This window comes from Ruegeria sp. BC7 (assembly GCF_056539165.1).
This window is the reverse complement of sequence record NZ_JBQFUL010000002.1, coordinates 733,445-814,958: the sequence shown is the minus strand read 5'-3', so window position 1 is coordinate 814,958 and position 81,514 is coordinate 733,445. Positions and strand designations below refer to the sequence as shown.

Below are 81,514 nucleotides of genomic sequence, written 5' to 3'. Positions count from 1 at the left end.
TTTAACGACGCCGACGATGGATGAACAGCACGCTCCCTTAATACGTTTCTCATCCACTAAAGACCTTAAGCCGTAATTGGTACGTCTGGTTCATTATCAACTGGACAATGCCCGTACTTTGGTTCGCAGCCCTGAACCGCAGTACGGGCAATCTGATCCGATCTCCTAAATAGGCCGTATACTTTAAGATTCCGAGGTCCAATCCGGAATCATGATTCCGCAGCCCCATCCGGAATCGTCTCGTGAGTGACTGCACCTCGCCTCAGTGCGGGGTGCAGTTTCTTTTCGTAATCCAGCTTTAGACATGACGCGTATCGATAATGGGTTCAGCTGCCCACTGAAACCCTACGTGGACTGGTTAGCACCACCTCATTGCGGGGTACTTTTTTGCCAGAAATCCATAGAACGCTGGTTGGAGTGGCAATAAAACGAAAGCCGGTAAACACGGGGCGTTTTCCGACATTCGTAGTCTTCAACGGTGACCGACCGGACCTGAGATGTCAGGTTCCATTGGCAAAGAACGTTTAGTGGGGGTTTGGAGTCGACACAGCACCGTGTCTCGGGCGAAATCGCCAAGGCTGCGCCGCTATTACCAGCAGCGCAACACATTATCAATTTATCGATCGTTCTTTCTCTTACCCGATTTGGATACTTGTCCGCCGGACGTAAATCCTTCGCCGACAAGACCCGCCCCAGTAGCAAAGCTGCCGGCGTTGCCCCAACCGGTGTTTCCCGGAAGCTGCTCAAAGTCTGTACCACTTCCGGGGCGCAGTACCGCAGCAGTGTTTCCGTTGAACTTCTTGATGTTTTCGGTCATTGCTTTTGCATTGGCGCTATTGCCACCAGCAAACGCGGCTGTACCCGACATTGCAACCACTACAGCTACTGCAGCGTAAACTACCTTCGTCATGTTGAATTCTCCTCCCAGTGACGTGTGTAGAAGATACGCCGCTAATCACTGAGTGGATCAATGAGCCGTCATTTGAGAACAAACTTAAAGAACTTGAAAAACCATTCGCGATGAATCCAAAATTGTAATTCTTGCTTCTAAAAAAAGTCGCACACCACATTGGGGATGTTTTCGGGATTTACTCCATCCCGCCTACATGCGGTGTTTTTTCATTAGAGCACTCCGACGCAAACGTCCGGGAAGTTGTTTTTGGTCCGGTGGGCATTTCGACCCGTACCCCTTAAAGAAGGGAGATAAGTCATGACCAAAAGTTTCGACGTAATATCATCCTGAGCTTCGGTGATGGATGAAACCAAAAACCCGTTGAAAAAGTATTCTTTGCCAACTGCCCACATGCTGATGCAACTGCTGGCATGGATGTGGAGCGCAATCTTCTCACTGATGGTCGGCAGCTATTTTGTATTTGGTGTTTCTGCAGTCGGTCACATGCTGTTGATCGGAGGACTGTTTGTAACGCTTTTGGTTTTTCACAAAGCTGAAGAAACCGGGACCAACTGATCTAAAGGTGTCCGACCGGTCCGCGTAGTTCCGTTCCGGTCGGCAACACATTATCAGGTGGTTCGACGCCGTGCTCGTTCGGCCACTCGAAGATTGCCCCCAATCATCCTGAAAACTCAGTGCGCTGCGGTATTCGCGCAGGCGTTCCAGTATGTACCGTAAATCGAAAGGTATTGTGCGGGGCCATCTGCTCATACATTTGTTCCACTTTTGCTCCACATCGGGGCAACAATTGGCTAGGTGTAAATAGCGTTGACGAATGTAGACTTTGGTATGAAATCAAAAGATGCTGCGGCGATTAACATATTTCTTGTAATGCCTTATGAAGTTGGTTAATGTTGGGTTAATCCTGGCCCCCTCTATTCTTATTACACTGGCGGCTTTTGAGCCGCCTTTAATTGTTTTTGTTGTCCACTTACCTTGCCTCAAACGGGGCATAGTGACGGCAATTGGAAAGATGTAGGGTGGCCTCTCAAGATTTTCATGCCGGCAAGTCTATCAATCTGGAATGCCTCTGGATCGCCCTGCAAACATGCCTTTGTTTCATGGTAGCTTGAGGTCGTACGTACTCTATGCGGACAAATCAGCCTCTGGCGTTGGGATAGTACAAACCTTCTTTTCGCCTCGAGACAAGTTCTCCCAGCAATACAGATGCAATTCTTTTGGGCCTCGCTTATCAGATTGTTAGGTCGTCGACCTTTGCCTGAGGCGCGTTCTTTTTGACAGACTCAATACCTTTGTCCCTAGCTGAAGCGCTGCTGTATTGCTCGCTTGTTCCGATTACCTGACCGTTCGAAGCTTTAAGGTTGAACATAGGTTTTCCGGCAGAAGTGTCTTTGCGCTCGTAGCGGCTATCGTCGTTGGCGTTTTTCTTGACAGAGTTGATACCATTTTTTGCGCTGGCTTTTTGTTCATAACCTTCGCTGGCAAGAATGATTTCGCCGTTCCCTGCTTTCAGTCGAAAACGATACTCTCCCGCCTTGTCCGTGAATAGTTCAAATTTCCCAGCCATCGCAGCTTTCTCCCTAAAACTTTTAGAAGGTCAATTTCGGAAACGGCCGTTCACATGGCAAGAAAAATCTTATTCCAACCGGTCTGGGCAAGGAGAAAACGAACGTGAGATTTCGGGCAAAATTGTTCTTGTGTACTATTTAACTTGCTCGTTCCGGGTTTTGGTCTGCCATTCACTGCTGGGAGAGAAACGAGACCGATCGAACGTCTCCTTTGGGCTCAGAGCAGCCATTCGCTATGTTCCGTCTAACTGACCTCTTTGCGGACAAAGCAGTGGTTCAACTCAGACGCGAGAAAACCTCCCCACACATATGGCAAACTGGCTCGATGCCGTGATCAGAACCTGACCCTAAACGCCAGCCCAACCAATGGTGCAGTGTCATACCTTTGCCGACTGATTTCTACTCCGTTCGCATCATCTAAAGTCAGGCGGCCATCAAATTCTGCGCCCGCAAACACGCTCATTGAAACCCCAGGATTCGGATTGTACCCAAGAGAAAGAACTACAGGGATACTCTTATCTTCACCCACCCCATCCGGGGCGAGGCCATCCCCATCTAACCTGAAACGAATTCTCTCTGAACGTGCGGTCAACGAAAGGTCGATAGCCTCATTTAGAGCGTAGCTCAGCGACAACCCGGGGCCTTGCGTTGCTCCGACACCGGAGCCAGTGTTCAAATTCCAGCGGTCATTTATGTCCCAGTCGATAAGCAGAGCCGGAAAAAAATCAGTACCGCTTTCGTCAAATTCAGAAAACGCGCCAAAGGCCGGACCTATCGTTAGGCGCTCGTTCAGTTGCCATGCGATACCTGCAAAAACACCGTAGGTTCTACCGTCAGATGAGGAGGCCCCGCTTTGGTAGTCCCACCTGATCTGTGGCGAAACAAAAACCGTTGTTGTATCCCCCACACGAAACCGGACAGGAACAGCTACGCGAAGGTCCCGGATGTTTTCCCAAGGCTGGTTGTTAGATTGGCTGAAATTAAAATCCAGCTTGCCAATGCTAGTGGAAAGCCCAACGCTGCTTCCGCCTTCTAGATTGTAAAGTGCGGTAGTACGTAGAAACGCTCGACTTGCAGAGAACTTCCCACCGCCACTCAAATCCGCATCCCCTTGAAACGCGGCAAGCCCATCAACCTGATACGCCCAGCCTAACCGAGGCTGTGCAGCCGACGGAAACGCGGTGAACCCAAGAAAAACAAATCCAAAGCAGCACGTTAGAAGAAGATTTTTCATCTGACATTTTCCACGTGAGACTGGTTTCCTTTTGGGATGCCATTGCTGGACGAGCGGTTCAAGTCCTATACCCGCACAATCATCTGGGTGCTTGCGTTTTGTGATGAATGGGTAGAGTGATCCGGCTGGAGCGGTTTTTCATGGCAGGAGTTCCTCGATCTTGTTCGTAATGGACGCCGAAAGCGGATCAACGGTCGACCTGTAGGTTTCTACGACTGTGCCATCGGGACCGATCAAGACCTTGTTGAAATTCCACCTTGGCACGAATCCTTCCTCCTCTTTCAAGGACCGGAAGAAAGGGTGAGCGTCAGGGCCGGTCACGTGTGTTATCACGCTCATCGGCAAATCGATTCCGTATAGCAGTTCGCAGAAATCGCGCACTTCGTCGTTGGTGGCCAGTTCTTGCTTGAAGTCATCCGAAGGGACCGCGACAACAACCAATCCGCGGTTGCGATACCGATCATAAAGGTCTTGAAGCCCCCGGTATTGACGGGTGAACGCGCATTGGGATGCCGTATTGACAACTAGAACCGGTTGACCGTTCCAATCTGACAAAGACAAGGTTCCCCCGTCAATCGAGTCAAACTTCGCGTCAAGTTCAAGAGCGCGCACTTGTTCGCCTAGCAATAGCAAGCCGCAAAGCACAATTATCCGTAACATTCCACACCTCCATTTTCATAGTTGGATACGGAAGAACAATGCGGACGGATTTCATTTTGTGGACATAGCGCGCGGGCCGCGTGCAACTGCCGGCGGTCGCAACTCAGAGATAGAAAATTGGGGAAGTTCGAAAGCTCAATTCAGGCCCATTTTCAAAAATTTTCTTGTTCCTCAGTGGCAACGTCAAAATGGCTTTACCCGAATATATTTGAAATCGGTCGTCACTGGGACTCAGAAAATCATACCAGAACTAGTAATGCACTCGGCACTTTGAGAAGCGCAATACTGTAATTTGAACCTCTGTACTTTGAACTTCCGCGCTACGACGGGCTTTAGACGCAATAAAGAAGAAGACGTTTTCTGCAGGCTAAACAACGCCTGCATTGCTGACGTGGTCGCTTTCAATACCGGGCAGATATCTACCCGTGGATCAACGCTGAAGCGTCAATCAATTTGCTGGCAGCAGCTGTGAATTCGGCAATCACAATTTGACTTTTCCTTTGCTAGGCAGACTTCTACTTGCAGATCATTTTATTGAAACTGAACCTTGGTCCAAAACAGTTGAAAGGAACTACAATGTCGCACACACCTCGATCCTTTTCTCACATAGGACTTTCTGTGCCAGACGTTGATGAAGCCGTAAAGTTTTATTCTGAGGTATTTGGCTTCTACGTCATCATGCCGCCGACAGACGTTCTCGAGGATGATAGCGATATTGGTGTAATGTGCACGGATGTCTTTGGACCAGAATGGAAAAAACTGCGCATAGCTCACATGGCGACTGCGGATCGCGTTGGGATTGAGATTTTCGAGTTCGACGGGAATTATGCGCCTGAAAACAACATGGACTACCGGCGCAATGGGACATTTCACTTTTGCATCCAAGATCCCGACGTGGAAGGTCTGGTGGAAAAAATCGTAGCGGCAGGGGGAAAGCAGCGGATGCCCATTCGTTACTATTATCCGGGCGATAAACCTTACCGGATGGTCTATGTTGAAGATCCATTCGGTATTGTGTTCGAACTATACAGCCATTCCTATGAATTGACGTATTCGTCCGGTGCTTACAATTGAGAAACAATTCAATTTGAAGGCTGCTTTGGCTCCAAATAGCCGTTCTCTGCGTTGCAGCGCCTCTCAAGTTTTTGAGCGACTGTTTTGAGGTCTGAGCGATCGCTAGTTTCAATTCGCTTCAACGACCGCTTTGCGGATAAAGCTGACGTTTGGACTTGCATCTATGACGTCGGTTTGCCTGAAAATTTTGACTTCGAATGGATGGCAAATGCGTTAAGTCGGATCCGGCAACGAGGGAAGTTGGCGCAAGTAATAAATTATTGCATCGACGTCCTCGGGCGTCATACGGCTGTAGTACCCGTAGCCCATGGGCGGCAGCATCGGGTTTCCGTTGGGTCGGACGCCAGTTGTGATCATTTGTTTCAGCTCCGCATCCGTCCACTCGGCAATTCCATCTTCTGCATGCGTTGTCAGGTTGGATGAAACTGAAACTCCCCATGGACCATGGAACTCAAAACCACCTGCACCAAGCTGATTGACCCAATCCGGCCCCATGGGGCCCATTGGACTGTGACACTCAATGCAATGCGCCACCGGACCGGCAAGGTACTCTCCATACTCTACGGTCACACCTTCTTCTGGGTGCACGACGCTTGTGACGGGCGGTCCATATGCGGGAGGTAGCGGTATTTTGTAGACGCTCTCGCCGGGATCATTCTCGACCGCTGGCAAACTGCGCATGTACATCACAATCGACAGAACGTCGTCGTCCGACAGCCGACTGTAAAGTGCTATTGGCATTGGGGGCCCTATTACCCTCGACCCACCTGGGGTAATCCCCTCCCGAATTGCCCGAGCAAATTCCTCGTCTGTCCATTCTGCCACGCGTCCACCCGGGGTGATATTGGGCGCAATTGCCGTAAAGCCTGGATTTTTTTCCACCAGGCGACCGGCCTGGTTCAATTCGATCATTGGTCCTTCGGGTCCAAGTGGAGTATGACAGTTGCCGCAGGCGGCAGGTCCTTCAACAAGGTATTCGCCTCGCTCCAAAGATGGTTCGGCAAACGCCATTGCGCCGGAGACAATGACAATACCTGCCAATAAATTGGTTTTCATGTTTCCCCCTCGTTTCCCTAAGGATGGCATAGAAAGCGAAATTTCCAAAGGTTTTGGGCGGGAGCAGTACTCAGCGTTTCATCTAAAATGGCAGAATGCAGGTAGGAGAGCGACCCGCTGCATCGCGGCAAGTCCGCTCCGAGCCCATTCGCCGCAGCGCCGCGCGACGTGATCGCCTGAACGACCGCTGTGCGGACAAACCTGCCGTTTGGTTTTATTCAAAGCAAGTTTAGCGCGGATTGCTCGCAGAATGTTGCCTGTGCGTCGTCGAAAGAAACGTACGCACCGTCGCTCAGCGACCTTTGCAAGGGTATTCATCCATTTGCCATAAAAGAACATTCTCACAGGGACGGCAGGAATAAAGCCAGGTTTGGGAAAATGATCAATAAAACGACCAGCAAAATTGAGCAGAAAATAAACGGGAATGCGGACGTATAGATTTCGCGCATCGTTGTGCCCGGTGGCGCGACACCTTTCATCACAAAAAGCAGCAACCCAAATGGTGGTGTAGTGAAGCTGATCTCGAGCGAGAGCAACATTATCAGACCGAACCAGATGGGATCAAACCCGAGCGTTTGCGCCAGTGGAAAGAAGATAGGCACGGTCAGCAACATGATCGAAATCTGTTCCATGAACATGCCAAGTAACAACAAGACAGCGAACATCACCGTCAGCATGGCCAATGGAGCAAGTTCAAACGCGATGGCCCAATTCACCAGTCCTCGCGATGCTCCGGAAAATGCCAAAAGCTGGCTGAACGTGGCCGAGCCGAAGACGATCAAATAGGCCATCAGCGTGACCTTGAGCGCGCCGATGACCGATTTTTTGATCGCCTCCCACGAAAGGCAGCGAAAAATCGCGGCCAGGATCAATACGCCCAATGCGCCAAACGCTGCTGCCTCGGATGGGGTGACAAAGCCGCGGATCATCAAGACGATAATCACGACCATGACGCCAACCATCGGCACGACCTCAGTCATGAGCAGTTTCAGGCGGTACACCAACGACATGGGTTCGACGTCGTAGGCAGGAGCCGCCTCGGGATCCAGCCGAGTCTGGAGCCAGATTGTGCCAATGTAGAACAAGGCGAGTATCAAACCGGGAATGACTCCGGCTATCAGCAATGCCGCGACGTCTATCTGTGCCAGAGTGGCCAATAGCACGGCAAGCGCCGAGGGCGGGATGATGATCGCCAAGCCACCGGTTCCCAAAATTGGTCCAATGCTCATGTATGATTTGTATCCGCGGCGGTTCATTTCGGGGACCATGAGCGACCCCAAAAGCGCGGTTGAGCCCATCGACGACCCCGACAACGTTGAAAACGCGGTGCCTCCAAGAACCGTCACATAGCTCAGCCGTCCCGGTAGCCGGCCAAGCAGCTTATCTATCGCGCTGAACATGCGCCCACCCAACCCGGTGTGGAAGAATATCTCACCCATCAACAAGAACAACGGGATTGGCATCAACGCGTATTTGGTCAATGCGCCCAGCCCGTTGTTGAGGAGTTGCGTGACGCCGCGCTCCCCCCCCATAAAGACCCAGGCGCCGAGAATGTTGGCTGCAAGAAAGGCCAGTGCCACGGGCATTCCGATGGCCATCAGGAACACTATCGACCCAAGCAGCAGGGCAAGCGCTTCGTACCACTCCATTATTCGTGTATCCCTGCTTCTCCGTTGTGCATCAGCTCAGGCCCGAAGACAAAGCGCGAAAATTCGATCGCCATCATTCCAAACGATAGTGGAAAGGCGATGGTCAGCATCCATCGGGGGAAATAGTAAGCGCGGGTGTCGTAGTCCCCGCGCTCGATATTCGTCAGGACCAGATCAGCCCCTTGCCAGGCGAGGATCAGGCAGACCAGCACGCAGGCGGCTGCCACCGCACGGCTGACAATCCGGCGCAAACCAACAGGCAACGCGGCCGTCACCAGTTCGATGTGGACATGGCCCTTTTCCCGTACCAGCCAAGGCGCGCCCAGCATGGTCATGTACAACAGCCCGTATTCTGCAGACGTAAACAGCCAAGCAAAGGGTTGCAGCCCGGCATTTCGCATCAGAACTGACGTGATGACGGATAGCATCAGCCAAACCAGCAACAGGCCAGCGATAATGGCCATGCCAAACAGCACTGCGTCATAGATCCTTTTCATCATCCCGCCTGCTCTGCCCCTGGTAGTGAAAGGCCCGCCCATCTGGGACGGGCCTGTCGGTGATCTTAGTTCGCAGCGTCGAGATCGTAGAATAGCTCGATCAGGCGATCATAGTTATCGGTGCCGCCAGGCTGCTCGGCCATCAGGCCCTTCATACGCTCCCATGTCTTTTCGCGGGCCGCGGCAAGGTACCCTGCCTTCGCCTCCCCTTCCAGCGTGACAACCGTCATGCCTGCAGCGTCCAGGGCCGCAAAGTCTTCGTCGCGTTTGCTGCGCAGGGCTTCAACACTGTCCTTTTCGTGTTGGATCGCAACATCTTGCAGGATCGTGCGTGCCTCTTCAGACAGCGAGTTCCAGCGGTCGAGGTTCACGATGACGCCAAGATCAGTCGAGAAGAAGCATGGTTCAATGCGATAGTTCAGGAACTCGTTCCATTTCAGGTCGATCAGGCCGATCTGGGTCCAGCCTGTCGCATCAACGACACCACGCTGCAGGGCCGAGTAGACCTCGCCCGTGGGCAGGTCGATTACTTGCGCACCAAGGTAATTGGTGAAGAATGCGTTGTAGACGTTGTTGCCGCGCAGCTTAAGTCCCTCGACTTCCAGATTGCCGTCGGCGTCAAAACTGGGCTCGTTACGGGTCCAAAGGTTGTAGCAGACGCCGCTGTCGAACCAGCCGAGGTACTTAAGGCCCATTTTGTCCTGATGAATCTGGTCGATCAGTTCCGTGCCGCCATTTTCGCGGGTTTCGATCGCGGTCAGGTTCGACGCGACCATCGCATCTTTCTCGGGCAGCGCCCCACCGTAGAACGAGCCCGGTGTGTAAACCATGTCTACGATACCGTCGCGCACTGCATCGGGCTGTTGGAACATGCCAATGGCTTCCGGCCCGCCGCGCACGTCTATCTGAATGACCCCTTTGCCCGCTTCGTTTACCTTGTCGACAAAGTCTAGAAAGCTTTGGGTATAGATCAGCGTTTCAGGAAAGGCGTGAACCGCCGAGATCGTTTCTTCGGCTTTGGCCGTTCCGGCGGCGATCACGGCTCCTGCCAAAAGGCCAGCCAATGCGTTCATCTTCATATTTATTCCTCCACTTGTTTCAGGGGCATTTTCCTGGTTTCCCCTTATTTCAGGTCTCTTGACCCGTGTTGCGTCGTCTTTGCGCGACGTGTCCTATTCCGGTTTGTTCGGCCAGACCCAAGGGGCGGCCTTGTTGCGGTTATCCCTATGAGCACTGATCGTCTGCGTATGCTGCTGGGTCAGATCGATGTCGTCCCAGCCGTTGATCAGCTTCACACGCCATCCTTCGTCCAGCTCAAAGGTCGCTGTTATGTCCCCCAGGATCAGTCGGTTCTTGGTCAAATCAATCGACGCAAGGCATGGGGTATCTTTTAGCGCCTGCTGTATTTGCGCCACCTTCTTAGCGTCGACACGAGCAGGCAGCAGGCCGTTATTGACGGCGTTGTTGGCGAAAATGTCGCCGAAACTGGGTGCGATGACCGCGCGAATGCCTGCGTCGACCAGCGCATAAACCGCCGCCTCGCGCGACGAGCCGCTGCCAAAGTTATGTCCGGCGACCAGAATGCTGATCCCCTCGTGGCGGTTCAGCGGAAAATCCGCTGACAGCCGTTCCTTGTCGTCCCGCCGCATGTCGTGAAGCAAATAGCGGCCATACCCCTCACTGCGCGGGACTGACATGAAACGCGCCGGGATCAGCTGATCCGTGTCGATGTTATCGAACGCCAGTGCCAGGGCCTGCCCCTGCTGAATGCTCCACCCCGCCATCACGCCGCCCTGCCCTGCAAAAGCGGCCTAACATCCGTAATTGTACCCGTTACAGCCGCTGCAGCTACCATCGCCGGGGACATCAGATGCGTTCGCGCGCCGCGCCCTTGACGTCCGCGGAAATTGCGGTTTGTAGAGGATGCGCAGCGCTTGCCCTCGGCCACAACGTCGCCATTCATGCCGACGCACATAGAGCAACCTGACGCGGCCCACTCCAACCCGGCATCTTGGAATATCCTGTCCAACCCTTCGGCTTCGGCCTGCGCCTTTACGCGCGCCGAACCGGGCGCGACAAGCCCCGGCACACGCGCCTGGCGCCCAGACAACACCAAAGCAGCCTCGCGAAGATCCTCAATCCGCCCATTCGTGCAGGAGCCGATAAACACCTGATCCACCGGGATACCGTCCAAAGGCTGCCCCGGTCTCAATGCCATGTACTCCAAAGCTTCGTGTGCTGAATTTGACCTTGCTGATTCAATGGCGTCTGGACTGGGGATGTTGGCCGTTATGGGCAGGGCCTGTTCCGGGCTGGTGCCCCACGTCACGGTTGGTGCGATGTCTGCTGCGCTCAGCGTAACCTCGCGATCGAAAACTGCCCTCTCGTCAGTGATCAGGCCGCGCCACACCTGTTGCGCTCTTTGCAGATCTGCGCCCGAAGGCGCGTATTCGCGCCCTTCAAGATAGGCAAACGTGACCTCATCCGGCGCAACCAAGCCAAACCGCGCCCCGCCTTCGATTGAGAGGTTGCACAGCGTCATGCGCCCCTCCATCGACAGATCCCGAATTGTCTGACCTGCATACTCAATCGCGTGGCCCTGCGCACCGCCGCTGCCCAATTGCGCGATCCAGTTCAGGGCGATGTCCTTGGCAGTGACGCCGAACCCCAAACGACCTTCGACGCTTATTCGCATGGCCTTGGGTTTTCGCTGCCAGACCGTCTGCGTCGCCAAAACATGCGCAACCTCTGTCGCCCCGATCCCGAAAGCCAATGCGCCAAATGCCCCGTGAGTGGATGTGTGGCTGTCCCCGCAATTGATAAGCAGCCCGGGCAATGTCAGAGCCAACTCGGGCCCGATTACATGAACGATGCCTTGCGACGGGTCGCTCAGATCGAAAAGTCTGATGTTGTGGTCCGACGCGTTGTTTCGCAAGGTTTCGATCATCCGGGCAATCTTTGGATCGGCAATCCGGTCTCGGTTTCTTGTGGGCGCGTAATGATCTGCCACCGCAAACGTGAGGGCAGGTTCAGCCACGGATAAGCCGCGCTCTGCCAGCTTGGCAAAGGCATGATGCGACCCTTCATGCACCAAGTGGCGGTCAACCCAAAGCAGCGACACACCATCCTCGCGCCTCAGAACCTCGTGCGAGGCCCAGAGTTTGTCGAGCATGGTGCGCGGTGCGCTCATTTCCCGGTCTCCTCGCTGCGTCCGATCGCGGGCTCCCAATGCCTGGATGAACCGGTTCCCACACGCGCCAAAGGCATCTCAAGCCGAAACATGTCGGAACGATAGAGGCCAGAAAGATACTCGACCCCATTTCCTTCGACATCCCGAACGATGCGCTTAAGCGACAGCAAAGCTGAGCCGACAGCAACGCCCAATGCCTCAGCCACTTCAGGCCCCGCCAATGTTGCGGAGACGGTCTGATGCGCCCGTTCAATCTGCACGCCGCTACGCTCCAGAAGTTTGAACAGCGGTGTCGTGGCGAGGTCACTTTCCGAGTAGTTCTGTGCAATCACAGCGGGCACATAGGTAGTCAGATGCGAAAACGGGACATCATCAGTCAGTCGCACCCGCGTTGCGATCTGCACCTGATGGTCGCTTGGAAGCCCCATGGCCTTTGCTACCACCTCTGGAGCTTTGCCGTAGGAAAAGGACAATAGCCGCGCGGTTGTGCTCTGCCCCATTTCGACCAGCTGCGGCATGAGCGTGTTGAAATCCATCGCTGCGTGTGCACCGAGGGTAGACTGGCCGGAAACCCGGGTACCACTTCCAGCCTGACGCTCGATCAGGCCATTGCGTGAAAGCGCGTCCAGCGCCCGTCGTATTGTCACTCGCGATACACTGAATTTCTCGGCCAGCCGCTGCTCCCCGGGCAGGGTTTCCCCCGCCGAAAGCTGCCCTTCGGTGATTTGATCGTGCAGATGCAGGTAGACTCGTTGCGCCTTGGTCCCGTCCGGTAGATTGGCCGCGTTGATCTTGTTCACCCGTTGATTCCCCTTTTACAGCACCCTCAATCGTAAAACCGGAACTTGGAAAATCAAGCTTTAGTATTATTGCCTATCCAAAAATAGTCTTACAATTATATAGCAACCTGTATTACAGATAATACAATAACCGGAGGAGCTTTTGCATGCCGATCGTCGAATTGCATTTGATCGAGGGCTATAGCGCGCAAGAAAAACAAAGGCTTGGCGTGGCGCTGACCAATGCTGTGCGATTCGTAGTGCCTGCTGCGCCAGAGCTTGTGACCGTCGTGATCCACGACATTTCAGACCAGAACTACTATCGCGGCGGCAAGAGCAGACAGCCTGCTCGGGCCAAAGAAGACCCCGAGCACATCGTGCGCGCCTTCCTGTCCGAAATGAGTGACCGCGCGTTTGAAAGCGCCCGCAAAAGGCTCAGCTCGGACTTCGTGATGCAGTTTCCCGGAACTGCGCCCATGCGAGATCTTGAGGACCTAAGGAGTTGGGCGGCAAACCGGTATCGCCGTGTCGCGAAAATCTACGAGGGGTTCGACGCAATGCAAAGCGATGGCGACGCTGCGATCGTTTATTGCCGGGGAACGTTGTCCGGTGAATGGACCGATGGTTCAGCATTTCAAGGCATTCGCTTCATTGACCGGTTCGAGATTCGGAACGATCTGATCACACGTCAGGATGTCTGGAATGACATTGCAGAAACAAGGGCGCAGGCATGAGCGAGATTGACCCAATTACCCTTACTGTACTTGCAGGCCGCATGGAGCAGATCGCCGACGAAATGGACGCAACCCTATTTCGGGCGGCCTTTAATCCGATCATTGCCGAGGCGCATGACGCCAGCCATGGTCTGTATTCTGCAACAACGGGCGACACTCTGGTTCAGGGTAAGTCCGGGCTTCCGATCTTCGTGGGTGTGATGTCTTTTGCCGTGAAAGCGGTGATTGAAAAGGCCGCGGCGGACGGGGATCTGGAAGACGGCGACATCTATATCTTCAACGATGCGCATATCGGGGGAACACATTTGTCTGATATGCGCCTGGTGCGTCCCTATTTCCGCGATGGCAAGTTGTTCTGCTATCTCGCGTCAGTTGGGCACTGGCACGACGTGGGCGGTGCGGTGCCGGGAAACTATAACCCGGCGGCGACCGAAGTCTTCCAGGAAGCCTTTGTTCTGCCGCCGGTAAAATTGGTGCGTAAAGGCGAGGTTAACCAGGACATTATCGACATTCTGCTGCGTAACACCCGCCTACCTCAATCAGCGATGGGGGATTTGAACGGGCAACTGGGTGCTCTGGATCTTGGGGTCCGTAGAATGGACGAGTTGCTGGACGAATATGATGCCGAAACAGTCTCAGCCGCTCTTGAAGCGCTCAGCGATCGGGCCGAGGTGCTTATGCGATCTGAGTTGCAGGACTTGCCGGATGGCCGGTGGGAGGCCGAAGATTTTCTGGACAATGACGGTATCACAGATGATCCGCTTCGCATCAAACTGGCTCTTGAGATCAAAGGCGATCTAATGATGCTTGATTTCACGGGTTCGTCTCCGCAATGCGCCGGGCCTGTGAACATCGCGCTACCCACGACCGTTGCAACCGCCTATGTGGCTGTTAAACACGTTTTTCCGGCGCTACCTGCCAACGCCGGCGTGATGCGTCCCATCGAAGTCATCGTGCCCGAAGACAGCCTGTTGGCGGCCGAGTTCCCTGCCCCGACAGGTGGATACACAGAAACCATTCTGCGAATGATCGATGTTGTATTCTCGGCCTTTGCCAACGCCGCACCGGATCGGGTTGTCGCCAATGCCTACGGGACAATCAATGCGCTTTCTATCGCCGGTAAACGCTCGAACGGCCAGCCATGGGTGATGTTCAGCTTTTATGGTGGGGGGCACGGCGGTTCGGTCGAGAGCGACGGGCTGAACCACGGTAACGCTCCGATCTCGACGGCGACGATCCCGCCGATGGAAATTCTTGAAGCCGCCTATCCGGTCATGTTTCGCCAGTGGTCTCTGCGCCCCGACAGCGCTGGTACAGGTGCGCATCGCGGGGGGCTTGGAGCTGTCTATGAAATTGAAGTTCTTGAGGAAAACGGTGCTCAAGCGTTTCTGTTCGGCGAACGCGGCAAGTTCGCGCCGAAGGGTATCGCCGACGGTGGAGACGGAGCCATGAATGTCTTCACGTACGAACAAGACGATGGGTGGAAGGCACCGCCGCTGGTTTCAAAAATGAGAGGGATCGAATTGAAACAAGGACAAGCGGTTCGCCTTGAGACACCCGGCGGTGGCGGCTATGGCTCTGCGGGCCGCCGCGCTCCTGCAGCGATCGCCAAAGATGTGGCTCGGGGTCTTGTGAGTGCCGAACTGGCGGATCAGGTCTACGGCACCACTTGGCGGGAGTTTGCGCCATGACCGGACGTATGATCGGCGTGGATGTTGGGGGCACGTTCACGGATGTTTTTGTTCTGAACGAAGCAGACGGCAGCGCAACCGTCGCCAAGGTTCCAACCACACGCCCGGATCAATCAGGTGGGTTCCTAGACGGGATCGGGCGCGAGGTCGACGATCCGTCCGAGATCTCAGTAGTGGTGCACGGCACCACGGCAGGCACAAATGCTCTGCTGGAACGCAAAGGGGCCAAGACAGGTGTGATCTGTACTGCAGGTCTGCGGGACGTCTTGGAGATGCGTCGAAGGGACCGGCCGCGCACCTGGGGATTGCGCGGGGATTTCGAACCCGTTGTGGATCGCCGCGACCGTCTGGAGGTGCCGGAACGTACTCTGGCGGATGGCACCATTCGCACACCTGTCGATCTGGTTGCCGTGCGCAAAGCAGCAGAGCAATTGCGAGAGCAAGGATGCGAAGCCATCGCAATCTTGTTCGCCAATGCCTATGCCAACCCTGAAAACGAAGCCGCCGCTGTCGCCGCCGTACGCGAGATTTGGCCAAACCCACATGTATCCGCGTCGTCAGAAATCCTACCGGAAATCCGTGAATTCGAACGGTTCTCGACCACGGCGCTGAATGCCTATCTGCAACCCGAAGTTTCAGGCTATCTGACCCGCCTGGAAAACGCCCTGCAATCCGGCGGGTTCGATGGCGAGTTCATGATCGTGCAGTCCAATGGTGGGGTCATGGGGGTCAACACCGCGTCCCGCCTTCCGGTGCGTACAGCATTGTCTGGTCCGGCGGCGGGTGTGATTGCAGCAGGTTACATTGCGCAGTCTGCTGGCTTCGACAAAGTGATCACGGGGGATATGGGCGGCACCAGTTTTGATGTTTCGCTGATATCACAGGGGCAGACGATGTTGTCGGCCCAGACCTCCATCGATTTTGGGATGGTTGTGCGCAGCCCAATGATCGAAATAACAACCATCGGAGCAGGCGGAGGGTCAATCGCCTGGGTCGATAAGGGTGGATTGTTAAATATCGGCCCTGAAAGCGCTGGATCAAATCCCGGTCCTGTTGCCTACGGTCTGGGAAATGATCGTCCAACGGTGACAGATGCCAATGTCGTGTTGGGTCGTATCGATCCGGACAACCCAATCGGTGGCAAACTGGAAAGGCTGGACGTGGAGGCCGCTGGCAAAGCGATCGATATCCACGTCGGCGAACCGCTCGGTTTATCCAGGCTTGAGGCCGCCGAGGCTATCCTGCGCGTCGCCAATTCCCGTATGGCCGGAGCGATCCGTCTTGTAAGCATCGAGCGCGGCTTTGACCCCAAACGATTTGCCTTTATGCCGTTCGGTGGTGGCGGAGCTTTGCATGCGGGGGCAATGCTGGCCGAAGTGGAGATCGCCCGCGCGATCATTCCACGTTATCCTGGTGTCACCTCGGCACTAGGTTGTGTGATCGCCGACATGCGGCAAGATTTCGTACAGACGATCAACACACTGGTCACGCAGTTGGACAAAGCTGCTTTGGGCGCATTCATGCAAGAGCACGTGGACCAGGGTATGGCGCTGCTTGACGCATCGCGGACCACCTTCGACAGGCGTGAGATCTCATTCGAGCTGGATATGGCTTATTTGGGTCAAACGCATACCGTGCCGGTGCCACTGACCGTTACGATGACAAACGGCAAGGTTGCACCTCCAAGCAAAGCCGACATCGAAGAGGCATTCGATACGGCTTATAACGCCACCTATGGAAGACTGCTGAAAAACGGCGTGCGGCGCATATTGAATCTGCGTAGCGCTGTAACGGGCAAGCGGCCGAAATTCGATCTTTCTTCCCTTGCTCCCACAACAGAAGGCAGTGTCACGCCCTCGTCGACGCGAAAAGTTCACTTCGGAGATGCCTGGCATGACACAGCCATCTATGATCGCTTGTCGCTTCCGGTTGGCACGCTGGTCAAAGGTCCCGCCATTCTGACCCAACCAGACACGACCGTCCTGATCGAACCGGATTTTCAAGGGCGCGTGGACTCCTTTGGCAACACGATTGTCGAACCACGGGAGGAGGACTGAATGAGCGAACCAGAAACCTGGGACCCGCGCCAAACGGCGTTGCTGACTATCGATCTTCAGAACGACTTTATTCATCCTGAGGGAGCCTATGGCCGCGCTGGCCAGTCGGCGCAAGAAATCGCGGCTCTTCCCGAACGCATCGCGCCCTTGGCGCGAAAGTTGCAAGCCGCGGGCGGACGCTATTTTTCGGCGCAGTTCACACTTGTACCCGACCGCAACGGCGAGCCATTGATTGCGCCACACCTGAAGAAATTGCGTCCGTTCCTGACCAAGGGCGACTTCGCACCGGGCGGGTTTGGTCACAGTTTGGTCGATACGATGCAACCCTGCGATTTCGTTATCGAAAAAGTTGCCTACTCGGCCTTCTACCAGACTCGGCTGGAATATCTGATGCGCGTTTTGGGTATCGAGAACCTGATCGTCGGGGGCATCGTGACCAATGGCGGTGTTGCCTCAACTCTGCGCGATGCGCATTTGCGGGATTTCGACACCGTTATGCTGACAGACGGATGTGCCGCCTTTCGGCAAGAGGTTCATGACGCAACACTCCTGTCACTGGGCACCGTCACGCATCAGCGAAATTGCGATCAAATGTTGAACTGGTTGGAGGGAGCCAAATGAGTCTTAAATCCCGACTGGCAAAGAAAGAAATTCTGGTTGCACCAGGCGTGTATGACGGTCTGACGGCTTCGCTGGCAGAAAAAGCTGGCTTCGAGGCGCTGTATCTGAGCGGCGCGGCTGTTGCGTACACGCGACTTGGCCGTCCCGATATCGGGCTATCTACGGCGTCCGAGATGGCGGACACGATGTCGCTGATTGCCGATCGGGTCTCGTTACCCGTGATCATCGACGCCGATACCGGCTTTGGAAACGCATTGAACGCTCAGCGTACCATGCGACTATATGAGCGTGCCGGTGCATCCGCACTGCAAGTCGAAGATCAGACCTTTCCGAAGCGCTGCGGTCATCTGTCGGACAAATCCCTTATCCCGAAGCAGGAAATGGCTGGAAAGATAGCAGCGATGGCCGACGCGCGCGCCAGAAGTGAAACGCTAATCATTGCCCGCACGGACGCCATCGCCGTTGAGGGGTTCAGCGCAGCTATCGAGCGCGCGGAAACTTATCTTGAGGCTGGTGCGGATGTACTTTTCCTCGAAGCGCCCCAAAGCCTCGAACAGCTGACGTCCATCGCTGACCGGTTTGCCCCGCGCGTTCCCCTGTTGGCGAACATGGTCGAAGGCGGCGCGACCCCGATCCTTGGTGCCGACGATCTAGAGGCTCAGGGTTATTCCATCGTCATTTTCCCCGGCGGGATCGTCCGGGCTTTGGCCAAAACCGCTCAGGCCTACTATCAGAGCCTGGCAGAGAATGGCTCCAACAAACCCTTCGCACAGAACATGTTCGACTTCGGCGGTCTGAACGAAGTCATCGGAACCGCCGAGATGCTCGATGCCGGGGCCCGCTATGATGACGCCCACGGTTGAGAGTTTAGCACCCGATCAGTTTGATCTGAAGACCGGTACCCTGATCATCGGCGCAGGGGCTTGCGGTCTGGTCGCGGCCCTGTCGGCTTCGGAGGCGGGACAGGACGTGCTGGTGATCGAAGCCGATCCGGTTCCAAGCGGTTCAACCGCGTTGTCCGCCGGGTTGATCCCTGCTTCTGGCACAAAAGTTCAACTGGCCGCGGGGATCATGGACGACGCGGTTCTCTTTGCCAGCGACATTCAGTCGAAGGCCCACAGCGAGAACGATCAAGCTCTGGTCGATTTGTTGACCAGCAATGCCGCGGAAGTCATCGACTGGCTGTCTGAACGCCACGCCCTGCCCTTCTCGGTTGTCACGGATTTCGACTACCCCGGTCACTCGCGCCGTCGGATGCACGGGCTGCCGACGCGCTCGGGACAAGAGTTGATCGACGCGCTTCGCAGCGCCTGCGAGCGTGAAGGTTTGGACATCATCTGCAATCGCCGCGCCACAACGCTGTTTCGGAATCAGGACCAGATTTCAGGTGTTGCCGTAATAGGCCCGAACGCAACAGTCGAAACCATTGCCTGCGACCGGCTTATCCTTGCCTGCAACGGTTTTGGTGGCAACCCCGCCCTCGTTTCAGAGCATATGCCGCAAATCGAAAATGCACTGTGGTTCGGGCATAGCGGTAACCGAGGTGAGGCTGTTATGTGGGCAGAGGGGCTGGGTGCAGGGCTGCAAAACCTGGGGGCTTATCAAGGCCATGGCAATGTCGCGCACCCACATGGAATCCTGATAACCTGGGCGGTGATTACCGAAGGCGGCATACAGGTGAACCGCGACGGTCATCGTTTCTGGGACGAGTCTCAAGGCTATTCTGAAGCCGCCCGCGCGGTACTGGCGCAGCCCGACGGAGAAGCCTTCGCGATCTTTGACGGCCGCATCGCCGCCATTGCGCGCCAGTTCGAGGATTTCAAGCGCGCGGAAGAGACAGGCGCGATCCGGTCCGCTGATACAATCAAAGACCTATCGAAGGCACTAGCGCTACCATCTTTGGCTTTGGAACAAGCAATTCGAGAAATCCCCATTGGCGGCAAGGATCAATTCGGCCGATCTTTCAACCCGCCACCTTTGGCGCCACCTTACATGGGCGTCCGCGTCTCAGGGGCCCTATTCCATACCCAAGGCGGTTTGCGCGTTGACTCCTCTGCGCGCGTCCTCAAAGAGGACGGCTCCGCATTCACCAACCTTTATGCAGGCGGCGGCGCGGCTGTTGGTGTGTCGGGCAAAGGGGACAGCGGGTATCTTTCCGGAAATGGCTTGCTGAGTGCCGTTGTGTTGGGTCGCATAGCTGGGTTGAGTGCGTGATGCCAAATTTGTGCATTCTAACTATCGGAACCGGTGGTGTCGTTCTGTCTGGGAGCTAAACGTTCGAAGGCGGTTTGATGGTGTTCGGAAGAATAGGTTGGCCTGAAGGCAATGACATGGTTGCAGAACGCGAAGCAAATGCCAGCCTTGTTCGGCGGTCGAGGTTTCACGATGACTTGCACTTAGTGGCCGCGAATTGTGCGGAACCCGCCGCCGATGGATCAGAAGGCCGGACGACATACGAGGCGTTCTACCCACTGTGTGTATCCGATTACCCAGTTCTGGCCGCTGACGTTTAGCGTCTTTGGAACACCAGCTCCAAAGCAGACAATGCGCTCGTGTTTGGGGTCAGATTGCGGTTCCTTTTGTATCAACCGAAAAGCCAGAAAGAAACCCAACCGAATGACCCATCAAGGCTGCTTCCCGCTAACCCAAAGATAATGTGGGAAGGTCGCCTCTGAGCTCTTTGCCATCATAAGACGGTTTCTATCGGATGACGGGTTCTAATGCTGAGCGGTCAGTACTCGGTAGATTCCGTCAACTGCGCTATCGTGTTTCAAGGGCGACAGGAGGATTATCCATATCGCATCAATTCTGGCTCGACCACGAGCGTCTCAACCGCATCGAGAATATTTTCCCGAAAACACGTGGCGTTGCTGGGCTATATGACCGAAGGGCTCTCAGCGGTACCATCCATTTCACCAGCGACGGCCTGCGATAGAGGGCGCACCAACCAAGTAGTCACTTTCGTTGCCGGGTTTGACGGGTACTGCGTTCCCTGTGCCCATCATGCGCTGAACAAGGCGGTCGAGCGGGCTTGTCTCTTCCGGCGCGACCTTGCCTGCGAACATGCCGAAGTGCTTGGCGATATTCTCCAGCGCCTTGGCGCGGTCCTGCATCTTGTTTTCAATACCCTGCTTGGTTTCCTTCACGCCATCGAACAGGAGGCGCGCAGCGGGGCTGAGATTGCGGGTGTCGGCCATGCGGGTGACTTCGATCCCCGTGCCGGAACACTCAGGACAGGCGGCGTTTGGTGGATCTGTGAGGCGATAGCCGTAGCCGCCCGTGTCGTCAGGGATGCGCGGATCTTCGATTGCGCCCGACATCGCAACGTCACGCGCTTTCTCGTAGTGGAACATCGAGAACACGACCTCTGCCTTGCGCTCGGTGAACTCCCGTTCTGTTTTCCACTGGAACTGATGGTTGATGCCGTAGCAGTAACGGCAGGGCGCGATGATGTGCTATGTCAGTTCGTTGGGGTCTGCCAGTGCGATCTGTGTCCAGAGGCCAACAATCCCCTCTGCGTTGAGCATGGCCTTGCTCTCGACCTGTTTCCGGCCCTCTGCGATGGCTGAGGCGACCTTAACATTGCTTAACAATAGCGACCCTTGGGCCTCTGCTGATCCTTCCACATATCCGGCGCTGATTGCAGCTTGCTTCCCGTTCGGTTCAGCAAGGTAGGCAAGCACAAAATCCCGCTGGCGCAGGTTCAGGCCGTATGGGTCGAGCCATTCGGTATCTGCCAGTGCTGGGGTGTCGGTTGCGTTGCTCATTCCGGGGCTTGGCCTCTTGCGCCTCAAAATCCCGATCAGGTTTGGCGACAACGACGCTACTAGCAACATATGCAAGCAACCGACCGCCCCTATCATCATCATCAATGTATTTGTTTATTTGTTTCTTTAGTGACCTCTGACTGACCTCAAAAATTCTATTTATATTTTTAATTCAATAACTTTCATGACCTCAATCCAGACCCCAATGCCGACCCCGGCAGACGCATAGACTATTTGGTGACACATTCACTTTAGCCTTCCATTGAGGCAACATGTCGCATAGAAATAAGGCTGAAAAGGCAATGAGCTAACGCCCTAGCCTGTGCAATTGTCTTTCATGCACGTTGAGCGGTAAGAACTCAGTTCGCCAAACACAAAATGATACTCTACGGAGCAAGATTTAAACTCTTGATAACATTGTAAGCTTCCGGTTGCTTAGAGACATGAAACTTAGAATCAAAGAGATCCGTGTAGCACGGGGCCTTTCGCAAGAAGAGCTTGCAAATAAGATACAATTTTCACGATCTTATTTGGCGCAGCTAGAAAGCGGTGCGAGAGAATTGACAACTAAGAAGCAAGCCGCAATCGCAGCAGCCCTGGAAGTAAATCCTAAAGAGCTCGTAGACTTCAATGCGCCTGATCAAAGACACGAGGCTCTGATTATAGAAGCTTTTCGCTCGCTATCTCCGGACCAACGAAAGTCTTGGCTGGATTTGGCAAAGGTCACATTGGGGTCGAAGAGTGAAGACCGCTAGCGCGTTCTCAGCTTTTCGTAAACTTGCCCGACCGACACCCACTCTAGATTGATCGACATAAACTCGCGCGTCAGAACGCGGCGCATACTGCACCTGAAAGGCTGTCTCGGCCTCTGTGTTCTCGCGTTTGGGCTTCTTTCGGTTCTCTACTGGTAGAGATCGCTCAGGAACTCGCTGAATGTCTCCGTCTGCAAGATGGACCTCGCCATCGGGTCGTCCTGCATCTGGCTCGGCTGGATCGGAAAAGAAATCCCGCCCGCTGTCTTGTTGTACAGCGTTTCGCTTTCCAATGCGAGAAGGTACGCCAGATTTGCCGGATTGTCCGTCGGGACCAACCGATCCCAATCCCACATCAGCGGTTCCGCTTGTGCTATCGGGTCGCGCCCCTCGGCCAGTTCTTGGCGCACCAGCTTGTTGATCCGGTCCCCCAACAGAAAACGGTAGCGTTCCCGCGTCAGCGGTTGGCTCGACTTCGACAGCCGGATCGTTCCCAAGTAGTTCTCGCTCCCCTCGGGGGTCCAGGTTATCCGTGCGTCCATCTAAGCGCTCCCTCAGTTCGGCTCACGATGAATACAGCGCGGGCGATTCCTTCATAAGTAAATTTTTTTGCATTAATTACAATCGCCTATGGCAAAATCACCAACCAGCCAACACGCGCCCTGACGTTCATACAACTTGCCGTTAACGGTGAAATGCTCTGGCACATTGTCAGCATACCGTTGCCTGCGCTTGGATCGTAGATCGAGATGGTACCGCCGAAACTGCCCAGACTTGACGCCAGATAAGCCAGCGGCGCGGGCGTGGACTATGCCTGCTGTTCGATGCCGGTAGACGCGCGTCGCACCGGCATGGGGTGCGCCGCATATAGCTACACCATGGCGTCATAGACGTAAACGGCGTCAGTGCTGTTGCGGGCCAGTTCACTCGCCCGACGAACGATAGCGGCCTCAAACGCCTCTTTGGGTACGGTGCCTTCTCTGGGACGATACCAAAGCAGACTTCAAGCCCGCCTGCCGGTCGGCAGAAATGGTGGAGCTCAAGATGATCCGCGCCGAGGCAAACCCCATCAGCAACCATTGTGAAGCGGATTTTGAAAGATGAGCGCACCGCCACCCGCATCAGCAAACAAACAACAGAGGGCAATGGAACTATGAATGTTGCAGTTTAAGAAGACGATTGAAAAGGCGAACACTTCCTCAAGATCGCCCGCCCTTATGACGGCGTGGGCAGGCTCAAGCCGGTTCCAGAAGCAGCCAATCAGGACCAACCCCAGAAGAAAGCCGCGCTGGTGCGTCGCAAGAAGTTTCGTCCGAAGATCAAGGCGGGAATGACGGCGCGCGAAATCGGCAGTGCGGTCGGGTTCCAGACAGCACCATCTACAAAGACGCCAAAGCGTTGGGGCTGAAACTGGCAACCGCAAAATTGAAAAGGTGACGCATGAACAACCCTAAACCAATTTACGTGAAGCTGTTACAGATCCCGGAACTCTACGGTCTGTCGCGGTATTCGATCTATCGGGCCGAGAAAGACGCGAAACTGACCATTCACCGTGGCACAGGCGTCAATCTGGTGAAGGTCGCGGATCTGGAAAGCCTGATCGAAGGAAAGGCGGCTTAATCGCCGGGTATAAAAACTCAGATGTGGGGCAAAATGTGGGGCAGCTACGGCATTACCATTCTTTTATTTTTTTATTTCAGGTTATTAAGAAGATTTCATGGAGCGGGTAGCGGGAATCGAACCCGCGCGTTCAGCTTGGGAAGCTGACAGGCTACCATTACATCATACCCGCCGCGTAGGATTGAATAGCATTGGCTCGGGACCAGCTTCAAGCGCGTTTCAACACGGAACCGCATGATTACTCTGTCCGCGCACGCAGGCTGTCGATCAGCGATTGTTCAACGTCCAAGGCTTCGCGCGCGGCATCAAGGGTTCGCTGATCCAGATGTTGCGGGCTCAGGTCGATGTCCTTGGAGAACGCTTCGACAATGGCACGCATCGCCTTGATCCGAGCGTATTTTTTGTTGTTGGCGGGGACAACGTGCCAAGGCGCGATTTCTGTCGATGTCCGAGCCAACATTTCATCTACGGCCACTTGAGCTTCGGCCCAGCGTTCACGATTGCGGAAATCCTCATAGGTCAGCTTCCAGCGTTTCATCGGGTTGCGCAGACGTTCGGTGAACCGCGCCATCTGCTCCTCAGGCGAGATATGGAAGAACAACTTTACAATCCGAGTGCCATCATCGACCAACATCCGCTCAAAGTCATTGATTTCGCGATAAGCGGCACGCCAGCGGTGTTCGGGAGTGAATTTTTCCAGCCGCTCAACCAGCACACGCCCGTACCAACTGCGGTCAAATGCCGAAATCGCCCCTTCTGGCGGCAGTCGTTCCCAAAACCGCAGCAGATAGTGGCGGTTCAGGTAGTAGTTTCGCGGTGCACCGATTGGCCATACCTTAAAACTACGCGGGTCGAGCGCCTGGCTGATCCGTCGGATCGTACCGCCCTTGCCCGCTGCGTCCCATCCCTCAAACACCAGTACGCCTTTGGCGCCGTGGAACAAAAACGCCTGCTGTATCAACGCCAGTTGAGATTGCAGGTCTAAAAGTTGTTCAAAATACTCTTTTTTACCCAGCCGCTTGCCCAGATCGGCATCGACCAGCTTGGGAGGAAAGTGTTTGCTCATGAAAGTGCGTGGCCTCTCTAGACGGATTGCGATCAGTGTCGCAGTTTCGCCCGAGCCCGGCATTGATCGGTGTCAAAACGAAAAAGGCCGGGCTTTTGCCCGGCCTCTGTATCAAAACGTATTGCGGATCAGGCGCGGCGGCGGCGACCACCACCGCGACGACCACCTGCAGCTCCTGCTGCACCGGCTTCCTCGGGCGATTTGTTGAACCGAATCCACTCGCCACCATGAGCATCGTTGTTGGTCAGCAAGTTGGCGGCGCGGATGGCCTCCATCTCTTTGCCGGCGCGCGGTTTGGTTGAACCGAGACCGAACATCTGAACAAACGCCTCATCGTCCATACCGTCTGGCAGGATGATGCCAGCCGCGGCGACCGCCTCTTTCTTTTCTGCGATCTTCTTCTGCGTCACCGGCAGAGCTACCGGGTTCATGATCGCCGAAGTCATACCAGCACCCATCGCCATCGGCAGGAAGGCGTTGTTGATACCGTGGCGGTTCGGCAGACCGAACGAGATGTTGGACGCGCCGCAGGTAGTGTTCACGCCCAGTTCCTCGCGCAGGCGACGGACAAGGGCAAATACCTGCTGACCGGCGGTTGCCATTGCGCCGATGGGCATCACCAGCGGGTCAACCACAATGTCATGGGCCGGGATGCCGAAATCTGCAGCGCGTTCCACGATCTTTTTGGCCACGTCAAACCGGACGTCGGGGTCTTCGGAAATCCCGGTGTCGTCGTTTGAGATCGCCACAACCGGCACGTTGTATTTCTTGACCAGCGGCAGAACCAGTTCCAGACGCTCCTCCTCACCCGTAACCGAGTTCAGCAGCGGACGGCCTTCTGCCGCCTCAAGACCGGCTTCCAACGCACCAGGAACCGAGCTGTCAATGCACAGCGGCACTTCGACCAAACCCTGCACGAGTTCGACGATCTTTCGCATCAGCGGTGGCTCGGTCTCGTTGGGGTTGGGGTTCGAGTTGTAGACAACGCCCGCGTTGATATCCAGGACGGTCGCGCCCGCTGCAACCTGTGCCAGCGCGTCCTTTTCAACGGTCGAGAAGTCGCCCGCTTCCAGTTCCGCGGCCAGTTTCTTGCGGCCCGTGGGGTTGATCCGCTCACCGATCACACAGAACGGTTCGTCAAAGCCCAGAACGGCAGTTTTTGTTTTTGATTCTACGACTGTACGGGTCATATCCGTTCCTTAGGAGTTTGCAGGCTTTGCCGAAGCGCCGCCGTTGTTGATGGCCCAGTTGGCATTGGTTTTAATGCCGCCAAGAGGGAAGAAATGCACGTTGGTGATGTTGAAATCCGGGTTGGCCGCCTTGTGGTTGGCCAGTTCGGTGATCACATCAGTCGGCTCATAGGGCAGCAGCAGCTTGGACACGTCCATCGCGCGTTTCTGCAGAACCTTCAGCGAGGGGCCAACGCCGCAGGCGATCGCGAATTTGATCAGGGTCTGCAGCTTGGCCGGGCCTGCAATACCGATATGGATCGGCAGGTCGATGCCCGCAGCCTTCAGACCATCTGCCCATTCGATGATCGGCTTGGCGTCAAACGCGAACTGCGTCGCCAGCGCCATTTCAGCATCGGTGGTTTCGTTGAACTTTTGTTTCCAGCGCAGCGCGTCATCGACGTTTTTGGTCGAGCCGTCCGGGTCGATGTCCTTGTTGCCCTCGGGGTGGCCTGCAACGTGCAGACGCTTGAAGCCTGCCTTGTCGAAAAGGCCGGTCTCCAGCAACTGCATCGAGCTGTCGAACGCGCCATGCGGATTGGCGACTCCCCCGGCCAGCAACAGCGCCTGTTCAACGCCCGCTTCGCCTTGATACATCGAAATCCAGTTTTCCAGCGTGGCGGCATCCTTGATGATCCGCGCCGGAAAGTGCGGCATGACCGGATAGCCTTCGGCAGCGATGCGTTTTGCGGTCTGGACCATGTCTTCGATCGGGGTGCCCTCGATATGGGCGATGTAGACGCGGGTGCCTTCGGGCAGCAGCGCCCGGAAATCCTCGACCTTTTCAGCGGTGCGGGGCATCACCTCGATCGAATAGCCCTGCAAAAAGGCTTCGACGGTCGGATTCACTGGGCCGTTTTCGACCGCATCACGTTTTTTGAAGTTCAGCAAAGCCATCACGGCCTCCCATATAGATTTGGGGCTCATGCCCAACCGTCATTGGCGATCAGAGCCTTGATACGCTCTTGATCGTATTCCATTTCCAAACGCGCGGCTTCGGCCTCGGCGATCTCGGACGGATCGCCCTCGATTGCAAAGGGTTCAGCCTTGCGCCATTCGGCAAGGTAGGCATCGCTGTCCTTGGCGTTCACCTTCATGGCCGCCCGGTCGATGGCTTGCTCGAACCGTTCTTCCAACTGTCGCTTGGCACCCCGTCGGCCCTTGCCGACGATGACTTGCGCTGGGATATCGCGCCAGTAAACGATGGTGACGTCAGGCATCGCGTGTGATTCCTCCTAACCAGATGGACCGGTTCTAAACTTCTATATGGGCTCAGGTCGGTCGATTTTCGACACAAGGCGCATTTCAAACGACCTTTTTGCCCCCGATGGGATAGCCGCCTTGTAGCGAACCTTTGGGCAAACGCTCACATCAAAATTCTCATCACTTTAATGAGCGTCTTGCACGACGCGAATGCGCGACCTATGGTCGAGGTAACTCGAAAATCGGAGGGCGTTACGATGGCGCCCAAGCGTCCCAAAGGTGCGGGCGCGTTCCCGAAGGCGGTCGAAAGCCCCGCGCCGGCAAGACCCGATCCAGATGCGTTGTATGCGGCGCTGGATCTGGGGACAAATAGCTGCCGCATGTTGATAGCCCAGCCCAAGGGCAGCGGGTTCCATGTGGTCGACAGCTTCTCGAAATCCGTGCAGTTGGGCGCGGGTCTTGAGAGAACCGGGCGTTTGTCCCGGTCGTCGATGGCGCGCACCATTCAGGCGCTGCGCATCTGCCAGCAAAAGCTGAAGCGCAATAAAGTCAAACGGATGCGACTGGTTGCAACCGAAGCCTGTCGTCGCGCCAAGAACTCACGCGATTTCATCCGGCAGGTGAAACGCGAAACCGGACTAACGCTTGAGATCATCCAGCCCGAGGAGGAGGCACGCCTTGCCGTGATCTCGTGCGCGCCGCTCGTTTCAACCAAGACCGAGCAACTGCTGGTCGTGGATATCGGCGGCGGGTCGACCGAATTGGTGTGGATCGACGTTTCCTCTGTTCCGCGCCGGGATCGGCCTGCGGCGATCATGCGCCTGCACAACGGCTTTCACACGGCCGAAAGCCCCTTTCCTGCAGCCAAGGTCGTGGACTGGATCAGTGTTCCGCTGGGCGTTGCGACCCTGCGGGACCAGTTCAACGATGTCGAAGACGATTCGGCCCGGTTTGCCCTGATGAGCTGGTTCTTTGAAGAAAACCTGGCCGATTTTGCCCCCTACAAGGATGAACAGGCGCGAGAAGGGTTTCAGATCGTCGGAACCAGCGGCACAGTGACAACCGTCGCTGCCTCCCACCTTGGTCTCAAGCGATATGACCGGACAAAAGTGGATGGTCTGCGCATGACCAGCGATCAGATTGACAAAGTGATACGCGGTTATCTAGAACTCGGCCCTCAGGGTCGACGCCGGGACCCGCGCATTGGCGATGACCGGCAGGCTCTGATAATGTCCGGCTCGGCCATCTTGCAGGCCCTTTTACGCTGCTGGCCCACCGACCGCCTTTCTGTGGCGGATCGTGGGCTGCGCGAAGGCCTGCTGTATGCACAAATGAGCGCGGACGGCGTATTGGAAGACGGACCGTTCTGATGGCGAAGACACCAACTGGCAAAAATACCTCGGGCCGCGGACAGCGCGACCTGAAGGTCAAGGTTAAGACTGCACGCGGGCGCAAGCTCAGCTCGACCCGCTGGCTCGAGCGGCAGTTGAATGACCCATATGTAAAGCGCGCAACTGCCGAAGGGTATCGCGGGCGCGCGGCCTATAAGATATTGGAACTGGACGACAAGTTTCGCTTTCTGGTCCCCGGCGCACGGGTCGTTGATCTGGGCTGCGCCCCCGGCGGCTGGCTACAGGTCGCCGTCAAACGGGTGAATGCGCTGGGCGAAAAAAGCGGCAAGCGGATCGGCACGGTTCTGGGCGTAGACCTGCAAGAGGTCGAGCCCGTGGCGGGTGCCACGGCCCATGTGCTGGACTTCATGGAGGACGACGCCGACCAGAAGGTCAAGGACTGGCTGGGCGGCAAGGCGGATGTGGTGATGTCGGACATGGCCGCCGCCTCATCGGGGCACAAGCAGACCGACCATTTGCGGATCATGGCACTGTGCGAGACAGCCGCTTATTTCGCTTTCGACGTGCTGGAAGAAGGCGGCACCTTCGTGGCCAAGGTCTTGGCAGGTGGCGCCGAGGGCGATCTGCAAAAGCTGCTGAAACAGAAATTCACCAAGGTGGCCAACGTAAAGCCACCTGCATCCCGGTCAGACAGTTCCGAGAAATTTGTTGTGGCTACTGGATTTAGGGGCAACTCTTAATCTTCAAGCGAAACTCGCTCTTCGGTCAGAACCTGCTCGCGCAAAGACGCCGCCGCGATACCCTGCAGCAGCAGAGCCTCTCCGTGATTTAGGTATTGCGGCTTGCGTGTGCGCAGGTCTTCAATGCGCTGAGACATTGATAGCGGCCGTTGCAGCTGCGATATGCGAACCGGTTTTCCAAACATTTCAAACCCCTTACCCGAGAAAGCTTCCACTCTTTCCGGTCTGGGTACCCCGAGAATTTGCCGTGAACATGGCTGAAAGCGGGTTTTACAATGCCAATTCAGCGCCCGATCTGAGCCTGCAGTTGCAGTAGTTCAGGATGGTTCGGAACCCGCAACAACCCTTGGGCAAGAACGTCTCGTGCAGCCTCGCCCCCTCGGTTCAGTTGAACAAGTTGAACCAATATCGGCCATGCTTCAGCACGCTGGGGGTCAAGGGTTATCACTTCGGTAAAGGCACGCTCGGCCGCTTTCGGATTGCGGAGCGTCAAAGCCATGCCACCCAGCACCATATGCGTTTCAGGAAAATCCAGACGGTTGGCAATCGCGCCCTGCCACTCGGACATACCCTGCCCGGCCCGCTCGCCTTGTTCACGAGTCAATGCCTGCGGCGGTATGGTCAGGAACTCTTTTGCCGCAGCGATCCGCACATTTCTGCGCGGGTCCGAAAGTAAGGGTTCCAATCGCAGCACCCGATCCGACATGCCTGCATGTCGTTGCAGCGGCGCTGCGTTTGCACGGACAATTGGATCGTCATCGGCCAGCAGAGCCACCGTCTGTGCCGCAATTTCGTCCGAGCCAAAATCCTGCAGCAAATAAGCCGCCGTTGCGCGAACGATACCCGCCTGCCCGCGATCGGTGGCGATTTCCAGCAATCCCGCAGGTCCGTCTGCACGGCCTGTCATCGCTTGCTGGAACGTTGTGCCATAATGTGCGCCACGGTGTTCCGACTGCGGAAACCATGCCTCAATCTGTTTCGCCGCCCATTCCTGATCTTTATCCTCGTGACAATCAGTGCAGGCATCTTCGCCAAGCCCCAAGTCAGGACGCGGGACGCGGAAACTATGATCGCGCCGACCGTCAACACCCATGTAAACACGCTCGATCATGTGGCATGACTTACACTGCGCACCATCGCTGCCGTCAGGATGGTGATGATGATCCGTCAAGTCGTACTCTTTTGCTTTCAAAGTCGGAAAGCGACTGTTCCCTGCGAGAGAATGACACTGGGTGCAGACCCCATTCCCTTCGGCCAGCAGAGTTGCGCTGTGGGGCTCGTGGCAATCCATGCACCCTACGCCTTGCGCGTACATCTTGGACTGCAGGAACGATCCATAGACATAAACTTCGTCCTGTATCTGCCCGTCGGGATGGTACAATCCCGGCCTCAGCACAGCGAGGTTGTAGGCATCGTGGTACGGAGTTCCGGGCAAGGGATTGCCGTCACCATGCGCTTCGCGGCGTGAATGGCATCCGGCACATTGCTGGATTTCAGCCTCGGTTTGGCCGCTGCCCCAATCCATGGTGAACCCGTATTCTGTCAGGTCGCTGCCAACGCTCTGACCTTTTGTCCAGTCGATATGGGCAGAGCCCGGACCATGGCATGCCTCACACCCGACGCCGATTTCTGATTGCGTTGATGCGTAACTGCGGGTCTGAGCATCATAGTTCTTTTCAAAACCAGTCGCATGACACTCTGCGCAGCGGGCATTCCAGTTCTTGTAAGGACCAGTCCAATGCAACCCGTCATCCGGGGGCAGGTCCTGATCGGGATAAAGGTGAAACCAACGCTTCTTCTCGGTATCCCAAACCACGTCAAAGCTCTGCAAACGGCCCGGCTCGGTTTCAAACAGATATTGCTGCAATGGCGCGATACCGACCACTGAATGTACATCATACTCGGTCGTTGCACCGTCTTTTTCGGTGACCCGAGCACGCAGGGCATTGTCATTGGAAAACTCGACGGACATGCCATCATGCTCAAACCTGGTGCCGTCAAAATCAGCGGCAACGTGACCGGCATCTGAGTTGGTCCACGCCAATGCGTGATGAGAACTGGCCCATGCGTCGGCTTCGGCCTGATGACACTCAGTACATTGATCCGAGCCGACATAGGTCGGGACCTGTGCCCAAGCGAACGACGGATAAAGCACGAATAGCCCGAATAGAAAGTGTCTCAATTCGCGGTCCCTTCGCCCGAATTTTGAAGGTCCATCAAAGCACCGTTAAATTCAGCACCCAGTATCAGGATCGCCGCGCATAGATACAGGAAGATCAAAGCCGCCATTGCCCCGGCCAATCCTGCATAGGTCGTGCTGTAAGTTGCAAACTGACCGATATAGATCGAGAACCCCCATCCCCCGGCAGCCCAGAGCGCCAGCGTAAGAACCACACCGGGCAGAATCTGCATCACGGAATGTCGGCGCGTCGGCAAAAGAAGATGCGCCAGGATCACGGTTCCGGCTGGCACTGCGACCGTGAACGTCCATCGCAGCCGGTCCACGGACAACCACTCTGACACGTTTACATCGGTTCTTTCGGACACAAGTTTTGTGTAAACCGGCAAGACCACTTCGACCGCAGCAATCGCCAAAATCGTGGCGCCACCGATTACCACCAACGCCAGACAGAACAGCCGGGTTTTCCAGAACGGCCAGCTATCGTGATCATGATACGCCTGATTCATCGCTGCACGAACGGCCACAACACCGTTGGATGCGAAGAACACTGCCAGCAAGCCCCCAATGGTTATGACGCCTGAACCGGACTGTTCCAGCACGGCCCGTAACTCGGCCACAATGGGATCGGCCACGTCTTGCGGCCAAGCTCCGAAGATTAGCTCAATCAGTTCGTTGGTGACATAATCCTGCGACAAAGATCCGGCCAAAGCCACGGTAAACAAAACGAACGGAAACAGAGCCAGCATGAGGGACATGGCGACATGACTGCTCATCACTAACCCGTTCTTGGCACCAAAGCGACCAAGGGCCAGCCACAGCGCCTGTAGAGGTCGGCCAAATAGGGGAATCACGTTCGCGTTCATGCCCAAACCCTACCCCGGCTCATGGGATGACAGAACCTCAAAACCAACATGAAGACAAATTAACCCGCACAAACACTTGGGTGCATTGCATAATCCGGCGCGGCTGTGCAGGATCGGTACAGAAAATCCAAATCGGGGTGATTTCAGCGCAGCGGCGGAAAAAAGATGCCTTTGGACCAAAAAGACACGTACACGACGCCCCGGCTGAAACTGGCCGTCGTCCGCGATACGGCCATTGTTGCCACGCTGACCGTGCTGGGCCTGTATGCCGGGTCTGCATTTCTAATCCCGTTGACGATGGCCTTGCTGATCAACGTGCTGATTATCGCACTCAGCGACCGCGTCATCTCGGTGACCCGCGCTCCTGTCTGGATCGCAAACGTAGCGGGCGTTACCATCGTTTTGGCCGGGTTGTTCATGATCATGTATATTCTAGGCAGTCAGGCGACCCAATTTGCACGATCCATCAGCGCCTATGAAAACCAGTTTGACGGGGCCGTCAGTCGGATCACGGGGCTGGTCGGCAATGACATTACCAAGTTCATCAGGGACAATCTGATCAGCATCGACATGTCCTACGTCGCGCGCGTTCTATTGGGCAGCGCCACCTCGCTGCTGAACCACTTTTTTCTGATAAGCCTTTATGTCGCTTTCCTCATGGCCGAACGTCTGGCCTTTCGCAAAAAGATACAGTTGGCAGCGGGAAACCCTCAGACCGGGGCCGAGTTCGCATCGGTGCTGGATGCGATTTCCTATAGCCTGCAGCGTTACGTCGGCGTCAAAACATTCATTAGCATAATTACGGCCGGGATCAGCTATTCGGTCTTCAAGATGCTGGGCCTTGAATACGCCGAGACATGGGCCGTACTTACCTTTGCACTGAACTTCATCCCCTCGATTGGATCAATCATTGCCGTGATCTTTCCGGCGATGATCGCTCTTGTTCAGTTCGATAGCATCGGGCCTTTCCTGATCATCGTGTTTGGCTGCGGAACGATCCAATTCCTGATCGGCAACTTTCTGGACCCCGCCATGCTGGGACGCTCGCTGAACATGTCCACGTTCCTCGTTATTCTGGCCCTGACCTTCTGGACGACCGTCTGGGGCATGATCGGAGCCTTTTTGAGCGTTCCGCTGACGGTCTGCATTCTTATCGTATTCAGCCACATTCCTGCGTTGCGCCCGATCGCAATTCTGATGTCACTGGACGGGCGATTGGGTGAAGACCAACGGCCAGGGCAAGACACGTAAGCAATGGGCCCCCTATTTCTCGGATCGGAAATCTATCGCCACTCGACATATGGGTCGAAACACCCGTTATCGATTCCGCGTGTCTCTACAGTTATGGACCTTTGCGAGGCGCTGAGATGGCTGCCCCCCGAAGCGTACCGGACCAGTCCCCGCGCAACGCCAAGCGCCCTTCAGATATTTCATACCCCTGACTATATCGCCGCGCTTCAGACCGCGGAAAAGACGCTTTCCGTGTCAGAAGAAACGCGCGAGAAATATGGCCTCGGTACAATTTCAAATCCAGTTTTCGCCGAGATGTACCGTCGGCCCGCAACAGCGGCGGGTGGTTCGATACTGGCGGCAGACCTGCTGCAAGACGGAGGGATCATCTACAATCCAGCCGGGGGCACCCATCACGGGCTTCATAACCGAGCAAGCGGATTCTGCTATCTGAACGATCCCGTGTTGGCGATCCTGACGTTCTTGAACGCGGGTTTGGAGCGTATCGTGTACGTGGATATCGACGCCCACCATTGCGACGGAGTCGAGGCCGCCTTTCACGGCTCTGACAAAGTCCGGATGATCTCGGTCCATGAGGCACGTCGCTGGCCCTTTACCGGCGCGCTTGAGGACACCGCAGGGGGTGCTGCGTTCAACCTTCCGGTCGCGCGGGGTCTAAATGATGATGAGTTCTACGCAATTCTGGATCAGGTGATCCTGCCCGCTGCGGCCGCATTTCGCCCACAGGCGATTGTCCTTCAATGCGGCGCGGACGCGGTCGCCGAGGACCCTCTGTCCCGTCTGACCCTCTCAAACAACGCCCATTGGCGCGCTGTAGCAAACCTTCGGGATATGGCACCCCGGCTTCTTGTTCTAGGCGGCGGTGGCTATAACCCGTGGTCAGTCGCCCGGCTGTGGAGCGGCGTCTGGGCGACGCTCAACAACATTGAAATTCCAGACAAATTGAACGCGCGAGCTCAGTCGGTGCTACGCGACCTGACATGGAACAGGGCTGCTGGGAAAAACCCACCCCAGCATTGGTTTGATACACTTCGCGATCCACCCAACAACGGCGAAATCCGGCCCGAACTGCTGGTTGACATTCAACGTCTTTCAAACCGGATTTCATAGTGGATCGGCAACTGAAGGGCTGATAACGTCCGATAATTACTGCATATTCCAGACCACTCGAATTCACCAAGGTCAAACATGCCTTTTCACGGCATCCAGCTTGCATTTGGACCCAAGAAAATGACTGCACTTGAACAAATAAACGACCTCAAGGCCCGAATGGGACAAGCCATCATCGGCCAGACCGAGGTCATTGACCGACTGATTATCGGCTTGCTGGCAAACGGCAACCTATTGATCGAAGGCTTGCCGGGGCTTGCCAAGACGCGGGCCGTCAAAGCGATGGCGCGCAACATGGACGCCAGTTTCAGCCGGATTCAGTTTACACCCGACCTTCTTCCATCAGACGTGACCGGCACCGAAGTGTATCTGCAAACCGAATCTGGCAGCACCTTTCGCTTCGATCCCGGCCCGATCTTCGCCAACATCGTTTTGGCGGACGAGATAAACCGAGCCCCCGCCAAGGTTCAGGCCGCGCTGCTCGAGGCGATGGAGGAACGACAGGTCACCGTCTCGGGCACCACGCATAAAATGGACCCGCTGTTCATTGTGATGGCAACGCAAAACCCTATTGAGCAAGAGGGCACCTACCCCCTGCCCGAAGCGCAAATGGACCGGTTCCTGATGCACGTCCAGATCACCTATCCTCCGGTCGAGGACGAGGTCGAAGTCATACGTCTGGTCCGAAACGAAGAAATCGCAGCCGGTGGCGGATCGGCAGGCGAACACTCTGCCCCAATACCACAAGACGCCGTCTTCGCAGCGCGGTCCGAAATTGGCCAAGTCCACGTCTCGGACGCGATGGACAGATATATGGCCGATCTTGTGCAGGCGACCCGCACACCAGAAAACCTCAGCGATGAGCTTGCGGAATGGATTGAGATCGGAGCCAGCCCCCGTGCGTCATTGGCGTTGGACAAATGCGGGCGTGCTCATGCTTGGATGAATGGACGCGATTATGTCGATCCCGCCGACATTCGTGCCATTGCCCATGACGTCTTTCGCCACCGCATCTCCCTAAGTTTTGAAGCGCAGGGAAGTGCCAAGACAGCCGATGATGTCATTGCCGAAATCCTGCGTCTTGTGGCCTTGCCGTAAGAGGTGACCTTGGCGCAGACAGCCACATATCCCCTAGACCCACGCATCCATGTGGATGCCGAGCACCTATTGCGATTGGGTCCAAAATCGCGAGCGCTGAGCCTTTTGCCCCGGCAACCTGCGCGGTCAATCCTGAACGGGCGTTACGCGTCTCGCTTGCGCGGTCGCGGACTGAACTTTGAAGAATTGCGCACATATTTGCCGGGTGACGACATTCGTACAATCGACTGGAAGGTCACCGCACGTACCGGCGAACCGCATGTCAGGGTTTATACAGAAGAACGGGATCGGCCCGCCCTTTTACTGGTCGACCAGCGCGTGTCGATGTTCTTTGGAACCAGAGAATATACAAAGTCGGTTGTCGCGGCCGAAGCAGCCGCCATTGCCGCGCACCGCGTTCTGCGACAAGGGGACCGCGTCGGGGGCATCGTCTTTGGCGACACGGATCTGGCCGAGCATCGACCAAAAAGACGCGCAGTCGCTTTGTCTCGGTTCCTGTCCTCAATCGGGGCGCTGAATTGTGGACTGAGCGCATCTTCACACCCGAACCCGACGGTGGCGCTTAACGATGTACTCAAGCAAGCGGTCGCGCTTGCCCACACAAATGCTCTGATTTGCGTTTTTTCAGATTTCGACGGCCTGAACGAAGATTCCGAGCGCCTTTTCAGCAAGTTGTCGCGCTCAAACGATCTAATTCTGTTCAACGTCTTCGACCCAAGCTCACAAGTATTGCCCAGGGATGTGAAGCTCACGGTTTCGGATGGTATTAACCAGATCGAAATAGACAGCTCAGCCCCTGACATGTCCGACCGGATCAAATCCGCGCTGGAAAACAGGCTGTCTCGGTTGAACTTGTGGTCGCGCCGATATGGGTTCCCGATTGTCCCCCTGACCACGTCCGAAGCTGCGCTGGATCAGTTGCTCAGGCTTTTTGGCCATCCAAGGGGGGCGCGATGAACCCTGATGTCGAAGGCAAATCGCTGGTTGAACTGCTGGACATGCTCGCGCCCGCACCCTCGCCCGACCCTGTTTCCATGCTTCCGCAGACGTGGGGTTGGGTGGTTCTGAGTATTTTCTTGGCGGCTGGTATCGTTTTTGTCACCTACAGATACCGTCGGCATCGTCTGGCAAACGCGTATCGACGCGCTGCTCTCGTCGAGCTTGAAGATATTGGCGACGATACTGCAAAGATTGCGGAACTGCTCCGGCGCACAGCACTGGCGGCTTACCCGCGCGAAACCATCGCCAGCCTCTATGGGCATGATTGGCTGAACTTCCTCAACCAAGCCGTTGATAAAAAACTGTTTACCAACCCAAACAGCCAAGCATTGCTAACGGCTCCCTACGCCGTAGGTACGTCAAACGCCGAAGTCGCAAAACTTGCTCGGGATTGGATTAAGTTCCACAAGGTGGAAAGGAGAGGCTGATGTACTCATTCGCCGCACCTTGGGTCTTTCTACTGTTGCCTCTGCCCGTGCTGGTATATTGGGTTGTTCCTCCACGAGAAGAAAAGGTAAACGCAACGCGCATCCCCTTTTTTCGCCATGTTGCAGAGGCGGCGGGAATTGAACCAAAGACCGGCTCGATTGTTTTGAAGCGCACGTGGGCACAGTCATCGGTGGCTATCTTGGTTTGGGTTCTGTTGATCACAGCCCTGTCCCGCCCGGAAAAGCTGGCCGAGCCGGTGGTGATTGAAAAATCAGCCCGAGACGTAGTGCTGGCTCTCGACATTTCAGGATCTATGGATCAGCGCGATTTCACGTCAACCGAAGGATCCCCAAAGCAACGATTGGCAGCCGTAAAGGATGTTCTGCGTGAGTTCATCAACGACCGTCAGGGGGACCGGATGGCGCTGATCATCTTTGGAACCCGTGCTTTTGTGCAGGCTCCATTTACCGAAGATCTACAAAGTTTGAAAGGGTTCCTGGACCAAACTCAAGTTGGCATGGCAGGCCCGAATACGGCCCTCGGCGACGCCATAGGGCTTGGCATCCGCCTTTTTGACTCCAGCGAAGTCGATCAGCGCCTGATGATCGTTCTGAGTGACGGAGCCGATACATCGAGCCGCATGACACCAGTCAACGCTTCTTCAATCGCTGCGGAAAAAGGCGTCGTCATATACACGGTCGGGGTTGGTGATCCCAATGCAACCGGTGAAGATCGCGTGGACCTGCAAGCCTTGCAGGACATCGCACGCGCGACGGACGGACAGTATTTCTTTGCCGATGATGAAACCGCGCTCGCGCAGGTCTATCAACAGATAGATGAGCAAAACCCGCGCGTTGTAGAAATTCAAAGCTACCGGCCACGCGATGACCTGGCGCATATTCCCCTCATTATTGCCCTTGTATTGATTTTGCTCAGCTCTGCTGGCTTTCATTATTCCCATCGCTATCGGAGCACCCAATGATTGATGCTCTGACAGAATTTCATTTTATCCGAACAGCTTGGCTTCTGTTGTTGATACCGATTGCGGTTCTTTGGTGGCTTATACGTCCGAAAGCCAAGGGACCACGTGACCTTCCCTCTGGCATAGCGCCTCATCTTGCCAAAGCCTTGCAACTGGGCGCAGAGGATCAAAGGCGCGTCTATCCAGCGGACATCGTGATGTTCATCGCGGTACTGCTCACTTTGGCGGCCGCTGGGCCGACGTGGTCGCGCGCGCCGAACCCCCTGGTCGCGGACACAGCACCATTGGTTATCGCGCTAAAGGTGACGGACAGCATGGACAGCGCCGATCTGTCCCCCTCGCGCCTGGAGCGCGCAAAGTACAAGATATCGGATATGATCAACTTGCGATCTGGCGCAAGAACAGCCCTGATCGCCTATGCAGGAACATCGCACCGTGTCGCGCCACTGACAGAGGATGCCAATATCCTTCGGCCACTGCTGGAAGGACTAACCCCTGCCGTGATGCCCAAACAGGGGGACGCTGCCGCCGACGCATTGGCAATGGCTCAAGACATACTGGCGGACTCTGACACGCCCGGCGCTGTCTTGTTTGTGCTGGATGACATCGAGCCGTCTCAGATTCCCGAAATGCAAGATGCCACGACGGACCTGCTGTTCCTGACAATGCTGCCAGACGGGGACCGGATCGTTCAGTTGGACACTTTGAAAAACGCTACAGTGGTTCCGTTTTCAACAGGTGATCAGGACATAACCCGGCTGCATCGAAAAATTCAGACGTCTTACGTCAACGCACTGGATGAGGAAGACCAGCTCGACTGGCAAGACAAGGGATGGATATTGGTCTGGCCGGCCGCGCTGTTGTCACTTCTGTGGTTCAGGCAAGGATGGGTCATCCGATGGGCGCTTTTGCTTCTGTTCGTCGTGCAACCCTCTGGGCCAGCTTTTGCGCAAGGATGGCGGGACTGGTTTCTCACACCAGACCAGCAAGGCCAGATCGCAATGGACAGAAAAAATTACTCTCAAGCCGCAGAGCTTTTCCAAGACCCCTACCATAAGGGATATGCGATGCTAAAGGCAGGGCAGTACCCAGAGGCGGCCGAGGTTTTTTCAACTATGAACACACCAGAGGCCGCTTTTGCCGAGGGCATGGCCCGCATAAGAAACCGAGAATACCGCCCGGCAATTTCTGCCTTTGAAACCGCACTGGAACGACGCCCGGGCTGGCCCGAAGCTCAACACAACCTAGTCGTTGCCAACGCTATTCTGGAGTTCGTAGAAACCACACGTGAGCAATCAGATACGGGCGAAGAAGCCGGCATCGGGGCTGACGACACCGTTTTCGACAATGAAGATGCACGTGGTCAGGACACAACTGTGCAGGCGCAGAGCGAAGGTGCCCAACCCATGTCTGCCGACCAATGGATCAGCGCAATCGACACCGATATGCAGGACTTTCTCAAAAATCGGTTCCTGTTGGAAAATCAGGTTCAGTCACAATGAGATACGTCTTGATACTCATCTTGGCTTTGGTCCCATCCGTCGCCTTTTCGCAAGCGTCACCGACGATACAGCCTTTGGTTTCCATGGACACCCCGGAAGGTGAAGTTATCGTCGGACAACCCACTATTGTTCGCATGAAGGTCTTGGTGCCGACATACATGCCGTCACCGCCAATATTTCCCACTCTGGAACAGGAAAATCTTCTGGTTCGCTTGCCCGAACGCGCGTCCGGCCCTGTCAGCGAGACAATCGACGGGGAAACATGGTCAGGTGTCCAGCGCAGTTATCGCCTTTATCCTTTGCGGTCCGGCACGATTGATCTGGGGCAGTTGGATATTGCGGTCACATTTGCCGATCCCGACAGCAATGAACCGGTTGAGGTTACCGTCTCGCTTCCCCAAACGACTATCAATGCTGTGGTTCCGAAAGCAGCCTCAACACTGAACCCGTTGATAATTGCGACAGGCTTCACCGTCGAGCAAGAGCTTGAAGGCGCGCCAGAATTACAGGCCGGAGGATCAATCACGCGCCGGCTCACCGCTCGGATTTCCGGGACAACACCCATCTTAATACCCGCTTTGATCCCGGAAAATCAGGATGAACTGCTACGGGCCTATCCAAAAGAACCGCGCTTTACGGAAACCGAAGATCGCGGGGTTCTTTCAGGGCAGCGGATAGATGAAGTGGTATATTTGGCCCAGTCCGGTGGAACCACGCAGCTTCCAGCGGTTGTTTTTGAATGGTTCAATCTGGGGACCAATCAGGTTGAAACGATCCAAATACCGTCTGTGGACCTGAAATTACAGGCGCCTGAACCCGCGCCAAGGGATCCTCAGGACGTTCTAAGGGCATTGGCATGGTCAGCACTCATTGGGGTGTTGGCTTGGGCAGGGCTGCGATGGACCGTGCCACGTTTTCGCGATGTTCGCGAAGCGCGCAGGCGCGCGTATCAGGCATCATCTCAGTTTGCCCTTGCCCAGTTGAGGCACGCGCTGAAATCGCAGGACTTATCCGCCGCATACTCTGCGTTAGAACTCTGGAAGACTCGCAGCGAAAACAAAACGGACCTGAGCGTTATTGAAGCAGCATTGACCCAAATCGGCGCTTCGCTTTACGCGCCAAATTCAACAGAACAAAAGGCTGATTGGTCTGCAGCAATCGCCGCGCTGGATCACCTTAAGAACACACCACTGAACGACACCTCACCGCTGCCGCCCCTCAACCCTTAGCGATCAATTTTGACAGTTCGCGATCAATGCCCTTCTGTCCTTCAACAATACGCGGCCATAACCGACCTCGACCAAACCCAGATCAGCCAGCCGGTGCAGGCTTCGATGCAGCGTCGGCTGGGAAACGGCGATCATCTCGGCCAACTCCTCTTGCGACACATCAATCCAGCCGTCTGACTTGGAAGTGCCCTCATCCAGATGAAGCAAGCGCAGAGCTAGTCGTTTTTCTGTTCCGGTGACGACCAGATTGGCCATGATGCGCAGTGCCGTTTGCATATTTTCCTGGGTCAGCGCATAGAAGTCCCGGATATAGTGAGGGCTTTCCTGCACCAGCTTGGCGATACGAGTGTTCGGGAAAAATAGAGAACGGGTTTTCTGCGTGGTTAAAACGCTGACCAATCTGGGCGTGTCCGCGAACAATGCGAGATCGCCAACCCAGAAACCCGCGCCTTCGCGATGAATGACGAACTCCTGCCCGTCATCGGCTGGAACGGTGATTTGAACCCCGCCGCTTAGTACGGCAAAAATTCCGTTGACCGCGTCACCATGGTGATACAGCGCCTCACACGCATCAAAGCACTTTGCGATCCCGCACTCCAACAAGTCACGCTGAAACGCAGCCGAGCGATTGCTGAACCACCCACCATTTCGCAAGGCTTTAAGATTATTGGCTTTGTCAAACATTAGAAATTTCCAAACTTATCAATTGATAAGTTTTTAGCACAAATCATGGCCTATGCTAAACCCGTTCGATTCCCGCTGCTACGCATTTTCACAGCTCATAGTCGAACCACCTTTCAGGTAGCGTTTTAAGCAACTTAGCGCACCAAATTTAAGTATGTATCAAGGGGCCATGCTGGTCCCCTCAAATCGGGAGAAAACCATGTCACCACCACGTTTAACGGCGGACAATTGGCGCAGAAGATTGCGTCGAGTTGCTGCGGCTACCGTCGCAGTTGCGCTGGCGATTCCCGCGTGGGCGCAGGACCAAAAGCCCAACATTCTGGTGATCTGGGGCGACGATATCGGTCAATCCAATATCTCGGCCTACACAATGGGTTTGATGGGCTACCAGACACCCAATATCGACCGCGTCGCGAAAGAAGGAATGATCTTTACCGATTACTACGGGGAACAATCCTGTACGGCTGGTCGATCCTCATACATCATGGGGCAGTCGGTTTTCCGGACCGGACTGTCCAAGGTGGGTTTGCCGGGCGCTGATCTTGGCATGCAGGTCGAAGATCCGACCATCCCTGGGCTGCTGAAGGATCACGGCTATGTCACCGGTCAATTCGGTAAAAACCACTTGGGCGACAAAGATGAACACCTTCCGACAAACCACGGTTTTGATGAGTTTTTCGGGAACCTGTACCATCTGAACGCAGAGGAAGAGCCTGAAAACGAAGACTATCCGGGTGACACGGTGCTTGCCGATGGTCGCACCTTCCGCGAGGCCTATGGCCCGCGTGGGGTGATCAAGTCAAAGGCCGACGGTACCATCGAGGACACCGGCCCGCTGACAAAAAAGCGCATGGAAACGGTGGATGATGAAACCGTTGCCGCAGCGATCGACTTCATCAAGCGCGCGCATGAGCAGGGTCAGCCCTTCTATGTCTGGTGGAACGGGACGCGCATGCACTTCCGGACCCACGTCAAGGACGAGATGCGCACGCAAGCCAACGAAATCATTGGCGGAGTGGCTGACGAATACACCGCAGGCATGATCGAACACGACATGCACGTGGGTCAGTTGCTTGATCTGCTGGATGAGCTTGGCATCGCCGACAACACCATTGTGCACTATTCAACCGACAACGGCCCCCATATGAACACGTGGCCTGACGCGGCGGCGACGCCCTTCTGGGGTGAAAAGAACACCAACTGGGAAGGTGGATGGCGTGTGCCGTCGATGGTGCGTTGGCCCGGTAAGATCGAAGCCGGATCGGTGACCAATGAAATCGTTCACCACATGGACTGGCTCCCGACCTATCTGGCCGTTGCCGGTGATCCCGAAATCAAGGACAAGCTGAAGGCAGGATACAGTTCCTCTGGCATGGGCCGCGACTACAAGGTGCATCTGGATGGCTACAACATCCTGCCCCTACTGACCGGAGAGGCCACAGAAAGCCCGCGCAAGGAAATCTTCTATTTCTCAGACGATGGTGACCTGACAGCGTTGCGCTTTGAGGACTGGAAACTGATCTTCCTTGAGCAGAAAGCCTGGGCAACGCTGCGTGCGTGGATGGAGCCTTGGACCGAGCTGCGCATTCCTTTGATCATCAACCTGCGCCGCGACCCATATGAACGCGCGTATCGGACATCCAACACCTACTATGATTGGTTGCTGGACCGTGCGTACTTCTTGGTGCCTGCGCAGCAGTATGTCGGGAACTTCCTTGCAACGTTCCAGGAATTCCCACCTCGCCAGAAGGCGGCCAGCTTCAACCTGGATCAGGTGATGGAGAAACTGACCACGCCGACAAGCAACTAAGGCCAGATCACAACACGCAAGGGGCCGCCATGCACTTGGCGGCCCTTCTCAGATGTTATTTGAGGTTAGGGAAATTCTTATGAAGGCCGCTCTATTTGCCACGTTCCTTTCTGTAACGGCGACGGCCCTGGTCGCGGACCCGTTACCCAGCTGGGATGATGGAGACTCCAAGTCCGGGATCGTCAACTTCGTCAGTGCGGTGACGGATCCGAACCACGCGGACTACGTAACACCTGCCGAGCGGATTGCGGTTTTCGACAATGACGGCACTCTCTGGGCCGAGCAGCCGGTCTATTTTCAGTTGATCTTTGCCATGGATCGACTTGAAGAACTTGCAAAAACGGACCCATCTATCCTGAGCACCCCAATACTGGAAGCTGCGGCCAAAGGTGATGTCCAGGCCATTGCCGAAGGGGGCCACGAGGCATTGATCGAGGTGATAAATGCCTCACACGCTGGTACCAGCGTAGATGATTTTCAGGCTTCGGTGGCTGACTGGCTACAAACAGCTCGCCACCCTGACACGGGCCTGCCTTACGACCAAATGACCTATCAACCGATGGCAGAGCTGCTGCGATACCTCCGCGACGAAGGCTTTAGCACCTATATCGTGTCCGGCGGCGGCCTGCACTTCATGCGCGTTTTCGCCGAAGACGCATACGGTATTCCGCCCGAGCAAGTGCTTGGGACATATACTGACACCACCTATGACTCCATCGACGGCACGCCCACAATTGTGAAGTCACCCGGAATTGCGTTCATCGACGATAAAGAGGGAAAACCGATCAATATCGAACGCACAATAGGTCGACGTCCCATTTTTGCGGCCGGTAACTCGGATGGCGATTTCGCGATGTTGGAGTGGACGACCGCTGGGGACGGCCCTCGTCTTGGGGTGCTGATCCATCACACCGATGCTGAGCGCGAATGGGCCTATGATCGCGAAAGTCCGATTGGAAAACTTGTGGACGGGCTGGACAAAGGTCCCGACATGGGATGGATCATCGTTGATATGGCGAAGGATTGGAAACGCGTCTACACTGGTGCGAACTAGGTAGAACAGAGACTGATAACCCCATGTGGACACTGCTTGTTTCCGCGTTCATCTTTTTCCTCTACGTGACCGCCATTGTCTTTGCGATCCGGGCGGCTCAGACGGCGCGTACGCCGCAGGGCGCGGTTGGCTGGGTGGTCTTGTTGATCTCTGCTCCGGTGTTCGGCGTGCCGCTATATCTGTTCCTTGGCCACCATCGGTTTCGCGGCTACCGCATCGCGCGCAAGCAAAGCGAAACCGTGGTCGAGGGCATCAAGACATTCGCCGACTTCTCAAAACCTGATCCCGAAACCATGCAAGTGAACCCAAAGCCGTTTGAGGCGCTGGCGCATTTGCCCGTATCTCGCGGAAACGGGGCCGAGTTGCTGATCGACGGTCAGGCCACGTTCGACTCAATTTTTGAGGCGATCGACGCCGCACAGACCTATATCCTGATCCAATTCTACATTGTGCGCGATGATGCGTTGGGCCAGCAACTTCAAGAAAAGCTGATCGCAGCAGCCGAACGCGGTGTAAGTGTGCGCTTCATGACGGACGCGGTCGGCAGCTATGGCCTGCCAACAGCCTATCTGGACAGCCTGCGCGCTGCGGGGGTTGAGATCGCCAATCCACGCGACCGGCGCGGTCCGCAATACAGGTTTCAGCTCAACTACCGAAACCACCGGAAAACGGTGATTATTGACGGGGAAACCGGCTTTATTGGCGGTCACAACGTGGGTGTCGAGTATCTGGGACAGGATTCGCATTTCGGCCATTGGCGGGACACTCACATCAAGATGTCCGGCCATATCGTCCGTCAACTGCAGCTTATCTTCTGTGAAGACTGGCACTGGGCGCACGAGGAGGATTTGATCGACCGGTTAGATTGGGCCGGAACAGAATCCGAGCAGAACATGAACGCCTTGCTGGTGGCCACCGGACCCGGCGACGAGACCGAGACTGGCGCGATGATGTTTTTTGCAGCGATCGCAGCGGCGAAGGACAGAATCTGGATTGCATCGCCGTATTTTGTGCCCGACATCGACATCATGACGGCATTGCAACATGCCGCATTGCGCGGCGTAGATGTGCGGATACTGGTGCCTGACGTGATAGACCACCGCCTACCCTGGCTGGCGGCTTTTGCCTATTTTGACGAGATCCGTGAATGCGGTGCACGCGTCTTTCGCTATACCAACGGGTTCATGCACCAAAAGGCGTTTGTCGTGGACGACACCATTGCTGCTGTGGGTACAACAAACTTGGATAACCGCTCTTTCCGGTTGAACTTTGAGGCAATGGCCCTGTTCTTCGACGAACGTGCAGCACAGGCTGTGGACAATATGTTAAAGGCAGACTTCAAAGACTGCTACGAGCTAGAGCTCAATTTGCCCGAGCAACCCGCCTTTATCCGCTTTGGCTCACCACTGGCGCGGCTATTTGCCCCTATCCTCTAGGACATCAATTCCTCTTTGAAGACTTGGGTCATCAGGGCAACCATAAAGGCCGTCGACAACCCAAAGGCCAGCAAACCCGTGACGGATGCAAACGCGCCAAAAATGCGCAGGTCCTCACCCAATACAATGTCGCCATATCCAAGCGTCGTGAAGGTCACCAATGAAAAGTACAGGGCCGAGTTCCAGTCCGGCAGGGTTTCCCCTAGCACCCACACAATAGCCCAAATCCAAACCTGGAACGTGTGAATCGCAATGATGAACACAAGAGCCACACAAATTGGAGCCGCGATCGTGAAGAACCGTTTGCTGTTTTCCAACTTCAGGGACATCACCCGGATCGTCTGAGTACACCAGGTCAGCAGAGCTAGCTCGATCAGAAAGCAGATGCCAAGGTAAACACTGCCCCAAAGTATCTGCTGCGCTAAGGTCATCAATTTGTTTCTCTCGTCATAGTCAGGGAAAGTCGCGCCAGAATGACGGTTTAGGCCAAAGGTCACAACCCCGCGTCGACTGCTGCGACGAATGGAAACGAATCCGCGTCCATACTGGACAGCAGCCCGCCAGGGCTCACATTGTTGCAAGTACGACCCGAGGCGTTCTCATGCTGTTGAAAATAGAAAATGTTCAGAAATCCTACCCCGGAGGACGCCCTGTCCTGCGCGGCGTCTCTCTTGAGCTGGACAAGGGGCAAACGCTTGCACTCACCGGTGAAAGCGGCAGCGGGAAAAGCACGCTACTGAACCTTGCCGCAGCACTGGACAGCTTCGATGGCGGAGAGATCACGCTGGACGGAACTAGTCTGTCCGGGCTGGATGATCCCGGTCGCGCCACGCTACGCCGGCAGAGCGTTTCTTTGGTTTTCCAGCAATTCAACCTGATACCGTCTTTGACCGTCGCGCAGAACTTGTCCTTTCACGCGCGTCTTGCTGGCAGGCTGGACGAGGCATGGATAACGCATCTTGCGGACAGGCTGGGTCTAGCGGACTTGCTGGATCGCTACCCCGAAAGTCTGTCAGGCGGCCAACAGCAGCGGGTTGCGATCGGGCGCGCCATGGCTGCGCAACCTCAATTGCTGCTTGCGGACGAACCGACTGGAAATCTGGATGAAACCGCCAGCGCGACTGTTCTGGACCTGATGCTGTCCCTCGTTGCCGAAACCGGGGCTGCGCTGCTGCTAGTCACTCATTCACTGGACATTGCCGCACGGCTGGATCGACAGGCGCATTTGTCCGGCGGGTATATCGCATGACTGCGGCAATCATTCAGGCGCTGCTGTCTCACTGGCGACGGCACCGCCTGCAACTTGCGACCCTGTTGATCGGGATTGCGCTGGCAGCCGGCCTCTGGTCAGCGGTGCAGGCCATCAATGCCGAAGCCCGGGCAAGTTATCAGCGCGCCAACGATCAGCTTGCGCTGGGGCAGCACGATGAACTGAGGAATCCAACTGGTCCCATCACGATCGACCGGTATGTGTCATTGAGGCGCGCCGGATGGCAGGTCGCGGCCGTGTTGGAAGACACCACACGCATCGCAGGCCGCAGCATCCGCGTCATGGGCGTTGACATGGTCGCCTATCCAGCGCTGCCTGCTGTCACGCGCATTGAGCAAAGCGCCACCCCACCGGACCCTGCTGACATACTGACAGCCCCCGGTCGGTTGCTGGCCTCACCCGAATTGGCGCGGTTTTTGGACAGCCAACCCGGACTGCCGCCGGTTCTGACAAGCCCTGACCTTCCCCCTGATCTGATCCTGACAGATATTGGCGTGGCCGAGGTAATGCTGGACAGGGCAGGTCAAATCTCAAGGCTGATCATTTTGCCTGATCAACCACGGGCGCTTCCTGCAATCGCCTCGATTGCGCCAGAGCTGGAGCGGGTCGAGGCGTCGTCGCAACTGGACACGGCGCAACTGACTGACAGTTTCCACCTGAACCTGTCGGCCTTTGGGCTGCTGTCCTTCGCGGTAGGCCTGTTCATCGTGCATGGAACGGTCGGGCTGGCCTTTGCGCAGCGTCGCGGAATGATCCGAACGTTGCGGGCGCTTGGCGTTTCCATGCGGCGACTGGTCTGGGTGATCCTTCTGGAGCTATCTTTGCTGGCGCTGATCGGCGGGTTGGCAGGGTTGGTGCTTGGGTATTTTCTGGCAGGTGCTCTCTTGCCCGATGTCGCCGCGACACTGCGCGGGTTGTATGGCGCCCCGGTGAGCGGCGAAATTGCGCTACAGCCGAAATGGGCTTTGGCAGGATTGGCGATGGCTCTGGGCGGAACGCTGCTGGCCAGTGGCCATGGTCTGATCCGTCTGTCCCGTATGCCCCTGCTGTCCGGTGCCGGAGTGCAAGCATGGCGGGCAGCCACCTTAAACGGGCTTGCCACGCCGCTTTTGGGTTTGTCGGTAATTCTCGTTGGCGTCATTGTGCAACTCATCATCGGTGGATTGGTCGCCGGGTTTACACTGGTTGCTGGCTTACTGCTGGGTGCGGCACTGCTTTTGCCGTCCTTGCTCTCGTTAGTGATTTCGGGTTTTCAACGCTTTGCCAAAGACCCCATAGCCCAGTGGATCTGGTCGGATATGCGCGCGCAGTTGCCGGGCCTATCCCTAGCGTTAATGGCACTACTATTGGCGCTAGCGGCCAATATCGGGGTTGGAACAATGGTTTCCAGCTTTCGCCTGACCTTCACCGGCTGGCTGGATCAACGCCTGACGTCCGAGCTGTACCTGACGGCAAAAGACGATCAACAGGGACGCGAAATATCGGAATGGCTGGCACCGCAAGTGGACGCCATTCTGCCAATTCGCAGCGTGGAACTGGCGCATCCCAGCGGGCCACTTTTTCTGTACGGGGTCGTCGACGATCAGACGTACCGCCAACATTGGCCTCTGATCGCTTCGGGTGCGGATGTCTGGGATCGCGTGAATGTGGGCAACGCGGTGCTGATCAATGAACAACTCGCCCGCCGACAAGACCTGTGGCCCGGAGATGATCTTACCTTCAACCGCGAATACACGTTGCCGGTTGCTGGCGTGTACTCTGATTACGGCAATCCTACGGGGCAAGCCATTGTCTCGATGACGCGGTTGGATCAAATCGCGCCGGGGGCTGAGACGCGGCGTTTCGGAATACGCGTGCCCCCCGACAGGGCAACGAAACTTGCACAGGAATTGCGGGACAGATTTGAGCTGCCAAGGCAGGCCGTGGTCCAGCAGGCCGCGATGAAAGCACAGTCCATGGCCGTCTTTGAGAAAACCTTTGTGGTCACTTCTGCGCTCAATGTGCTGACGCTGGGTGTCGCCGGGTTCGCCATTCTGACCAGCTTGCTGACCCTGTGGACCCAACGCTTGCCTCAGATTGCCCCCGTCTGGGCCTTGGGCCTGACCCGCGCCAGACTCGCGCAGTTTGAGCTGCTGCGCAGCGTGTTGCTGGCGGCGATGACTGCGATCATTGCGCTGCCCCTTGGCTTGGTTCTGGCCTGGACCCTTCTGGCCATCATCAATGTCGAGGCATTTGGCTGGCGCTTGCCGATGTACCTGTTTCCCGCAGATTGGGTTCGATTGTTCCTTCTGACCTTGCTGGCGGCTTTGGTTGCAGCGGCTTTACCCGCCTTGCGCTTATTGCGCCTGCCTCCGGCTGACTTGCTAAAGGTGTTTGCCAATGAGCGTTAAATCGTGGCTATTGATCCTTGTTCTGCTGTTTCCGTCGTTCGTGCGGGCCCAAGGATATGCAGGGCTGGGGGGATCGGCTGAAGGGTTCGACATTCCGCAGCCGGGATACCAATTCCAGTTTCCGCAGGATCACGGCCCACATCCGTCCTTTCGCATAGAATGGTGGTACCTGACGGCAAATCTGACCGGAGAAGACGGGCGGCCCTACGGTATTCAATGGACGCTGTTTCGTTCTGCCCTCAAACCCCAAGAAACCGAGGGCTGGCAAAGCCCCCAGATATGGATGGGGCACGCGGCCATTACGGCCCCAGATCATCATTACTTTGCCGAAAGACTGTCGCGCGGCGGCATCGGGCAGGCTGGTGTCACGGCGCAACCGTTCGAGGCTTGGATCGACGAATGGCACATGCGCGGCCCAGATATGGGCAACCTGTCCCTTTCCGCCAATGGAGGCAATTTCGGATATGACCTGAGCCTCAACGCTCAGGGTCCGTTGGTGTTTCACGGTGACCAAGGCTATTCGGTCAAATCGGCGGATGGACAAGCCAGCTACTATTACTCACAGCCATTCTTCACGGTCGAGGGCACGTTGCACCTGCCGGCTCAGGATATCGCGGTCACCGGACAAGGCTGGCTGGATCGCGAATGGTCATCGCAACCTCTGGCAGCAGATCAAAGCGGATGGGACTGGTTTTCGCTGAGCTTCGATGATGGGAACAAACTGATGGCGTTTCGTCTGCGAGGGGATCGTGGGGACTTTACCGCCGCGACCCTGATCTCGGCGGACGGAGAGACAACCGCCCTGCCCGACGGTTCTGTCACATTCAGCCCGCTCGAGACGTCCTCGGTCGCTGGCCGCACGATCCCGACCCACTGGCGTGTGATGCTGCCTGACCGAAACCTTGATGTCGAAGTGTCCGCGCTGACGCCCGAGGCTTGGATGGCGACAAGATTTGAGTATTGGGAAGGCCCGGTCACGATCTCGGGCAGCCACTCGGGGCGTGGATACCTTGAGATGACGGGATACTGACCCCTAACGCACGACGTATACCGAGACCGTCGAATGCCGCACGACCCGCGCGGCGTTCGGCCCCAGCAAATAATCCTTCAGGTCCGGTTTATGCGCGCCAATCACGATCAGATCGCTGCCCGCACTCTCAGCCGTTTTCAGGATTTCCTGATAAGCCGTTCCCGTTGCGACAACATGGCGGATTTTCTCGTTCCGCTCTTTGCCAACCGCTGCGACGCACATCTCGACCAGTTTGGAATGCGCTTCTTCCATCGCCTTGTCGTGAAAATCCGGTTGGAAAAACCCGGAAACCCAGCTTTCTCCGAAATCCGGAAGCACCGTTACCACATCCAGTTGCGCATTCTCCTGATCCGCCAGAGCCGCGGCTGTGTTCAAGACATTGGTATCCAATTCGCCGTTACTGATGTCGACGGCACAAAGCACCGAGTTCGTCATGCGGGCACCTCTTGTCTGGCGGCTCGGCCGCGTTGCAGGAATGCGATCAGACCCAGAAGGATCAAAGCGGGAATGTAGATCAGTTGCTTGGGCGGCTGGCTGGACGGCAGATTGACCGAGGTCAGGCGCACTGCCTCGTCCCCGTAATAGTCGAACATATCCAGCTCATCCGCCACAGGCGTGCCAAACAGCGGCTCCTCTAACTTGATCAAGCCGTCCTCCTCGAACAGAAGCAAGCCCATGGCATCGACCCTTGCCTCGCCGCCTTCCTCACTGCCGACCGAGACGACAACGGTTGTGTCTGTCATCTCAAGCGTGTCGAAATCCGGGCCGCTGACGACCATGCGCACTTCGGTTCCGGGCGGTGTCTGCCCGATGGTTTCCACAAATGCCGCAGGCTCGACCGAAGTATAAGGCGGCGCGATGCGGTCCATGAAATAATCCGGCCTGAACAACGCAAAGGCCACAGCGATCAGGGCGATGCTTTCATAGATCCGGCTGTGGGTCAGGAAATACCCCATTGTTCCCGCAGTGAAGACAAGGATCGCGATGGTCGCGAATATGGCGACGATTATCCCTTCAACCCAGGTCACGTCGATCAACAGCAAGTCGGTGTTGAAGATAAACACAAACGGCAGCGCAACGGTCCGCAGGCTGTAGAAGAACGCGGTGAAACCGGTCTTGATCGCATCGCCGCCAGATACGGCGGCGGCGGCGAAACTGGCCAGACCCACGGGCGGTGTCACGTCAGCCATGATGCCAAAGTAGAACACAAACAGATGCACGGCGATCAGCGGCACGATCAGCCCGCTCTGCGCACCCAGCTCAACGACAACCCCGGCCATTAGCGAGCTGACAACGATATAGTTCGCCGTGGTCGGCAGACCCATGCCAAGGATCAAGCTCAGCAGACCGACCATCACCAGCATCAGGATCAGGTTGCCGCCCGACAGGAACTCGACCAGATCGGCCATGACCTGCCCCACGCCGGTCAGCGTCACAGTGCCCACAATCACACCCGCCGTGGCCGTAGCCAGAGCGATCCCGATCATGTTGCGCGCGCCGTCGATCAGCCCCTGCCAAAAGTCGGCGACCCCATCGACGAATGAGTTGGAAAGATCGCTCTGCCCCCTGAAAATCGCCTTGAGCGGCTTTTGCGTCAGCAGAATGACAAACAGCAACGCGGTTGCCCAGAACGCTGACAGGCCAGGTGATTTCTGTTCGATCATCAAGAAGTAGACCAGCACAATGATCGGAAGAAGATAGTGCAGACCCGCCTTGTAGATATCGGCGATCACCGGCAACGTCACCTCTTTGGCGTTCGGATCGTCTGGCTCAAGATCCGGCACTTGCGCGGCCAGGTACAGCAAACCAACATAGATCAAGCAGACAACGATGCTGAGGATAAGACCCGCCGCTGACGGCGCCCAGCTTGTCACGGCCTCGACCGGGAATTGCGAGCCGTAGCAGAGCCCGGCAAATATCAGGAAGAACGACAGCATTCCGACGACGGTTCGGGCCAGATGCACGTCGCGGTCGCCCAGCGTGGGCATGTTCCGCTTCACGGCTTCAAGGTGGACGATATAGACCAAGGCGATGTAAGAAATCGCCGCAGGCAGGAAGGCGTGGGTGATCACCTCGACATAGGAAATTCCCACATATTCCACCATCAGGAAGGCGGCAGCGCCCATAACAGGCGGCATGATCTGACCGTTCACGGATGAGGCAACCTCGACCGAGCCCGCCTGTTCGCTACTAAAGCCCACACGCTTCATCAACGGAATGGTGAACGTGCCCGTGGTCACCACATTCGCAATCGACGAACCCGATATCAGACCGGTCGCGGCCGAACCCACAACGGCTGCTTTGGCCGGTCCGCCGCGCAGGTGGCCCAATGCACCGAACGCCATCTTGATAAAGTAATTCCCTGCCCCGGCCTTATCCAGCAAGGCTCCGAAAAGTACGAACAGGAACACGAATTTGGTGGAAACCCCTAGCGCAATGCCGAACACGCCCTCGGACGTGATCCACATATGGCTCATCGCTTTTTTCAGGCTTGCACCCTTCCAGCGAATAACTTCGGGCACCCAATCGGATGAGCCGAAAAACACGTAGGCCAGAAAAATCGTCGCGATAATCGCCATCGCCGGACCAAGCGCACGTCGAGCGGCCTCGAACAGAAGCAATAGGCCGACCAGAGCGACCCACTTGTCCGTGTCATCAGCAAGACCACCGGCATCGACAATCTTGTTATAAAAGAAATACCCATAAAGGGCGACGAATGCCCCCAGAACGCCCATAATCCAATCTTGAACCGGGATGTAGTCGCGCGGACTGGACCTTAGGGCTGGATAGGCTGCGAATGCGAGGAACATCGCAAATGCCAGATGAAACTGGCGCGCATTGTTCACGACACTGCCCGGCAGGACATAGTTGGCCAGGGGCGAGGCCAGAACGACCTGAAAAATCGACCAGATCGCAGCGACAATAGCCAGAAATATCCCGACTTTACCGACCGGGTTTCGTCCACCTGCATCGGAAGATGCAACGAGGTCCTGCAGCTCTTCTTCTGACAGTGGGCGATTGGATTGTGTGTCGGAACTCATGAAAATTCTCCCCGTCGCGGACTTTTTTCGGCCTTTTGTCGCGCCCGTTTGATACGGGTTTAGGTGGCAGGGCGCCCGAAGGCACCCCGCATCAGGTCTGGCTTACTGAATCCAGCCTTTTTCTTTGTAGTACTTCTCGGCACCCGGATGCAGAGGGGCCGACAGACCGTCTGCAATCATTTCTTCGGGTTTCAGGTTCGCAAATGCAGGGTGCAGCTTCTTGAAATCATCAAAGTTTTCAAAGACCGAGCTGACAACCGCATAGACCGCGTCTTCCGACACGTCCGCCGCAGTCACGAAAGTTGCGCCGACGCCAAAGGTCGCCGTGTCACCGTCAGAACCGCGGTACATGCCACCGGGGATGGTCGCCGTACGATAGAACGAATTGTCGTTCACCAGCTTGTCAACGGCTTCACCGCTTACATTCACCAGAACCGAGTCGCAGGCCGTGGTTGCTTCTTGGATCGAACCAGAGGGGTGCCCGACGGTGTAAACCATCGCGTCGATCTGATTGTCGCACAGCGCAGCGGACTGTTCGGCCGCCTTCAGTTCGGTCGCCAGCTCAAAATCATCGGTGCTCCAACCCATTTCTTCCAGAAGAACTTCCATAGTGCCGCGCTGACCGGACCCGGGGTTGCCGATATTGACGCGCTTGCCTTTCAGATCTTCAAAATTGGCGATGCCGGAATCGGCACGGGCCACAACCGTGAACGGCTCGGGGTGAACCGAGAAAACGGCGCGCAGGTTTTCAAACGGCCCGGCTTCCTCGAATTTCGAGCTGCCATTGTAAGCGTGGTACTGCCAATCGGACTGCGCGACACCGAACTCCAGCTCGCCTTCGCGAATGGTGTTGATGTTGTAAACCGAACCGCCAGTCGACTCGACCGAGCAGCGCACACCGTGCTCTTTACGGCCCTTGTTGACCAAACGGCAGATCGCACCGCCCGTCGGGTAGTAAACGCCGGTTACGCCACCGGTACCAATGGTGATGAATTCCTCTGCATACGCGGCCGGAGCCATAAGTGCTGCGGTCACGACCGCGCCAAGGCTTAGCTTGCTGCTGTTTTTCATTTTTGAAAACTCCCAACTCTTATTGTGGATGAGAGATTGTTCAGCGGCCCTTTTTCAGGAACCATACCGTCACGGCAAGCCGCCCTGTCTTGCAACAGGGTCAAGCATCTGAATTTTCTTAATCTCCCAACTTATTCGACGTTTCATTTAGACACTGTGCTTGTCAACCCCCGCGGACGAACTGGCAGCCCGGATCAGCAAATGTGAGAGAATTTCCCGAAGTTTCCCCCTGCGACCGGGAAAATATCCCAACGCATTGGGGTTGAAGCCTCGGCAGAGCATCAAAACCGACTTGGCGCCTAGCGATAGAAAAACCGACGGTCGCACACCAATCCTTTATGTAGCGCCCGATATTGGCATAAGCTCTGGGAAACGGTGTGGAAAGGTATTGATCCGTGGACAGGAAATCCCCCAGCCCGCTTCTTGTGATCGCACTGGCCCTCAGCGCGGGCATCGCTGCGTGGGGTATTGCCGACCCTCAGGGGCTGGGCCGCCTTGCGTCCACGGCAGTTGCTACACAGTTCAATAGCCGCGGCTGGTTCATCATGCTTGAGGTCAGCGGCCTGCTGTTCGTATCGATTTACCTGGCGTTTTCGCGTTTCGGGGAAATTCGCCTGGGCCAAGGCGCAACCGAGCCCGAGTTTTCAACACCAGTTTGGATCGCAATGCTGTTCGCAGCCGGGATGGGCGTTGGACTTCTGTTTTACGGAACAGCCGAACCTTTGACCCATTTCGAGGTGCTGCGCCAATACAACAACGACCCCGAGGCCGCCAGCTATGCCATGTTCGTGACCTACCTGAACTGGGGCTTTCATGCGTGGGCAATTTACGGGATCGTCGCGCTGGTTATTGCTTATTTTGCATATCGCAAAGGCCAAGCCCTGCTGCTAAGCGCGCCCTTGCGCGCAGCATTGGGAGAGGCCCGTTGGATCAAAGCGCTAGGTTGGCTTTTCGATCTGTTGTCAATCGTCGCGATTGCCGTCGGGCTGGCGGGTTCAATGGCGATGGGCGTTTTCCAGATACAAACGGGACTGGCCGGGTTGATTGGCGTTGAAGAACCCGGCCAACTGACCATTCCGGTTTTCATCGCCTTGTGCATTGCATTCATCATACCGCTTAGAAAAGACCTTGGTGACGGCATGGCGCTGTTGTCGAATTCAGCGATGCTTATTGCGGTTGGCATGATGATCTATTTGTTGGTCATGGGTCCAACCTCATTCATTATGGACGACATCGTATCGGGCTTTGGCCGTTACCTTTTCGGAGTATTGCCAGCGGGGTTTTCCACGGCCGCGTTTTTTGATGAAACCATCGTTGACTGGTTTCATGGCTGGACTCTGAACTACATGATCTGGTGGCTGGCGTGGTCACCCTTTGTGGGCATTTTCATTGCTCGAATCTCACGCGGCAGAACCATCCGAGAGTTCCTGATCGGCGTTATCGTTGCCCCGACGCTGTTTTCGATCCTGTGGTTCGGCATCTTTGGCGGCTTGGGCTTTTTTGACACGTTACGACAAGACGGGGCGCTGTCATCCATAAACGCCGAAAACCTCGACGCGACGACATTCGCGTTGCTCGAAAAGTTTCCACTGGACGGAATCACTCGAACTGCGACGGTTCTGGCGGCATTTCTTTTCGTAGTAACAAGTGTGGTCAGCGCAGGGTTTACGCTTGCGATGATCGGAACCGGAGGAGACGAAAACCCCTCGCCCCGCATACGAACAGTTTGGGGGGCCATTCTTGGCGCGCTTGGGCTGGCGATGATTCTGGTTGGTGATATCGCCCTTGTGCGTTCGATCATCGCGCTGTCGGCCATCGCCTTCGTGTTCATCGTTCCAGTGTTGGTTGTTTGCCTGTTCAAATCTCTTGCACGCGAGGAGCAATCATGAGCGGCACCTTGATGGATACTGTACTGAATCTCAGCGTGTTCGCCTATGTTGGCTTTCTGATCTGGCTGTGTATGCGCCCAGACCCTTAGATAAATCGCTGACCCACGACTTTCGCTTCAAATCGCGAGCGCCTGACTTTTCAATAGACCTGAGGTCGCTTCCAGATTAGCACTTAAAGATTAAGTATATTTTGGAGCCTTTTCAGATGAGCTACTGGTTGGCCTTGGTGCTTGCGATATTCGGAAATATTGGCGCAAATTTCGCTTTCAAGAAATTTACGGTCGAGACAGACATTTCCCGCTCGTGGTCGTCCATTTTATCTGCGGTTCTGCACCCGATGCTATGGATCGGTCTGACCTTGGGAGTAATGCTGTTGATTAGCTATCTGTATGCTTTGCGCGGCATTCCATTGCGAACCGCATATACACTTGCGACAAGCCTCTCGATCGTGGGAATTTCAAGCGTCGGAATGATCTTTTTCGGGGAAGCCATAAATATGAAGGCGGCTGTAGGAATTGCGTTTGTCATTCTTGGAGTCGGACTTTTGACAACCGGGTGACGTACCGGGCAGCTTCAATTGCTTCACTTTCGCAAAAGCAATCCGTAGCCAAGTTCACCGAACTCGACTTTTTCGCCTCTTTCCATCGCTTGATAAGGCAGTTTCGCGTATACGCTCGGAATATTTCCAGCTTGCTCAAGGGCCAAATCAGAGGGCGCAATAACGTCTGGGTAGATCATGACCTGATGACCATTCTCCATGGTTTCTGCCACGCGGCTCAGAATAACCTCGGTCTGAGTGTCTTTTACAAATATCGTATCAGCCGCACCAAAAAGACTTAGATATTTGAACAAGGGCCAATCCGCCCCAATGATGACCAAGTCCCTCTCACCAAGGCGGGTGATGGCGGGCTCGGCCAGGATGCGGTTATAGTCACGCTGAGCATTGGCAAACACACCGACGCCTGCAAACCAATTGTGAACGGAAAAAACAGCAATAATCATAACAAGCAACGACGTTCGCCCAGCCCTTTCCAAAGGGCCGGAAATACGGCTTCCCAACAACAAAAACACAGGGACGAGCGTGGGCAGCCACGCCTCGAAACCTTCCGGGTGCAATGCCAACGCCATCAGAGACTGCACCGCCAAAAGAGAAATCGCACTCAACTCAGCGCTGGTCAGAGAGCGCCTTTCCCCAGACTTTTGAATGCAAATGACGGACGTCACCAACAAAGCTATCGCTGCTGGGATCGTAAAGTAGAATAGGTGAACCCCCCAATATGGCGGGTCAGTGGCAACCAGTTCATGCACGAAATAATCTGCAAAATTGCTTTCGATGACGTGCCGCGTGGGTGGGAACGCAAATATCCAGTTCGCAGACAAAAGATTTTGAAGGAACGCCACCACCGATGCGGAAAGACTTACCAAATCGGGCAGTACGACAACTTTGCCGTCCGTATCCAAAACGGTGTGCAACGGATCCCTGAATTCCGATGTTCTTGCCAGGCTAAGAAACCCCGCCGCAAGAAAAACCCCATAAATTATGCAGTACTGAAAGAAGTCTCTCAAAACCCGCCGGGACAGGAAAAATACGGGGATTGCCACCCCCGCCACGATACCCAATGGCTGATAAAAGAAAGACGCGACCGCGCCTGCAATCGCAGTGATCCATATCCGTCTTGACCGCGCCAGAGGATTCAACGCTTCCGTTGAAAACGCCAACGAAAGCAAAACAATGGCGAACAACATCGCGGAAGAATAAACCTCCAGCTCGGTTGCATATCGCCATGCGCCATAGCTGACCCCAAAAGTAGCTGCAGTAAGCCATGACGCCGGTGGTGGAACGTCGAAATGCCGCGACAACAACCGTTCAAGCAAGATCACGGATGCAGATGCACAAATCGCGTTCGCAATGCCAACAATTACAAACGGATCAGGATCGACTTGGAAAAGCGAAACTATCCGATAGAGCACCTGCATCGAGGACAACCACAGCAAGAGACGAACCGGGGCCTCAAACAGATCATGCTCGGAAACAACCTCAGCAAAGTAAAACGAGTCGATTGCTGTCGTATGATATTCTGGTGCCGTTACCAGGTACGCCGCGGTGAGAAAGCAAAAGACGCCGGTTCTCAGTAACCCCTGATATGACTGGATATTCCGAGCTTCAATCATCGGGTCGCGCTAGTTTCTTGGGCAAAATCGACGGCATCAGCGTCCTCGACTGCAAAGTCCGGCTTCCGCAGAGGCAGCTCTGGCATATTCAGCGTCTTTGCGTGCCCAGCCATTGTGGTGACATCATACTCGTCACTCAGCTTGGACAAGAAGCGCTTCATGCGGGCCAGCTTTTCGGCAGATGATTGGTTCATTCCGGGGAAAAACGCCAACTGCTGCACGTCATCCCCCCCCATGAAGTCCAGCGGATGCAGTAACAGCGAAGGGGCTACGCCAGCTACATCGCAAACTCGCAAAGCAGATGTGTAGTAGGCCGAGGCCAGCCCGTCCGACGCACCTGCGATCCAGTGCAGATAGCTGTAGTGGATCGGTATGCGAGAGAACGGCATTGTCGAAACCGGGATTTCAACCATTCGCTCTCCGTTCAGATCCCACGCATAGGGACTTAAGGGTCGAAAACCATCCTTCACCCCGCCAAAAAGTACTTTTCGCCTTTCCTTTTGATCTGATGACAAACGCGACTTTGCAAAATAATAAGCCCGCGCCAAAGGTCCGACGATCGTGGGAAAGGTCGAACAGTCATAGTCATATCCACGCTGCCTCAGCACGTCCAAAACGGTTTCCGACAAACTGTAGCCCGGACCCCGGAAACCCTTGGGCGTAACGCCCGTCGCAGAGTGAATGGCCTCTTCCGCGCGTTCAATTTCCTTGCTGATCTCCTCTGGAGAATAAAGGTGCAACCAAGGCTCATGGTTGAACGAGTGATTGGCGATCTCGTGACCTGCATCAGCGATGGACTTCAGGATCGGCTTGTTTTCCTTGATCACGGCATCCTGCCCGACAACGAAAACCGTCATGCTTATGGAAAGCTCGTCGAGCATGTCCAGAAACCGTGGCACGACGACGTCTAAATAGCCGGGAAAATCCTGCCACCCCGGATCACCATGGGTCTTCATGTAGGACCATAGGTTGTCGAGATCGAGAGACAGGCTTGCAAGTTTCTTTGTCATGCGGCTGGCCTCGCCTCAGTGGTTGTGCGACCCAGATCAAGTTTCGGCATAGCCTCGTCCAAGACGCCCAGAGTCGCATCGACGTTCAATGTTCCGTCGATGATCTGCGCGGAGTTCACAAAGTAAAGCCCGGGCACCGAAGTCGCCGTTTGCGGAGCGTTTTCACGATACCCAATGGTCGGCACGGCCATCACTTCGCGTACTCTGGATATTTTTATGTCCAGGATATCGGTGCTTGTAACGTCCGGGTGCACCTTCCTCAGAGCATCCATAAACTGCAGGGCGATCTTTTCATCGCTTTGGGTCCAATACGGATCATCTTGCGTTACGTAGCGCGGTAAATAGACCAAGGTTTTACCGTCAAACGCGCCGGTTCCCGTCAAAGCAGACATTTCAACGATGCCTGTGAACGGCAGCGCTTCGTCTGTCAGGTAGGTCAGGTAATATCCGGCCAACGGTCGATCAAGCACAACGGACGCGCAGATTATGCCTTGATACACAACCCCATCCAGACGGGCCTTTTCCGTGGCTTTTAGCCCCTCACACACTGCCAGATTTGCTTTTGTCGGAAGTGTTGAGACAACATTTTCATACACCTGCCTGCCGGACGGGGTTTCGATGCAAACCCCTGCGGCCGTTGAGTAAACCCGGCTTACAGGGGTGTTCGTTTGTATCTCAATTCCTCTTGCGACCAACTCATCTCGCAATACGTTCAGGATACGGGCATAGCCCCCATTCTTCACAAACCCAAGCTGTTCAACCTTTTGAACGCCCTGCCGCGCAAGATACAAACGGCGTATGCTTGACCAAATAAACGCCGCCGATGCCTTTGATGCGTTGTCACCCAACTTTGCCCTTAGAAGTGGCCGCCAGAGCTTTTCATATCCAGCCTTTCCGCACCAGCGCGTTAGCCAATCCTGAACGCTGACCTGTTCAAGAGGCTCGCCATCCCTGATCCGCCCGGCCGTCATCAAAAGATAGGCAACACGCAGTTTGGTCACCAAACCGATTGATCTGAGACGTAAGTAGTCGAGCGCCCCGTTCAACGGCATCAGCCGCCCCTCGCTGAAGAAACCCGTCCGCGTGGACCTCCATTCAACGTCGCTTCCCAACCCGATTTCGTCGAGCAGAGCGAGGGTTCGCTTATCAAACGGCAAGATCACATGATAGAACTTGTCGTAGGTGATACCTCCGACCTGCTGAGCCATTGCCAGGCCGCCCAACTCTGGCGCGGCTTCGATCAAGGTCACGCGCTTGCCGGCTTTCTGCAACCGAAGCGCCAGCGCCTGACCCAGAATCCCTCCGCCAAGGACTGCCCACGTATCCGCTTGCACAGCACTCATGACACGCTTTCCAACTCGGTCGAGACGACCCCGTCTTGATAACTGTATTGCCGATCGCACTTTGGGCAGGTCACCCTTCCCTGCCCCTCAAGGCTTCCACGAACCAACACTTGGCCGCATTTGCACACGGCGCCTTTCAGTCTGGCCGGATTGCCAAATACCAGATGGAATGCGCCGACGTCTTTGGTGACAACCGACCCCATTCCGATCATTGCGAATTCGCCAATCGTAATCCCGCCCGAGATTCTGCTGCCCGCTCCAAAGGTTGCCCCATCCCCTACAAAGGTCGAAAGCGTGCTATCCTGCGGCCCTGAATCCAAAAGCTCTGTGAGATCAGGGTCAGTGGCACGCGGAGTAATGTCGTTGGTAAAGATGGTCCCAGCGGAAATCATCACCCCATTGCCGATCCTGACGGCATTCGGAATGTAGACAAACGAGTTTATTTTGACGAAATCGCCGATTTCGACGCCATACGCGATATAGCTTTTGCCACCAATAATGCAGTTGCTGCCGATCTTGCTGGGGCCGCGCAGATGCACATTGTCCCACACCGACGTACCTGCACCGATTTCCACGCCATTCTCGACGATCGCCGTCGGATGAATCCTGGGCGTCACGACACCACACTCTTGGGCATGACCCTGTCGATGGTCGCAACGCCGTCAACGTCAACCCATCTGCCGCCTTCCGCTATCGACGTATAGCCGGCTGAAATCACGTCCACTGACGCCAGAATGTCCCGCCCGGTGGCAAGGCTTTTGGTTGGCTCACCGCGAACCCCGGCTGCAAAGTCCAAGACCTGATTTGAGAACGCCTGCACCTTTCCGTAACCGGTGCCAAAGGTTTCCCATTGTCCGGTCAAAGGACGCCGAATGCGAGAGGATTTCCAACCGACTTCAATGACTCCTTCATCGCCATACAACGCCAAGTAATCCGAGCTGTCCTTGTGGATGCTCCAAGACGTTTCGATCTGGGCCAAAGCCCCGTTTGCCGTTCTGAGCGACATAAAGACGTGGTCTTCGACACTGATGTCCTGAAGGCTTGGACCCACCATGGCAGAGGCGGCGGCAATACCGCCCGTGAAGAAACGCACGATATCCACGCAATGGGTGCCGTTATCCACCAAAACACCACCGCCAGATATTTCAGGCTGTGCATTCCACCGGTCAGTCATGTCCACCACGCCCGTAAAGACGTTCTCGATCAGCTTGAGTTCACCAATCTCTCCCGCAGCCACCATTTCCCGCGCGATCTGGACGTCATCCACATAGCGGAACTTTGACGCCATCGAGATCAGTATGCCTTTCTCACCAGCCGCCGAAGCCATTCTGCGTGCACTTACACCGTTAATCGCAAATGGCTTTTCGCAGAGTACGGGCAAACCCGCCTCAATCAGATCCAAGACAACGGCTTCATGGGTTGCGGGCGGTGTCGACACGATCACCGCGTCACACAACCCTGACAAGCCCAATTCACGATGCGACGCAAACGCAGCAGCGCCGTGACCATCTGCCATCGATTTTGCTGCATCGAACATCGTATCTGCAACGGCTGTCAGGCAAACGCCTTCGGCCTGTTCCAATGCCTCGGAATACGCTTTTGCAATCGCGCCAGCCCCAACAATACCAAATCGTACCATGAGCTTTACTCCGCAACATCCAGACGAGGAACGTCAGAGCAGACAGCGGCGATCTGTTGCGCCAGATAATCGACGTGCTCGTCGGTATAACGCTCATTCCACGGCAGAACGAGAACATCGTTCAGGAAGGAATAGGTTCCCTCAAATCGCTCTGGCGCATAGTCAACAGCTTCGGGTCGGGCGAGATTGAAAGGAAAGCCGCTGTCGCCGAACGTCTGCTGATCGCGGATCACAGCGCACTCGAACGCGGGCTTCTGGATATATCGCGGTGCCGAGTTGATACCAAATCCGCGCAATGCCTCGGCAACACGAACGGGGCCGCCTATCTCGGGTTGAACGATCAGCGGGTATTTCCAATAGCTGTGAACTGTTTGATCATCCGAGTAAGGCGCGACCAACATAGGCAGACCAGATATCGCGCCCGTCAGCTTTTGGGCCATCGCCTGTCTCTGACGAACACTGTCTTCAAGCTTGGCAAACTGAGCGAGCGCCACCGCGCCTTGCAGTTCGGTCATCCGCCCGTTCAGCGCGACAAAATAGTGATCCGGCTTCGGGTCTCCGTACCCCCATGCCTTGTCGATAAACAGCCGAATGCGCCGGGCAAGACCTTCGTCGTTGGACGTGACTACTCCACCTTCGCCAGTCGTGATGTGTTTACCTTGTTGCAGGCTGAAACACCCGATGTCGCCAAAAGTCCCGACGTGACGACCGTTGATCGTTGCGCCGTAAGCCTGTGCGCAATCTTCGATCACCGGAATCCCATGCTGACGGGCAACAGCGCAAATCGCCGGCATGTCAGCCGGATACCCAAAGAGATGCGTTACGATAATGGCCTTCGTGCGATCGCTGATCGCGCGTTCGATCGTTTCCGCCGTCAGGTTTCCCGTGATCGGATCAACATCCGCGAAAACAGGTATGGCCGTCTGGTACAGAATCGGGGTGATTGCGCCCATATCGGTGATCGCCGATGTGATGATTTCGTCGCCGGGATTTGGGTCGATTGCGGAAACAGCGGCGTGGATAGCCCCCGTCCCCGAGCTACAGGCAAAACCGAACGCGGCTCCGATGGATTGGGCAAACTGGGACTGAAACTCTTTTACGAAATGACCTTTGGTCGACGTAAGCGTACCAGAACGGATAGCGGACGTAAGGGCCGCTATTTCTTCATCACCCAACTGGCGACCGCTTGCATACTGATCTGAAGGAAACTCGGGAACAGATGTACTCGTCATTAATCTCTTTCTCCACCTACTTGAGGGCCCGCAGGAATTTCTTGCGGAGCGATACGGTTAAAAAAAATCTTTCCAATCGCGATACTGGACATCAAAAAAAGGTGGTCGCGAACCACCCGCAAAAGTCTCAACTTGGACTGGCCGTATTTACGTGTCGTCAGAACGGCCGGAACTTCGTCGATACGCCATCCGCGCCGATCCAACAGCGCCAAGACCTCGGCCACACCGGAAAATCCGTCATGTCGACGCGGCAAAGAAACAACCGAGCTTTTTCGGTACAGGCGAAAGCAAGACGTGTACGTTGCAAGATTGTTCCTAAGCAACTGCCGATAACCCCAAGAGGCGCCTTTGGACAAAAACAAACGCCATTCCGGTACACCTTCCACCTGCCCCTGTGGGTGATAGGGCGAGGCCGTCACGATTGACGTGTCCTCTTTCAGCAAGGGCAGCATCTTGGAAATAAGCGCAGGATCGTAAGAGCAATCGCTATCAATGACCGCGACAGCCTCATCCGTCGAGGCCGCAATCCCGGTTACAGTGGCCGCCATGATCCCAAGGTTTTTCTTATGCCGTAGACAGGTGACATTCGGTTCGCGCCCGAAAAGGTCGTGCATGACGTCCCACGTGTTGTCAGTACTTCCGTCATCCACCAAAACGATCGACAGAGCCACTTGCGATCCAAGGTTCGCCTGCAGTTTGGCAAGTTTCTCGGCCAGATAGTGCAGCCCTTCTTCCTCGTTGAAGCACGGAGCAACCACGGTAAGGGATTGATGAGCCGGGAAAGGATCGGCTGTATGCGTCATTGCACGGCCCCCGCAGCAGTCATGCGGACGGCACGGGTCCGCGCCAGTCTTCTTTGCAGTATATCCAGTATCCGCGAGGCGCTGTTCCCCCGTCCAAATGGATTATCAACTTCTCCGACCTTTGACGCCCAACTTGCAGGGCAATCAAGCTCTAGAAGTTCTTCTTGCAGGCGTTGCGCGGATTGACCGACAAGCCGCGCAATTCCACAACTCACGGCTTCGGAACGCTCAGTCTCGTCGCGCAGAATCAGCAATGGCTTCCCGAGGCTTGGCGCCTCTTCCTGAATGCCTCCTGAATCCGACAGAATGACCCACGACGCCGCAAGAACGTGCAGGAAATCCGGATAGGCCAATGGCTCAACAAGGTGGATTTGGTCTGACCCGGACAGCTCGGCGCTCGCTACATTCTTCACTTGCGGATTAGGATGGACCGGGAAAACAAGACTAATGTCCGGCCGTTCTTCGACATAGCGACGCAATACTTTGAGACGGTCGCACATCACAGAACCAAAGCTCTCGCGTCTATGTGTGGTCAAAACCATAATCCGACGCCCCTTGAGGTCGGATATCAATGACGCAACGGGCTTGGACACGGGTCTTTGCCCCATCACATGCCTTATCGAGTCAACCACCGTGTTCCCGGTAAGAAAAACACTTTCAGCCGGAACTTTTTCGGCCAGCAAAGCCTTCTTGTTGCTATGTGTCGGCGCGAAATGAAAGCTGGCAATGCGGGAAATCAGCCTACGGTTTGCTTCCTCCGGGAACGGAGAGTCGATACTGGCCGTCCGCAATCCAGCCTCGACATGACCAACGGGTATCTGCCGCTGCCATGCCGCCAAAGCACTGCCGAACGCGCTTGACGTATCGCCCTGAACGAGAACCACATCCGGTTTCTCTTTTTGCAGAACGCAATCAATCCTTCCAACAACCCGAGAAATCACGTCATTCAACGACTGAGCATGCTTCATGACCTCAAGGTCGTAATCGACGGAAATCTCCCACTCCTGAGCCAAGGATCGCACCAGGTCGGTGTGCTGCGACGTCATTACCGTAATAAGTTCGACGTCTTCTCGGTTTTCTGCCTCGCGAATAATGGGCAGCATCTTAATTAGTTCTGGGCGTGTCCCGAAAACTAACATCACTTTCAACGCCTCTCGGCGCGAATACCTGACCACGCGTCGACCCACGGGTGCCGATCGAAACTCCCACAAATCGGAACGGCTTCCTGGAAAAGTGTCCTCCATAACGCTTAGACAGCGTTATACATTGCACCCACTCGAGCGCAGTAAATACCAAATTCAAACAATTTTAAGCCCCCACTATTCACCATTACCTTCGGCGCAAAATAACACCCAAGTCACAATACTTTCCGTACCGCTCTGATATGAATAGATACGAGATTTTTCTCGTAATAGTTGCCTGCCCCCACAGTAAATGGTCGGCCATGGGACGCGGAATTGTCAACCGATTCTTTTCTCCCATTTTGAAACTTCCGACCAAACAGCAATCCGGCAGCCCAGAGAATTCATGAAAAAGAGTGGCCAGAAACGTCAAATAGCTGCTGCCGCGACACGAAATAGTTTCGCTTCGCGAAGCGCGTCAGTTGACAATTTTGTCCACTCAATACGCCTCAAAACCTTCGCTAAAAAAGCTGCCATTCCATTCTGGTTAAGTACGACATGCGCGACAGTCGCAAAGAAAAGTATCGAAGCCCTTCACCATAAATTTTGACGACCACGAAAAGATTTGCGACACATATCACGTCTATTTTGAAAAATTACGGCGGGATTTGCCGAGTGAAATATGCAGGAGAATTGAGATCAGACCACAGCGCGATTTGCCCGGTCTGCGAAAATAGATCCAAATTGGCGTTCGCCAAAAATGGATATTCAATTATGAAATGCGCGGCATGTGGAAACCGCTCGGTCGCTGGTTTGTTTGGCAACGACCACGTTGCCTCAGTTTATGATGACAGCTATTTTTTCGGGGGCGGCGCTGGTTATTCCGACTACCTGAGTGAGGCTGAATTGCAGCGAGACCAAGGCCGGCGCTATGGGAAACTTTTATCCCGCCATTCAAAAACCGGCCGAATTCTTGAGGTCGGCAGCGCCGCAGGATTCCTTCAAGCTGGGCTGGAAGATACAGGCTGGGTGACCACAGGTCTGGACCCTAATCAGACAATGGTGTCTCACGCTCGGGAAACCCTTGGTCTAAACAGCTTGCTAGGCAGCCTCGAAGATCTTCAAGGGTTGGAACCCTTTGATGCCGTTAGCCTGATTCAAGTTATTGGGCACTTTCACGACTTGACGAAAGCCATGCAAACGGTTGCCGACTTGACGCGACCAGGTGGCATCTGCGTGGTAGAATATTGGCGTCTCGACAGCTGGATCGCGCGAGCGATGGGTAGGTACTGGCACGAATATTCACCACCCAGCGTCCTGCATTGGTTTTCGCGATCTGGGCTTGATACGCTGATGTACCGCCACTCGTTTTCTCCGGTCGAAAGCGGCAGGCCCAAGAAGTACATTTCCGCAGGACACGCCGCCTCACTGCTGGAGCATGTTCTCGGAAGCAAGATACCTGCCAAGCCATTGAGAATGCTGCGCCCCGACGCAAAAATCCGCTACCCTTCGCTCGATCTGGAATGGAGACTGTATCGCCGCGCCTAGAAGCTCGGAGATCAAAGAACAGGCGACGTGCATCGTGCAATTCAGTGGACGCTCTGACAGCTAAGAAACTTCCATCCCAGATGCGAATTGCCTCACGGTGACTTTCCCGAAAGTCAAAACATCTGCGAAGCATTTCATCGGAATTGTGGTGCCCAAGGAGAGACTCGAACTCTCACGCCCGTGAAGGCGGGGGATTTTGAATCCCCTGCGTCTACCATTCCGCCACTTGGGCCACGTTCATTGGATTATCGCTCATGAGCAGGAAGGTCCAGAGGCAAAAAACAACCTAGACCCAGATTGTTTTCACCGTGCAGGTTGACGCTGCATCTGGCCCGTGGTTTGGCTTAACCAACAGAATAACAGGATTTTAGCACCGAATGTTGCGATCGCTTTATGACTGGACCATCCGTCTGGCAGAACATCCGCACGCGCTGTGGGCGCTCGCTGTTGTAGCTTTCATCGAAAGCTCTTTTTTTCCGATTCCGCCTGACGTTCTCATGATTCCCATGATCCTCGCGCGGCCGTCACGCGCGTGGCTGATCGCAAGTGTCGCTTTGGTTGCCTCGGTACTGGGTGGGCTTTTGGGTTATGCCATCGGTGCGTTCTTCTATGAAAGCGTAGGCCAACCCATTCTTGAATCGATGGGCAAAGCGCACGCGATGGAAGAATTCAATACGCGCTTCAACGATTTTGGCTTCTGGGCCGTTCTCGGTGCGGGCGTCACCCCTTTCCCGTACAAGGTGATTACGATCATGTCCGGTTGGACCGGCATGCCTTTGGGTACGTTCATTGCGACCTCGATTCTGGCCCGGGCCTTGCGGTTCTTCGTCGTCGCGGGTCTGCTTTGGGGGTTCGGTGAACCAATCAGAGCCTTTATCGAAAAGCGTCTCGGGCTTATGTTCACCCTGTTCATCATCCTACTTTTCGGCGGTTTCCTTGTGGTGAGATACCTATGACGCGCAGAAGCTTACTTTTGCTGGTTGCAACCGGCGGATCCGTCGCCCTTTTGCTCGGAGCTTGGGGCTTTCAGCACATCGGAGGGATGCCGCCGTGCAAATTGTGCATTTGGCAGCGTTACCCGCATGGGGTGGCGATTCTAATTGGCGCTTTGGCTTTGGCTCTGCCGCGCAACACTTTGCTACCCGTGATCGGCGCACTTGCCGCGATGACGACTGCCGCAATCGGAGTCTTTCACGCAGGCGTCGAACAAAAGTGGTGGGAAGGTCCGTCAAGCTGCAGTTCGGGTGACATTGGTGGCCTGTCGACGCAAGAGCTGATGAACCAGATCATGTCAGCGCCTCTTGTACGCTGTGACGACATCCCGTGGGAGTTTCTTGGCCTGTCCATGGCTGGTTGGAACGCAGCTCTTTCGGCAGGTTTGGTTCTGGTCTGGCTCGCGGCGTGGCGCGCCAGCCGTTAAAACTCGTCCAGTTCTGCATCCCAGTACAGAAAATCGATCCAACTATCGTGCAGGTGGTTTGGAGGGAATTTCCGACCGATATTACGAAGCGCCTCGGCGTCCGGTTGGCGCGGTGGCTTGCGCAAATTCATCCCCGCCTGCCGCAACGACTTTGAGCCCTTCTTCAAGTTGCAGGGGCTGCACGCCGCCACAACGTTCTGCCAGCTTGTCACGCCCCCTGCCGCTCGGGGGACGACGTGGTCAAATGTCAGGTCCCCGCGCCCGCCACAATATTGGCACCGGAATTCATCCCTCAAAAATAAATTAAAGCGCGTGAAGGCCACGCGCTTTCTGGGTTTCACATAATCTTTGAGGACAACGACCGAGGGTATTCGGATCTCGGTACTTGGGCTTCTCACGACCTCGTCATATTCAGCGACGATGTCGACCCGGTCCAGCCAGGCCGCCTTGATCGCCTCCTGCCAGGGCCACAAAGACAGTGGGTAATAGGACAAGGGGCGGTAATCGGCGTTCAAAACCAATGCCGGATGATGCTTTAGCGCACCGGGTTCCCTGACAAATTCGGTCCTGAAATCTCCGTCCATATCAGAATCGCTCCTCGCTCTGCTCTGCCCATTTTTGACATCAGAGCGGGGAACACCCGCCCCGGCCTTAACTCAACTATATATCGTGTTAAAACTCTGACAAGCCCTGAGTATCCACAATATCTCGGGTATTGGGTAAGCTGCCTAAGTAACAGGCAAGTGACAGTTATCCACAGGTTGCCTTGCCTGTGTCGCTCGGGCTATGGCGTGAACCATGTCCTGGTTCATCCGCTTTAACAAACCTTTCGACGTGTTGCCGCAATTCACCGATCGCGCCAATGCGGATTCGCCGCGCAGTACCTTGTCGGATTTTATCGACCTACCCGGCGTTTATCCCGCAGGACGATTGGATCGCGATAGTGAGGGGCTCATGCTGCTGACCGACAATGGCCGTTTACAGGCACAAATATCCGACCCGCAGCACAAGATGCCAAAAACCTATTGGGTTCAGGTTGAAGGTCTGCCCGATGCAGCCGCGCTAAAGGCGTTGAGGGATGGGGTCGAACTGAAGGACGGCAGGACCCGCCCTGCCAAGGCGCGACTGATGGATGAGCCTGACGGGCTGTGGCCCCGCACGCCTCCGATCCGGGTGCGTCAAACGGTGCCTGATTGCTGGATTGAACTGACCCTGCGCGAGGGTAAAAACCGGCAGGTCCGCCGGATGACAGCCGCTGTTGGCCATCCGACCCTGCGCCTGATCCGTGCCCGCATCGGAGATTGGACGCTAGAGGGGCTGGAACCGGGCCAATGGGACAGCCTGCCTGCACCGGCAATCAGCTCCGCGCCCCAACGCAAACGGGATCGCCGCCCGCGCCGGTGACAAAAACCGCGTTTTGTGATAGACTTACGCCATGAAAGTCACACCAGACATACCAACCGCACAAGGTGTTCTGGAGGCCGCTCTTTACGTCGATGATCTGGATTCGGCAGAACGGTTCTATGGCGAGATTTTGGGGCTGGAGAAAATTCAACGCGTCACCGACCGCCACGTTTTCTACCGCCTGGGCGCATCGGTTTTGCTGATTTTCAACGCGGATGAAACCGAGAAACCGCCTATGAACCCGGACCTCCCTGTCCCGCCTCATGGCGCACGCGGGCCCGGGCATGTTTGCCTCTCTATGCCACGCGCCCAGATAAAGGTGATGCGTAAACATCTGCTGGACTGGAACGTGCCCATTGAGGCCGAGTTCGACTGGCCGAACGGCGCGCACTCACTCTATGTGCGCGACCCGGCTGGAAACTCGGTGGAATTCGCCGAACCTCACCTATGGGACTGAGTTCAGCGAAGGGGCTGCTTTTCACCCCCAACGATGCGGCAAATATTGCTGGAGACTACTCCCGCTTCGGCTAGCGCCGCCCGGAACGTGGCCATGTGAGGGGCAGAAAAATGCGCCTCAAGCGCGGCCTGACTTTCCCATTCCTCATACACGCGGAACCGGTTGGCATGGCCCAGGATTTGACTGAATTCGTAGGTGATGCAACCCACTTCCTTTACCGTTTCAGCCACCATCTCTTGCGCAGCTTTGGCTGCTTTTTCAACGCCTTCCGGCGCGACCTCAACCGTTCCCGTTACCACGAGCATTCCCACCTCCATCTGGGTTTAGTACCCTCTCAAAGTCCATTCCGCCCGGCCGATACGAACGGCCGGGGGAAAGGACATGGACAGCTTTTGCCGCCCCCGACACGCCGAAAAGACAGCGCCGCTCAAAGGCTCAGCTTGTCGCGCATGAAAGCCAACGCGACGCTGAGTCCGTCGGGCGCGATACCGTGCCCGGTGCCTTTCATGACATGGGCATAGACCTCTTTGAAATCGGCGGCCTGAAGCGCCTCGGCCGCTTCGGGCAAGGATTGCGGCGGGACCACATCATCCGCATCGCCATGAACAAGCAGGATGGGCATTCGGCTGACAGTTTCATCCGGCAGCAGGTCCGGCTCCAGCAGCCGCCCGGAAAAGGCGACAACCCCAGCCACAGGATCTTCGCGGCGTGGGGCGACATGCAAGCTCATCATCGTGCCTTGCGAAAAGCCGAACAGGACCACCTGTTCCGGCAAGACATCCTCATCGACCATCAGGGCGTCCAAGAAGGCATTGAAGTCTTCAAAGGCCATTTCCATACCACGACGCGCTTCTTCTTCGGACGAACCGTCGATCCAGGGAATCGGGAACCACTGGTAACCATTTGGCATCCCCGGAATTTGTTCCGGTGCGTCAGGGGACACAAACAGAGTGTCTGGCAGGTGCTCGCCCAGAACATCCGCTATTCCCAACAAGTCCGCGCCGTTGGCACCATAGCCGTGTACAAACACAACGACCGAGCGTGTATCGCCCGAAACCGGCTCTTTTCGGAGCGCATTCAAAACTCGTGTCATCTGATCCCTTCTCGTTCCTTTGCCACCCGGTAATAGGCCCACAGCACCCGAGCCGCAACCGACCGCCAGGGCGACCAAGCCTCGGCCATCTTTCGCAATTCCTTGTCCGTTGGGCGCTTTGGCAGGCCATAAAGAATACGCGCGGCCTCTTGCAAGGCCAGATCACCCGGCGCGATCACATCGGCCCGGCCCAGCGAAAACATGGCATAGATTTCGGCTGTCCAGACACCGATACCCGAAACCTCGGTTAAAATCGAGACCACATCTGCGTCAGGTAAATCACGTAACGCCTTGTAATCAATACGCGCCTCGGCCAGCGCGCGGGCATAGCGGATTTTCTGGCGGCTCAGCCCCGCAGCGCGCAAATCATCATCCGTCGCCCACATGATCTTGCGCGGACCGGTCAGCTTTGCGTCCTGTAAGCGTTTCCAAATCGCGTTGGCCGAGGCTACGCTGACCTGCTGGCTGACGATCGCGCTTAGCAGTTGCGCAAATCCGTCCGGGCGTCGGCGCAGCGGCAATGGGCCTGTCTGATCCATCGCATAGGCCATGCGCGGACACGCAGCGGCAAGCCACTCGGCCCCTTCGGTGACACAATCCGATGTTTCGATGATACGTCCGACGGACATGCGCACTCCGGGTCATTAAATCACGAGCACGTTAGGCTGCTTTGCCGCATATGCAACCCGCTTGTACGCTGCGCTTTTCGCGGATACGCATAGGCGCATGACAATGACCGCCGCCACTCCAAACGACAGCCGGGCCAAGCGAAACGTCGCCGTGCTGGTTGCCGCCCAAGCCTTGCTGGGTTCGCAGATGCCGATGATCTTTATCGTTGGCGGGCTGGCCGGGCAATCGCTGGCAACAAATGCGTGCCTTGCGACGCTGCCGATCTCGCTGATCGTGCTTGGGTCCATGCTCGCTGCAACGCCGATCTCGGCGATCATGCAACGTTGGGGACGGCGCGCAGGGTTTCTTGTTGGCGCGACAGCCGGTGCTTGCGGCGGGTTGGTCGGCGCATATGGCCTGTACCTCGGGTCATTCCCGGTGTTTTTGGTGGGCAGTCTTCTCACCGGCATCTACATGAGCGCTCATGGGTTTTACCGCTTTGCCGCGGCAGACACGGCCTCTGAAGAATTCCGACCCAAGGCGATTTCGTATGTGATGGCCGGTGGCTTGGCAGCGGCGATTATCGGCCCCCAGATCGTCAAGCTCACTTCTACAGCGTACGTCGTTCCTTTTCTGGGCACCTATCTGGCGGTGATTGCTGTAAATATTGTTGGCTCGGCGCTTTTCTTCTTTCTGGATATCCCCACTCCACCCAAGGCCGAGGAAGGCGTACCCAAGGGTCGAACCCGCCTTGAGATGTTGAAAACCCCGCGCATCGCAGTCGCGATCATTTGCGCGATGGTGTCTTATGCCCTGATGAACCTTGTAATGACCTCGACGCCTCTGGCGGTCGTTGGTTGCGGTTACACGGCCAATGATGCGGCCGATGTTGTAACGGGTCACGTTCTGGCCATGTATATCCCCAGCTTTTTTACCGGCCAGCTTATCGCGCGATTTGGGGTCGAAAAGATTGTCGCGCTCGGCTTGGCTATTCTGGCTGGTGCAGGCGTTGTCGCCTTGCAGGGTGTCGAGCTTGAGAACTTCTTCGTTGCCCTGATCCTATTGGGCATCGGCTGGAACTTTGGGTTTATCGGCGCCACAACCATGCTGGCCGCTTCTCACGATGTGAATGAGCGTGGTCGCATGCAGGGTCTCAATGACCTTCTGGTATTCGGAGGCGTAACGCTTGCTTCCTTGTCCTCGGGCGGACTGATGAACTGCTCGGGCGGATCACCGGTCGAGGGGTGGACAGCGGTCAACCTGGCCATGATCCCACTGCTTACACTGGCTGGCGGCGCGCTGCTATGGCTGGTCTTGAAGCCGGCGGAACCTGAAAGAGCCTGAGCCGCCTACCAGCGGCCACTGGCTGCGGTCCACATCAACGACAACCGTCTCCGAACCTCTCCCTGCGACAGGGCACCGGCGGCCACCCGGTCGGGCCTTGCAACAGCACGACGCAAAACCCACTCTGCCTGCCAACCGGCATAAAGCGCGGGTCGGGCCTGTTCGGAAATGGTCGCACGGGCTGAACGGGCGCGCGCGATACGGTCCAGTCCTTTCTGCGCCAACGCCCGAACGCCATCAGGCGTGCCGTCCAACAACGGAATACGCCCGCGCGCCTCTAGATCCGGGATCGCCCGCAGCCAGTTCGCGACCCCTAAGCCGTAGCCAAAGTCGCGCAACACCTGCTCATCTGCTGACCCCAGTGCCTGCGCAGATGCAACAATCAACGATCCGGCACTGTGATTGAGGTAGGATTCAAAATGCGCTGCATCTTCAAAAGGATCACGGTATATATCCCAACGCCTTACAGAGATATATTCATCCAAAACCCCCGCCAGATGAGGGGAAAGCACGCGTGACAGCGGCGTGACCACCTCGTGCCTGCGCACTGGTTGCCCTTCTGCGATCTCCTGCAGCGCGTCGCGCCACCACTGAAGGCGCATTTCGGCAATCATCGGCTCGTGGGTGACCCAAGGCGCACGGGCAACTTCTACGTTCATTGCATAAATTGGGAACAGCACCGCGCGCGCCTCGACCGGCGCGGCCATAGCCGCAATGAACCTGTCGGGATCAGCCCGATGCACCAAAGCAGCGCACGCCTTAACGTCGTCGTCGAACTGGACCGTCACTCGGCCACCGCTGCCTGCGAGCCGCAATCGCGCACAAGTTTCCACTGAATCGCATCCAAAAGCGCTTCAAAGGATGCGTCTACTATGTTCGCACTGACGCCAACAGTGGACCAGCGCCGCCCCTGCCCGTCCTCGCTGTCGATGATAACGCGGGTGACCGCCTCGGTCCCGCCTTGTGTAATACGCACCTTGAAGTCCACCAAATGCATATCATCCAAAATGCGTGAATAGCGGCCAAGGTCTTTTGCTAGCGCCTTGGCAAGGGCATTCACTGGGCCGCGATCGCTGCCGTCATCGTCAAGGGACTCACTGACCGACAGCTTCTTTTCACCATCGACTTTTACGACCACAACCGCTTCGGACAAGCTGACCATCTTGTTGTACTTGTTTTTCCGCCGTTCGACGGTGACTTTGTATCGCTTCACCTCAAAGAACTCGGGCAGTTGGCCCAGCTCCTCGCGCGCCAGAAGTTCAAAACTCGCCTGCGCCGTGTCGTAGGAATATCCATCCGCCTCGCGCAGCTTGATCCGATCAAGAATTCGCCCCAACGCCGGGTCACCGGCTTCGACGGTCAGGCCAGCCTCGGTCAGACGCTTCCTCAGATTCGATTGCCCCGCCTGGTTCGACATCGGGATAATCCGAGCGTTCCCGACAGCTGCCGGGTCGACATGCTCGTAAGTGGACGGATCTTTCAGGATCGCGCTGGCGTGCAACCCCGCCTTGTGCGCAAAGGCCGATGCCCCCACATAGGCCGACTGCTTGCTTGGCACGCGGTTCAGAATGTCGTCCAGCATCCGGCTGACACGGGTCAGACCAGCCAAAGCATGCGTGCTGACGCCAATCTCGAACTGAGATGCATACGGTTCCTTCAGCAGCAAAGTCGGGATCAGCGCGGTCAAGTTGGCGTTCCCGCATCGCTCTCCCAAACCGTTCAGCGTTCCTTGAATCTGCCGCGCACCCGCGTCCACTGCAGCAAGGGAACAGGCCACAGCGTTTTCAGTATCGTTGTGAGTGTGAATACCAAGGCTGTCTCCGGGAAGACCCGCCGCGATGACCTTTGAAACGATCCGCGACACTTCGGACGGCAACGCGCCGCCGTTTGTATCGCACAACACGACCCACCGCGCTCCGGCGTCCAGCGCCGCTCGGCACACTTCGACCGCATACTCAGGATTGTCCTTGTAGCCATCAAAGAAATGCTCGGCATCGAAAAGCGCCTCACGCCCTTGCCCCACGATATGCGCGACCGAGGCGCGGACATTCTCGAGATTCTCCTCAAGCGAGATGCCCAGAGCGTGCGTGACGTGATAGTCATGCGATTTGCCGACCAGACAAACCGCTTGCGTGCCTGCATTCATGACCGCGGCCAGCACGTCATCATTCTCGGCCGATCGCCCCGACCGCTTGGTCATTCCAAATGCGGTCAGTTGAGCAGTCGTCTTTGGGGCAGTGTCAAAAAAAGCACTATCGGTCGGGTTGGCCCCGGGCCAACCACCTTCGATATAGTCCACTCCCAATTCATCCAGAGCTTTGGCGATCTGTACCTTTTCCGCGGTCGAAAACTGCACGCCTTGCGTCTGTTGCCCATCTCGTAGGGTCGTGTCGTATAGGTACAACCGTTCCTTGGACATCACACGCCCTCCAACTTGGCGGCATCGAAACCTGCACCAGGGACAAGCTCGACCCCCTGCTTGCTCATACGCACTTCAAGACCTGCGGCGATATAAGCTGCCTTGAGACGATCGACCTCCGCAAAATCCTTGCTCTGCATTGCAACTGTCCGCGCTTCTGCCAATCGGTCTGCATGTGCCGCGAGATCAATGGAAGCAGTGTCTGCCCACGCGCCCATTTCCGGCGTCAAAAGCCCCAACAGCCGGGCGCTGGCCAACAGCCCAGCCGCGTCTCCGTCCGAGGCCAACCGGTAGAGTTCTGCAAGCGCACTCGCAGTGTTCAGATCATCACTCAGCGCTGCGATCACCGAGGGTGCCGCGCTGTCGGCGGGCTCGATGCCCGCAGTCAGCGCCCGCCACTTGCGCAGCGTTGCCTCGGCCTCGTGCGCTTTCTTCTCGGTCCAGTCCATCGGCTTGCGATAGTGGGTCTGAAGGAACACGAACCGGATCACTTCGCCCGGCACTCCCTGTTCCAGCAAGTCATGAACCGTGAAGAAATTGCCCAATGACTTGGACATCTTCTTGCCCTCGACCTGCAGCATCTCATTGTGCAGCCAGACCCGCGCGAACTCGCCCTCGGGATGGGCGCAGCAACTTTGCGCGATCTCATTTTCATGATGCGGGAACATCAGGTCATTGCCGCCGCCGTGGATATCAAAGCTCTCACCCAGCAATTCGTAACTCATGGCCGAGCACTCGATATGCCAACCTGGGCGCCCACGCCCCCAAGGAGAGTCCCAGCCCGGCAGCTCGTCAGTGGAAGGCTTCCACAACACAAAGTCCATCGGGTTCTTCTTGTACGGGGCAACCTCGACCCGCGCACCCGCGATCATATCGTCGACCGAACGCCCTGACAGCGCACCATAGCGTTCCTTCCAGCTGTCGACAGCAAACAGAACGTGCCCTTCAGCAGCATAGGCATGCCCCTTGTCGATCAGCCCTTCGATCATCGCAATCATCTGCGCGATATACTGGGTTGCGCGCGGCATTTCGTTCGGTTCAAGCGCACCCAAAGCGCCCATGTCATGAAGATACCAGCCTATCGTCTCGTCCGAGCGTTCCTGCACCAACTGCTCTAACGTACCTTGCGCGCCTGCCTTTTGTCGCGCCAGAGCAGTCGCGTTGATCTTGTCATCAACGTCAGTGAAATTCCGCACATAGGTCACGTGATCCACGCCGTAAGTGTGCCGCAGCAACCGGTAGAGCACATCGAACACCACCACGGGCCGCGCATTGCCTAGATGGGCGCGGTCATAAACCGTTGGGCCGCAGACATACATCCGCACATTGTCGGCACTGATCGGAATGAAATCTTCTTTCGTCCGCGTCCGGGTATTGTGCAGTTTAATCGTCGTCATCGGTCGGCTCCTAAAGGCAGCATAGCTCGTCGCGTTGGCGCGGGCTTAGCAACTTGTCTCAGGGATGAAAACGAAAGAAACCGGCCCGCTTGATAAATCAGCAGGAAATGCAGCAAATAATGATGCAGGTCATCCGGTTCATAGGCCCGTGACTACCATGCAGATGCCAATTCGCCAAGCCCCTGTGTCCCAGTTGGTATTCGATTGACAATCGAAAAATCCTCTGGCCCTGTCAGCCCAAAAGACCAACGGGAGCGCGCCATGCAACTTTCACAGCGTATCACTCACCTGACCGGAGATGGCGGTGATGGATGGGATGTGTTCTATCGCGCGCGCCGAATGCTCAGCGAGGGCCACGCCATTACCGAGCTGACGATCGGTGAGCATGATATCCTCACCCACCCAACGATACTGGACGAAATGGACAGGTCAGCGCGTGAAGGTCACACCGGGTACGCAATGGTTCCGGGCACGGATCTGCTCCGTGATACCGTGGCCGCCCGCGTTCAGGCGCAGACAGGCGTCCCCACCACACGCAACAACGTCCTGATCACCCCCGGCGGCCAGGCGGCTTTGTTCGCTGCTCATGTGGCTGTCTGCGATCCCGGAGATGTTGGGCTTTTTCTGGATCCCTATTATGCCACCTATCCCGGCACGATCAGGGCTGCTGGTGCGATCGCGCGGCCTGTACAAACCACTGCCAGCAAAGCCTTTCAACCCAGCGCCGAACAGATCGACAGTGCTGCTGATGGCGCGGTATCGCTGCTGATCAATACCCCGAACAACCCGACCGGAGTCGTCTATTCCCCGCAAACCCTAGAGGGCATCGCCGCTGTTTGCCGACAGCGCGATCTGTGGCTGATTTCGGATGAAGTTTACGACACACAGGTTTGGGAAGGCAGGCATATCTCTCCTCGCGCCCTGCCTGACATGGCCGAGCGGACGCTGGTTGTCGGCTCGATGTCCAAGTCCCACGCGATGACGGGTTCCCGCTGCGGCTGGGTGATCGGCCCGGAAGACGTTATCGCTCATCTGATTAATCTGGCCACGCACACAACTTACGGAGTTCCCGGGTTCATACAGGATGCTGCCAACTTTGCCCTGACTGCAGGCCGCAGCCTTGAAGACGAAATCGCTGCGCCATTTCAAAGACGCCGCGCACTTGCGATCGAAATTCTCGAAGCGCAAAACACCGTAGGACTGGTTCCGGCGCAGGGTGCCATGTACCTGATGCTGGATATTCGAGCCACGGGCCTGAACGGTGAGGGCTTTGCCAATGCCCTTCTGGACACGCACGCAATCGCGATCATGCCGGGCGAGAGCTTTGGGGAGGCCGCAGCCGGACATATTCGCGTGGCCATGACAATCGACGATGACCGTTTTGCCTCGGCACTGGGGACAATTTGCGAATTCGCCGCGCAGTTGGCAGATCGCCGCGCGACTGAGTAGCCTCTCTCAGAACCGAAAAGTCGTCCGCAGGTTAAACACGTTGGAATCCAGCCCCCCTTCGGACTGGGTCACGTCGTCAAAGTTCTGGCGCAATGCCTCACCGCTGATGACAAAATTCTCACCGATCGGATACGCGACGCCGATGCCGTAGACAGCAGCCGTATCGTTTTCAACTGTCGAATCCACTCGGGCCGCACCAACCACGACATATCCCAAGGCGGGTCCAAAATCGTAGCCGCCGCGCAGTTTCAACCGTGTCATACTATCCAAACTGCCTTCACCCTGACCAAGGTTCAGCGACAGTCGGTTATACTCCAGTTCGCCGCCAAGAACGAAGTTTCCGAAGTCGTGGTCGTAACCTACAAGAGGCCCAAAACTGGTATCATTGCCGCTTGCGCCGTTCGGTCCGTCCGCGTCTGTGTAACCGAAACTGAACCCGGCATACGCCCCACTCCAGTCCTCAGCATCTGCCGAGGCAGCACTGGTCACGACAAACGCGACGATCAGGACGAAAAGGGCTTTCATATATTTCACCAAAAACCTTTCAACAAAGTCTTCGAGTACTCAGATCACGTTGACATAAAACTGGTCCGCAAAGGTTAATTTTCAATTGAAATCACGAACCGGTGTTAAATAAGTGACAGAAGTATAACAGATTTCCCAAAATTCGGTAGAAATACTTGGGTCCGGCACGTGGTGTTTTTCTGACCAGACCAAGATTACTTCGCATTTAAACCGGCAGGTCGCAAACAGGACAGAATGTTGTGGCCCGCATTGAAAGACTGGCATGCACAAGGTGAGGACCTGCATGCAAAGTGACGTTTGGAAGATCTGTCTGGTCAGCCGCACGATAGGCGCGGACCGTGGACGCGCGGCCCGAGGGCGCCCGGTCGGGGTGTGAACCCACGTACCCTTTCACGTCTCACCTACCGGAATTTCAACATGAACGATCAATCCCGAAATACCTCGCGCAGTGGCGGACGTGCCGCGCGCCGTGCCGCCCGTGCCTCTGCCCTACCGGATCATTTGCGCCCCATACGTCCGGGGCTTGAGGGTGGAACCTATAAACCGCTGACCCAAACTCAGGTCGAACAAATCCACGAGGCTGCGCTGACTGCCTTGGAAACGATTGGCTTGGCAGACGCCCCGCAAAGCGGGATTGACTATCTGGTCGGCGCAGGCTGTACCTTGGGCGAGGATGGCCGCATACGGTTCCCCCGGGCGCTGGTTGAAGACACCATCGCAAACGCAAACCGATCGGTTACCCTGCGCAGTCGTGACGGCAATACCGATCTGAATCTTTCGGGCACTCGGGTTCACTACGGTACAGCCGGGGCTGCGGTCAGCATGGTGGATGTGCACGGGCGCGAATATCGCGACTCGACCGTACAGGACCTGCACGACGCCGCGCGGATTTGCCAACAACTGGATAATATCCATTTTGTTCAACGCCCTATGGTGTGTCGTGATATCCCTGACAACCTCGAAATGGACCTGAACACGATCTACGCCGCCTGTTCGGGCACGTTCAAACATATCGGCACCTCGTTCACCGAACCTTCGCATGTCGCGCCTGCGGTCGAGATGCTGCACATGATTGCAGGCGGAGAGGACAAGTGGCGCGAACGCCCGTTCGTCTCGAACTCGAACTGCTTTGTGGTGCCGCCGATGAAATTCGCGACCGAAAGCTGCGAAGTTATGGAAGAATGCATCAAGGCAGGCATGCCCGTTCTTCTACTTTCCGCAGGAATGGCCGGAGCGACTGCACCTTCGACCATCGCAGGAGCGATCACGCAAGCAACGGCGGAATGTCTTGCGGGATTGGTTTACGTAAACGCCGTAAGCGCCGGTGCGCCAGCTGTTTTTGGTACTTGGCCGTTCGGTTTGGACCTACGCACTGGGGCCATGTCCATCGGGTCGGGTGAACAGGCCCTTCTGACCGCTGGCTGCGCCCAGATGCACCAGTTCTATGACCTTCCCGGCGGGGCCGCAGCCGGGGCTTCAGATTCAAAACTCCCTGATATGCAGGCGGGATGGGAGCAAATGTGCTCGAACGTCATGGCCGGACTGTCCGGGGTTAACATGGTTTACGAAGCAGCCGGGATGCACGCCTCCCTTCTGGGATTCTGCTTTGAAAGCCTGATCTTGGGGGACGATCTTATCGGGCAGGCTCAGCGCTGTATCCGTGGGATTGAGGTGAACGAGGAAACGTTGGCTCTGGATCAGATCGCCGAGGTTTGCATGGGCGGACCCGGCCACTATCTGGGAACCGACGCAACCCT

78 protein-coding genes and 2 tRNA genes (1 of these 80 only partly in view) are annotated in these 81,514 nt (G+C 56.0%); 36 read left to right on the top strand and 44 right to left on the bottom strand.

The genetic code is table 11. The features are described 5' to 3' along the window. Positions 1 to 616 precede the first annotated feature (616 nt). Positions 617 to 910, bottom strand: a complete 294-nt coding sequence (locus ACR0KS_RS09005; RefSeq protein WP_170566806.1) for a hypothetical protein — start codon at positions 908 to 910, stop codon at positions 617 to 619. A 342-nt stretch (positions 911 to 1,252) separates the two neighbouring features. On the opposite strand from ACR0KS_RS09005, the gene ACR0KS_RS09000 reads away from it, so the two are divergent. Continuing rightward, positions 1,253 to 1,468 carry a hypothetical protein gene (locus ACR0KS_RS09000; RefSeq protein ID WP_170566808.1) on the top strand — a complete coding sequence of 72 codons (216 nt, stop codon included), beginning with the start codon at positions 1,253 to 1,255 and terminating at the stop codon, positions 1,466 to 1,468. 676 nt (positions 1,469 to 2,144) lie between these two features. Here ACR0KS_RS09000 and ACR0KS_RS08995 read toward each other — a convergent pair. The 3 genes from ACR0KS_RS08995 to ACR0KS_RS08985 all read right to left on the bottom strand — a co-directional run bounded on the left by ACR0KS_RS08995 (position 2,145) and on the right by ACR0KS_RS08985 (position 4,375). Then, positions 2,145 to 2,480 (bottom strand): YegP family protein, encoded by a 336-nt coding sequence (locus ACR0KS_RS08995; protein ID WP_170566810.1) that lies wholly within the window; start codon positions 2,478 to 2,480, stop codon positions 2,145 to 2,147. Positions 2,481 to 2,815: 335 nt separating this feature from the next. Further along, entirely contained in the window at positions 2,816 to 3,715 is a 900-nt protein-coding gene (locus tag ACR0KS_RS08990) for a hypothetical protein (protein WP_480693173.1), read from the bottom strand. A 138-nt stretch (positions 3,716 to 3,853) separates the two neighbouring features. Further along, positions 3,854 to 4,375 carry a glutathione peroxidase gene (locus ACR0KS_RS08985; RefSeq protein WP_170566812.1) on the bottom strand — a complete coding sequence of 174 codons (522 nt, stop codon included), beginning with the start codon at positions 4,373 to 4,375 and terminating at the stop codon, positions 3,854 to 3,856. Between the two features lie 576 nt (positions 4,376 to 4,951). On the opposite strand from ACR0KS_RS08985, the gene ACR0KS_RS08980 reads away from it, so the two are divergent. Continuing rightward, positions 4,952 to 5,449 carry a lactoylglutathione lyase family protein gene (locus ACR0KS_RS08980; protein ID WP_170412909.1) on the top strand — a complete coding sequence of 166 codons (498 nt, stop codon included), beginning with the start codon at positions 4,952 to 4,954 and terminating at the stop codon, positions 5,447 to 5,449. Positions 5,450 to 5,662: 213 nt separating this feature from the next. Here ACR0KS_RS08980 and ACR0KS_RS08975 read toward each other — a convergent pair whose 3' ends face one another. From ACR0KS_RS08975 to ACR0KS_RS08945, 7 genes are all read right to left on the bottom strand, one after another. After that, positions 5,663 to 6,505, bottom strand: coding sequence for a cytochrome c family protein (locus ACR0KS_RS08975; RefSeq protein ID WP_170382254.1), 843 nt, complete (start codon positions 6,503 to 6,505; stop codon positions 5,663 to 5,665). Between the two features lie 341 nt (positions 6,506 to 6,846). Continuing rightward, complete coding sequence (locus ACR0KS_RS08970; RefSeq protein ID WP_170482024.1) at positions 6,847 to 8,154, bottom strand: TRAP transporter large permease subunit; 1,308 nt, start codon at positions 8,152 to 8,154, stop codon at positions 6,847 to 6,849. After that, entirely contained in the window at positions 8,154 to 8,654 is a 501-nt protein-coding gene (locus ACR0KS_RS08965) for a TRAP transporter small permease (RefSeq protein WP_170551186.1), read from the bottom strand. The genes ACR0KS_RS08970 and ACR0KS_RS08965 overlap by 1 nt, the downstream gene beginning before the upstream one ends. Positions 8,655 to 8,716: 62 nt before the next feature. After that, the gene (dctP, locus tag ACR0KS_RS08960; protein ID WP_170566814.1) at positions 8,717 to 9,730 is read right to left on the bottom strand and encodes a TRAP transporter substrate-binding protein DctP; all 1,014 of its coding nucleotides are present in this window, start codon (positions 9,728 to 9,730) and stop codon (positions 8,717 to 8,719) included. Positions 9,731 to 9,823: 93 nt separating this feature from the next. Beyond that, positions 9,824 to 10,435, bottom strand: a complete 612-nt coding sequence (gene leuD, locus ACR0KS_RS08955; protein WP_170566816.1) for a 3-isopropylmalate dehydratase small subunit — start codon at positions 10,433 to 10,435, stop codon at positions 9,824 to 9,826. Beyond that, complete coding sequence (gene leuC / locus ACR0KS_RS08950) at positions 10,435 to 11,841, bottom strand: 3-isopropylmalate dehydratase large subunit (protein ID WP_170566818.1); 1,407 nt, start codon at positions 11,839 to 11,841, stop codon at positions 10,435 to 10,437. Before leuC ends, leuD begins: the two co-directional genes overlap by 1 nt. Further along, positions 11,838 to 12,641 carry a GntR family transcriptional regulator gene (locus ACR0KS_RS08945; RefSeq protein WP_170482009.1) on the bottom strand — a complete coding sequence of 268 codons (804 nt, stop codon included), beginning with the start codon at positions 12,639 to 12,641 and terminating at the stop codon, positions 11,838 to 11,840. Before ACR0KS_RS08945 ends, leuC begins: the two co-directional genes overlap by 4 nt. 146 nt (positions 12,642 to 12,787) lie before the next feature. Here ACR0KS_RS08945 and ACR0KS_RS08940 point away from each other — a divergent pair, with 146 nt between their 5' ends. From ACR0KS_RS08940 to ACR0KS_RS08915, 6 genes are read left to right on the top strand one after another with little or no spacing between them, the layout of a single operon-like run. Next, positions 12,788 to 13,354, top strand: a complete 567-nt coding sequence (locus ACR0KS_RS08940; RefSeq protein ID WP_170566820.1) for a tautomerase family protein — start codon at positions 12,788 to 12,790, stop codon at positions 13,352 to 13,354. Then, positions 13,351 to 15,045 carry a hydantoinase B/oxoprolinase family protein gene (locus ACR0KS_RS08935; protein WP_170482005.1) on the top strand — a complete coding sequence of 565 codons (1,695 nt, stop codon included), beginning with the start codon at positions 13,351 to 13,353 and terminating at the stop codon, positions 15,043 to 15,045. The genes ACR0KS_RS08940 and ACR0KS_RS08935 overlap by 4 nt, the downstream gene beginning before the upstream one ends. Next, complete coding sequence (locus ACR0KS_RS08930) at positions 15,042 to 17,102, top strand: hydantoinase/oxoprolinase family protein (protein ID WP_170551200.1); 2,061 nt, start codon at positions 15,042 to 15,044, stop codon at positions 17,100 to 17,102. The genes ACR0KS_RS08935 and ACR0KS_RS08930 overlap by 4 nt, the downstream gene beginning before the upstream one ends. Next, positions 17,103 to 17,723: a cysteine hydrolase family protein gene (locus ACR0KS_RS08925; RefSeq protein ID WP_170556824.1), complete on the top strand. Its 621-nt coding sequence runs from the start codon at positions 17,103 to 17,105 to the stop codon at positions 17,721 to 17,723. Then, positions 17,720 to 18,586, top strand: coding sequence for an isocitrate lyase/phosphoenolpyruvate mutase family protein (locus tag ACR0KS_RS08920; RefSeq protein WP_170551206.1), 867 nt, complete (start codon positions 17,720 to 17,722; stop codon positions 18,584 to 18,586). The genes ACR0KS_RS08925 and ACR0KS_RS08920 overlap by 4 nt, the downstream gene beginning before the upstream one ends. Continuing rightward, positions 18,570 to 19,937, top strand: coding sequence for an FAD-dependent oxidoreductase (locus tag ACR0KS_RS08915; RefSeq protein ID WP_480693180.1), 1,368 nt, complete (start codon positions 18,570 to 18,572; stop codon positions 19,935 to 19,937). The genes ACR0KS_RS08920 and ACR0KS_RS08915 overlap by 17 nt, the downstream gene beginning before the upstream one ends. Before the next feature lie 698 nt (positions 19,938 to 20,635). On the opposite strand, the gene ACR0KS_RS08910 is transcribed toward ACR0KS_RS08915, so the two are convergent. Then, positions 20,636 to 21,076 carry a terminase small subunit gene (locus ACR0KS_RS08910; protein WP_170566824.1) on the bottom strand — a complete coding sequence of 147 codons (441 nt, stop codon included), beginning with the start codon at positions 21,074 to 21,076 and terminating at the stop codon, positions 20,636 to 20,638. Between the two features lie 102 nt (positions 21,077 to 21,178). Beyond that, a complete protein-coding gene (locus ACR0KS_RS08905; protein WP_170551214.1) occupies positions 21,179 to 21,490 on the bottom strand; it encodes a terminase small subunit in 312 nt (103 codons plus the stop codon). Between the two features lie 443 nt (positions 21,491 to 21,933). On the opposite strand from ACR0KS_RS08905, the gene ACR0KS_RS08900 reads away from it, so the two are divergent. Next, positions 21,934 to 22,245 carry a helix-turn-helix domain-containing protein gene (locus tag ACR0KS_RS08900; protein ID WP_170566825.1) on the top strand — a complete coding sequence of 104 codons (312 nt, stop codon included), beginning with the start codon at positions 21,934 to 21,936 and terminating at the stop codon, positions 22,243 to 22,245. A 146-nt stretch (positions 22,246 to 22,391) separates the two neighbouring features. Here ACR0KS_RS08900 and ACR0KS_RS08895 read toward each other — a convergent pair whose 3' ends face one another. Then, the gene (locus ACR0KS_RS08895) at positions 22,392 to 22,784 is read right to left on the bottom strand and encodes a hypothetical protein (RefSeq protein WP_170566827.1); all 393 of its coding nucleotides are present in this window, start codon (positions 22,782 to 22,784) and stop codon (positions 22,392 to 22,394) included. Positions 22,785 to 23,682: 898 nt separating this feature from the next. Here ACR0KS_RS08895 and ACR0KS_RS08890 point away from each other — a divergent pair. Next, entirely contained in the window at positions 23,683 to 23,862 is a 180-nt protein-coding gene (locus ACR0KS_RS08890; RefSeq protein ID WP_170551219.1) for a helix-turn-helix transcriptional regulator, read from the top strand. A gap of 98 nt (positions 23,863 to 23,960) precedes the next feature. On the opposite strand, the gene ACR0KS_RS08885 is transcribed toward ACR0KS_RS08890, so the two are convergent. The 5 genes from ACR0KS_RS08885 to ACR0KS_RS08865 all read right to left on the bottom strand — a co-directional run bounded on the left by ACR0KS_RS08885 (position 23,961) and on the right by ACR0KS_RS08865 (position 27,377). Then, positions 23,961 to 24,034, bottom strand: a tRNA-Gly gene (locus tag ACR0KS_RS08885). A 66-nt stretch (positions 24,035 to 24,100) separates the two neighbouring features. Beyond that, positions 24,101 to 24,928 (bottom strand): polyphosphate kinase, encoded by an 828-nt coding sequence (locus ACR0KS_RS08880; protein ID WP_170566829.1) that lies wholly within the window; start codon positions 24,926 to 24,928, stop codon positions 24,101 to 24,103. Between the two features lie 128 nt (positions 24,929 to 25,056). Continuing rightward, positions 25,057 to 26,118 (bottom strand): methyltetrahydrofolate cobalamin methyltransferase, encoded by a 1,062-nt coding sequence (locus ACR0KS_RS08875; RefSeq protein WP_170389258.1) that lies wholly within the window; start codon positions 26,116 to 26,118, stop codon positions 25,057 to 25,059. Positions 26,119 to 26,127: 9 nt separating this feature from the next. Then, positions 26,128 to 27,054, bottom strand: a complete 927-nt coding sequence (locus ACR0KS_RS08870) for a methylenetetrahydrofolate reductase (RefSeq protein WP_170413813.1) — start codon at positions 27,052 to 27,054, stop codon at positions 26,128 to 26,130. Positions 27,055 to 27,080: 26 nt separating this feature from the next. After that, positions 27,081 to 27,377 carry a virulence factor gene (locus ACR0KS_RS08865; RefSeq protein ID WP_170566831.1) on the bottom strand — a complete coding sequence of 99 codons (297 nt, stop codon included), beginning with the start codon at positions 27,375 to 27,377 and terminating at the stop codon, positions 27,081 to 27,083. Positions 27,378 to 27,617: 240 nt separating this feature from the next. On the opposite strand from ACR0KS_RS08865, the gene ACR0KS_RS08860 reads away from it, so the two are divergent. Both ACR0KS_RS08860 and ACR0KS_RS08855 read left to right on the top strand, forming a co-directional pair. Beyond that, positions 27,618 to 28,730, top strand: coding sequence for a Ppx/GppA phosphatase family protein (locus ACR0KS_RS08860; protein ID WP_170389311.1), 1,113 nt, complete (start codon positions 27,618 to 27,620; stop codon positions 28,728 to 28,730). Continuing rightward, complete coding sequence (locus ACR0KS_RS08855; protein ID WP_170389256.1) at positions 28,730 to 29,452, top strand: RlmE family RNA methyltransferase; 723 nt, start codon at positions 28,730 to 28,732, stop codon at positions 29,450 to 29,452. Before ACR0KS_RS08860 ends, ACR0KS_RS08855 begins: the two co-directional genes overlap by 1 nt. Here ACR0KS_RS08855 and ACR0KS_RS08850 read toward each other — a convergent pair. From ACR0KS_RS08850 to ACR0KS_RS08840, 3 genes are all read right to left on the bottom strand, one after another. Next, the gene (locus ACR0KS_RS08850; RefSeq protein ID WP_170481963.1) at positions 29,449 to 29,589 is read right to left on the bottom strand and encodes a hypothetical protein; all 141 of its coding nucleotides are present in this window, start codon (positions 29,587 to 29,589) and stop codon (positions 29,449 to 29,451) included. The two genes, ACR0KS_RS08855 and ACR0KS_RS08850, sit on opposite strands and share 4 nt — an antisense overlap. Positions 29,590 to 29,735: 146 nt before the next feature. Beyond that, positions 29,736 to 31,634 (bottom strand): multiheme c-type cytochrome, encoded by a 1,899-nt coding sequence (locus ACR0KS_RS08845; protein WP_170566834.1) that lies wholly within the window; start codon positions 31,632 to 31,634, stop codon positions 29,736 to 29,738. After that, entirely contained in the window at positions 31,631 to 32,497 is an 867-nt protein-coding gene (locus ACR0KS_RS08840) for a YihY/virulence factor BrkB family protein (RefSeq protein ID WP_170566835.1), read from the bottom strand. Before ACR0KS_RS08840 ends, ACR0KS_RS08845 begins: the two co-directional genes overlap by 4 nt. A gap of 165 nt (positions 32,498 to 32,662) precedes the next feature. Between ACR0KS_RS08840 and ACR0KS_RS08835 the strand changes: the two genes are divergently transcribed. The 8 genes from ACR0KS_RS08835 to ACR0KS_RS08800 all read left to right on the top strand — a co-directional run bounded on the left by ACR0KS_RS08835 (position 32,663) and on the right by ACR0KS_RS08800 (position 41,097). Beyond that, positions 32,663 to 33,748, top strand: coding sequence for an AI-2E family transporter (locus ACR0KS_RS08835; RefSeq protein ID WP_170566837.1), 1,086 nt, complete (start codon positions 32,663 to 32,665; stop codon positions 33,746 to 33,748). 3 nt (positions 33,749 to 33,751) lie between these two features. Next, complete coding sequence (locus ACR0KS_RS08830) at positions 33,752 to 34,858, top strand: acetoin utilization protein AcuC (protein WP_170566839.1); 1,107 nt, start codon at positions 33,752 to 33,754, stop codon at positions 34,856 to 34,858. 120 nt (positions 34,859 to 34,978) lie between these two features. Further along, positions 34,979 to 35,956, top strand: coding sequence for an AAA family ATPase (locus tag ACR0KS_RS08825; protein ID WP_170566841.1), 978 nt, complete (start codon positions 34,979 to 34,981; stop codon positions 35,954 to 35,956). A 3-nt stretch (positions 35,957 to 35,959) separates the two neighbouring features. Beyond that, complete coding sequence (locus tag ACR0KS_RS08820) at positions 35,960 to 36,913, top strand: DUF58 domain-containing protein (protein ID WP_480693172.1); 954 nt, start codon at positions 35,960 to 35,962, stop codon at positions 36,911 to 36,913. Next, positions 36,910 to 37,383, top strand: coding sequence for a DUF4381 domain-containing protein (locus tag ACR0KS_RS08815; RefSeq protein WP_170566844.1), 474 nt, complete (start codon positions 36,910 to 36,912; stop codon positions 37,381 to 37,383). Before ACR0KS_RS08820 ends, ACR0KS_RS08815 begins: the two co-directional genes overlap by 4 nt. Continuing rightward, on the top strand, positions 37,383 to 38,366 hold the full coding sequence (locus tag ACR0KS_RS08810) for a VWA domain-containing protein (protein WP_170566846.1): 984 nt from the start codon (positions 37,383 to 37,385) through the stop codon (positions 38,364 to 38,366). Before ACR0KS_RS08815 ends, ACR0KS_RS08810 begins: the two co-directional genes overlap by 1 nt. After that, positions 38,363 to 39,868 carry a VWA domain-containing protein gene (locus tag ACR0KS_RS08805; RefSeq protein WP_170566848.1) on the top strand — a complete coding sequence of 502 codons (1,506 nt, stop codon included), beginning with the start codon at positions 38,363 to 38,365 and terminating at the stop codon, positions 39,866 to 39,868. Before ACR0KS_RS08810 ends, ACR0KS_RS08805 begins: the two co-directional genes overlap by 4 nt. Positions 39,869 to 39,876: 8 nt before the next feature. Continuing rightward, positions 39,877 to 41,097, top strand: a complete 1,221-nt coding sequence (locus ACR0KS_RS08800) for a hypothetical protein (RefSeq protein WP_480693171.1) — start codon at positions 39,877 to 39,879, stop codon at positions 41,095 to 41,097. Positions 41,098 to 41,100: 3 nt separating this feature from the next. Here ACR0KS_RS08800 and ACR0KS_RS08795 read toward each other — a convergent pair whose 3' ends face one another. Next, positions 41,101 to 41,781 (bottom strand): Crp/Fnr family transcriptional regulator, encoded by a 681-nt coding sequence (locus tag ACR0KS_RS08795; RefSeq protein WP_170481932.1) that lies wholly within the window; start codon positions 41,779 to 41,781, stop codon positions 41,101 to 41,103. 199 nt (positions 41,782 to 41,980) lie between these two features. On the opposite strand from ACR0KS_RS08795, the gene ACR0KS_RS08790 reads away from it, so the two are divergent. From ACR0KS_RS08790 to cls, 3 genes are all read left to right on the top strand, one after another. Then, positions 41,981 to 43,591, top strand: a complete 1,611-nt coding sequence (locus ACR0KS_RS08790) for an arylsulfatase (protein WP_170566850.1) — start codon at positions 41,981 to 41,983, stop codon at positions 43,589 to 43,591. Between the two features lie 79 nt (positions 43,592 to 43,670). Further along, a complete protein-coding gene (locus ACR0KS_RS08785) occupies positions 43,671 to 44,645 on the top strand; it encodes an HAD family hydrolase (protein WP_170566851.1) in 975 nt (324 codons plus the stop codon). A 23-nt stretch (positions 44,646 to 44,668) separates the two neighbouring features. Further along, positions 44,669 to 46,081: a cardiolipin synthase gene (cls, locus tag ACR0KS_RS08780; RefSeq protein ID WP_170566852.1), complete on the top strand. Its 1,413-nt coding sequence runs from the start codon at positions 44,669 to 44,671 to the stop codon at positions 46,079 to 46,081. Here the strand turns inward: cls and ACR0KS_RS08775 are convergent. Continuing rightward, positions 46,078 to 46,512 carry a potassium channel family protein gene (locus ACR0KS_RS08775; protein ID WP_170389241.1) on the bottom strand — a complete coding sequence of 145 codons (435 nt, stop codon included), beginning with the start codon at positions 46,510 to 46,512 and terminating at the stop codon, positions 46,078 to 46,080. The genes cls and ACR0KS_RS08775 overlap by 4 nt on opposite strands. Positions 46,513 to 46,682: 170 nt before the next feature. Between ACR0KS_RS08775 and ACR0KS_RS08770 the strand changes: the two genes are divergently transcribed. Genes ACR0KS_RS08770 through ACR0KS_RS08760 form a run of 3 tightly spaced genes read left to right on the top strand, consistent with a single transcriptional unit; the run spans position 46,683 to position 50,771 of the window. Continuing rightward, the gene (locus ACR0KS_RS08770; protein WP_170566853.1) at positions 46,683 to 47,330 is read left to right on the top strand and encodes an ABC transporter ATP-binding protein; all 648 of its coding nucleotides are present in this window, start codon (positions 46,683 to 46,685) and stop codon (positions 47,328 to 47,330) included. Continuing rightward, the gene (locus ACR0KS_RS08765) at positions 47,327 to 49,741 is read left to right on the top strand and encodes an ABC transporter permease (protein ID WP_170566854.1); all 2,415 of its coding nucleotides are present in this window, start codon (positions 47,327 to 47,329) and stop codon (positions 49,739 to 49,741) included. Before ACR0KS_RS08770 ends, ACR0KS_RS08765 begins: the two co-directional genes overlap by 4 nt. After that, the gene (locus tag ACR0KS_RS08760) at positions 49,731 to 50,771 is read left to right on the top strand and encodes a lipocalin-like domain-containing protein (RefSeq protein ID WP_170566855.1); all 1,041 of its coding nucleotides are present in this window, start codon (positions 49,731 to 49,733) and stop codon (positions 50,769 to 50,771) included. The genes ACR0KS_RS08765 and ACR0KS_RS08760 overlap by 11 nt, the downstream gene beginning before the upstream one ends. Before the next feature lie 3 nt (positions 50,772 to 50,774). Here the strand turns inward: ACR0KS_RS08760 and ACR0KS_RS08755 are convergent, their stop codons facing one another. From ACR0KS_RS08755 to ACR0KS_RS08745, 3 genes are all read right to left on the bottom strand, one after another. Next, positions 50,775 to 51,206 carry a universal stress protein gene (locus ACR0KS_RS08755; protein WP_170566856.1) on the bottom strand — a complete coding sequence of 144 codons (432 nt, stop codon included), beginning with the start codon at positions 51,204 to 51,206 and terminating at the stop codon, positions 50,775 to 50,777. Then, positions 51,203 to 53,812 (bottom strand): TRAP transporter permease, encoded by a 2,610-nt coding sequence (locus ACR0KS_RS08750; RefSeq protein WP_170566858.1) that lies wholly within the window; start codon positions 53,810 to 53,812, stop codon positions 51,203 to 51,205. Before ACR0KS_RS08750 ends, ACR0KS_RS08755 begins: the two co-directional genes overlap by 4 nt. A 102-nt stretch (positions 53,813 to 53,914) precedes the next feature. Further along, a complete protein-coding gene (locus tag ACR0KS_RS08745) occupies positions 53,915 to 54,883 on the bottom strand; it encodes a TAXI family TRAP transporter solute-binding subunit (protein ID WP_170413201.1) in 969 nt (322 codons plus the stop codon). Positions 54,884 to 55,278: 395 nt separating this feature from the next. Between ACR0KS_RS08745 and ACR0KS_RS08740 the strand changes: the two genes are divergently transcribed. Both ACR0KS_RS08740 and ACR0KS_RS08735 read left to right on the top strand, forming a co-directional pair. Next, positions 55,279 to 56,772 carry a BCCT family transporter gene (locus ACR0KS_RS08740; protein ID WP_170566860.1) on the top strand — a complete coding sequence of 498 codons (1,494 nt, stop codon included), beginning with the start codon at positions 55,279 to 55,281 and terminating at the stop codon, positions 56,770 to 56,772. 205 nt (positions 56,773 to 56,977) lie between these two features. Further along, positions 56,978 to 57,331 carry an SMR family transporter gene (locus ACR0KS_RS08735; RefSeq protein WP_170695952.1) on the top strand — a complete coding sequence of 118 codons (354 nt, stop codon included), beginning with the start codon at positions 56,978 to 56,980 and terminating at the stop codon, positions 57,329 to 57,331. A 23-nt stretch (positions 57,332 to 57,354) separates the two neighbouring features. Here the strand turns inward: ACR0KS_RS08735 and ACR0KS_RS08730 are convergent, their stop codons facing one another. From ACR0KS_RS08730 to wecB, 8 genes are read right to left on the bottom strand one after another with little or no spacing between them, the layout of a single operon-like run. Then, positions 57,355 to 58,944 carry a DUF2723 domain-containing protein gene (locus ACR0KS_RS08730; RefSeq protein ID WP_170566864.1) on the bottom strand — a complete coding sequence of 530 codons (1,590 nt, stop codon included), beginning with the start codon at positions 58,942 to 58,944 and terminating at the stop codon, positions 57,355 to 57,357. Beyond that, a complete protein-coding gene (locus tag ACR0KS_RS08725; protein WP_170566865.1) occupies positions 58,941 to 59,954 on the bottom strand; it encodes a polysaccharide deacetylase family protein in 1,014 nt (337 codons plus the stop codon). The genes ACR0KS_RS08730 and ACR0KS_RS08725 overlap by 4 nt, the downstream gene beginning before the upstream one ends. Continuing rightward, the gene (locus ACR0KS_RS08720; RefSeq protein WP_170566867.1) at positions 59,951 to 61,297 is read right to left on the bottom strand and encodes an FAD-dependent oxidoreductase; all 1,347 of its coding nucleotides are present in this window, start codon (positions 61,295 to 61,297) and stop codon (positions 59,951 to 59,953) included. Before ACR0KS_RS08720 ends, ACR0KS_RS08725 begins: the two co-directional genes overlap by 4 nt. Beyond that, positions 61,294 to 61,914 (bottom strand): acyltransferase, encoded by a 621-nt coding sequence (locus ACR0KS_RS08715; RefSeq protein WP_170566869.1) that lies wholly within the window; start codon positions 61,912 to 61,914, stop codon positions 61,294 to 61,296. The genes ACR0KS_RS08720 and ACR0KS_RS08715 overlap by 4 nt, the downstream gene beginning before the upstream one ends. Further along, complete coding sequence (locus tag ACR0KS_RS08710; RefSeq protein ID WP_170566871.1) at positions 61,911 to 62,936, bottom strand: Gfo/Idh/MocA family protein; 1,026 nt, start codon at positions 62,934 to 62,936, stop codon at positions 61,911 to 61,913. The genes ACR0KS_RS08715 and ACR0KS_RS08710 overlap by 4 nt, the downstream gene beginning before the upstream one ends. Positions 62,937 to 62,941: 5 nt before the next feature. After that, entirely contained in the window at positions 62,942 to 64,168 is a 1,227-nt protein-coding gene (locus ACR0KS_RS08705) for a DegT/DnrJ/EryC1/StrS aminotransferase family protein (protein ID WP_170566873.1), read from the bottom strand. Further along, on the bottom strand, positions 64,168 to 64,971 hold the full coding sequence (locus ACR0KS_RS08700) for a glycosyltransferase family 2 protein (RefSeq protein WP_480693170.1): 804 nt from the start codon (positions 64,969 to 64,971) through the stop codon (positions 64,168 to 64,170). Before ACR0KS_RS08700 ends, ACR0KS_RS08705 begins: the two co-directional genes overlap by 1 nt. Continuing rightward, positions 64,968 to 66,110, bottom strand: coding sequence for a non-hydrolyzing UDP-N-acetylglucosamine 2-epimerase (gene wecB / locus ACR0KS_RS08695; RefSeq protein ID WP_480693179.1), 1,143 nt, complete (start codon positions 66,108 to 66,110; stop codon positions 64,968 to 64,970). Before wecB ends, ACR0KS_RS08700 begins: the two co-directional genes overlap by 4 nt. A gap of 657 nt (positions 66,111 to 66,767) precedes the next feature. On the opposite strand from wecB, the gene ACR0KS_RS08690 reads away from it, so the two are divergent. Further along, entirely contained in the window at positions 66,768 to 67,640 is an 873-nt protein-coding gene (locus tag ACR0KS_RS08690; protein WP_480693169.1) for a class I SAM-dependent methyltransferase, read from the top strand. 146 nt (positions 67,641 to 67,786) lie between these two features. Here ACR0KS_RS08690 and ACR0KS_RS08685 read toward each other — a convergent pair. Further along, a tRNA-Leu gene (locus tag ACR0KS_RS08685) sits at positions 67,787 to 67,872 on the bottom strand. A gap of 145 nt (positions 67,873 to 68,017) precedes the next feature. On the opposite strand from ACR0KS_RS08685, the gene ACR0KS_RS08680 reads away from it, so the two are divergent. Together ACR0KS_RS08680 and ACR0KS_RS08675 are read left to right on the top strand one after the other, a co-directional pair. After that, complete coding sequence (locus ACR0KS_RS08680; protein WP_170383232.1) at positions 68,018 to 68,596, top strand: YqaA family protein; 579 nt, start codon at positions 68,018 to 68,020, stop codon at positions 68,594 to 68,596. Further along, entirely contained in the window at positions 68,593 to 69,060 is a 468-nt protein-coding gene (locus ACR0KS_RS08675) for a disulfide bond formation protein B (protein ID WP_170566881.1), read from the top strand. Before ACR0KS_RS08680 ends, ACR0KS_RS08675 begins: the two co-directional genes overlap by 4 nt. Here the strand turns inward: ACR0KS_RS08675 and ACR0KS_RS08670 are convergent. Then, positions 69,057 to 69,644: an HNH endonuclease gene (locus tag ACR0KS_RS08670; RefSeq protein ID WP_170383227.1), complete on the bottom strand. Its 588-nt coding sequence runs from the start codon at positions 69,642 to 69,644 to the stop codon at positions 69,057 to 69,059. The genes ACR0KS_RS08675 and ACR0KS_RS08670 overlap by 4 nt on opposite strands. 214 nt (positions 69,645 to 69,858) lie before the next feature. Here ACR0KS_RS08670 and ACR0KS_RS08665 point away from each other — a divergent pair, with 214 nt between their 5' ends. Further along, positions 69,859 to 70,464, top strand: a complete 606-nt coding sequence (locus ACR0KS_RS08665; RefSeq protein ID WP_170566883.1) for a pseudouridine synthase — start codon at positions 69,859 to 69,861, stop codon at positions 70,462 to 70,464. Between the two features lie 31 nt (positions 70,465 to 70,495). Beyond that, a complete protein-coding gene (locus ACR0KS_RS08660; RefSeq protein WP_170566885.1) occupies positions 70,496 to 70,921 on the top strand; it encodes a VOC family protein in 426 nt (141 codons plus the stop codon). A 2-nt stretch (positions 70,922 to 70,923) separates the two neighbouring features. Here ACR0KS_RS08660 and ACR0KS_RS08655 read toward each other — a convergent pair whose 3' ends face one another. The 3 genes from ACR0KS_RS08655 to ACR0KS_RS08645 all read right to left on the bottom strand — a co-directional run bounded on the left by ACR0KS_RS08655 (position 70,924) and on the right by ACR0KS_RS08645 (position 72,643). Further along, positions 70,924 to 71,226: a putative quinol monooxygenase gene (locus ACR0KS_RS08655; protein WP_170566888.1), complete on the bottom strand. Its 303-nt coding sequence runs from the start codon at positions 71,224 to 71,226 to the stop codon at positions 70,924 to 70,926. Positions 71,227 to 71,348: 122 nt separating this feature from the next. Then, positions 71,349 to 72,014 carry an alpha/beta fold hydrolase gene (locus ACR0KS_RS08650; protein ID WP_170383219.1) on the bottom strand — a complete coding sequence of 222 codons (666 nt, stop codon included), beginning with the start codon at positions 72,012 to 72,014 and terminating at the stop codon, positions 71,349 to 71,351. Next, complete coding sequence (locus ACR0KS_RS08645) at positions 72,011 to 72,643, bottom strand: DNA-3-methyladenine glycosylase 2 family protein (RefSeq protein WP_170566890.1); 633 nt, start codon at positions 72,641 to 72,643, stop codon at positions 72,011 to 72,013. The genes ACR0KS_RS08650 and ACR0KS_RS08645 overlap by 4 nt, the downstream gene beginning before the upstream one ends. A gap of 97 nt (positions 72,644 to 72,740) precedes the next feature. Here ACR0KS_RS08645 and ACR0KS_RS08640 point away from each other — a divergent pair, with 97 nt between their 5' ends. Beyond that, positions 72,741 to 73,967: an MFS transporter gene (locus ACR0KS_RS08640; RefSeq protein WP_170413233.1), complete on the top strand. Its 1,227-nt coding sequence runs from the start codon at positions 72,741 to 72,743 to the stop codon at positions 73,965 to 73,967. Between the two features lie 5 nt (positions 73,968 to 73,972). Here the strand turns inward: ACR0KS_RS08640 and ACR0KS_RS08635 are convergent, their stop codons facing one another. The 3 genes from ACR0KS_RS08635 to cysS are packed head-to-tail and all read right to left on the bottom strand — an operon-like array spanning position 73,973 to position 77,783. Then, positions 73,973 to 74,755: a squalene/phytoene synthase family protein gene (locus ACR0KS_RS08635; protein ID WP_170566892.1), complete on the bottom strand. Its 783-nt coding sequence runs from the start codon at positions 74,753 to 74,755 to the stop codon at positions 73,973 to 73,975. Beyond that, complete coding sequence (gene cimA / locus ACR0KS_RS08630) at positions 74,752 to 76,386, bottom strand: citramalate synthase (RefSeq protein ID WP_170566894.1); 1,635 nt, start codon at positions 76,384 to 76,386, stop codon at positions 74,752 to 74,754. Before cimA ends, ACR0KS_RS08635 begins: the two co-directional genes overlap by 4 nt. After that, positions 76,386 to 77,783: a cysteine--tRNA ligase gene (gene cysS, locus ACR0KS_RS08625; RefSeq protein ID WP_170566896.1), complete on the bottom strand. Its 1,398-nt coding sequence runs from the start codon at positions 77,781 to 77,783 to the stop codon at positions 76,386 to 76,388. The genes cimA and cysS overlap by 1 nt, the downstream gene beginning before the upstream one ends. Positions 77,784 to 78,044: 261 nt before the next feature. On the opposite strand from cysS, the gene ACR0KS_RS08620 reads away from it, so the two are divergent. Beyond that, positions 78,045 to 79,232, top strand: coding sequence for a pyridoxal phosphate-dependent aminotransferase (locus tag ACR0KS_RS08620; RefSeq protein ID WP_170566898.1), 1,188 nt, complete (start codon positions 78,045 to 78,047; stop codon positions 79,230 to 79,232). 6 nt (positions 79,233 to 79,238) lie between these two features. Here ACR0KS_RS08620 and ACR0KS_RS08615 read toward each other — a convergent pair whose 3' ends face one another. Then, complete coding sequence (locus ACR0KS_RS08615) at positions 79,239 to 79,757, bottom strand: outer membrane beta-barrel protein (protein WP_170566900.1); 519 nt, start codon at positions 79,755 to 79,757, stop codon at positions 79,239 to 79,241. A gap of 417 nt (positions 79,758 to 80,174) precedes the next feature. On the opposite strand from ACR0KS_RS08615, the gene ACR0KS_RS08610 reads away from it, so the two are divergent. Beyond that, a protein-coding gene (locus ACR0KS_RS08610; protein ID WP_170566902.1) for a trimethylamine methyltransferase family protein crosses the window boundary here: on the top strand, positions 80,175 to 81,514 show its 5' portion. It continues 205 nt past the right edge of the window; 1,340 of the gene's 1,545 nt are visible here — the first part of the coding sequence; the start codon lies at positions 80,175 to 80,177; the stop codon falls past the right edge of the window.

What these genes read in the sequence shown, in the direction of transcription:
- ACR0KS_RS09005 (WP_170566806.1), bottom strand. Translation starts at nt 910, where the DNA reads ATGACGAAGGTAGTTTACGCTGCAGTAGCTGTAGTGGTTGCAATGTCG.
- ACR0KS_RS09000 (WP_170566808.1), top strand. Translation starts at nt 1,253, where the DNA reads ATGGATGAAACCAAAAACCCGTTGAAAAAGTATTCTTTGCCAACTGCC.
- ACR0KS_RS08995 (WP_170566810.1), bottom strand. Translation starts at nt 2,480, where the DNA reads ATGGCTGGGAAATTTGAACTATTCACGGACAAGGCGGGAGAGTATCGT.
- ACR0KS_RS08990 (WP_480693173.1), bottom strand. Translation starts at nt 3,715, where the DNA reads ATGAAAAATCTTCTTCTAACGTGCTGCTTTGGATTTGTTTTTCTTGGG.
- ACR0KS_RS08985 (WP_170566812.1), bottom strand. Translation starts at nt 4,375, where the DNA reads ATGTTACGGATAATTGTGCTTTGCGGCTTGCTATTGCTAGGCGAACAA.
- ACR0KS_RS08980 (WP_170412909.1), top strand. Translation starts at nt 4,952, where the DNA reads ATGTCGCACACACCTCGATCCTTTTCTCACATAGGACTTTCTGTGCCA.
- ACR0KS_RS08975 (WP_170382254.1), bottom strand. Translation starts at nt 6,505, where the DNA reads ATGAAAACCAATTTATTGGCAGGTATTGTCATTGTCTCCGGCGCAATG.
- ACR0KS_RS08970 (WP_170482024.1), bottom strand. Translation starts at nt 8,154, where the DNA reads ATGGAGTGGTACGAAGCGCTTGCCCTGCTGCTTGGGTCGATAGTGTTC.
- ACR0KS_RS08965 (WP_170551186.1), bottom strand. Translation starts at nt 8,654, where the DNA reads ATGATGAAAAGGATCTATGACGCAGTGCTGTTTGGCATGGCCATTATC.
- dctP (WP_170566814.1), bottom strand. Translation starts at nt 9,730, where the DNA reads ATGAAGATGAACGCATTGGCTGGCCTTTTGGCAGGAGCCGTGATCGCC.
- leuD (WP_170566816.1), bottom strand. Translation starts at nt 10,435, where the DNA reads ATGGCGGGGTGGAGCATTCAGCAGGGGCAGGCCCTGGCACTGGCGTTC.
- leuC (WP_170566818.1), bottom strand. Translation starts at nt 11,841, where the DNA reads ATGAGCGCACCGCGCACCATGCTCGACAAACTCTGGGCCTCGCACGAG.
- ACR0KS_RS08940 (WP_170566820.1), top strand. Translation starts at nt 12,788, where the DNA reads ATGCCGATCGTCGAATTGCATTTGATCGAGGGCTATAGCGCGCAAGAA.
- ACR0KS_RS08935 (WP_170482005.1), top strand. Translation starts at nt 13,351, where the DNA reads ATGAGCGAGATTGACCCAATTACCCTTACTGTACTTGCAGGCCGCATG.
- ACR0KS_RS08930 (WP_170551200.1), top strand. Translation starts at nt 15,042, where the DNA reads ATGACCGGACGTATGATCGGCGTGGATGTTGGGGGCACGTTCACGGAT.
- ACR0KS_RS08925 (WP_170556824.1), top strand. Translation starts at nt 17,103, where the DNA reads ATGAGCGAACCAGAAACCTGGGACCCGCGCCAAACGGCGTTGCTGACT.
- ACR0KS_RS08920 (WP_170551206.1), top strand. Translation starts at nt 17,720, where the DNA reads ATGAGTCTTAAATCCCGACTGGCAAAGAAAGAAATTCTGGTTGCACCA.
- ACR0KS_RS08915 (WP_480693180.1), top strand. Translation starts at nt 18,570, where the DNA reads ATGACGCCCACGGTTGAGAGTTTAGCACCCGATCAGTTTGATCTGAAG.
- ACR0KS_RS08910 (WP_170566824.1), bottom strand. Translation starts at nt 21,076, where the DNA reads ATGTTCCACTACGAGAAAGCGCGTGACGTTGCGATGTCGGGCGCAATC.
- ACR0KS_RS08905 (WP_170551214.1), bottom strand. Translation starts at nt 21,490, where the DNA reads ATGAGCAACGCAACCGACACCCCAGCACTGGCAGATACCGAATGGCTC.
- ACR0KS_RS08900 (WP_170566825.1), top strand. Translation starts at nt 21,934, where the DNA reads ATGAAACTTAGAATCAAAGAGATCCGTGTAGCACGGGGCCTTTCGCAA.
- ACR0KS_RS08895 (WP_170566827.1), bottom strand. Translation starts at nt 22,784, where the DNA reads ATGGACGCACGGATAACCTGGACCCCCGAGGGGAGCGAGAACTACTTG.
- ACR0KS_RS08890 (WP_170551219.1), top strand. Translation starts at nt 23,683, where the DNA reads ATGAACAACCCTAAACCAATTTACGTGAAGCTGTTACAGATCCCGGAA.
- ACR0KS_RS08880 (WP_170566829.1), bottom strand. Translation starts at nt 24,928, where the DNA reads ATGAGCAAACACTTTCCTCCCAAGCTGGTCGATGCCGATCTGGGCAAG.
- ACR0KS_RS08875 (WP_170389258.1), bottom strand. Translation starts at nt 26,118, where the DNA reads ATGACCCGTACAGTCGTAGAATCAAAAACAAAAACTGCCGTTCTGGGC.
- ACR0KS_RS08870 (WP_170413813.1), bottom strand. Translation starts at nt 27,054, where the DNA reads ATGGCTTTGCTGAACTTCAAAAAACGTGATGCGGTCGAAAACGGCCCA.
- ACR0KS_RS08865 (WP_170566831.1), bottom strand. Translation starts at nt 27,377, where the DNA reads ATGCCTGACGTCACCATCGTTTACTGGCGCGATATCCCAGCGCAAGTC.
- ACR0KS_RS08860 (WP_170389311.1), top strand. Translation starts at nt 27,618, where the DNA reads ATGGCGCCCAAGCGTCCCAAAGGTGCGGGCGCGTTCCCGAAGGCGGTC.
- ACR0KS_RS08855 (WP_170389256.1), top strand. Translation starts at nt 28,730, where the DNA reads ATGGCGAAGACACCAACTGGCAAAAATACCTCGGGCCGCGGACAGCGC.
- ACR0KS_RS08850 (WP_170481963.1), bottom strand. Translation starts at nt 29,589, where the DNA reads ATGTCTCAGCGCATTGAAGACCTGCGCACACGCAAGCCGCAATACCTA.
- ACR0KS_RS08840 (WP_170566835.1), bottom strand. Translation starts at nt 32,497, where the DNA reads ATGAACGCGAACGTGATTCCCCTATTTGGCCGACCTCTACAGGCGCTG.
- ACR0KS_RS08835 (WP_170566837.1), top strand. Translation starts at nt 32,663, where the DNA reads ATGCCTTTGGACCAAAAAGACACGTACACGACGCCCCGGCTGAAACTG.
- ACR0KS_RS08830 (WP_170566839.1), top strand. Translation starts at nt 33,752, where the DNA reads ATGGGCCCCCTATTTCTCGGATCGGAAATCTATCGCCACTCGACATAT.
- ACR0KS_RS08825 (WP_170566841.1), top strand. Translation starts at nt 34,979, where the DNA reads ATGACTGCACTTGAACAAATAAACGACCTCAAGGCCCGAATGGGACAA.
- ACR0KS_RS08815 (WP_170566844.1), top strand. Translation starts at nt 36,910, where the DNA reads ATGAACCCTGATGTCGAAGGCAAATCGCTGGTTGAACTGCTGGACATG.
- ACR0KS_RS08810 (WP_170566846.1), top strand. Translation starts at nt 37,383, where the DNA reads ATGTACTCATTCGCCGCACCTTGGGTCTTTCTACTGTTGCCTCTGCCC.
- ACR0KS_RS08805 (WP_170566848.1), top strand. Translation starts at nt 38,363, where the DNA reads ATGATTGATGCTCTGACAGAATTTCATTTTATCCGAACAGCTTGGCTT.
- ACR0KS_RS08795 (WP_170481932.1), bottom strand. Translation starts at nt 41,781, where the DNA reads ATGTTTGACAAAGCCAATAATCTTAAAGCCTTGCGAAATGGTGGGTGG.
- ACR0KS_RS08790 (WP_170566850.1), top strand. Translation starts at nt 41,981, where the DNA reads ATGTCACCACCACGTTTAACGGCGGACAATTGGCGCAGAAGATTGCGT.
- ACR0KS_RS08785 (WP_170566851.1), top strand. Translation starts at nt 43,671, where the DNA reads ATGAAGGCCGCTCTATTTGCCACGTTCCTTTCTGTAACGGCGACGGCC.
- cls (WP_170566852.1), top strand. Translation starts at nt 44,669, where the DNA reads ATGTGGACACTGCTTGTTTCCGCGTTCATCTTTTTCCTCTACGTGACC.
- ACR0KS_RS08775 (WP_170389241.1), bottom strand. Translation starts at nt 46,512, where the DNA reads ATGACCTTAGCGCAGCAGATACTTTGGGGCAGTGTTTACCTTGGCATC.
- ACR0KS_RS08770 (WP_170566853.1), top strand. Translation starts at nt 46,683, where the DNA reads ATGCTGTTGAAAATAGAAAATGTTCAGAAATCCTACCCCGGAGGACGC.
- ACR0KS_RS08765 (WP_170566854.1), top strand. Translation starts at nt 47,327, where the DNA reads ATGACTGCGGCAATCATTCAGGCGCTGCTGTCTCACTGGCGACGGCAC.
- ACR0KS_RS08760 (WP_170566855.1), top strand. Translation starts at nt 49,731, where the DNA reads ATGAGCGTTAAATCGTGGCTATTGATCCTTGTTCTGCTGTTTCCGTCG.
- ACR0KS_RS08755 (WP_170566856.1), bottom strand. Translation starts at nt 51,206, where the DNA reads ATGACGAACTCGGTGCTTTGTGCCGTCGACATCAGTAACGGCGAATTG.
- ACR0KS_RS08750 (WP_170566858.1), bottom strand. Translation starts at nt 53,812, where the DNA reads ATGAGTTCCGACACACAATCCAATCGCCCACTGTCAGAAGAAGAGCTG.
- ACR0KS_RS08745 (WP_170413201.1), bottom strand. Translation starts at nt 54,883, where the DNA reads ATGAAAAACAGCAGCAAGCTAAGCCTTGGCGCGGTCGTGACCGCAGCA.
- ACR0KS_RS08735 (WP_170695952.1), top strand. Translation starts at nt 56,978, where the DNA reads ATGAGCTACTGGTTGGCCTTGGTGCTTGCGATATTCGGAAATATTGGC.
- ACR0KS_RS08730 (WP_170566864.1), bottom strand. Translation starts at nt 58,944, where the DNA reads ATGATTGAAGCTCGGAATATCCAGTCATATCAGGGGTTACTGAGAACC.
- ACR0KS_RS08725 (WP_170566865.1), bottom strand. Translation starts at nt 59,954, where the DNA reads ATGACAAAGAAACTTGCAAGCCTGTCTCTCGATCTCGACAACCTATGG.
- ACR0KS_RS08720 (WP_170566867.1), bottom strand. Translation starts at nt 61,297, where the DNA reads ATGAGTGCTGTGCAAGCGGATACGTGGGCAGTCCTTGGCGGAGGGATT.
- ACR0KS_RS08710 (WP_170566871.1), bottom strand. Translation starts at nt 62,936, where the DNA reads ATGGTACGATTTGGTATTGTTGGGGCTGGCGCGATTGCAAAAGCGTAT.
- ACR0KS_RS08705 (WP_170566873.1), bottom strand. Translation starts at nt 64,168, where the DNA reads ATGACGAGTACATCTGTTCCCGAGTTTCCTTCAGATCAGTATGCAAGC.
- ACR0KS_RS08700 (WP_480693170.1), bottom strand. Translation starts at nt 64,971, where the DNA reads ATGACGCATACAGCCGATCCTTTCCCGGCTCATCAATCCCTTACCGTG.
- wecB (WP_480693179.1), bottom strand. Translation starts at nt 66,110, where the DNA reads ATGTTAGTTTTCGGGACACGCCCAGAACTAATTAAGATGCTGCCCATT.
- ACR0KS_RS08680 (WP_170383232.1), top strand. Translation starts at nt 68,018, where the DNA reads ATGTTGCGATCGCTTTATGACTGGACCATCCGTCTGGCAGAACATCCG.
- ACR0KS_RS08675 (WP_170566881.1), top strand. Translation starts at nt 68,593, where the DNA reads ATGACGCGCAGAAGCTTACTTTTGCTGGTTGCAACCGGCGGATCCGTC.
- ACR0KS_RS08670 (WP_170383227.1), bottom strand. Translation starts at nt 69,644, where the DNA reads ATGGACGGAGATTTCAGGACCGAATTTGTCAGGGAACCCGGTGCGCTA.
- ACR0KS_RS08665 (WP_170566883.1), top strand. Translation starts at nt 69,859, where the DNA reads ATGTCCTGGTTCATCCGCTTTAACAAACCTTTCGACGTGTTGCCGCAA.
- ACR0KS_RS08660 (WP_170566885.1), top strand. Translation starts at nt 70,496, where the DNA reads ATGAAAGTCACACCAGACATACCAACCGCACAAGGTGTTCTGGAGGCC.
- ACR0KS_RS08655 (WP_170566888.1), bottom strand. Translation starts at nt 71,226, where the DNA reads ATGCTCGTGGTAACGGGAACGGTTGAGGTCGCGCCGGAAGGCGTTGAA.
- ACR0KS_RS08650 (WP_170383219.1), bottom strand. Translation starts at nt 72,014, where the DNA reads ATGACACGAGTTTTGAATGCGCTCCGAAAAGAGCCGGTTTCGGGCGAT.
- ACR0KS_RS08645 (WP_170566890.1), bottom strand. Translation starts at nt 72,643, where the DNA reads ATGTCCGTCGGACGTATCATCGAAACATCGGATTGTGTCACCGAAGGG.
- ACR0KS_RS08640 (WP_170413233.1), top strand. Translation starts at nt 72,741, where the DNA reads ATGACAATGACCGCCGCCACTCCAAACGACAGCCGGGCCAAGCGAAAC.
- cimA (WP_170566894.1), bottom strand. Translation starts at nt 76,386, where the DNA reads ATGTCCAAGGAACGGTTGTACCTATACGACACGACCCTACGAGATGGG.
- cysS (WP_170566896.1), bottom strand. Translation starts at nt 77,783, where the DNA reads ATGACGACGATTAAACTGCACAATACCCGGACGCGGACGAAAGAAGAT.
- ACR0KS_RS08620 (WP_170566898.1), top strand. Translation starts at nt 78,045, where the DNA reads ATGCAACTTTCACAGCGTATCACTCACCTGACCGGAGATGGCGGTGAT.
- ACR0KS_RS08615 (WP_170566900.1), bottom strand. Translation starts at nt 79,757, where the DNA reads ATGAAAGCCCTTTTCGTCCTGATCGTCGCGTTTGTCGTGACCAGTGCT.